The organism is Campylobacter sp. US53 (genome assembly GCF_004378995.1).
Classification (GTDB): domain Bacteria; phylum Campylobacterota; class Campylobacteria; order Campylobacterales; family Campylobacteraceae; genus Campylobacter_D; species Campylobacter_D jejuni.
In genome coordinates, this window is sequence record NZ_RYYH01000001.1 from 336,742 (window position 1) to 419,775 (window position 83,034).

The following is an 83,034-nucleotide window of genomic DNA, read 5'->3' on the forward strand; positions in this document are numbered from 1 at the left end:
AGTGATTTTAATCCCTCTACCATCAGCTGAAGTAAGAACAAGCTTACCATTTTCATCTTTAGAAGCTTGAACTCCGGTTGTGTCTTTAACCGCATTGATAGCTGAGATCAAAGAGCCATTTTCATCCCCATCTTTATAGTCAACCTTACCTATAGTTACCCCATTGATAGCAAAATCTTGAGAAGTAGTTCCTGCTTTTATAGCAAAAGATCCTACAGTTTTTACATCGTAAGTTGCTCTAACTCCTGTTTTATCCGCACTTCTATTAATCTCTTCAGCTAAAGCTCCAAGTCCTGTTCCAACAGAGGTTGAAATTACAACACTATCAAATTTAAAATCATCTATGCCATTGTAATTTTTTATAGTAAGTCCCACCACACCTGAAGCAAAGCTTTGCGAACCTGTTTCAAATCTTGTAACACCGATTTTTGAAGACTGGGTTGCACCTATAGTTGCTTTAACGGTTTGATTTGAACTTGCACCGATTTGAAATTCTTGATTAGTAAAACCACCACTTAAAAGTTGTTTGCCATTAAACGAAGTTGTATTAGCGATATTATCAAGTTCTTCCATTAAACGGTTTATATCTGCTTGAAGCATGGTTCTTGTTTTTAAACTTTGACCATCTTGAGCTGCTTGAGTAGCCTTAGTTTTAATAGTATCTAAGATCTTAAGTTGCTCATCCATAGCCTTATCGGCAGTTTGCAAGATACCCAAAGCATCATTGCCATTTGAGATAGCTTGACCTAGAGTATTTGCTTGTGAACGCAAAGAATCCGCTATCGCCATCCCTGAAGCATCATCTGCTGCGGAGTTAATCCTAAGACCAGAGCTAAGTCTTGCTAATGAACTATCTAAACTCTTAGCATTTAGATCTGAATTTGCTTTTGCATTTAATGCTGCGACATTTGTGTTAATACGAAATCCCATTTTAAATCCTTTTAAATAAATTCAAGCTCATCCATGAACTTGTTAAATACTATATCGTTTATTTAAAAAAAATCTTTATATTTTAAATGCATAATTTTTCTAAACTTTGTTTTCTAATATTTAATTTTTCTATAAATAAAAGCAGCCAATCTTTATAGGATTTAATTGCTAAAAAATAATATTTCTCTTCCTCTTTTATTTTTTGTAAAATAATTTCACTAAGCTTAAATCCTCTATAAAATAAAACTCCTTTTAATATTCCATCATATAAAGTAGAATTAGAATCTATAAAAGAATTAAATTTTTCTATACTTTTATAAACATTTAATAAAAACTCCAAAGGCAAATTTTCACTTGATATAACTTTTTCTAAGACATGATGCAAAGCTTTAGCATCTTCTAAAACTTGATTAATTGTTTTTAAATCTTGACTTAAAATTTCTAGAATTTTTTTAAATAATTTATCACTTCTATTTAAAGTAAGACTTTTTGGGATAGATAAGATTTTTTTCTTGCAACTTGCAAATTTTAAGCAACACTCTTTAAAACTTAATTCTTTTGTACAAGCTATTCTAGCTCCTCCTTCTGTGGCATTATAAAAATTCGTTTGAATATTATTTAAAAAAAGTAATTCTAGTTTTTTTCTATAATCATTCCATCCAATATGAGTTACAACTTCGCCTTTTCCACCATAAGCTACAACTTTCATGCTTGGAAGTTTCAAACCAACATCAACAGTACTTCCTAAGGCAAAATTCTTAAAATGCGAATCACCATCTTTATTATAAGCTAAATCTTGGCCTATAATAATGATATTTTTAAATCCTAATGCTAAAGCTAAAGTATAACACATATGTCCAACATGTGTTCCAACTTCTAAATAACCAAAATTAAAAAAATTCATTTTTTGATAAACCAAATTCTTATTTAAAACTATACAAGAATGCAAATTTTTATTATTAATCATTCTAGCGACATACGGATGAGTATTTTGAGCTAAAATAAATAAAGTTGACTTTAATTTATCTTGCTCAATATCTTTAAAAAATTCCAATGGATACTCTTCTAAATCCAAATTTAATACATAATCGGGAATAATATCATTTTCATAAAGCAGAGGAAAAGCTCCATCTGCACAAAAAATCACAAAATTTTCTTGATATTTTTTTAAAAGAGGAATTTGCTTTGCAAGACTAGGTCCTGCTCCTACAACAATGCAATTTTGAAATTGATTTTTTCTCTCTTGTATGATTTTTTGAAATGGAATATTTTTTAGCATTATAGGGATATTTTGTATAAAATTATCATAACAAGATAAAGCTACCATAGAGCTTGGATTCAAATTTCTAATGACAAGATTAATATTATCATAAATTATATCATTAATTTTAGCTATTTTGTCTATAAAGTATTTTTTATAATAGGAATTCATAAATATTTCATAAAGACTAAGATATTCAAACATATCTTTTTGATCAAATAATATACTAAGCTGTATATTAACTTTCTCTTCCTCAACATCCAACAGATAAATTTTTCCACTATAAAGCTCTTCACTCAAATCCAGCGTACCTAAAGCTAGAATGAAAAGTTCTATCTCACTTTCAAATACAAAAAGATGTTTATAGTGTTTAGCTAAGTTTTTAATAAGCAAAGCATTGCCTATACCATAAATACATACAAAAGGATATCTAGGAGTTTTTTCTAAAATACTTTGATAGAAAAAATTTAATTCTTCTTCTAAGTTTTCATACATGAAAACATTATGAGTTTTATCATAGATATTTAAATTTTCATCTATATTAAAACGAGAATAAGTTTTATTTTGTATGAAATTTAAAAGTTTATTTCCCAAAGGTTCATTTGCCCCACTTAATAAAGCTTGTATGTTTTTTCTAGTATGGTTCATTAGCTTTCCTTAAATTTTATCTATTTTGAGTGATATTTTGTCATCTTTTTCGCTAAATTGATACAACAAATCCTCACAAGGATAAGAGATGTATTTTTCTTTATAATCTTTTTTTGGATTTTGTTTTATTTTTTCTAGCATTAAAGGAAGTTCTTTAGAAATCAAAGTTTTTATAGACATTCCCATGCCATGTTCTAGATTTTTAATAAATTTACCATCAATTTGATTTGGATTTTTTATCATATAAAATTCTGCATCAAACCCAAATTGTCTTAAATATTTATAGAGTTCTAGTTTTTCATCAGGTGGAGCTATTTCTTTATCATAAAAAGAGTGATAGCTAATATAACATGGCTTTGCGTAATTAGCTTGAATTTCAAGATGTATTGGTTCTAAGATATATCTTATCATTCTTCTTGCTAGAGAAAAGAAATTTTTAGACTCTTGATTTATAGTCCAGAAAGTTTTATCAGATAATCCTAAATTAATATTTTCAGCAAACCTAAACGCACAACCATAATATTTTTCAAAATCAACTTCTTTACCAAACCCAACAAGCCTCCAAAGAAATTTAGCATAACTTGAGTTATCTATCACTCCATCTATCAACCAAGGAGCAATTTTAGCGGCTAAATGTGCTAAATATCCCCCATGAGAACTACCTATCATGATAACTGGTATACCCCCCCCCCATAGTATCAAAAGGAGCATTTTTCTTAAGATAAAGTGCAACATTTAAAAGATCTTGAGCCTGCATAACGCCAAAATTTTGATACTCATTTTTTGTAGGTTGCAAACTCACATGCAAATTTAAAAAATAATTTGGTGCAAAATCACCTTTTTGCTTGCCTTTGGTTATTTGATTATTTATAAAATGAAAAATTTCACTCATTTGTTTATAGTCTTGAATTTTATCAACATCATAAGGAAGTTTAATATCCACAGCTTCACAACTTGCTTTTAAAATAAGCTTGTCTATATCATCTAAATAAAAAGTAGAGCCTGTTTGAGGACGATTACCAATACAATGATAATTCACACTTGCTACAGCCACATTAAATTCGCCTGCTACAAATTCAGCTAAGTGTTCACGGTAATTTTCATCCGCATCTCCACCAAGCCCAGGGATAATAAACACTAAAGCTTTTACTTCTTTTTCATCATCAAAACAAAGCTTAAATTCAAGCTTTGATTCTCTTTTTATACCAAGTTCTACATCATCGCAAGAGTCAATCTCATAAGTTTTACCCACTATCATTACATTCCTCCTATTAAAAGATAAGTTTTGCTCGCTAGATTTTTAAAATTTTCATTCTTACTTAAGATCACACAAGCTTTATTGCTAGAAGAGCTTGTAAAGTCTATATTTTCTAAATCTTCATGAGTCTGATTGGCTGCGTTGATGATAGCATTTTTACTTGCCTCATTGCTTGAAATTCCCATGAGTATAAAATCAGCCTTATTTATAAAAACAAGTTTTAAGCATTCTTTATCATCGCCTACACGAAAATTTACTTCTTTTATGCCGTTAAAATTACTAAGATCGACATTTTCAATCCCACTTACATTGCTCATCGTTTTTATAGAGCTTAAATGGTCATTTTTTAAAGTATAAATGCTTATATCATTGATCAAAGTTTTAAGGTTATTTAAAGACTTACTAACTTCAGCTTCATCCTTGCTTGAACTCATTTTTGGTAAAGCAATAGCAGCTAAAATTCCTAAAATAACGATCACAAAAACAAGTTCTAATATAGTAAAAGCTTTTCTCATCTATATCCTTGAAAAATTTTTATTTTTAGGGCTTAAAATATCTTCTTCTATGCTTGCAAATTTCCTTTTTTCATAAGCATCAACTGCAGCCCTTGCTATCATCAAAGCATTATCAGAGCAGAATTTTAAAGGAGCTAGTTTTAAATTTGCATTATATTTTTGACATAAATTTTGCAAACGCGAACGCAAATTAAGATTTGCACTAGCTCCGCCTACAACGCCAAAATTTTTAAATTTATAAAGATTAAAAATTTTTTCTAATTTATCCATGATATGATCACAAGCTGTATTTTCAAAGGCATAAGCTATTTCTGCTTTTATATCGTCACTTAAATTTTCATGTTTTAAAATTTCTAAACGTACTGCATTTTTAAGCCCTGAAAAGCTATAAGCGAGTTCTTTAGAATGCTTTAAAGGTATGTTAAAAGAGATATTTTTAAGTTTGGCATTTTTTGCTAAATTTTCTATGATGACCCCACCAGGATAGCCTAAATTCATCATTTTAGCCACTTTATCAAAACTTTCTCCAAAGCTATCATCATTTGTGCTTGCTAAAAGCTCTAAGTTTGCATCATCTTTAAGATAAAGCACCATAGTATGCCCACCACTAACAAGCAAAATTCCCATATCTAAAAAAATTTTTTCTTCCAAAAAAAGACTATAAATATGACCTTTAAGATGATTTATAGGGATTAAGGGTAAATTTAGAGCACTTGCTAAGGTTTTTGCCATAGAAATTCCACTAAGCAAAGAAACACTAAGCCCAGGTTCGTTTGTCACAGCTATGGCGCAAAGATTTTTAAAATGCTCTTTGCATTGCTTAAGTATCTTTGGTAAAGCTTCGCTATGAAGTCTTGCAGCAAGTTCAGGCACCACTCCTCCATAGATACTATGTTCTAATTCTTGGGAAATTTTTTTATGAAATTTACACTCTAAAGTATTTTTATCAATGATAGCTATAGAACTATCATCACAAGAACTTTCTATAGCTAGGATAAGATTTTTCATTCAAATTCCACTAAAATAGAACCTAAGAATTTATCTTTTGATCTTGCCATTTTAAGAGTGTTTAAATCCAAATTTTTAGCATTTTTGATCAACTTACTATTGGTATTTACCTCTAAAAGTTGTTGCAAATTCGCCCCTCTTAACTCATAAAATTCCACTCTATAAATTTTACCTGCCATATCTAAAGAGTATTGTGTTTGCATATTTTTTTTATGGACTAAAATACCACTTTCATCTTTTCCATGATCAAAGCCTATGATATTTACACGCGCATTAGCTATCTTTGGGATAAGAAAATTCTCTTTTACTTTTACCTTAGTTCCAAAAGAAACTGAGGTTTCATTACCATCAACTTGAAAAGTTACTTCATTAAAAGCATCGCTAAATTCTAAATACTCAGGATATAATCTTGTTTGAAAACGATTGCCATACTGGATATAAAAAGAATTTCCTTCTGCGATAACAGCGGTAAGTTCATTGCTTGTGTTATAATTTAACTCTTTATTTACCGGAAAAGGCACATAGTTGATAACCTTTCTTGGATTTTTTAAAGAAAGCAAAATTCTATCATCAAAAAGTTTTACTTCAAGCTCTTTATTTATAGCTTTATCAACTCCTTGTGGAGTGAGTTCAAAATCTCTACTAAATTCAATTCCTGCAGTTTTTAAATAATTTTCAATAGCTAAAAGATGATAATAAGCTCTTAAATTTACAGGTAGATTTTTACTCGCTTCATTTGCAAAAGCAGCTTTGTGATTTGAAATCACAAAATAAGTTAAAGCTTTAAGCATTTCCGTATCGCCAAGCTCTTGGGTTTTGGTGTTTTTAAGATAATAAGCATGCTTTGGATCGGCAAGTGAAGAATTGACACTATTTACAGTTTGAGTGGCGATATTTTCAAGATCAGGGTATTTGCTTGCATTAATTTCACTTGTATCAATCACGCTTGAATTTCCCCAACGCTTAGGATTTTGCATCGCATCAATATAAGTGGGTTTATAAAAACCCCAACCATCGTGAAGATTGATCACCATGCTAACTTCAGGAAGTAAAATAAGCTCTTTAATGCGTTGAACTCTCTTATAATCAGGATCCTTTGGGCTAATACTTGCAAATTTACGGTTTAAATCCCCATTATTCCCACGCGAACGCTTGATAATGCTATCAAAAGCTAAATTTGGAGCCACTATAATCTTACCCTTAGTGATATTATAATCACTCAAAAGCAAACTTGCCGCATGAAATCCACCAGGCTCATCACCTTGAATTCCACCAAAAATTAAAACCGTATTATTATCATCTAGACTTTTTCCATTTTCTCCTACACTAAAGTCTAGCTCTAAAGCAAAAATACTTGTTATAAAAAATAAAATTGTTAAAAAAAATTTCATTTTAACTCCTTAAATACTCTCTTGTTTTAAAATCATACTCAAAAACTTCTTCTATACTTGAAATTTTAGGTATTCCAAAATGATCAAGGGCTTTAAAAATACATTTAGCAATATCTAAAAATCTACTTTTATTTTCTAAGAAATTTTGTACACCTATTTCATTAGCTGCATTGATGATAACACCTAAATTTGGCTCTTTTAAAAATGCATTTTTAAGCTTAAAAATAGGATATTTTTTTGTGCTGATTGGATAAAATTTTAAAGCAGGCATTTTGCTAAAATCAACAGCCTCTAAAATAGGCGTATCTTGTTTTTCAAATATAGCATCTGAAATAGCTAGTTTCATATCTGCTTTTGAAAAATATGCTGTGCTAGATCCATTTTTAAACTCACATATTGCATGTACTAAAGATCTTGGTTCTATTAAAGCATCAATTTCTTTAAAATCATATAAATGATAAGCCTCTATAATCTCAAAAAGCTTATTTGCCATAGTCGCACTATCTATAGTGATCTTTGCCCCCATGTTCCAATTAGGATGTTTTAAAGCATCTTTGACACTGACTTGATTTAAATCTTTGATTTTATACCTATAAAAAGCTCCGCCGCTTGCTGTAATATAAAGTTTTGCTATATTTTTTTTACCTTCGAGTAAAAATTTTAAAGCCGCATGCTCACTATCAACGGGTAAAAATTTAGCTCCTTTTAAAAAACTCCCCGCCACTACAAGGCTTTCCTTGTTAGCTAAGGCTATGTTTTTGCCAAGTTCTTTAGCCTTTAAAGTGCTTTTAAGTCCTGCAAAACCTACAATGGCATTGAGCAAAAGTTTGTCTTGGCATTCTGTTAAAATTTGCTCTAAACCTTCTTGCCCTATAAAAACTCTATCATGTTTAACTAAATGCTTGTTTTTTGGATCTTTTATGGCAACAAATTTGGGCTTAAATCTTGCGATTTGCTCATTTAAAAGAGCGATGTTATCCCCACAAGCTAAAGCAGAAATGGGAATGTTTTTTAAAGCAGCAAGTTTAAGAGCATTTACTCCTATACTACCCGTACTTCCAAAAAGTATCATAAAAGAGCAACCATCACAAAAGCAGTAATGATCACTGCATCGATTCTATCGAGCACGCCCCCATGACCAGGGATAAGATCTCCACTATCTTTTACACCTGCTTCTCTTTTAAAATAACTCTCAAGCAAATCTCCAATTACTGCAAAAACCGCTACAAAAAACGAACAAAGTAAAGAAAGCCAAAAACTATAAACAAAAACTCCCAAAATAGTTCCAATAATACTCGCACAAATCAAGCCGCCTATAACACCTTCTAAGGTTTTGTTTGGACTTGTTGGAGAAAAAGGAGTTTTACCCATAAGTTTTCCGATAAAATACGCCCCACTATCACAAGCTGCAACAATAATGATAAGCCAAAAAAGTGCAAACATACCCTGATCTAAATACACTTGCCAAAGTGCTAAAATAGGCAAACTAGGATAAATATAAATAAGAGCTGGTTTTAAGGAAGCCTTTTTATAAACCAAATATCCAACGACTAATAACAAAGCTAAAATCCCAAAAAGCAAAGCTTTATGCGATAAACTTCCCAAAATAAAAGCTATAGCCAAAGGGATAATAGAAATATTTTCTAAAGCAAAAAGTTTTTTTGCTTCACTAAAAGATAGATACAATAAAACCGCAAAAACGATAAAATTGATAAAAAATTGATCAATCAACGCGATAATAATAATAGCCCCTATCATCACAAGAGCTGAAATAATTCTAGTTGTATTAAACATATTTTTCCTTATATACTAATATCTAAGCGATGAATGCTTTGTGCGTCTTTAAAATTTGGATCTTTAGACTCATCTTCTTCATTTTTCCCATCATCGCTGGTTTTAGCTTCTTGATTGTGTTTTTTCTTTTTTTCTTCTTGTTCGGCTTTTTCTTTGATCTCTTCTTTGATTTCATGAGTCTCATTGACTTTTTCAAGTTTGTTCAAAGTTTTTTCTTTTTCATTAAATTCAGCCATATTTAGCGTAGCTGCAAAACCTTCTTTTGAAAGCTCATTGCTTGCTTGTGTAGCTGGATAAGCCATATTTTGATTTATATAATTGACATTTCCTAATGGGCTAACTGGCATTTTAATCCTTTGTGATATTAATACTTTTAAAATTTGTATAATTTACAAACGCCTTTTGCTGAACCTTAACAAAATTTTTTAAGGTATAATCGACCCAATACGAACCTTTCTTTAACTTAGAAAAGCTTACACAAAGCCTTGCAGCAAATTCTATCACATCAAGGCTGATTTTTTGCTTGTTTGATATAATCAAAGTATGTGCACTAGGAATATCCCTTACATGAAGCCACAAATCATCTTTTTTAGCATTTTTAAGTAAAAATTCATTGCCTTTTTCATTTTTACCCACGCAAATTTTAAACTCATTATAATAAAAATTTGCCACAAGATCTTCTTGTTTATGATCTTGATTTTTTTTGCTATTTTTTTTAGGTAGTAAAATTTCAAGCTCTATCTCATTCTTAGCTTGAAGCAATAATTCTTTCAAACTCAAGGTAAAATCTAACTTTTCTTTTAAATTTTGTCTTTGTATGTTTAAATTTTTAGCTTTTTGTTCTAATTTTTTAGCATTTTTATAATATAAATTAGCACTTTGCTTAGGACTAAATTCAAGCTTAAATTCAAGCTCTTTGCCTTCAAAATCATCAAGCTTAAATTCTCTTTCATAATCTTTTAAAACACTCAAATTTGCAAACAATACATCAGCCCTTTTTCTGTATTCTAAAGCTTTTAAGAGTAAAGAATTTTCTTCATCTAAACTAGAAAAAAGTTCTTGTAAATTTTGTATTTTTTTATCTACTTGTGTAAGTTTTAAATTTTTTATTTGTTTGATTTTACTCTCATAAATGCTTGTAAATTTGCGAGAAAAATAATCTGCAAAGTCTTTAATTTCTTCAAAATTTTCATCCATTTTATAAGGCTTTAAAGGCTCTAAAATCACATTAGGTTTTACGACACGATAACTTTTATCAATGTGCCTTAAAGCCTCTATGATCAAATCTTTTTCATCTGTAAGAATAACATTGGTATTTTTACCCGTAAATTCAAAATAAATTTTGCTCTCATAGCTTTTATAAGCCTTATTAGCTTTTACACTAAAACATAAAATACGATTGCCTTCAAGGACTTTAACTTCCTTTATAAAAGCATTGCTAAAATACTTTTTAAGCATAAAATCAAAAGGTGCATTATAATTTTTTGCATTAATTTTAGCTGTATAAATCGCACTCATTGCACGAGTAAGATCGAAAATAAATCTTTCTCTATCAAAGCTTAATTCCAAAATATTATCATTGATACGCTTGATAAAATCGATTTTTTTAAACTGAGAAAAAAAAGTTTGCAATTGTAAAAGTTCTGTGTATTTCATAAAAGAAATTATAAAATATTTTGGCGAATTTGTGGTAGAATTACATTAAAAAAGGAAATTTGTGCAGCTTAATGAGCTAAATTGTGTGATTTTATGTGGTGGCAAATCTAGTCGTATGGGACAAGATAAAAGCAAATTGATTCTTAAAAATCAAAATTTAACTCAATTTCAAGTAGAGAAATTTTCTAAAATTTTTAAAAATGTCTATGTGAGTGCGAAAGAAGATAAATTTGAAAACCATTTTAGCTTGATAAAAGATTCTTTAGAATTTGAAGTTTACTCTCCTATGCTTGCGCTTTACTCTATACTTTCAAATTTTAAAAATGAATTTGTTTTTGTTTTAAGTGTGGATAGTCCTAAAATAGGTGAAAATGAGCTTTTAAAAATGCTTCCTTTTTTAGAGCAAAACTATAAAATAATCATAGCTAAAACCCCTTTACATAAACATCCCTTATGTGGCTTTTATCACAGCTCTTTAGCTCAAACTTGTAAAAAATTCTTAGAAAAAAATGAACAAAAAATAGGACTTTTATTTTCTGAGATTAAAACTAAATTTGTAGAATTTGAAGATGAAGATGCTTTTTTAAATCTTAATTTTTATGAAGAATATGAAAAATTTAAAAGTGAGTTAAAATGAGAAAAATTGCTTTATTTTTAAGCTTATGTGTTTTTATATGGGCTAGTGATTTACAACAAGCTTTAGAGTATGAAAAACAAGGCGATTATAAAAAAGCTATGGAAATTTACAAAAAACTCGCTTTAAAAAATTCACCTGTTTTGATTTCTCAAGAACAAAATAAAACTAAACAAACTACTCAAAATGAAAAATCTATTATTGCAGCCAAAGAAGAAAGACAAGATTTTGCTCGTCTTGCTTTGGCAAATTATCTTGAAGAAGATGAATACTTTAACCCTCTTGGCATTAGTGCTTATAAAATGAATTATTTTCTACCTTTGGCTTATAGTTTTAACTCTCTAGAAGAAAATCACAATAAAAGTGAAGCTAAATTTCAACTTAGCATTAAAAAAAGGCTTTTTGAAAATTTGCTAGGATTGGATGAAAAATATTATATAGCCTATACTCAAACTTCTTGGTGGCAAATTTATAAGCATTCTTCTCCTTTTAGAGAAACCAACTATCAGCCAGAATTTTTTATAGATTTTCCTTTGTATCTTAAAGATTATGAATTTTTTAACAATCTACGTGTAGGTATATTACATGAAAGCAATGGCAAGGGAGATGAGAATTTGCAATCTCGCTCATGGAATAGAATTTATGTATCTACAACTATTTTATATAATAAATTTTTATTTGTTCCACGCCTTTGGTATAGAATTCCTGAAAGCAAAAAAGATGATGATAATCCTACCATCTTGCATTATATGGGAAATTTTGATGTGAATTTAGCGTATTTGGGTGATGATTATTTTATCAATCTTATGTTAAGAAACAATCTTAAATTCCACAATAACAAAGGCGCTATACAAGTTGATCTAGGATATGATATTTTTAATAACGGAATTTATTGGTATTTACAATACTTTAATGGCTATGGAGAAAGCCTTATAGACTATAACAAACACTTGCAAAGACTTTCCACTGGATTTTTGATTTCTTACTAAAATATCCTTTGTAGTTTTATCATTTCTTAAAACAATTTTCATTACAATTTCATTTTTGATAATTATTATTACTATAAGGAAAGATTTGTTTTTTAAGCATATATTGAGTTTAAAAGTGCTTATAGCTTTACTTTTATTCTTTGGAATGATAAGTTTATTTATAGGAGTTATCAGTATCAATGTAAAAGATATTCTTAATCTTAACTCCACTCAATTAGAAATCATAGCTCTCACAAGAATTCCTAGAGTTATAGCGATTTTACTTACAGGAATGAGTCTTAGTATATGTGGGCTTATCATGCAACAACTCACGCAAAATAAATTCGTTTCTCCAACTACAGCAGGGACTATGGATTGTGCTAAATTTGGCATACTTATTTCTTTAATATTTTTTTCTGGAGCATCTTTTTTCACTCAAGCTACCATTGCTTCTGTATTTGCACTTTTGGGTTCTTTTATATTTATCCAAATTTTAAGAAAAATCAAACTCAAAGATGTGATTTTTGTACCTTTGATAGGCTTGATGTTTGGAGGCATTATTAGTGCTATAACCACTTTTTTTGCCTATGCTTTAAATTATATACAAAATATCCAAGGCTGGCTACAAGGCAGTATGGCAAATGTTATGCAGGGAAATTATGAATTGCTCTACATTTCTTTACCACTTTTTATACTTGCTTATTTTTTAGCTCATAAAATTACCATAGTTGGCATGGGTGAAGATATAGCTTTAAATCTTGGAATTTCTTATAATGGGATATTATTTTTAGGCTTGATGATTGTAAGCATTATCACTAGTTTAGTGATTGTAAGCGTTGGGATTATCCCTTTTTTAGGGCTAATTATCCCGAATTTAGTAGCTCTTTATCTAGGTGATAATCTTAGAAAAAATCTTATCTATATAGCACTTTGTGGAGCTTTGTTTTTACTTGTTTGCGATATCATTTCAAGACTTGTCATCTTTCCTTTTGAAATGCCTTTAAGCATCACTACAGGTGTTTTAGGATCTTTAATCTTTATCTTTCTTTTGCTAAAAAGGAAAGTTTATGCGTAAAAAAATGCTAATTTTAAGCTTTTTAACACTTGGCATGATAGGGATTTTTATACTTGTGGGTTTAAATGGCTTTGATGAGTATGCTTTAAAAAGTCGTTTTTTACAAATTGCGGCTATTATCATAGTAGCTATTTGTATCGCTGTTTCAACAGTGATTTTTCAAACTTTATGCAATAACAAAATTCTAACCCCTGCTATCATAGGATTAGATTCTTTATATATGTTGCTTCAAAGTGCTCTTATCTTTTCTTTTGGTGCGGCTAATTTAAGTGTTTATAAAAACGATATCAATTTTTTAATCACTCTAGTTTGTATGGTGGTTTTTTCACTAGGACTTTATAAAATTTTATTTAGTAGCGATAGAAGTATTTATCTTATCATGCTTTTAGGTTTAGTTTTTGGAACACTTTTTAGCACTTTAAGCTCTTTTTTTGAAGTGCTAATCGACCCTGATGAATTCATGGTAATACAAGGAAGAATGTTTGCTAGTTTTGATAATATTGCTTTTGATGTTTTAATTCTTGCTTATATTATTAGCTTTTTAAGTTTTATATGGATTTTTCGCTATATGAAATTTTTAGATCCTTTAAATTTAGGCAAAGATTTAGCGATAAATTTAGGGATAAATTATCAAAAAATTTCAAAACAATTGATGATTATCATAGCTATTTTAACTTCTATTAGCACCGCACTTGTAGGTCCTATAACCTTTTTAGGGCTTTTGGTGGTAAATATCACTTATGAGCTATTTAAAACTGCAAAGCATAGTATTTTACTAAGTGCTTGCATACTCATTAGCATTTTAGCTTTGCTTGGAGGGGTGTTTTTTGTCTCTAGAGTTTTTGATTATAATGCCACTATAAGCGTGGTTATTAATTTCTTAGGTGGGATATATTTTATCTATCTTGTATTAAAGGGTAATAAATTATGATTAAACTAAAAAATATCACCAAATTTTATGATAATAAAGCCATTATTTCAAATCTTAGCCTTGATTTTCATAAAGGCAAAATCACTTCTATAATAGGAGCCAATGGCGCTGGAAAATCCACTCTTTTAGCTCTAGCAAGTCGTTTAATAAAACCTAGTAGTGGAGAAATTTATATCGATGGAATGAATTTAAAAGACTATAAAGAGCAAATCTTAGCACAAAAAATTTCCATTCTCAAACAACAAAACAATATCAATTTAAGATTAAAAGTTGAAGAATTAGTCGCTTTTGGGCGTTTTCCGCATTCTCAAGGAAGACTTAATGCAAACGATAAAATCAAAATCAATGAAGCTTTAGAATACATGGGACTTAGCAACTTAAAAAATGAATTTTTAGATACATTAAGCGGAGGACAAAAACAAAGAGCTTTTATAGCTATGATCATCGCTCAAGATACTGAATTTATAATGTTTGATGAACCTTTAAACAATCTTGATATGAAGCATAGTGTACAAATCATGCAACTAATGAAAAATTTAGTCAAAGACTTTAACAAAAGTATAGCTGTTGTATTACATGATATTAATTTTGCTTCGATTTATTCTGATGAAATCATAGCCTTAAAAGATGGGAAGCTTTTAAAACAAGGCTCAAAAGATGAAATCATCAATCAAGAAAATTTAAAACAAATTTATGATATGGATATACCTGTAAGTCAAATTGATGGTAAGAAAATTTGTATTTATTTTTAAAAAGGAGAAAATATGAAAAAATCTTTAGTTTTTGCTTTTTTTGCATTTTTTTTAAGTCTAATCTTAACAGCTTGTAATTCAAACTCAAATGAAAACAACGCAAGTTCTACAACAAAAACCAACACTGCTACAGTGAAAGTTTTGCCTATTAGCATGAGTGATGAGGGTGATAGTTTTTTAGTGAAGGATAGTCTAGGAGAAAATAAAATCCCTAAAAATCCTTCTAAGGTAGTGATCTTAGATCTTGGAATTTTAGATACTTTTGATGCTTTAAAATTAAACGATAAAGTCGCAGGCGTTCCTGCTAAAAATTTACCAAAATACCTACAACAATTTAAAAACAAGCCTAGTGTAGGTGGAGTACAACAAGTTGATTTTGAAGCCATTAATGCTTTAAAACCTGATCTTATCATCATTTCTGGACGCCAAAGTAAATTTTATGACAAATTAAAAGAAATAGCTCCAACTTTATTTGTAGGTCTTGATAATACAAATTTTTTAAGCTCTTTTGAAAACAATGTCTTAAGCGTTGCAAAACTTTATGGTTTAGAAAAAGAAGCTTTGGAAAAAATTTCAGCTATTAAAAATGAAATTGAAAAAGCCAAAAGCATAGTTGATGAAGATAAAAAAGCTCTTATTATTCTTACAAATTCTAACAAAATTTCAGCCTTTGGTCCTCAATCTCGCTTTGGGATCATTCACGACGTTTTAGGGATTAACGCAGTAGATGAGAATATAAAAGTAGGCACACACGGCAAAAGTATCAACTCTGAATTTATACTAGAAAAAAATCCTGATTATATTTTTGTTATTGATAGAAATATCATTGTAGGCAACAAAGAACGCGCTCAAGGCATACTCGATAATGCGCTTGTCGCTAAAACCAAAGCAGCACAAAACAAAAAAATCATCTATCTTGATCCAGAATACTGGTATTTAGCAAGTGGAAATGGACTAGAGTCTTTAAAAACTATGATTTTAGAAATCAAAAATGCTGTAAAATAATACAACTTCGCAAGGGCTAGTCTCTTGCTTTAATACTTAATAAAATATTTGGGATTTTCAAGAAAGTTTTAGTGGCGGACAGAGAGGGATTTGAACCCTTTTTTTAAATAAAAAATGTTTTTATGTTATAATAAATCTTTAAAAAGGAGTAACAAATGAACTTAGAATTTTCAAAAGAAACACAACATTTTTTAACCAATTATTGTAAAGATAACAATTTAAGTGAAAAAGAAGTTTTAGAACTTGCTTTAAGTTATTTAGAACATAAGATAAGAATTGATGGTTATAAAAAGGATATAGAACTTTACAAGCAAGGTAAATTAAAGACTTTAGATTTTGATGAAACTTTTAATGATATTAGAAAAGATTTAGAATAAATGGAAATTGTTCCAACTCCTAAATTTAAAAATGAGCTTAGGCATATTGTTAATTTTATAAAATTAGATAGTTCTTTTTATGCTAAAGAATTTCTTAATGATATTAATTCAATTTGTAAAAATCTTTCTTTTATGCCTTATAAAAATAGAAAATCTTTGTCTTTTGATAATGAAAATATAAGAGATTTGATTTTTAAAGGTTATATTATCCCTTATCTTATCGATAAAAGTAAAAATGAAATTGTGATTTTAGGCATATATAAAAGTAATCTTTGGGATTGATTTTATATTTTATTTTTTTAGAATTCTTACTTCCATATTAGCATTCTTTTTCATCTAATTTCTTAAATAATTCCAAAATATCTTATTTTCTAATGGATTATTTTCCAATTTTAGAATAATATTTATTTATTATAGTTATAGATTATTCTTTTTTTTCAAATATATAATGTTGATATATAAATACTTGGAATTTTCAAGAAAGTTTTAGTGGCGGACAGAGAGGGATTTGAACCCTCGAGACCCGTTAAGATCTGCACCCTTAGCAGGGGTGTGGTTTCAGCCGCTCACCCATCTGTCCAATAAAAGTAAAGTGTGATTATACAAAAAAATAAATAATACCTAGCTTAAAAAGCTAGGAAAAATCAAAGGCTAAGATAAGCCAAAAGCAAAGTTACAACAACCCCTACTCCAAGAACTGCAAATTGTTTACTTCTATCTTTTTTATTTGCAAACAAAGTAATCATAAGCCCTGAAATATAAAGCATAAATAAAGTAATACCAAAACCTACACTAAGCACAGAAAAATACCAAGCACCCTTATCTTTATGAAGCATAATCATATCTCCAAGCAAAGATCTTGTTTTTAAGGTAATATTGTATTCATTAGTAGAATTTTGAGTTATATTAGCACTATAATGAGTTCCACCTATTGTTATACCTTTATCTTTGCTTTTAATGATATCTGTATTAGATGGCACTTTTAAACCATTTGTTTTTAAAAACTCTATTAAAGCTTCTCTTTCTTTACCACTTTCTATAACTTTTGACAATTGATACTGTTCAACTTTTAAGCCCACATCTTGATTAATACCAAAAATATATGCTATACCCGTTAAAGCAAAAAGCAAAGTGCAAGGCAAGAAGAACAAACTAAGATAGATATGAACCTGTCTAAACAATTTATTTTTATTGATCATTTTAACTCCTTTTTGATTATCAAAATTTGTGATATTTTGACAAAACAAAGTGAAGCAAAAGTGAATTTTAAATAAAAAGTTTATAGTTTTTAAAACAAAGAAAAGAAAAAGCCCTATGATTATAGGGCTTAAGAATTATTTTTTATCAATCACTTGATAATTATAAGGAGCAAGCTCTTTATCATGCTCTAAAAGTTCTTTTGGAGGATTGCCATTAACATCTTTTTCATCTGCATAGTAACGCTCTCCAGCTTTATGATTATTAACATCTACTTTATAATAAAGCTCTCCTGGATTAAATTTTTGAATATCTTCAAAACCTAAATTTGAAGTTTTAAAATCTTTAATTCCATTTGCCGCTGCAATTTCTACAAGTTTAGTTTGTCCCATTCTTGCCATATCAACAGCTTGCAATAACATTCTTGAAGCTTCGCGAGGATTATGAAAACCAGTTGAGTTTTCAGCATTAACAAAATCTGCTCTCATTTGAGCTTTACGATGAAGTTCTAAAACTTCTTTTAGTTCTTCGCTAATTTTTTTCGCATCAGCTTTTCCATCGCTTTGGAATTTTTCCATATTGCCTAGTTCATCGCGTAGTTTTTTAGTATCCATAATCAAACTAACAATTGCATACTCTGCAGTTCTTTGATCATGCGTAACGCTGTTTTGTATGTCAAGCACTTGAGCTTTTAAATAATCTTCGCTTTGTTTATGACAAGACTTACAAGCAGAGTTAATATCTCTTAAAGGAGAAGTGATATTGTGTTGAGTAACCTTTTTAGCTCCTTCTCTAACATAAGGCATATGACAATCCACGCAACTTACTCCATTTGCAGCATGCACACCGCCACTATAAAGTTCACTTTCTGGATGTTGAATTTTAATAATTTGCGCTCCTGTTAATTTATGAGTAAAATCAGCTCCAAATACTCCACGAACTTTATCATAATAATCATCTAGCATTTCAATTCTAAATGGTTGTCCTTTTTTCCACTCACCCCAAGGAAAAGTTAAAACTATACCATCGGTTTCAATCTCTTTAGCTTTATTGCCATCTCTCCAAAATTCATACTCATCATAATTTTTCTGAGTTCCATTCCACCATTTTTTAGAACTATCATCTACAATAGTTTCACCCATTACTTTTACCTTTTCCCCTGTTGGTTTAAAATAGTATTCAACATGGCATTGAGAGCAAACTAAAGTTCTCATTTCTTCTCTTGTAGCTTTTACGCCTTGTACTGGATCTTTTTCATATCCTCTAGAAACTAAAGCATTAATAGCTGCTGGACGAGTAAGTCTTAAACTCATATCATTTGGATTGTGACAATCTGCACAAGTTACACCCATTCTTTTACCACCATGTGGGCCTGCATGTTCAGGTGAATTTTCTACTATACCATCAACGGCTGGGATATTTTTAATCATAGTCCAATAATTTGTAGAGTTAAAAGCAGTAAAATCCCCTTTAGCAACATTTTTTATAAGCCATGGAGTCCATCCACTATGACAATTCATACAAGCTGCAGGTTGACCTTTAAAAGCAGCAAGTCCATGAGCATTAAGAAAATCTTTGTTGTTTCTTGCTGTTTTCATTTGATCTACTTGAACCCAAAAATGCCCTCTTTCTTCATTGAAATCAAGGCTAAAAGGATATCCTGCCCAAAGTATGGTTAATTGAGGAAAGCGAATCAATTTTGAATAAGCTAAATTACCACCAAATTCAGTAGCCTTAGGCTCTTCTTTTTCAACCGTTAAATACATTTTTAGTTGCTCTGGAAAAACCTTACCCCATTTTTCAAAATTTGGATCATCATCACTAAGCAAAGAAAAATCAGCATTTACTGCAATGGCATTTTTATTTGCTTCATCTTCTTTTTTTTGATTGATATCATTATTTAGCCATAAAACCCCCGCTATAAGTAAAACCAAAACGACAATACCTAAGCGTAAAATATTTTTTTTCATTCATCTTCTCCTTATTAAATTCCGTGTTTATGTCCAACATCTTTATGACAAGAAGCACAATTTAATGACTTGTCTGCATGTGGATTTGTTGTAGCATTGATAGCTGTTTGAGCAAAATCTGCATGACAGCGTATGCAGTTTTCTTGCACCATTTTTCTGCTTTTTTCAGTCGCACTCAAATTTGTAGGCAACTCATCAAGTTTAAAAGTAAAAGCATAAGCATGCCCTAAACCACTTTGAGCCTTAGCTATCCACTTAGCTACAAAATTATGTGGCAAATGGCAATCCACGCAAGTTGCTCTTGGTTCGCCTTTGACTTTTTGAGAGTGTGGCCCTGCCATGTATTCGTTATAAACTTCATTCATAATATGGCAGTTATTACAAGATTCACTTGCATTGCTTAAATAAGATGTACCCTTAGCGTTATAAAAGGTATAAAACCCGACCGCAAAGAAAACAAAAAGCAAAACAAGAAAAATAGTAAAAAGATTCGAAGTTTTCTTCAAAATTTTCCTCCTTAAAATTATCATTTCTTAAAATCTTCAATGAAACAACAATGTCACAGAATTTCCCAGAAATAAATTTTGTGATTCTAACATAGATGAATTTAATATAATTTTAAAGATATATTTACTCTTAATTAACCTAAAAAATTTAAAACTTTTATTCAATAATTTCAAAATAAATGATAAAATACAACTAAAAAAGGAAAAATTAATGCAAACAAGTCCTGATATGTTTATCAATCGCGAACTTTCTTGGCTTCGCTTTAATTCTCGTGTTTTAGACCAATGTTCTAAAAATTTACCCTTGTTAGAAAAATTAAAATTTATAGCTATATATTGCACTAATTTAGATGAATTTTATATGATACGCGTCGCAGGCTTAAAACAACTTTTTTCAGCTGGAGTTAATGCAAGCAGTAGCGATGAAATGACCCCGTTACAACAATTAAAAGCCATACGCAAATATTTACACCAAGAAAAAGAACTTTTGGAGCGTTATTTTAATGAAATCACAAGTGAATTAGAAAAAGAAAATCTTTTCATAAAACATTATGAGAATTTAGATGAAAATTTAAAACAAAAATGTGATGAGTATTTTTTCTCCAATATTTTTCCTGTTATTGTTCCAATAGCTGTTGATGCTACTCACCCTTTTCCGCATTTAAACAACTTATCTTTTTCACTAGCGGTTAAAATTTGCGATAAAGCGCATCCTGAACTTGTAAAATTTGGAATGATTAGAATTCCAAGAGTTTTACCTCGTTTTTATGAAGTAAGTGCAAATATTTATGTTCCTATAGAAAGTATAGTCCATCAACACGCAGAAGAAATTTTTCCAGGCTATAAACTCTTAGCTTCAGCAGCATTTAGAGTGACTAGAAATGCAGATATGGTAATAGAAGAGGAAGAAGCTGATGATTTTATGATGATTTTAGAACAAGGCTTAAAACTTCGTAGAAAAGGAGCTTTTGTAAGATTGCAAATTCAAAAAGATGCAGATGAGCAAATCGTAGAATTTCTTAATACTCACATGAAAATTTTTCATAAAGATGTTTATGAATATTCTATTTTACTCAATCTCCCTAGCCTTTGGCAAATCGCAGGAAATAAAACCTTTACGCATCTTTTAAGCCCACTTTACACGCCTAAAACTTTACCACCTTTTGATGAGAATTTATCTATTTTTGATGCTGTAGAAAAAGAAGATATACTCATCATACAACCTTTTGAAAGTTTTGATCCAGTTTATAAATTTATCAAAGAAGCAAGCAAAGATCCTGAAGTAATTTCCATAAGAATGACACTTTATAGAGTTGAAAAAAATTCCAATATAGTTCAAGCTTTAATTGATGCTGCAAGTGATGGAAAACAAGTAACTGTGATGGTAGAATTAAAAGCACGCTTTGATGAAGAAAATAATCTTCATTGGGCGAAAGCTTTAGAAAATGCCGGAGCTCATGTTATTTATGGCATTACAGGTTTTAAAGTCCACGCTAAGGTTTCTCAAGTCATACGCAAACAAGGAGATAAACTTAAATTTTATATGCATTTAAGCACAGGAAATTATAATGCAAGCAGTGCTAAAATCTATACTGATGTGAGTTATTTTACAAGCAAAGCAGAATTTGCAAGAGATACGACAAGCTTTTTTCACATCTTATCGGGATTTAGTAAAAATCGTCGCCTTCAAACTCTTTCAATGAGCCCAAATCAAATCAAAGAAAAAGTTTTAGAAATGATACGCATTGAAACAAGCAAGAAAAATGAAGGTGTGATTGTAGCTAAAATGAATTCTCTTGTGGATAGTGATATCATACAAGCGCTTTATGAAGCAAGTATGGAAGGAGTGCAAATCGATCTTATCATACGCGGAATTTGTTGCTTAAAACCTGATGAAGAATATAGCAAAAACATACGCGTTAGAAGCATCATAGGAAAATACTTAGAACATGCTAGAGTATTTTATTTTAAACATAGTGAGCCAAATTATTTTATATCGAGTGCAGATTGGATGCCAAGAAATTTAGAACGCCGTTTAGAGCTTATGACTCCTATATATGATGAAAGAAGCAAAGCTAAATTAGCTCAATTTTTACGCTTGCAACTTAGCGATAATGTTTTAGCTTATGAGCTTAAAAACAATGGAGAGTATGAAAAAATTCCTTCTTCTGAAAAAATCATAGATTCTCAACAAACCTTAGAAGAATATGTAAGTAAAATTTATAAAACACTTAAAAAAGATACAGATCAAAGTCGCGCAACGCACTTAGCTTCCAAACTTTTCAAAGAAAACTAAAAGTTTTTAGGGTTTTTACTCTAAAGACTTATTTACTTGTTTGTTATAAAAAAGGGCTTTAAGATAAAGCCCTAGGAGATTTCCCATAGAAATAAACAATCATTTCTAAACTATAAAAAGATTTAGAAATGATTTTTAAGATTAAAATTTATACTTAAGTCCTGCTTGACCACTTAAGTAAGTTTCATTTTTATTATCTACTTTACCTGCTAGTATTTGTTTAGCACCAAAGCCAAGATTCATACTGAGTTGATTTGTAAAATCTACATTACCCCCTACGATAATTTGTCCGTATGTTTTTTTCTTGTTGTTAGCTTCTACACTAGTAAAGAAAGCATTATTTACAGCTAGGTTAGCTGTGTAATCATCACCACTATTGATAACAAATTGTTCTATTTTTGGAGTTACAAAAATATAAGAGTTTTCATTCATATATTTTCTAAATTCGGCACCCACTTCAACACTTACAGAATTGTTTTTCATAGAATCAATATCTTTAGCAATAGCACCATTTTCTGTATGAGATGGAGTATAACTAAAATAATAATTTACTCCCGCAAAAGGTTTAATAAATAAAGTATTATCACTAAGATCAAACACACGACCTGCATTAGCGCTAAGTCCTAAGAATTTGCTTGTATAATCTGAGTTATATGCACCATCTGTTTGAATATTGTCTTGTTTAGTTGGAGAAACTTGAGCATAAGCTTTAAGATTAAGTTCCCATTGTGGAGCTATATTGACAGTAGAATACATACCTAATTGGAAGTTATCACTTTTTTGTTCTAAATTATTGTCTTTGATTTTAGCGTTTGCATAAGTAAAATAAGCACCCCATAAAACATCATCATTAGCTTGTTTATCTACTCCCACGGTAGCACCATACATTGCACCACTATCTCCATCGATAATGTTAACACCACCAAAAGCATTAGCCCAAACACTATTGGTATATTCATTTACATAGCTTGGTCTCATATCACTATCTAAAGCAGCAAATTTAAGGCCATTCATTTTAGAAGCATAAGTTCCAAAAGGATTGTTTAACATTGCTACACGAGAACCTATAGAAACATCATTAGAAATATTCATAGTGGTATTTACTGCACTAGAAGCTGAATTGAGATTAGATACAGATTTACCTGTATTGTCTGTGTCTTTTTTGATTTGTAGGGCTAGTTTTACACCTTCTCTACTTGCTAAATCTGCTCCTATACTTCCTAATTGTTCTGTGATAGAACGAAGAGCTAGGATAGAAGCTTTATCATTAGCACTAAGATTTAAATTTAAGTTTTTATTTACTAAATCAAGGTATTTTTCATCATCGATTTTACCGCCGTTGTTTATAGCTTCTTGTTGAAGTTTTTCAAGTTCAGTTTTTTGTTCTTGTAGGGCTTTTTTAACTTTTGCCCATTCTTCAGCTTCATCGGAATCAAAATCATTTTTAAGTAATTTATCGATAGCATTTATATCTACTTTAAGTTGCGTGAGTTTATCTTTAGCTGCTGCAGTAGCACCTCCATTAACTACCAAGCATTTATTGCCACCGCAGTTTTGAACGCTAAGTTTATAATCTACTAAGCCTTTTTCCATCGCCGTATTCATCTTCATCGCTAATATCTATAACAGCTCCTGTTTCTGTAACATCTTTGCCATGAAGATCAGTTGAAACATAATCATTTAAAAATTTTACAAGTAATGCACCTGCGTTATTATTTGCTTTTAAAATATCTTTATTGAAATCTTTAGCTTGAACCATTACTACATTATTTGCTTCTAAGTCTGTATAAGAGCGTTTGATAAGTCCAAAATTTGAATTTTTAAGATTTGCAGTTCCATTTACCTTAACAAAATTTCCATAAGTAGCAAAAAGGGTTTTATCGGCAGTAAAATTTCCATTTATAGTTAAGTTACCATTAGCACTTTGTGTTTCACCTGCTCCATTATAAAGAATTATACCCGAACCTTTTTCTTCATCTTGAGTAATGGCTTCACCTCCTGAGCTAGTCATAGTTAAATCTCCATTAATCACCGAAGGTGCAAAAGCTTGTAAAATTATATCTGTTGTTTCAACTTTTTTAGCAGTAGCGTTTAGATTTGTTACATATGCAGGTTCTCCTTTGTTATTATATGTAAAGCTTAAAGTATGGTCTTTACCGATATCAATGTTCAATCGATGATCAGCAGTGTCATAACCATCGCTTGGTAAATCCCCAATGCCCATTTTGATACTTAAATCTTTTCCTTTGTAATTATCAGGATTTTTGAGATTAATATCCTTACCATTTTCTTCAAAATAATTTCCTATATCTGAAGACCCTGTAAGATCGATTTCTTGCGCAAAAGCACCCGAATAAAGCAAAGTTGCTACACCTAAGCTTAGCAATATCTTGCTCGAAGCATTTTTCTTCATAAGTTTCTCCTTCAATAAATTTAAACTGAAGGAAAAATTATACCCCCCCCCCTAAAAATAAGCTTAAAAATAAAACTATAAATTTTTAATGAAAAATTATAAAACCTAATATATCAAAGTTTTAAGGGTAATAAATCGATCTTAACTTCATATAAAAAATTCTAAAAATTTAAAATAAACTTATGATTTACTTAAAATTAGCGTGATGGTGGAAGCGAGGGGAATCGAACCCCTGTCCAAAAATAACCCCACAAAGACCTCTACATGCTTAGCAAAGATGACTACTTCACCCTACTTCGCTCACCTTTCAAAACTTAAAAGCAAGGCTAAGACTTTATTTCACCTCAACGCTTGTCAAACGCAAGGCTACACTATCAAAGATGACCGAAAATTAAGCTAGATAGTATGACTTAAATTTCAGGCTCAACTGAACTTACGCAGCTTTAGCGTAAGCAGGAGCAAATTTAACGTTGTTTGCGTTTAATTTTATTTGGGCTTTTTACGCTTTGCCCAAAGCGACATGCCATCTAAGCAGACTTACTCCTGTCGAAGCCAAGTCGCTCCCTTATTTAGAAATAATATTTGGAACATTAACAATTAAAGGATTAAAAACCGCTAAAACAGAATCATCATTTTCATATGAACGACAATATTTTTCAAACTGATCACTCATCAAAAGCATCCAATCTGTAAATTCATCGCTAGCAGGGCCATTAAAGCGATTTGCTTGTGCCATCATCTCTTCACAAAATACACAAAAATCAGTCACTTCTTCAAGATTTAAGCGTCTTGCTGCCCAAGCAGTATTATGTGCTAAAGTTTCAAGCTCTTTTATGGCCTCTTTATAACGCACGCTATCGCTTCCAAGCTTGATGATTAAAGGTTCAAACCTATCACACATGGTTCTAAAAAATTGTAAAAATTTTTCTATATCATCAATCTCATAATCTAATTCTAATTTTGTTAAAATTCCCATTTTCAAACCATAATCATTAAAGTTTAATGTAAATTCTAGCAAATTTTAGCTAAAATCTTATTTTAATTTTTCCAAAATATAAGTAAAGATATGGATAGAATAGTAGAAATAGAAAAATACTCCTTTGACGAAACTTACGAAACTTCGTTGCGTCCTTCAAATTTTGATGGTTATATAGGTCAAGAAAGCATTAAAAAAAATTTAAATGTCTTTATAACTGCAGCCAAAAAACGCAACGAATGTTTAGATCATATACTTTTTAGTGGTCCTGCAGGACTTGGAAAAACAACACTAGCTAATATCATCTCCTATGAAATGGGTGCAAATATCAAAACAACCGCCGCTCCTATGATAGAAAAAAGCGGAGATTTAGCAGCCATTTTAACCAATCTTAGCGAAGGGGATATACTTTTTATCGATGAAATTCACCGCTTAAGCCCTGCTATCGAAGAAGTACTTTACCCTGCGATGGAGGATTACCGCCTTGATATTATCATAGGTAGTGGTCCAGCTGCTCAAACTATAAAAATCGATTTACCAAAATTTACCCTTATAGGAGCTACAACACGCGCAGGTATGCTTAGCAATCCTTTGCGTGATCGTTTTGGTATGCAATTTAGATTAGAATTTTACAAAGATAGCGAACTTGCTCTCATCTTGCAAAAAGCAGCTTTAAAGCTTAATAAAACTTGCGAAGAAAAAGCCGCACTTGAGATCGCTAAAAGAAGTCGTTCAACCCCAAGGATAGCCTTAAGGCTTTTAAAAAGAGTTAGAGATTTTGCCGATGTTAATGATGAAGAGATTATCACAGAAAAAAGGGCTAATGAGGCCTTAAATTCTTTAGGGGTTAATGAGCTTGGTTTTGATGCGATGGATTTAAGATATCTTGAACTTTTAACCGCTGCTAAGCAAAAACCTATAGGACTTGCAAGCATTGCTGCGGCTTTAAGCGAAGATGAAAATACCATAGAAGATGTAATCGAGCCTTATTTACTAGCTAATGGCTATATAGAACGCACTGCAAAAGGGCGTATAGCAAGCACAAAAAGCTATAGTGCTTTAAAACTAAACTATGAAAAAACTTTATTTGAGGAGTAAATTTTGCAAAATGGAAAATTCTTTCTTATAAGCTTTATTTTAGTCATTTTATTTCTTTTGCTTTATCTTTTTAAAGGTTTTTTACTTGTAATTATCATTGCTAGTTTAATGGCGGTAGCTACCTCAAATATTAATGCAAAATTTTTAAATCTCACTAAAGGACATAAATTTTTAGCTTCCATTCTTACAACAGCTTGTATGGTTTTGCTTTTCTTTGCACCTTTTGTTTATGCTATGATAGAACTTGCCAAAGCTTTAAAAAATTTTGATATTAATTTAGTCACACAAACTCTTGATTATGTCAAAAACTATCAATTTACCTTGCCTGAAAGCTTTAATTTTTTAGAACCTAAAATCAAAGAATTTTTAGCTTCTATAGATTTAAATAGCATTTCCAAACAAATTCTAAGCTATGCTTCAAGTTTTACAAAATCAGGGGCTAAATTTCTTATAGATATGGTTTTAATTTGCGTGTTTTATTTCTTTGCAAATCTGTATGGAACCGAGCTTGTTATCTATCTTAAATCCATCATTCCTATTGACAAAAAAGAACTCGATGATGTTTTAAGTGAAGTGGGTAATGTTATGGCTGTTGTGCTTTACTCTATGGTAATTGTAGCAATATTTCAAGGTGCACTCTTTGGTTTAATCACAATGTTTTATGGTTATGATGGAATTTTAATGGGAGTAATTTTTGCTGTAAGTTCTCTCATACCTGCTATAGGAGGAGCTTTAATTTATGCGCCTGTAAGTCTTTATGAATTTGCTTCAAACAATCTTAACTCAGCTCTTGTTATTTTTATTTATTCTGTAATTGTAATTTCTTTTATAGCAGATACTTTAATCAAGCCTTTAATCATCAAATGGATCAACAAAAAACTTGTAAAAACCCCTACCAAAATCAACGAACTTTTAATTTTCTTGGCTATGATAGCAGGAATTTCTACCTTTGGTTTTTGGGGTATTATACTAGGTCCTGCGATTTTAACCTTTTTTGTATCAACTTTAAGAATGTATGTGATTTTAAAAGATAAGAATTTAATTTAACTTGCCTTAAAAAAGGCAAGTTTTATGTTCTAGGCTTTTGGGCCTATCATTTTAGTAGGATCAACAAATTTATTGAAATCTTCTTCACTAACCAAACCAAGCTCCATAGCACTTTCTTTTAAAGAAATACCTTTTTTATGAGCATTTTTGGCTACTTTAGCAGCATTTTCATAACCTATATGTGGATTTAGAGCGGTAACTAGCATTAAAGAATTATGAAGATTATGATCGATTTTTGCACGATTTGGTTCTATACCTACAGCACAATGGATATTGAATGAATGCATAGAATCAGCTAACAAATCAAGACTTTGCAAGAAATTATAAATAATCACAGGCTTAAACACATTAAGCTCAAAATTTCCTTGACTTGCTGCAAAACCAATAGCTGCATCATTTCCCATCACTTGTACAGCAACCATAGTAACAGCTTCACACTGGGTAGGATTTACCTTACCTGGCATAATCGAACTTCCTGGCTCATTTTCAGGGATGATAAGCTCACCAAGACCGCATCTTGGACCTGAAGCTAACCATCTTATATCATTTGCAATTTTCATTAAATTTGCAGCCAAACCCTTCATCGCACCATGAGTGAAATTGATCGCATCATGACTTGTTAAAGCATGAAATTTATTTGGACTTGAAACAAATTTTGTACCTATAAGTTGAGTTAGCTCTTCACTTACTTTTTGGCTTAATTCTGGATGTGCATTAAGCCCTGTTCCTACTGCAGTTCCTCCTATGGCAAGTTCTCTTAAAGTTGGTAAAGAGGCGATGATTTGCTCTTTTGAATGTAAAAGCATAGAAAGATATCCGCTAAATTCTTGTGCTAGAGTAAGTGGTGTAGCATCTTGTAAATGCGTGCGTCCTATCTTGATAATACCATCAAATTCTTTTACTTTTTTTTCAAAAGTTGCAATAAGCTCATCAAGTGCAGGGATAAGCTTTTTCTCTACTTGCTCAACTGCAACGATACTCATAGCTGTTGGAAAAGTATCATTTGAACTTTGACTCATATTGACATGATCATTTGGATGCACAAGCTTTTCTTTGCGAAAATCTCCGCCCATGATTTCAGTGGCACGATTTGCAATAACTTCATTCATATTCATATTGCTTTGTGTGCCTGAACCTGTTTGCCAAATCGCAAGTGGAAAATTATCATCAAATTTACCTGCGATAATCTCATCGCAAGCTTGAACTATAGCATTTTTCTTAGCATCATCAAGTTTTCCGAGTTTGTTATTGACTAAAGCTAAAGATTTTTTAAGATTTGCAAAAGCATAGATTAAAACCTTTGGCATTTTCTCACAACCGATTTTGAAATTTTCAAAACTTCTTTCAGTTTGAGCTCCCCAATATTTGTCATTTGGGACCTTAACTTCACCCATAGTATCGTGTTCAACTCTGTATTCCATAGTGTTTCCTTTCTAGAAATATTGTTAGAATTATTTAAACAAAAATAAGCATAAAGTTAGCTTATAATTTAAAATTTATTTATATTTTTTGTAGCATTTTGAAGTTATGTGCAGTTTGTTTAAACTGCACGGATTATTCCACTGTTACGCTTTTAGCCAAATTTCTTGGCATATCCACATCATTGCCAAGTCTTATGGAAATTTCCATCGCCAAAAGTTGAGTAATGACCATCATTTCAAAAAATTCACACATATAATGATCTTGCTCATTGGTTTTGATAAAATCATCACTTAAATCAAATTCTAAAGGTGAAATGCTAAGCACTGTAGAATCCCTAGCAATAAGCTCTTCAACATTTGATTTTGTTTTTTCATAAAGCATGTGCTTTGGCATTAAAGCTATAGTATAAAGCTTAGAATCAGCCAAAGCAATAGGGCCATGTTTCATCTCTCCTGCGGGATAACCTTCAGCATGAAGATAAGATAATTCTTTAAGTTTCAAAGCTCCTTCTAAGGCCAAAGGATAAAACACATCTCTACCTATAAAGAAAAAGCCGTGTCCATCTAAATAACGCTTAGATAAACGATGAATTTTTTCATGTAAAGCTTGTTTTACACTCACGCAATTTGGAGTATGTAAAAGTGCTTTAATTTCAGCAGAAACATTTAATTTTCTTTTTTGTGCCATAAAAATAGCAAGCATCCAAAGTGTTAAAACTTGAGTGGCAAAAGCTTTGGTTGAAGCAACTCCTTTTTCTATACCTGCACGAGTTAAAAGACTTAGGTGTGCTAAACGCACTATATTAGAATTATCCACATTACAAATTGCAAAAGTCTTAGCACCCTGCTCTTTTGCAATCTTTAAAGCCTCTAAAGTATCTGCTGTTTCTCCACTTTGAGAAATAACGATAAATAAAGAATCTTTTTTTACAATTGCTTCACGGTAGCGAAATTCACTTGCAATTTCTACTTTAGCTTTAACTTTAGCAATTCTTTCAAACAAATAAGCACTTGCCATTGCAGCATGATAGCTTGTTCCACAAGCACAAAGCGTGATTTCATCTACTTGACTTAAATCTTCATTGTTTAACTCATCAAAAACGACTTCATCGCCTTGAATACGCCCCATTAAAACTTCACTCATCACGCGACTTTGTTCATAAATTTCTTTTTCCATAAAAAAGCGAAATCCGTCTTTTTTTGCATAAGCCTTATCGCCTGAAAGCTTAGAAAAACAAAGTGATTTTAAAACATCATTTTCATAAACGACAAGCTCATCTTTACTCGCGTATCCCAAGCTTAAATCTTCAAGATACATTACCTCATCACAACTTCCTATCAAAGGTGCATCACCTGAAGAAAAATACCATTCTTTATTTGCATTTTTACCGATAATCAAAGGAGCAGCATTTTTTGCAAAATACACATGATCGGGATCTTTTTTTGTTACTAACAAAGTAGCAAAAGCACCGCGAAGTTCTTTGATGGTTTTTTGCCAAGCTTCAAAAACTCCCAAATTTCTTGCATAAAATTCAAAAAGCTGGACAATAACTTCAGTATCTGTTTGACTTAAAAAACTCACGCCTTCTTTTTCAAGTTTATCTTTGATTTCTTTATAATTTTCTATAATACCATTGTGAATCACACAAGAATACTGTCCTAAATGAGGATGTGCGTTGATTTCAGTAGGCTTACCATGAGTTGCCCATCTTGTATGACCTATAGCAAAACCATAACCTTGACTTTCAAAATCTGTGCATTTATTCGCCAAATTTTCAAGTTTTCCTACAGCTTTAAAAAAACTAAGTTCTCCTTCTTGCATCACTGCCATACCCGCACTATCATAGCCACGATATTCTAATTCTTTAAGTCCATTTAGTATAATTTGTTTTTTTTCATTATTTCCTATATAGCCTACGATTCCACACATTTTTTTACTCACTTATTAATAAATTAACTAACTTTTGCTCGCTATGTTCTAATTTTTCATTCTTTTGAAAAATAAAAATATTACGCGTCCTTTGTCTTATGGTTTGAATTTTTGCTGCACATAAAACAAGTTCAAGTTCATTAAAAACATTCATCAAATACGCCATTAAACCCTGCTGATCTTTAGTATTAAGACCTAATTTGGCATACATTTTAGAATAATTTAAGTCTAATTTTAACTCATCTTTTTTAATGATTGGCTTTTTAATTTTTTTCAAATTAAAACCAGAAAGATTTGAATTTAAAAGCTCCCAAAGTTTTAGTTTTTGCTCATCACTGATAATATTATCATATTCAAATCTTAAATAAATTTTATCATCAAAAAGTTCAAAAAAATTCATGAAAATAAGATTTAAATTTGTTAAAGAACTTAAAATAATGGCAATATTAAAATGAAGTGGTGCAACAATTTGCAAACTAAGATTTGTTTCATTACTAAACCAAAATTTAAAATCATTTTCTTTGGCTAATTTAGAAATCATAACAATATCTTCAAAAGTATTTTTTATAATAAAAAGATTTGATTTGATATGTATGATTTTATCTTGCAAAATTTCATCTTGCTCTAAAAAAATCTTACTTCTTTTAAGTGTTAATTCTTTTTTTACTCTTCTTGTGCTTTCTTCAAGTAGATTTTCATCTTCAAAACCTTGTTTTGCATTTTCTAAAAGTTTATCAAGAACTCTAAAATAAAAAGCATTATAATTTAAAGCCTTAGCCTTTAGCCAAGTTAAAGTGTATAAAAGCTCTAAATTTTCTAAATTTTCTAGCTTAGAAACCAAGCTACTTACAACAATAGGATTGTATATATCTTCTTTTTCTGCAAGATCTTTTAAGGCATTATTGTTTTTAAATATCTTAAGACCCCATTCTAAAATTTCATTCTTTAAATCAAATTTAGAGCAATACGCTCTATATATGCCTGCTAAAGAAATTTCATTTTCACTTTCTATAGCGCTTAAAAGTATCACAAGCTTTAAAATCATTTTTTCATCGGTTTTAAGTTTTTGGAGTATCTCAAGCTCATCTTCGTATTTTTCAAATTCACTTAACATAAGAAAAACTTGCTCATCAAAACTATAATTTCCTTCTTCATCGCTTAAAAAACGAACTGTCCAAAAAGGCTTGCATAAATCTTTTAAAATTCCACTATCAAGCAAAAGCTTTAAAACACAAAAACTATGCCTTTTATAAAAAATTTTCTCAAAAAGTATTAAAGCTTTTTCTATATCTTTTTTACCGTATTTCAATCTTCTTAGGGCAAAAACCAAGTTAAGATCGAAAATAACCTGTTTATCTTCAAGTTTTAATAAGTATTCTAAAACTTCCACAAGAGTTTTAAATTTATATTCTTGTTTAAGAGTATGATTTAATCCATCTTGAATTTGCTTTGCTAGAAAGTGCGTATAAAAACCTATAGTATGCATACTTTGCAAAGCCTTTTGAACCAACAACTCATTTGCTCCAAAATGTTTTTTAGCTTTTTTATACATTAATTCACTCAAATCATGAACATTAATAAGTAAAAACTCATCCTCATCTTTAGCACTTAATAAATTCATCGCTGATTTTAAAGAAAGTAAAAAATCTCCAGCTAAACGCAACTCGCTTAAATTTTTTTCATCTATAAAATTTAAAGCATAATTTTTTGGAGAAGTCTTAAAAAGAACAAGCAAACTCTCTAAGGATCTTAAATGATTTAGTCCGCCAAAATCTTTTAAGATATTAAATTCCTGCTTTATAAATGGAATATCAAATTCTTTAAAATTTTCTAGCAAAAGCTTGGCAAAATCATTTTTATTTTCTTTTAAAATACTCTCAAATTTTGTCTTAATCCCTTTAAATAAAATCCTAGAACCACATATGAAACGAGTTTGTATTATAGAAGTCTTAAGCTCATTGCTAGCATTATAAAGTCCGTTAAATTCTAAGATAACAGAGTCAATTTGCAAATGCGCATCATTTAAAATTTCGATAAAAGCCTTAATCATAGGTTTTAAATGAAAAGCCTTAATATCTTTATAAACAAAAATCAAAGAAATACTTTCATTAAAACAAAGACTATTATTTGCATATGCTTTGCTTGCTAAAACACAAAAAGGGATATTATCACTTGGAGGTGAAAAATCATCAAAATAATCTTTAAGAACTATATCATAAGCTTTTTTTATGAAATTATCCATATTTTTAGAATGATATAAGCTAAATGCCCCTTGCTTAAGAAAAAATTTTCTACAACTTTGGGTATAGGAACTAAGATTTTTTTTAAAAATTTCTAATTCTTTATTTAACAAAATTTCTACTCTCTTTAAATTTTAATATTTTAATAATAATCTTAACAAAAATATCTTTTATTTTGGCTTTTTCTATAAACTCTTTTTCAGTAAGCAAAAATTATAATGCTTTATTTAAAAACAGCAAAAGAGTAAAATTAAAATGAAAAATTTAATTACCAAACTAGAAAATGAAGAAAGATTAAACCAAGAAGAAGCCAATGCACTTTGGGATCTAGATCTTTTTACCTTAGGTAAATACGCTCACAAAAAACGCACCAAACTTCACGGAAAAAAAGTCTATTTTAATATCAATCGTCATATCAACCCAACTAATATCTGTGCAGATACCTGTAAATTTTGCGCCTTTTCAGCGCACCGAAAAAATCCTAATCCTTATTTGATGACTCATGAAGAGATTATGAAAATTGTCGATGAAACTGTAAAACGAGAAACTAAAGAAGTACATATCGTTTCAGCTCACAACAAAGATACAACTTGGCAGTGGTATTTAGAAATTTTTAAAATGATAAAAGAAAAATATCCTAATCTTCATGTAAAAGCTATGACTGCTGCTGAGATTGATTTTTTGCATCGTCGTTTTAAAATGAGCTATGAAGAAGTGATAGAAAAAATGCTTGAATACGGCGTTGATTCTATGCCTGGGGGTGGGGCTGAAATTTTTGATGAAGAAGTGCGTAAGAAAATTTGTCATGGAAAAGTTAGCAGTGAAAATTGGCTTAAAATTCATAAACTTTGGCATGAAAAAGGCAAACAAAGTAATGCTACCATGCTTTTTGGACATATAGAAGAAAGACATCACAGGATCGATCATATGTTAAGATTGCGTGATCTTCAAGATCAAACTGGTGGATTTAATGCTTTTATCCCTCTAGTTTGGCAAAGGGATAATAGCTTTATACAAACTGATAAAATCATGGATAGTGAAGAAATTTTAAAAACCATTGCCATTGCTCGTTTAGTGCTTGATAGTATTAAAAATATCAAAGCTTACTGGGCAACAATGACTTTAAATTTAGCCATGGTAGCACAAGAATTTGGAGCTAATGATTTAGACGGTACCATAGAAAAAGAAAGCATACAAAGTGCAGGTGGTGCAAAATCTGCTAAAGGCACAAGTTTAAAAACTTTTATCGATATGATAAAAACTTCAAATCTTATTCCTGTAGAACGCGATAGTTTATATAACGAGCTAAAAACCTACTAAGGAGAAAAAATGGACTTTTTTAAACTCAAAGAAAACAATACGAGTTTTAAAACCGAAGTTATAGCAGGGCTTACTACTTTTTTGGCTATGGTTTACATTATCCCCGTAAATTCTAGCATAGTAGGAAATACAGGAATGCCCATAGAAGCTTTAATCACCGCAACAGCTTTAATCACCATAGTTGCAAGTGCTTTTAATGCTTTTTTTGCCAATACTCCTGTAGCTATGAGTGTAGGAATGGGTTTAAATGCTTATTTTACCTTTGCGGTTTGTTTAGGTCAAAACATAGCTTGGCAAAGTGCCTTAGGAGCTGTTTTTATTTCAAGTATTATTTTTCTCATACTTTCTTTTACGCATTTTCGCCTTTGGGTAATCCGCAATATCCCAAAAGATTTACGCCTTGCAATTTGTGCGGGTATAGGTTGTTTTATAGCTTTTTTAGGCTTAAGTCAAATGGGTGTGATCATGCATAATAAAGATACTTTAGTAAGCATAGGAAATTTCAAAAGCCCTCATGTGCTTTTTGGAATTTTCACTCTAGCTTTAATCATCTTTTTTTGGGCTATAAAACTTCGCGGAGCTTTTATTTTGGGGGTATTAGTAAGCTCTATTATCGCTTGGATTTTCCATTTAGACAATGCAAGTTTTCCTGTGCAAATCTTTTCTTTGCCAAATTTTAGCATGGAAAATGGCCTAGGAGCCATCTTTTTACAACTTGATATCAAAAGTGCCTTAAATATTACTATGATACCTATAATTCTTACTTTTTTTATCACTCAACTTTTTGATAGTATAGGAACTATCACAGGTGTGGGTGAAAGAGGAAAGATTTTTGATGATCCAAAAAATGGAGAAAAAAAACTAAGCAAAACCTTAATGGCAGATGCAACAGGATCGGCTTTAGGAGCTATGACAGGCACTTCTACAGTTACAGCTTTTGTAGAAAGCACTACAGGGGTTGAAAGCGGTGGAAGAACAGGACTTACAGCTTTAGTTGTAGCTATTTGTTTTGCTTTTACACTTTTTTTACTGCCACTTTTTAAAGCCATTCCTGCAAACGCAATATACCCCGTACTTGTAATGGTTGGAATTTTAATGTTTATGGAAGTTAAAAATATAGATTTTAAAGATAGTGCTATAGCTGTAGCAAGCTTTTTTACTATTATCATGATGCCTTTTACTTACTCCATCACCACAGGTTTTGCTTTTGGTTTTCTTTCTTATTTACTTGTAAGAATTTTTAAACGCGAATGGAATAAAATCAATCTTGGCATTATAGTTTTAAGTTTATTATCTTTGGGTAATTTTTTACTTATGACACTACAATAAATAAGGATATATAATGATATTTTACTCTTATGAAGAATTTAAAGAAGATGTAAAAATTCTTGCTAAAAAAATTAAAGAAGATTTTAACCCCGATGCACTTTTAGCTATAGCAAGAGGAGGGATGAGTTTAGGACACTCTTTAGCAGTGGCTTTAAAAACGCGTCAGCTTTTTGCTTTAAACTCAATTCATTACGATGATACGAAAAAACTTGATACTATTGAAATTTTTAACATTCCTGATTTAAGCAAGCACAAAAAAATTTTACTCATTGATGATATAGTAGATAGTGGAGAAAGTTTAACAGAAATAAAAAAAGTTTTGCTTGAAAAATTTCCTCATATCGAACTTAAAATTGCGACCATTTTTTACAAAAAAACCGCTCTTCTAGAGCCTGATTTCAAAGTAAAAGAAGCTACTGAATGGGTAGATTTTTACTGGGATATAAATCTTGATTAAAAATTTGCTATAATCTTACTTTTAAAATTTTTAGGAGTTTTTGCTTGAGAATAAAATTTATATCTTTTATTTTAATTTTTTTTACTATTTTTGCTTTTGCTAAAGAACAAAATTTAGATGATTTTGAACAAGAATACCAAAATCATCAAGTAAATGATCCACTTTCAGGATATAACAAAGCTATGACAAGCTTTAATGTGGCTTTGTATGATTATGGTCTTCGTCCCGTTCTTAAGGGCTATAACGCCATCACTCCTGAATTTATAAGATTAGGAGTAAGAAATTTCTTTGATAATTTACTTGCTCCTTTGCGTTTTGTAGGCAATGTTTTGCAGTTTAAATTTGAAGAAGCTGGAGAAGAATTTAAAAGATTTACCGCCAATACCATCATGGGTTTTGGTGGACTTATGGATGTGGCATCAAAAATGGGTCTTAAAAAACATCCCGCGGACTTAGGAACCGTTTTGGCTCACTGGGGTGTAGGAAGCGGTTTTCATATTGTCTTACCTATACTCGGCCCTAGTAATCTTAGAGACACTCTTACTTTACCTGCAACTTGGTATGCAAGTTTTACCGCTTACATTGATCCTACTTGGGCAAGTATAGCTATAAGTGCTTATGGATTTGGTAATGAACTTAGTTTTAGGCTTGATGAAATTGATGAAATTTATCACAACACGCCTAATTTATATCCATTCTTGCGTGATGCTTACGAGCAAAGACGCAATGAACTTAGCAAATAAAGGAAATTAATGAAAAAAATATTTTTAATCTTGACTTTATTTTTTAATGCTTTTGCCTTACAACTAGATGAAATTTCTAGCACTATGCAAAAAAACATTGATGCAAGCTTAAAACTTTTACAAGATAGTAAAGAAGATAAAAAACAAGCTGCTAATGGAATTTTTAAACTTTTTGATAGCATAATTGATTATAAACTCATGGCAAAACTGAGTCTTTCGAAAAATTATTCTAAATTAACCCCAAAAGAACAAGAAAAATTTACCACAGCCTTTGAAACAAGTCTTAAAAAAAGTTTTACCGATAAACTCAGTCTTTATAAAGATCAGGTTTTAAAGGTCAAAAATGGTGAGTTAAAAAATGAAAAACGCTATTTTTTAACCACTTCTATGGTAGTAGATGGGGAAGAAAAAAATATCATTTTCAAATTTTACAATGATAATAACAACTGGCTTATTTATGATGTAGATGTTTTAGGTGTGAGTATAGTACAAACTTATAGATCACAATTTGGAGATATTTTAGCCAACCAAGGCTTTGATGCCCTACTTCAAAAACTTGAAAGTATTGTCATAGAATAATGTTTGCAAAGCTTTTAAAGTTTTTTATTTCTCGTCCAAAAAGTACTTTTTTTGGAACGTTGTTTATATGCCTGTTTTTAAGCTTTTTTGCTTTTAAGCTTAGCGTAGATGCAAGTGCTGAAAGTTTACTTTTAGAAGATGATGCAGATTTAAAAACTTTTAGAGAAATTTCAAAACATTATAAAAGTGATAATTTTTTACTTTTAGCCTTCAAACCCTATGATGAAAAACCTTTTTCAAATGAAAATTTAGCCAAATTAAAAAAACTTCATGAAGAATTAGAAAAAGCCCCTTTAGTAGAACGCGTTTTTAGTATCATCAATGCCCCTTTGCTTCAAAGTTCGCAAAATACGGATTTAAAAGAACTTTTAAAAAATATCCCAAATATAGAAAGCCAAGATATAAACCGCACAAAAGCCCAAAATGAAATTTTAAATAGTCCCTTTTATAAAAATAATATCATCTCAAAAGATGGAAAAGTAACAGGGCTTATTATTTACTTAAAGCCTGATACAGTTTATAATAATCTTATAGAAAAACGCGATCTTGCTACCGATGAAAAAGAAAAAGATCAAATTCGTCTTGCCATAAAAGAACATCAAGACAAGCAAAAAGTTATCACGAAACAAAGTCTAGATACTATTAAAAGCATAGTTCGAAATTATGAAAAAAATAAAGATACGCTCTACCTTGGTGGCGTAAGCATGATCGCTGATGATATGATAGCTTATATAAAATCTGATCTTGTGCTTTATGGTGTTTCTCTTGTATTTTTACTAGGACTTGCACTTTATTATTTTTTCCGCTCATGGCGCTTTGTTTTTTTACCTCTTTTTATTTGTTTTATAAGCTTAAGTGCGGCTAGTGGAGTTTTTGCGCTTTTAAATTTTCAAATCACGGTTATTTCATCAAATTACGTTGCTTTGGTTTTAATTATCACCTTAAGTGTAGTTGTTCATTTGATCACGCATTTTATCGAAAGCACCCAAAATCATCCCAAAGCTAAAGTTGAGCGCATAGTGCTTGAAACCTTACTAGCCAAAGCAAATCCTAGCCTTTATGCCATTGTTACAACGATGATAGGATTTTTTTCTTTAATCCTATCAAATATCGAACCTATCATAAAACTTGGCATTATGATGAGTATAGGCATAGGTTTAGCTCTTATCTTTAGTTATTTGTTTTTAGCAAGTATCTTGATTCTTTTAAAACCAAAAAATTATCATAAAAAAGAGTTTAAATTTAATCTTTTAGCCTTTTGTGCCAAAACCGCTCTTGATCCTAAAAAGCGTCGCATGATTTATGGAATTTCAGTTCTTGCTATAATCTTAGCTTTAATAGGCATTTCAAAACTCAGAGTTGAAAATTCTTTTGTCAATTATTTCAAAGATGGTAGTGAAATCAAAAAAGGACTTTTGGTTATTGATAAAAATCTAGGTGGAACCTTGCCTTTAGAAGTGATCATTCGTTTTCCAAATAATAAAAACGATCAAAATACAAGTGATACCCTTGATAGTTTTGAAAGTGAATTTGAAAATTTAGCCACACAAGAAACTTATTGGTTTGACTCTAAAAAAACACGTATTGCAAAAAAAGTTCATGAATTTTTAGAAAACAAAGAATTTGTAGGCTCGGTTTTAAGTCTTAATAGTCTTTTAACCCTAGGGAAAAATATCAACGATGGAAAAGAGTTAGATGATTTTGCCCTTGCGTTTTTAAATGAGAATTTACCTGCTAAATTTAAACAAGACTTGCTTTCACCTTTTGTAAGCATAGAAAATAACGAGTTAAGATTTAGTATGCGTATTATTGATTCTGATCCGAATTTAAGACGTAATGAGTTTTTAATAGATCTTAAAAAACAGCTCAACGAGCTTGTAAAAAACGATGGAGTAGAAGTTCAAATCACAGGCATAATGGTGCTTTATAATAATATGCTCCAAAGTCTTTTTTCATCGCAATTTGATACTCTTATATTTGTAATTTTAGCTATTTTCATACTTTTTATCATTGTTTTTAGAGATTTAAAATTTTCAGTTGCGGCTATATTGGTAAATGTTATTCCTTTAAGTGTGGTTTTTGCTCTTATGGGACTTTTAGGTATTCCTTTGGATATGATGAGTATTACTATAGCTGCTATTGCTATAGGCATAGGCGTTGATGATGCTATACATTATATTTATCGTTTTAGGGAAGAAATTAAAAACAAAAGCCTAGAAGAAGCCATTATGATTTCTCACCTTAGTATAGGTTCGGCACTTTATTATACCACAATTAGCATAGTTTTAGGCTTTAGCGTGATGATGAGTAGCAATTTTATTCCAACAATTTATTTTGGAATTTTAACCGTTTTTGTAATGATTTTGCTTTTAAGTGGAAGTTTGTTCTTGTTACCAAGCTTTTTAATCACTATTTATTCTAAGAAAACCAAGTTTCCAAACCAACATAAAGAGCATATATTAAAACAATAATAGCTATATATTTTAAAAAATTTTTCATTTTTATCCTTTATTTAAAATCTTTAAAATGATTTTTGCAAGCTCTAAAGCTTTAAAACGATGAGAGATATTATTCTTCTCATCCACGCTAAGTTGGGCTAAGGTTTTATCAAAACCCTTTGGAATAAAAAGGCTATCATAACCAAAACCATTTTCACCTTTTTCTGTATCTATTACTTTTCCATGCATGGTTCCATGCGTACTAAATTCCCCCATCAAACCTACCATAGCAATAGCAGCAACATAATATGCCTTACTTTGTTTAAAACCTTTTTTTACCATTTCATTGACAAGTTTATCACGGTTACTTTTATCATCACCTTGACCACTAAATCGAGCAGAATAAATTCCTGGATTTCCTTCTAAAACATCTACACAAATGCCACTATCATCACTTAAAGCGATAAAATCTTTTTTTTGCTTTTCATCCAAAGCATTAAAAACCGCTCTTGCTTTAATCAAGGCGTTTTCTTTAAAAGTTTTTCCATTTTCTTCAATCTCAAAAGGCATTAAAACTTCATCAAAGGCATGAATTTCAAAATCTTTCAAAATTTCTTTAAGTTCTAAAACCTTATGCTTATTGCTCGTAGCTAGGATAATCTTCATAACAAAAGCTCCAAAATAATATCAAAACAAAAATATGATTTTATAAAATTTATCCTTGTGCATAGCTTTTAAATATCAAATGATAAAACGATGTTAATCAATGCTTAATCCATTTCATAGTAAAATTATCCTAATTTAAATTTCAAATTTAATAGGAAATTGATAATGCTAAATAATGTCTTACCCTTATCTTTCATAGTTGGAACAAGATTTTTTGGGCTTTTTATAGTTTTGCCAGTTTTAAGTCTTTATGCTTTAAAACTTGAAGGTGCTAATGAATTTTTAGTCGGACTTTTAGTAGGTGTTTATGCCTTAACTCAAATGATTTTACAGATGCCTTTTGGAATTTTAAGTGATAAAATTGGTCGTAAAAAAACCATGCTCATTGGACTGATTATTTTTATAATAGGCTCTTTAATCTGCTCTTTTGCAGAAAATATTTACACCATGCTTTTAGGAAGAATGCTTCAAGGCGCAGGAGCTATTGGAGCAGTAGCTACGGCTATGATAAGCGATTTTATTACAGAAGAAAATCGCGGTAAAGCCATGGCGGTTATGGGCTCTTTTATAGGACTTAGTTTTGCAGCTTCTATGGTGATCTCTCCTTTAATGAGTGCAAAATGGGGTTTATCTAGCCTTTTTGATCTTAGTGCGGCTTTGTCTCTTTTATGTATAATTTTACTTTATACCGTTGTACCTAAAGAAAACAAAATCACTCATGAAAATGAAAAAACTCCTTTTTTTCATCTTATTAAACAAAAAAATTTAGCCCTTATGAATCTTACTAGTTTCATGCAAAAAATGCTTATGAGTATAGCATTTTTAAGCATTCCTATCATTCTAGTAAAACATTTAGGTTTTGCTTCTGATAAACTTTGGATTGTTTATAGCGCTTCTATGGTAGCAGGTTTTATCGCTATGGGCTTTGCTGGAAGTTTAGGCGAAAAAAGAGGTTTAGCTAAACAAATTTTACTCTTAGGAATTGTTTTTTTCATACTTTCTTATCTTTTTTTTGCTTTTAGTAATTCTATAGATTTTTTTATCATAGCAGTTGTGATTTTTTTTATAGGTTTTAATTTACACGAACCTATTATGCAAAGTTGTGCATCAAAATTTTGTAAAGTTCATGAAAAAGGTGCAACATTAGGGTTGTTTAATGCTTTTGGATATGGTGGAAGTTTTATAGGTGGTATTATCGGAGGGATATTTTTACATCTAGATGCCTTAAATCTTTTGGCTATTATTTTAGTAATTTTAGCTCTAATTTGGCTTGTGGCATTATTTTTCTTAAAAAATCCAGCTGATTTTAAAAACCTTTATCTACCTTTAGAAACGCCTTTAAATTTCAGTACTTTTAGTGAAAATTTAGGGGTTGTAGATATTTATAAAAACTCTAAAAATCTTGTTGTTAAATTTGATAGCAAACTTACAAATAAAGAAGAATTAGAAGGCAAAATTAAGATCTAAATCTAATTTTGCCCCGCAAAACCCATTGCTTTTATCATCACTTTTGCCTTGCAATCTGCACAGCAATAAAGTGTTTTGATTTTATTCTCATCATTACCAAATTTAGGCTTCATTAAATTGGCTATTTTTTCTACAGCTTTTTTGGTGGCAAATTCTTTACCACATTCTATACAGGCAAAAAGCTCATCTTTTGCCATGGTTTGATATTCAAAATAAGAAGCTCTAAACTCCATTCCACTACGAACTAATTTTAAAGTATCTTTTTCGGCACAACTTAACTCACAATACCCACAAGTCGTACAAAGAGAAGCATTAAATTTCAAAGCATTTTCTTGTTTATCAGCAATTAAAGCTCCTACATTACAGGCACCCACGCAAGAAAGACAAAGCGTGCAGGTGTTAGGATTGATTTTTACCTTACCATAACGCAACCATTCGCCACTTTCTATACTGCCAAAATCTTCATTTTTTATCATTTCTTGCATTCTTTTGGCAAAATTTTCTCTTGTAGTTAAGGTGTTATTATGAAAATCATATTTTAAATCTTGTATGAATTCTTGTTCTTTTAAAACATTTTGCAATTCTTTTTCATCTTTAGCAACAAAAATAGCTTTTTTTTGAAATTTCCTCTCAAAAAAAGTATTTAAAAGTACAATAGCCTCGTTACTACCACGAGATACAAAATCTGTATAAAAAACTAAATTTGCTCCACTATTTTGCAAAAGCGTTAAAAAATGCATAGAAGAAAGCCATTTTTCACCCTCTATCATAAAGGGTAAAACATCTTTTGGTAAAGCAAGATTTAAATTTTCTAAAGACATTTTTTTAGGAATGATTAAAATTTTTTTATCTTTATAAAACTCACAAAGGGTAAAAAAACTTTCTCTTGGCATAGGAGCATAATCAAGCGATCCACTAGGACACACACTAATACATCCTCCACAACCCAAACAATCCACTTGAGAAAATTCCAAATGTTTGTTTTCATCATCTTTTAAAATCGCCACAGTAGGACAAATTTCAGCACATTTTGCACAATGCTCACTGCGTCTTTCGTGGTATTGGCACACACTAGCATTATAGCTAATATAAGTTTTATAATGATATTTTGGACTTTTGCTTTGTAAAAACTCAAGCAATACTTCAAGATTTTCAAAATTTAAAAGATTATAACATCCACTTTGTCTTGTAAAATCTTTACGCACAACGCTTAAATCCTCAGCTTTAAAAAGTAAAAAATCAAAATCTATTTCCACTTCTTCGCCTTGATTTTTAACCACAGCACAAAGCTCCCCTACACTTCCAAAAACAGCTAAAATTTCTGCACTACTTAAAGCAATAACCTTAAATCCATGTTCTTTTAAAAACTCTACGGTTTGAGTATCGCTATCTACTAAAATCAAACGATTTTGCACTTCTTTGCTTTGTTCTAAATCAAGCCCCAAATCATAAACGCTAGCTCTTGCTTCATAAAGCGTTAAAACATTTTTACTTTGCTCTAAAATTTCATCTTGAGAATTTTTAAGATAAAAATTAATCTCAGGGGCATAAATTTGTGCTTTTTGATTTTTATCATTGCAAACTAATGCTTCTTTATCATTTGCCTGATCTAAAATTTCAATAGCATCGGGCAAAGGGATTAAAACATCATTTTTTATATAAACAAAATCTTGCATTGTCTTCCTTAATCTCTTTAAAACATCATTTTATAAATTCTATGTTAAAATAACCAAATATTTTCTTAAGGCTTAAGATGAACAAATTTAGAACTTTTCCACAAATTAACACTCTTATTGAAGATGAGAGTTTAATATCCTATCCTTTTTATATCAAAGCATTTTTTTGTAAAAAAGTTGTCGCAAAACTAAAAGAAAATTTTTCCCAAGATGAAATTTCTAAAGATAAACTACTTTTAGAAATCAAAAAAGAAATCAAAACTTTTTATCGCAAAGATTTACAAAGTGTGATTAATGCAAGCGGAGTAGTTATACACACAAACCTTGGCAGAAGTGTAATCCATGAAGAACTTTATGAAGCGTGTAAAGATATAATTTGTAATTATTCTAATGTAGAGTTTGATTTAGAAAATGGAAAAAGAGGCTCTCGCTATGCTTTGGTACTAGAAAAACTTAAAATGCTTTTTGAATGTGAAGATGCTTTAGTGGTCAATAACAACGCTGCAGCAGTTTTTTTAGTACTTAATTCTCTTTGTTATGATAAAGAAGTCATAAGCTCAAGAGGAGAACTTGTAGAAATTGGCGGAAGTTTTCGTGTGCCTGAAGTGATAAAAGCTGCAGGTGTAAAGCTTTGCGAAGTTGGAACTAGTAACAAAACACACTTAAAAGACTATGAACAAGCCATCAGTGAAAATACCGCTCTAATTTTAAAAACCCATAAGTCTAATTTCGCTCTTATGGGTTTTCACAGTGAAGTAAATATAAAAGATCTACATGAACTAGCAAAAGAAAAAGGGCTTTTGAGTTATTATGATCTAGGTTCTGGTTGGTGTGAAAATTTAAATGAAAAGCTGATTAAAAATGAACCTAAAATCAGAAAACTCGTGCAAGAATGTGATATTTTAAGTTTTAGTGGAGATAAACTTTTTGGCAGCGTACAAGCGGGCATTATACTTGGAAAAAAAGAACTCATAGAAAAACTTAAACAAAATCAACTTTTAAGAATGCTAAGAGTGGATAAATTAACCCTATCTTTTTTAAACGAAAGCTTAAAAGCTTATTTACAAAAAGATTATGAAAAAATTATTACCTTAAAACTTTTAAATGATGACTTATCCTTTATAGAGAAAAAAGCTTTAAGAGTGCAAAAAGAATTAAAATTTCAAACCCAACTTAAAAAAAGCAAAAGTTTAGTAGGAGGAGGTTCTATGCCTGATAAAAGTTTAGATACTTATATACTAACTTTTCAAGGAGATGCTTTAAAACTACAAACTCGATTTAGAAAAGAAAATATCATAGGACGCATTGAAAATGATGAATTTGTTCTTGATTTTAGAACTATACGAGAAAATGAACTTCAAAAACTTATTCTTACAATCAATCAAATGGAAAACTTATGAAATCTGTTATTATAGGAACCGCAGGACATATTGATCATGGAAAAACTTCACTCATTAAAGCTTTAAATGGTTTTGAAGGCGATAGTTTAAAAGAAGAACAAGAAAGACAAATCACCATTAATTTAAGTTTTTCAAATCTTAAATTAAAAGATAAAAACATTTCTTTTATCGATGTTCCAGGGCATAAAGATTTGGTTAAAACTATGGTAAGTGGAGCTTTTGGCTTTAGTGTTTGTTTATTTGTCGTAGATATTAACAAGGGTTTAAAAGAACAAAGTTTAGAACATTTAGAAATTTTAAAAATTCTTGATATTAAAAATATCATTTTAGTACTTAGCAAATGCGATCTTTGTGAAAATATAGAGCAAAAAAGTGTAGAAATTTTAGAAGAGTTAAAAAATTTAGATTATCCCATTTTAAAAGTATTTCACACCAGTATAAAAAATAATCAAGGCATAGAAGAATTAAAAAATTATCTTTATACCATAGAAAACAAAGAAAACGATGAAGAACTGATTTTTCATTATTATATCGATAGAGTTTTTTCTCTAAAAGGCATAGGAACTGTCGTTACAGGCAGTCTTAATGAAGGAAGCATCACTTTAAATGAAAAAATCATCTGTTTAGACACTCAAAAAGAACTCATTGTTAAAAATATACAAAACCACGATACTAATCTAGAGCAAATCAAAGCTTGTAACCGTGTGGCTTTGAGTTTAAATTGTGATTATAAAGAGTTGAAAAAAGGTTATTTACTAAGTAAAAAAGGTTATTTTAAAGCCTTTAAAGAATGCGATGCTTTAGTTAGAGCAAAAAATTTACAAAATAGCAAAATGATTTTTTGTGTGGGTTCAAGACAAATAGAATGCAAAATAAATATATTAAAAAAACTAGAAAATGATGAATTTTTTGTGCATTTTAGTTTTGATAAAAATGTATTTTTAAGTTTTGATGAGGCTTTTATTTTATTGCAAAACAATCGTGTTATAGGCGGTGGTAAGATTTTAAATCCTTTAAGTGAACCTTTAAAAAAAGAACAAAAAAATAAATTTTTAATGTTTTTGAAAAATAAAGATTTTAAAGCGGCTTTTTCTTTCTTAAAAGACGCACATAAATATGGTTTTGGTTTGCTTTCAAGCTATCAAAGATTTAAACTCTCTCATCAAAAAGCATTGAAATTAGCAAAAAAATTAAATCAAGTATTTGTTGATGAAAAAAATCTTAATGTATATCATTTACAAAGTCTAGAAGAAATTAAAAATTTCATCAAATTCATACTTGAAAAAAATCCTTATGCCATGCTTTCAGCACATTCTTTAGCTTTAAGGATTACTTGGGCAAGTGAAAATTTTTGCGAACTCGGGCTTAAAGAGATGTCAAATTTATTGGATTTTCAAAATGGAATTTATTTTAAAAAAGGCATAGATTTTGAAAAACTTCAAGAAAAAAATAATAATCAATTATATGAAATTTTAAAAAAACAAGGTATTAAACCCGAAGCTCCTTATAATCTTTATGATTTTTTAGAACTTGACAGAAAAAGCGGAGATAATATACTCAAAAAACTTACCCAAAAAGGTTTGGTTGTAAGACTTTCACACAATCTTTTTATAGAAAAACAAGCTCTTGAAAAACTTATGCAAGAATGTTTAAATTTATTAAAAAATCAAAGTCTTGATGTGCAAAGTATGAAAGAATATTTTAATCTTTCAAGAAAATATGCTATTGCTTATTTAGAATACTTAGACAAATTTCCTCAAGTAAGCAAAGAAGCTGAAAAAAGATTTTTAACAAGCATTTAGAAAATCATTATAGAATTAAACATAATTTATTTAAAGGATTTATAAACTATGAAAAAATTAAGTTTAATTCTTGCCTGTTCAGCATCTTTGTTTGCTGCAAGTAATTCAGAAATTAGTGATTTTTATTCAAAAAGCATTAAAGCACAATTTCCAAATGCTACCGTTAGTGTATCAAATCGTCAAAAGGTTGGTAATACGGGTTTTGAAAGTGTTATTGTAAGCGTTGAATTAAATGGACAAAAACAAGAAAACATTCTTTTTACAAAAGATAGTCTTATTACCCCTGATCTTATCGACTTGAAAACGGGAATTTCTTATGCTCAAGAATATGAAATGAAAAAATTTCAAGAAGCAAGAGAAAATTTTACAAAAAATGCTAAAGCTGTAGCACAAAAAGAAACCATGGTAATAGCTTTGGGAGATAAAAATAAACCTGCAATTTATGTTTTTTCAGATCCTGAATGCCCTTATTGTAGAGAACTTTTAGCTCAAATTGATGATGAACTTAAAAACTATCAAGTTAATTATATTTTAACTCCAGTACATGGAAAATCTGCTTTTGAAAAATCCGCTCTAATCTACAAAGAAGCAAAAAAAGCAAAAAATGATAAAGAAAAAATCGCAATTTTAAACAAATACTATGATGCAAATATCAAAAATTATCCAAAAGTAAGTGATGCAGAATTAAAAGAAGTTTTTTCCTTATATGAAAAATATCGCTCATTAGGTCTTAGCGCTACTCCAACTATTATTAAATAAACCTAATGTCTAAATTTGCTTTAATTTTAAGCTTTTTTATAGCACTCTTTATGAGTGCTTGCACCGATGCAACTTTCATACAAAGCTTTATTCAAACAAGCAATGAAGGCATTTTTATCAGATCACAAAAACAACAAAGTTTTAAAATTTCCTTTCAAAATCCTAGTCAACTTCAAACTACTTTGGATAGAGATTTGGCTTTAAAACTTAAAAATTTAGGCTTAAAAGAAGTAAAAGAGAATGCAGATTATGAAATTTTAATCAATCTTGTAGATATGAAAAAGCATTCTTATGCTCAAAAAATCACAACTTCAGCAAGATTTTTTTATGATTTTGATCCTTTGGAAAGTGATGGAGAATGGATGGTAGAAAACTACTATACTATGCAAGTTAATTTACAAATCAACTCTAAAAATCACAATTCTCAAAAAACAAGTCTTCTTGCAAGAACAGCTTATCTTGGAAATAAAGAACGCTGTCAATTATCTTTAGAAAATAAAATTATAAATCAAATAGTGAGTTTTTTTATTTTTAAGAAAAGACAATCAAGAGTATAAAAACTCTTGATTTTAAGAATTATTAAGCAAAATAAGGTTTGATTTGTTCTACCCAAGCATCAATTCTTGATTCTGTTTGATCTTCTTGATTATCATTGTCAAGAGCAAGTCCAACAAATTTACCATCTACAACCGCATCGCTTGCTTCAAATGTATAACCATCAGTTGAAACTTCTCCTACCAAATTTGCACCTGCATCTTTTAAATTTTGAGCTAATTTACCCATGCCACCACAAAAAGTGTCAGAATAACTTTCACTATCACCCATACCAAATACAGCTACAGTTTTTCCACCAAGACTAAGCCCTGAAAAATCAAAACCATCCCAATCATCTTGCAAATCACCACTTCCCCAAGTTGAAGTTCCACAAATTAATTTATCGTAAGAATTCATTTTAGCTGCATCAATATCTGAGATATTAAAAACATCGCTAATTCCAAGTTTTGAAGCAATTGTATTAGCCGCTCCTTCTGTATTTCCCATAGCACTACCATAGATTACTGCTACTGACATTATTTTCTCCTTATAATTTGATTTGATATTTTATACGGAACTAATTTTAACATAGTTTTGTTTAAATCATACAAAAAATGTTTTATTTCAATAAAATGTGTGAAATGTTTGTTACGCGGACAAACAATATAAAATTTTTCAAAATTGTTTTCTTTTATTAAATTCAATAATCCATGAATTTCATTTTCAATTTTTAAATTATGTGTATTAATCTCTTTGCAAAGTGGCAAAATTGCAAATTTCTTATCTATTATAATAAGATCACCATCTTGATCGATATTTTTTCCATTATTTTGAAAAGAAACCTTATCATAAACATAAGAGCTAAATAAAATTTGTGCATCAAAACAAATGCCATAAAGATAAATTCTTAAAAGTCTTAAAAGATCGATATTCTTAGATATTTTAGTATTAAAAATTAAGCTTTTTCTTTTTTGAAAGTAAAAAGCGTATGCATTAAGCTTGATATTTATATTTTGAATCTTACCAAATGAAACATGCATTATATCATGTAAAAAATTTCCAAATATCATTTTTAAACTCTTGGTATTTTTTGCATATAAAAGAGGAATTTTTAGAGCGCTATCAACGCTCGCATTATATTGAGTTAAAAAAGTCAACATAAGCTCTTGATTGTTTAAATAGCGATAAATTTGCGGTATAAATTCTTGCTTATCATCAAATCCAAATAACATCTTTAACCTTTATAGCAAGAAAATTCTTTATTAAGATTAAAAATTTTACAATATTCACAATACACACAACTTACACTTCTTTTTGCACAAACTAATGGAATTTTACGCTTTTTAGCTTCATTTTTGATTTTTTTCATAGTATTATGATTTAAAAAGCTTGTTAACATTACTATACATTCTGTATCACAAGGAATCGGCTTGCGATTAACTCTATTTTCATTACGCGCATCCCAGTGTTCTATTTTTTTAGCACCTAAATCATGTAAAACAGCTCTAATAGGAGTGATTTCATCTGCACCAATAACCAAAACTGACATAAATTCTCCTTTGTGATTTTTAAAATATATTTTGATAATTATTATTATAATATAAAAAAACTAAATTTATTTTGAAATTTATTATCAATAAAATGCAATTATTCAGTTAATTTTAATTTTTAATAGATATAATTTGCTAATTAATAAAATTTATTATTTAGGAGAAAACAATGAAAAAATTGACTAACGATTTTGGAAACATTATAGCCGATAACCAAAATTCATTAAGCGCAGGCGCAAAAGGACCTTTACTTATGCAAGATTATCTTTTGCTTGAAAAACTTGCTCATCAAAATAGAGAAAGAATTCCAGAAAGAACCGTTCATGCTAAGGGAAGTGGAGCTTATGGCGAAATAAAAATTACAGCAGACTTAAGTGCTTATACCAAAGCTAAAATTTTTCAAAAAGGCGAAGTTACTCCATTATTTTTACGCTTTTCAACAGTAGCAGGTGAAGCAGGTGCAGCAGATGCTGAACGCGATGTGAGAGGTTTTGCTATTAAATTTTACACCAAAGAAGGAAACTGGGATTTAGTAGGAAATAATACTCCAACTTTTTTTATCCGTGATGCTTATAAATTCCCTGATTTTATCCATACTCAAAAAAGAGATCCAAGAACACATTTAAGAAGCAATAATGCTGCTTGGGATTTTTGGAGTTTATGTCCTGAAAGCTTACATCAAGTAACCATTCTTATGAGTGATAGAGGAATTCCTGCAAGTTATCGTCATATGCATGGATTTGGAAGCCATACTTATAGTTTTATTAATGATAAAAATGAAAGATTTTGGGTGAAATTCCATTTTAAAACCCAACAAGGGATTAAAAATCTTACCAACCAAGAAGCTGCCGAGCTTATAGCAAAAGATAGAGAAAGTCATCAAAGAGATCTCTATAATGCTATAGAAAATAAAGATTTTCCAAAATGGAAAGTTCAAGTTCAAATTCTTGCTGAAAAAGATATAGAAAAACTTGGATTTAATCCTTTTGATTTAACAAAAATTTGGCCTCATAGTCTTGTGCCTTTGATGGATATAGGCGAAATGATTCTAAACAAAAATCCTCAAAATTATTTTAATGAAGTTGAACAAGCTGCCTTTAGTCCAAGCAATATCGTTCCTGGAATTGGCTTTAGCCCTGATAAAATGTTGCAAGCTAGAATTTTTTCATATCCTGATGCACAAAGATATAGAATAGGAACTAATTATCATCTTTTGCCCGTAAATCGTGCAAAAAGCGAAGTGAATACTTACAATGTCGCTGGTGCTATGAATTTTGATAGTTATAAAAATGATGCAGCTTATTATGAACCAAACAGCTATGATAATAGCCCAAAAGAAGACAAAAGCTATCTTGAACCTGATTTAGTCTTAGAAGGCGTAGTACAAAGATATGCTCCACTAGATAATGACTTTTATACTCAACCAAGAGCTTTATTTAATCTTATGAATGATGATCAAAAAACTCAACTTTTTCATAATATTGCCGCTTCTATGGAGGGAGTTGATGAAAAAATTATCACTAGAGCTTTAGAACATTTTGAAAAAATTTCACCTGATTATGCAAAAGGAATTAAAAAAGCTTTAGAAAAATAATTTTTACTTGCCACTTTTGGTGGCAAACTAAAGATTATAATAATTAAGGAAAAACAATGACAACTCTTAGTTTAGAAGAAGAAAAAAGATTTGAAGAACTTTGTAAAATGGCTTTTAATTTTGCAAGAAATAATGAATATGAAAATCTTAAAATCATGATAGAAGCAGGTTTAAATGTAAATTTAAAAACTCATAAAGGCGATAGCTTGCTTATGCTTGCAGCTTATAATAATTCTTATGAAAGCGCTAAAATGCTTTTAGAAAAAGGTGCAAAAGTAGATGAAAAAAACGATCGTGGACAAACCCCATTAGCGGGAGTTTGTTTTAAAGGATACTTACCTATGTGTGAACTTTTAGTTAAATATGGAGCAAATATTGACGAAAACAATGGTTTAGGAATGACACCTTATACTTTTGCTATTATGTTTGGACGCAAAGATGTGGCAGAATTTTTACTCAAAAAATCTAAAAATAATTTTTTAAAGAAAATGAGCCTAAAAATACTAAAATTTATCAAAAAATTTTAGTTATTTTTTAAATTTCTTCAGATACCTATAAACACTAGGTTCTGAAATTTTTAAAAATTTTGCTACGATAGGAACCGCTCCTTTTATATTAAAAATACCTTTTTCATATAGCTTTTCAGCAATTTCTTCTTTTTGAGTAATACTTAATTGATAATCAGAATTTAAATAACTAGAATCTACACTTTGAACTAAAATATCCTCTATCGAGTGACTTAATGTTTCTATGCTTGAATCATTTTGAGAAAAACTAATATTTCCTAAAATATCACCCATATCTCCAATTTTTTCTAAATCAATCATCTTGCATATTAAATCTCTTATAATGCTAGTATCATGATTGATACACAAAATACCTACTAATTTATCATGATTTTTAATAAAAAAAGTAGATCCTCTAATTAATTTTGATTTTCCAACAAGAGCCTTATAATCACATAAAAAATCTTTTTCTAAATATTTTTTATTTTGTATAAGCTCACTTGCAAAAGCAGTCAAGGGAGAATCTAAACTTCTCCCACTAATGTGACTGTTAGCAATTGCTGCAATATAGGCCCCATCTTCAGTAATTACATGAAAAACTATCTCATATTGCTCACCTAAAACTTCTCCTAAAAAATATGTCAACTTTATAAATTGTTGTTTTTGTCCCTCATCCATAAAACTGCCTTCAATAAAAAATTAATACGATATTAAATTCTACTCTTTATACTTTAAAACATTTCTTAAAAATAAAATTTTATTATTATGATAATAAACTATTGACAAATTATTATTGTAGTGATAAAATGCATTCTGTTTAATCTATATTTAACAAAGGAGAATTCATGTCAAACTATCCAAAGGCCATTGGTCCATACTCAGCTTACAGAGAAGTAAATGGACTTTTATTTATATCAGGACAACTTCCTATCAACCCTGCTTCAGGAGAAATAGAAAGCTCTGATATCAAAGAACAAACCAAACAATCTTTAAAAAATATCGGTGCTATCTTGGAAGAAAATGGTATCAGTTATGATAAAGTGATTAAAACCACTTGCTTTTTAGCTGATATTAATGATTTTGTAGCATTTAATGAAATTTATGCTGAATTTTTTAAAGCTCCTTATCCAGCAAGAAGTGCTTTTGCAGTAAAAGATCTGCCAAAAAAAGCTAAAGTAGAGATAGAGATCATCGCTCAAAAAGGATAAAACATGCTAGGTATTGTTTTTTCTTTATTTAGTGTTTTTTTACTTGTTTTTATGCTTTATAAAAAAATCAATGCTCACATGGCATTGCTTTTAAGTGGTTTACTTTTACTTTCCTTAGCTGCTATTTTTGGACTTTCTCCACACATTGTCGCTAAAGGTTCTTTAAATTTAGGTTTTTTTGATATTTTTCAAGTTTTCAATCAAACCATGTCAAGTACATTAGCAGGGCTTGGACTTACACTTATGACTATAGCAGGTTTTTCTGCTTATATGGATCATGTAGGGGCTTCTTATGCACTTTTTAAAGTTTTTGAAAAACCTTTAAAAGCCGTAAAATCTCCTTATGTTTTACTCATAGTTGCTTATTTTATCGTGCAATTTTTAGTTCTTTTCATCCCTTCTCACGCAGGCTTGGCACTTTTACTTATGGTTACTATGTATCCTATACTTGTACGCTCTGGTGTTTCAAAACTTTCTGCCTTAAGTGTGATTGCGATTTGTCAATATATCGATCATGGACCTGGAAGTGGAAATGTGATCATGGCGTCAAAAGTAGCTGAAGTTGATCCTGCAATTTATTTTGTTCATTATCAACTCCCTACAACCTTGCCTATCATTATAGCTGTAGGTATTGCGATATATCTTTGCAATAAATTTTTTGATAAAAAAGATAATTTTGTCTTCAATGCACAAGAAATTGAAAAAGAACTAAATGAAAATGAAGGTAAAGAAAAAGAACTTAAAAAGCCTCCTAGAATTTATGCGATTTTACCTATAATTCCTTTGGTTTTAATCCTGGGATTTAGTTCCGTGCTTGATAGCATCTTAGTTTTAATGGGAATAAGTAGTGCTGAAGAAGTTAAAGCAGCTGCTAGCACTGCCATTAAAATGAATGTTCCAGTAGCAATGGTGATTTCAACTTTTGTGGCTATTATTTTTGAAATGATACGCTATAAAAGTATAGTAGAAACTCTTAATTCTATTATGATTTTCTTTAAAGGAATGGGACATTTATTTGTTATCACAGTTTCACTCATCGTTTGTGGTCAAGTATTTGCAAGCGGTCTTTTATCTGTAGGTTTTGTAGATACTTTAATAGAATTTTGCAAAAATGCAGGATTTGGAGTTTTGGCTATTATTATCGCCGTTTCAATCTTGCTTGCAGTTTGTGCTTTCTTAATGGGTTCAGGAAATGCGGCATTTTTTAGCTTTGCTCCACTTATCCCAAATATAGCAAAACACTTTGGAGTTGAAACTATCACCATGATAGCACCAATTCAAATTATGACAGGCTTTGGAAGATGTGTTAGTCCTATTGCACCAGCGATTTTAGCTATCTCAGCTATTGCAAAAGTAAGTCCTTTTGCCGTGGTTAAAAGAACAGCTATTCCTATGCTTGTAGCGGCTATTGTAAATGTTATTATGACTTATATCTATCTTTAAAAAGGAGAAAAAATGAACTCAAAAACTAAACTTATTCATTGTGGCAGAGGCGATCAAAGTGCTGAAGTAAGATCAGTTAATCCTACACTTATGCGTGCATCAACCATACTTTTTAAAGATCACGCAACTTGGCAAAAATACAGAGAATTAAGAAAAACAGATCGTGTTTTAAGCTATGGGGCTAGAGGAACAACAATCAATTTTGAACTTGAAAAACTTATTTGCACTCTAGAGGGTGGCTATAGAGCACAACTTTTCCCAACAGGACTTGCAGCATTAGCTATGGTACTTTTAAATTATGCAAGCAAAGATGCACATTTTTTAATCACCGATGCAATTTATGGGCCTGTAAGAACGATTTGCGAATTATTTTTAGACAAAATGGGAGTTGAAATTGATTTTTTAAAAGCTGATGCAAGTGATGTAGAAGAAAAAATCAAACCTAATACCAAGCTTATCCTATGTGAAAGTCCAGGTTCTATACTTTATGAAATCATAGATTTACCAAAACTTTGCAAAATTGCCCATGCGCATAATATCCCTGTAGCTATTGACAATACTTATTCTAGTGGATATTTTCTAAATCCTTTAGAACTTGGAGTGGATATTTCAGTTATCGCCGCTACAAAATATCTTAGCGGACACTCTGATGTAACCATGGGTATAGTAGTAATCAACGAAAAAGAATGGAAAAATTTTGACAAACTTCCAGAAGCTTTAGGCTTTACAACAAGTCCTGATGATGCTTACTTAGTACTTCGTGGTATGAGAACACTAGATGTAAGAATGAAAGCCCATGAAAAAAGTGCTGATGAAATTGTAGAGTTTTTACAAAGCAGAAAAGAAATTAAAACAATTTTCTATCCAAAACTCAAATCCCACCCAAATCATGAAATTTTCATGCGTGATCATAAAGGTGCAAATGGTATGATTACCATAGAATTTGCAAAAGGTTATAGCAAAGATGATGCTATTAAATTTGTAGATAAACTAGAATACTTTTCAATTGGTGCTAGCTGGGGTGGATATGAAAGCTTAGCCACCGTAACTACTCCACCTAGAACTGCAACAGACCTAAGCGCAAGAGGACCATTTGTAAGATTTCATATAGGTCTTGAAGATACTAAAGATTTAATTGCTGATTTAACACAAGCTTTTGATAGTATTAAAAAATAAGGAGATAAGATGACAGGAATTAGCGTATTTGATCATAGATTACTAGCAGACTCATGGAGCACGCAGGAAATGCGTGCTATTTTTTGCGAACAAAACCGCATACAAAAATGGCTCGATGTTGAAGCAGCTTTAGCAAAAGCACAAGCAAAACTTAAAATTATCCCTAAAAAAGCAGCTGATGAGATCGCAAAAAAAGCTCATTATAAATTTATGGATATGGACTTTATCTTTGCTGAATTTAAAAAGACCAAACACCCTTTAGTTCCTACTGTAAGAGGATTAGAAAAAGCTTGCGATAATAATTTAGGCGAATATGTACATTTTGGAGTAACCACTCAAGATATCATCGATACAGGACTGGTTTTACAATTTAAAGAAGCAATGACTCTTATAAAAAGCGAATTAAAAGCTATCGCAAAAGCCTTAGCGAAACTAGCTAAAACCCATAAAAACACCGCTATGATGGGAAGAACTTTAGCACTTCAGGCTTTGCCTATTACTTTTGGACATAAAGTGGCTATTTGGTTAAGCGAACTTGAGCGTCATTTTGAAAGAATACTTGAGCTTGAAAAAAGACTTTATGTAGGTAGTATAGTAGGTGCTGTAGGAACCAAAGCGAGTTTAAGTGATGAGTGCAATGAGGTAGAAAAACTCACTTTAGAAAATTTAGGACTTGATGTGCCTAATATTTCTTGGCAACCTGCACGTGATCGCTTTATAGAGCTTGGTTTTGTGCTAGGTAATATCAACGCAACCTTTAACAAAATCGCTCATGAAATTTTAATCCTTTCGCATAATGAAATTGATGAAGTTGCTGAACCTTTTGGCAAAGGACAAGTAGGATCAAGCACTATGCCACACAAAAGAAATCCTGCAGTAAGCGAAAATGCAGTTACAGTAAGCAATGCCTTTAAAGCAAATTTAGCCATTTTAAGCGATATTGAAAGACATGAACATGAAAGAGATGGTCAAGTTTGGAAAATGGAATGGAAGCTTTTACCTGAAATGTTTTTAATGCTTTCTGTGGTTTTAGCAAATATGAAATTCGCTCTTAGCGATTTAGAAGTAAAAAAAGATAAAATGCTTAAAAATTTAAATACTCTTAATGGTTTTGTTTTAGCCGAGCGTGTTATGTTTGCATTAAGCGATCATTATGGAAAACAACATGCCCATGAAATTGTTTATGAAAATGCTATGCTAGGTATAGAAAAACAAAAAACTTTTAAAGAAGTTTTACTTGCAGATAAAAGAGTATCTAAGGTATTGAAAGAAAAAGAAATTGATGCTTTACTTGATGCAACAACCTATGTAGGATATGCACCAAAACTTGTAGATGAATTTTTAGCAAAAATCAAAAATAGCGCTATCTTAAAATAGGAAAAATCATGTTCTATAGTGAAATTTTAGCGGATTTTATTTTCAATCTTAAATATGAAAATATCCCTAATACAGTTGTTCAAAGGGCTAAAGAGCTTATGCTTGATAGCCTTGGAACAGCTATAGCAGCAAGCAAAGAAGAATGTGTTTTAAATGCTTTTAAAGCTTTTGAAAATTTAAGCACAGAAAAAAATACTCCTATTTGGGTAAATGATCAAAAATTAGATCCTATATATGCAGCTATGCTAGATGGCATTGCTTCTCATGCATTAGATTTTGATGATACGCATACAGAAGCGATTTTGCATGCAAGTGCGATTTTAACTCCACTTTGTTTAAGTTATGGTTTTCATGTTAGCAAAGATGCGAAAAAAATCATCAAAGCTTTTATAATAGGCTGGGAAATTGCAGCTAGAGTAGGCATTGCAAGCAAAGGCACTTTTCATAAGCGTGGTTTTCATACTACTGCTATTGCAGGAATTTTTGGAAGCGTGAGTGCAAGTGCAATCTTACTAGATCTTAACAAAGAACAAATCATCAATGCTTTAGGACTTGCAGGAAGTTTTGCAAGTGGGATTAATGAGTTTTTATCCAATGGATCTAATTCAAAAGTTTTACATATTGCCAATACTGTTAAAAACGGCATTATGGTAGCTCATTTTGCCAAAAACAATATGAGTGGGCCTTTGAGTATTTTTGAAGGTAGGGATAATATCTTTAAATGTTTTGGCATAGAAGAAGAATGCGATAAAACAGAACTTAGCAAAGCCTTGGGAGAAATTTGGCAAACTATGCAAGTTTCAATCAAGCCTTATCCAAGTTGTCATTTTGCTCATGGGCTTATTGATTGTGCTATTGCTTTAAAAAATGATGGTTTAAAAGCTGATGAAATTAAAAGTATTCATTGTTTTATAGATGAAGTTCCTATTTCTTTTATCTGCGATCCTTTGGAAGCAAAATACACTCCAAATAGTGCTTATGAAGCTAAATTTTCCATGCCTTTTTTAATGGCTCTTGGATTCTTTGATGGTAAAATCACTCTTGAATCTTATAAAAATTTAAAGCGTGAAGAAGTACTAGAATTTGCTAAAAAAATCAGTTACGAAAAAAGGAAATCTCAAGGCTTTCCAAAATATTTTCCAGGGCATTTAGAAGCCAGTTTGCAAGATGGACGCATAATCCAAAAAGATGTTTTTATCAATAAAGGTAATTTTGATAATCCACTAAGTTTTGAAGAATTAAAAGCTAAATTTTTAGCCAATGCACAAATTTACCTTGATAATGCTAAAGCTAACAAAATTCTAGATCAAATCATCAATCTAGAAAATTTAAACCACTTTTCTTTTTAAATATTTATCCTTCTTTTTACAAGAAGGATAATTTCATTACACTTTTTTATTATAATATTTATTATTAATTTAGGAATTACAATGACTTTAAACGAGTTAAAAGATGGACAAAAGGCTATTATTGTCAATTTAAACGCTCACAAAGAACTCAAAAATAGACTTTTAAGCTTTGGATTTATTAAAAATAAAAACTTGAAAAAAATTCACTCCTCTTTAAAAAATGCCACCATAATGGTAGAACTTGATACAAGTTGTGTTATCCTAAGATCTGATGAAGCTAAAACCATAGAAGTGAATCTTATATGAAAAAAATCAAAATAGCCCTTGTAGGTCAGCCTAATGTAGGCAAAAGTCTTCTTATTAATGCGCTTTGCAAAGCCAATATGAAAGTAGGAAATTTTAGCGGAGTTACTATAGAAAAAGCAAGTGCAAAAACTTTTTACAAAAACTATGAATTTGAAGTCATTGATTTACCAGGAACTTATTCTTTAGATGGATATAGCGAAGAAGAAAAAATCACACGTCATTTTTTAAATCAAAATGACTATGATGTTATTGTTAATGTTTTAGATGCTACTAATTTAGAACGCAATCTTATCCTTAGTGCAGAACTTTTAAGCCTTAATAAAAAAATGCTTTTAGCTTTAAATATGTGCGATGAAGCCAAAAAAGAAGGTATAGAGCTTGACACTTCTATTTTAAGCCAAGAATTTCAAAGTCAAGTTGTTGAAATTTCAGCAAAAACAAAAGAAAATTTAGAACTTTTGCTGCAAAAAATTATTATTTTATTTGAAAGTAAATTTATTCCAAGATCTCAATTTTACACTCCGCTTTGCGAAAAAACTCCAGAAAAAGAAGATTTATTATATTTTATTAATGAACTTTCAAAAAAAATTATCACACATAAAAAAGAAGAGAGAAATTTAACCAAAAAAATCGATGCCTTACTTATCCATAAATTCTTTGGCTTACCTATATTTTTATTTTTAATGTGGCTTTTATTTCAACTCACCTTTAGCTTAGGACAAATTCCTATGGATTATATAGAATCAGGCTTTAATGCCTTAGGTGAATTTGTTAAAAACAATATTTCTAATACCTTCATCGCTTCAGCTTTGGCTGATGGGATTATCGCAGGTGTTGGTGCTGTGATACTTTTTTTGCCTAATATAATGATTTTATTTTTAGGCATAGCTCTTTTAGAAACCACAGGCTATATGTCAAGAGTAGCTTTTTTACTTGATGGGATTTTACATAAATTTGGTTTACATGGCAAAAGTTTTATTCCACTAATCACTGGTTTTGGTTGTTCAGTACCTGCTTTTATGGCTACACGCACTCTTAAGAACAAAAGAGATAGACTTTTAACTCTTTTTGTGATCAATTTTATGAGTTGCGGGGCAAGACTTCCTGTATATGTGCTTTTTATCGGCGCTTTTTTTCCAAGTGAAAAAGCAGGAAATTATCTTTTTGGAATTTATATTTTAGGTGCGATTTTAGGACTTTGTGCTGCAAAATTTTTAAGAATGACAGCATTTCGTGGACTTGATGAACCTTTTGTTATGGAAATGCCAAAATATCGTATGCCAAATTGGCATTTAGTTTGGTTTATGGTTTATAATAAAGCCAAAATGTATCTTAAAAAAGCAGGAACTTTCATACTTTTGGCCTCTTTGCTCATATGGTTTGTTAGTAATTTTCCAAAAAGTGAAGAAAATTTAAATGATTTTAATGCTCAAGAAAGAGCTATAGAACAAAGTTATTTAGGACAATTTGGCAAAGGCATAGAACCTATTTTTAAACCCCTTGAGTTAGATTGGAAATTAAGTGTATCTTTAATCAGTGGTTTGGCCGCTAAAGAAGTAATGATTTCAACTATGGGAGTACTTTATTCACTAGGAAAAGATGTAGATGAAACAAATAATGATTTAAAAGGAATTATCGCTAAAAACATACCTATACCAAGTGCAGTGGCTTTTATTTTATTTGTAATGATTTATAATCCCTGCTTTGCAGCAACTATAGTTTTTTCAAAAGAAAGTGGAAAGCTAAAATATACTCTCTTTCTCTTTCTTTTTACCTGCACAAGTGCTTATATAGTAGCTTTTATAGGACTTCATATTGCTAAAATTTTATTAAACTAACTTGCTTTTAATGATGAAATTTTAATAATATTATCTTCAAAAGCTTTTAAAATACTATAAGCAATACCTTCAAAATCAAGCCCACCGCAAAGATAGATTAAAGTCATACGAAAAGATTTACTCACATCAAGCTTTGGTTTTTCAGCGTTCATATTCAACTTAAAATCATAAGGACTTGCATGTTTAAAAGCGTAATTTTTTGCCGCAATTAAAAAATCATTCTTATCTTTTAAAAACTCGCCTTTAACCAAAATAAAGCTTATCTCAAGATATTTCCAAAAATCTTTTGAAGGCATAGGATTTTCATCAAAATTTTGTTCTATAAAAGCATAGTTTTTTTCAAAAGATTTTTTATAATTTTCTACAAGCAAAGCACCTAATTTATTTTTAGCTATATTTTGTAAAATAAGTTTTATATTGCTTTCAAATTCAAAATCTATTTGTTCTAAAATTTTAATTTGCTCTTCTAGAAAAAATTCTTGTTTTAACTCTTCATTACAAAGTTTAGCGTAAGAAAAAATATTTGCCATAGGCTTTTCATAATTCCCAAACTCATCCCAAAAATTTTTCTCACTACAGGCTATACAACCATGTCCTGCGGCCACTGGCCAAGAAGTTTTAGCATTGAATTTCACTTTAGGACAGTTGTTGTAAGTATAAGGTCCTTTACAACCTACCTTAAATAAACAAGCTCCATTCTTTGCAGCCTCATCGTCAAAATGTTCAGCAAAAATCCCACTTTCAAATTTTGCCTTTCTTTCACACATATCATGCAAACATTTACCATAAGCCCACACAGGACGATTTTGCTCATCAAGTTCAGGTAAAACTCCAAATAAAGCAAAAAAACTTAAAGTCGCAATGATATTTACATCACTTGGAGGACAACCTGGGATATTTACTACTTTTTGACTTAAGACTTCACTAATACCACAGGTTTTACTAGGATTTGGATAAGCAGCTTGAATACCACCATAACTTGAACAAGTACCCACTGCAAAGATAGCCTTGGCTTTAGCGGCTAGTTTTTCTAAAATTTCATAGCCACTCTCTCCTTGTGCTCCTATAGTAAGAAAAAAGGTATCAATGGCTGCAACACCACCTTCAACCGCTAAAATAAAATCTTCTTCTAAAACATGCTCTAAAAGCTCTTCAGCTTTAGTGCCATTTGCTGCCATTAAAGTTTCATGATATTCTAAAGAAAAAAAATCAAAAATAAGCTCATCAAAACTTGGCAACTCAGAACGCAACAAACTCTCACTACACCCTGTACATTCACAAAGATGAAGCCATACTAACTTTGTTTTAGGTGCGATTTGAAAAAATCTTTGAGCAAGAGCTGGAATTTCATTGCCTAAAGATAAATGCTTAGCAAGAATTTTTACACTTTCTTCATTGACAACCTTATCCTCTTTTAAAATGGAATTTTCAAGTTTTTTAATGCGACCTTCAAGTATATTTTTTAATTCTTCATTGCTAAGCTTTGTCATTTTTTATCCTTTTTGATTATCCCAACAAAGAACAGTTTGCCCTTCTTCATTTTTTTCAACATCACCCATACCCATGATGTTATATCCTGCATCGACATAATGTATTTCACCTGTAACACCATTTGCTAAATCGCTAAGTAAATACATAGCCGAATTTCCTACATCTTCTATACTAACATTGCGTTTTAAAGGAGAATTGATTTCATTGTATTTTAAAATCATTCTAAAATCCCCTATTCCACTTGCTGCTAAAGTTTTAATAGGACCTGCTGAAATAGCATTAACACGGATTCCTTTTACCCCTAAATCTCTTGCCAAATAACGCACAGAACTTTCAAGTGCAGCTTTTGCTACACCCATAACATTATAATGAGGCACATATTTAACCCCTCCAAGATAACTTAAAGTCAAAATCGAACCCTTATCTTTTAAAATAGGTAAAACCGCACGTGTTAAAGAAAGTAAAGAATACACAGAAGTTTGCATAGCTATATCAAAAGCTTCTTTTGAAGTTTCTAAAAAAGAATTTTCTAAAGCTTCTTTTGGAGCAAAAGCAACCGCATGCACTACAAAATCAATCTCGCCTAAATCTTTTTTGATTTTTTCAGCGATAGAATCTAAATGCTCATTATTGTTTACATCAAGCTCATAAACAAAATTAGAATTAAACTCTTGTGCTATAGGTTCTACGCGTTTTTTTAAAGCATCATTTAAAAAAGTAAAAGCAAGCTCGGCTCCTTGATCAAAACATGCTTTTGCTATGCCATAAGCGATAGATTTATTATTTGCAACCCCTACAATAAGGCCTTTTTTACCCTTCATAATCATCTTTTATCCTTTGATTAATTTTATAAAATTTTCTACTTTTAAAGCTGCAGAGCCTATCAAAACTCCTCCACAATGTTTTACACTTAAAATTTCTTTGATATTATTTTCATTCACACTTCCACCATAAAGCAAAGGTACCCTAGTTAAACTCGCTAAAAATTCAAGCACTTTAGCAATATCTGTAGCTTGTGCGCTCACTCCCGTTCCTATAGAATAAATAGGCTCATAAGCAATGATGAGTTTTTCATAATTTAAATCAATAATTTCAAGTTGTTTTTTTAAAAACTCTAAAGTCTTGCCTAAATTTTTTGTATCTAAATTTTCACCTATACAAAAAACAATTTTATAGCCATGCTCTTTAGCAAAATCAAATTTAGCCTTAATAAGTGCTTCATCTCCTAAAGCTCTTCTTTCAGAATGCCCGATTAAAACACATTTGATCCCAAATTCGTCCAAATGTTCTTTTCCAAGCTCGCCTGTAAAAGCACCATTAACACAAGGATAAAAATTTTGCGCTCCTTGTATGAAGTTATTTTCATTTTCTAAAAATGCTACACTAGGTGGGAAAACGATAATATCATCGCATTTTGCCCCCATAGTTTTATTTAAAATTTCAGCATAAATTTTAAAGCTTGCCCTTGTGTGATTGCATTTTAAATTTGCAGCAAAGATCATTCATTTTCCTTAGATCTTAAAGCTTTTACACCTGGAAGTTCTTTACCCTCTATAAGTTCAAGAGAAGCACCACCTCCAGTGGAAATAAAAGTCATCTCATCTGCATCACCTGCACGCGCAACCACATCAGCCGTATCGCCACCGCCAACAACAGAAGTTGCATGTCCTTCGCTGATATAATGACTCATTTTAATACTACCTTTTGAAAATTTATCAATTTCAAAAACACCCATAGGTCCATTCCACCAAATCGTTTGCGCATCAGAAATCACCTCTTTAAAAAGTCTCACACTTGCAGGTCCTATATCTAAACCCATCCAACCATTTGGAATTTCTTGCGCTGGAACAAATTTCATCGGTGCATCTTGTGAACACGCAGGAGCGGCTACAACATCTACTGGAAGATAAATTTTTACTCCTAAATTTTTACCCTTGGTAAGAATTTTATTAGCTTCTTCTAAAAGCTCTTCTTCTAAAAGTGAATTTCCTATATCATAACCTAAGGCTTTTAAAAAAGTAAATGCCATACCTCCGCCTATGATTAATTTATCTACCTTTGGTAATAAATTTGTCAATGCTTGAAGTTTTCCGCTTACCTTTGAACCTCCAACAACAGCGACAAAAGGACGTGCTGGATGTTTGATAAGATTGCTTGCAAAATCAATTTCTTTTTGGAGTAAAAATCCTGCGCCTTTGTGTTTTTCATCAAAAAATTTAGTAATCGCCTCTACACTAGAATGTGCTCTATGGCATACTCCAAAAGCATCATTGATATAAACTTGAACCATAGAAGCAAGTTCTTTGGCTAAATTTTCATCATTTTTAGTTTCGCCTTTTTCAAAACGCAAATTTTCAAGAAGTAAAATTTCACCCGCTTTTAAATTCATAGCTTTGGTTTTTGCATCTTCGCCGATAACATCTTTTGCCATAATAATTTCTTTATCTAAAAGTCTAGCAAGACGCTTAGCCACAGGTTCTAAAGAATATTTAGAGCTAATTTCTTTTGGACGCCCTAAATGAGAGGCTAAAATCACACTACAACCATTATCCAAACAATATCTTATCGTAGGAATAGCTGATCTTATGCGTCTATCATCAGTGATATTTAAAAAATCATCTTGAGGAACATTAAAATCACATCTTATAAAAACTTTTTTCTTAGCTAAATCAATGTCTTTTATAGAAATAATATCACTCATGATTAAGCCTTATTTGCAATATATACTGCCATATCTACTAGACGACTTGAATAGCCCCATTCATTATCATACCAAGCAATTACCTTGATAAAATCATCCGCAATCACTTGAGTTAAATCACTTGCTACAATAGCTCCATAAGAACAAGTGATAAAATCGCTTGAAACTCTTTCATCATCATCTACCATTAAAATGCCTTTTAAATTTGTAGTTGCAGCTTTTCTAAAAGCTTCATTGATTTCATCTTTGCTGACTTTACGGCTTAGTTGTGCAGTTAAATCCACGCTTGATACATCAATCACTGGCACACGCATACTTTGTCCATGAAGCTTGCCATTAAGTTCAGGCATAACAAGTTTCATAGCTTTTGCTGCGCCTGTAGAAGTTGGAATGATATTTTGCGCTGCAGCACGAGAACGGCGTTTATCTTTAGCTTTAGCATCAATAATACTTTGTCCATTTGTATAAGCATGTATTGTTGTCATAAGTCCTTTTTCTATGCCAAAATTATCTTGTAAAACACGACAAACAGGACCTAAACAATTTGTTGTACAACTTGCATTAGAAATAATGCTTTCACCCTTGTAAAGTTCTGAATTTACCCCTAAAACATAAGTAGGAGTATCATCTTTTGCAGGAGCACTCATGATCACTTTTTGTACTCCCATATCTATAAATTCTTGACATTTTGCCATAGTTAAATGCGCTCCTGTACACTCTAAAACAATTTGTGCGCCGTGTTTTGCAAAGTCAAGATCTTTTACATTGCGACTTTTAAATACTTTGATTTTTTTACCATTTACCACTAAATCATCGCCTTCACTATCAACACTGCCTTTAAATTCACCATGTACTGTATCGTATTTAAAAAGGTATTTTGTAAGTTCAATATCCGTAGTATCATTTATCGCCACAAGCTCAATATCATTTCTTTCTAAGATGATTCTTGCAACACATCTGCCTATGCGTCCAAAACCATTTATAGCAACTTTTACAGCCATTTAATTTCCTTTTGCAAAATATAATGTTAATATTCTACAAAAAAAAGGTTAAAAATTTAATGAAGATAGCACTTTTTGGTGGCAGTTTTGATCCACCACATAATGGACACAATAGCGTTGTTTTAGAGGCTTTGGAAAAATTAGATATTGATAAGCTTATTATTATGCCTACTTATATCAACCCTTTTAAACAAAGTTTTAGTGCTGATGAAAAGCAAAGATTTTTATGGGTTAAAAAACTTTGGGGACATTTGCCAAAAGTTGAAATTTGTGATTTTGAAACCAAGCAAAAACGCCCTGTTCCTAGTATAGAAAGCGTTAAGTATCTTTATAAGCTTTATAATCCTAGTAAATTTTATCTTTTAATCGGCGCAGATCATTTAGAAAAACTTCATCTTTGGCATGATTTTGAAAAACTTAATTCTTTAGTAGAATTTGTTATTGCCAATCGCAATGATATAGAAATTCCTAAGAATTTTAAAGATTTAAAAACCGATAAAAAAATCGCTTCTTCTTTCATACGCAATACTTTAAATACAAATGAAGTTTGCGAAGAAATTAAAGATGAAGTAAAAAAATATTATGAAAAATTACAAAAAAATTGATACAATTTCAAAAATTAAAGGAAAATAATGCAAGAAAGAATAGATTTAATCGTTAAAATTTTAGATGAAAAAAAAGCTGAAGATATCAAAACCATTGACATGAGCGAGCAAGAATACTTTGTAAAATATGTCATTATCGCAGCTACTTTAGGAGAAAGACACGCTCTATCTTTGATCGATGAGCTTAAAACACAACTTAAAGCCAAAGGTGAGGAATTTTTAAACATAGATAGTAGTGAAGAATGGAGCGTGATTGATCTTGGTGATATTTTAATCCATCTTTTAACACCAGAACACAGAGGAATTTATAATATAGAAGAATTATTAGAAAATCTTAAAAAAGGTAGGGTTTAAAAAGGCTAAAATTTAATTAGCCTTTTAATTTTTAGAGATTATCGATATATTCTTTAATTTCTTTTTTGATCTTCTCTTTTTGTTCTTTTAAAGCTTCTTTTTTAGCTTTATACTCAGCCTTACTCATATAATCTTTTTGTTCTTTTAAAGCATCAAGTTCTTTTTCGATTTTTTCCACTTCTTGTTCTTTAAGTTTTTTAGCTTCTAACTTTTTATCATAAAACATAGGATCTTTAGCACAATCATTTTGTACTTGTTTTAAAGCAAGCTCTAAGCTTAAAGTTCTAGCTGTATCATTATGTGCTTTAGAAAAACTGATTTCTTTATTGATACGATCGATTTTTCTATCACATTCACTTGTACCAAAAGCAAAGGCGCACAACGAAAGTAGAACAAGTATTTTTTTCATTTTTAATTCCTTTTTAAAATAAATTTAAATCGCGAAATATTATCTCATCAATTCTTAGGCCTAGCTTTTATATCATCAAATAAAGCAAATACCATACTTTCAAGCTCTTTTGCTCTTTCTAAAGAAGTTGCTTCAAAGCGTGTGATAAGATAAGGGCTGGTGTTAGATGCACGAAGCAAAGCCCATCCATCGCCAAAATCTATCCTAGCTCCATCGATTTCACAAAGACTTTTAACACCTTTTAAAGCTCCTTTTTCAATCTCTTTTTGAAATTCTTCCACAAGTTTAAATTTTTCTTCTTCATTTACAGGAATTTTAATTTCAGGCGTAGTATAAAGTTTTGGTAAAGCTTTAATCATACTTTCTAAATCAAAACCTTTATAAACAAGTTCTAAGGCTCTTAAAAATGCGTAAATTCCATCATCATAACCAAAATATCTATGTTTAAAGAAAATATGCCCACTCACTTCAGCAGCTAAATCAATATCTTTTTCTTTCATCATTTTTTTGATATTAGAATGTCCTGTTTTTCCCATAAAAATAGTTCCAAATTTAGCCACTTCATCAAAAAGATTTTTAGAACATTTTACCTCGCCTAAAATGCGTGGACTAGGAATATTTTTAGCAAACAAATAACAAAGCTCATCCCCACAAAATACATGAGTTTTACTCAAAGCAACCATTCTATCAGCATCCCCATCAAAAGCAAAAGCTAAAGAATAATCTTGATTTTGATTTAAAAACTCTCTAATCGCACTTAAATTTTCTTCTTCTGTAGGATCTGGAGCATGGTTTGGAAACTGTCCATCAGGCTCTGCAAACATTACATGAGCTTTTAAATTTAAAGCTTTAATTAAAGGCTCTATCACCACTCCAGCCGCACCATTTGTGCAATCAACGCCAAATTTATAATTAAAATCCTTTAAAAAGCTAAATTGCTCGCACATAAATTTCACATAAAGGCTTAAAATATCGTATTTTTCTACTTCTAAATTTTCTTCAATATCATCATCTAAATGCTTATAAACTTCTTTTGAAAACTCTTTTAATTCCACGCCAAAAAAACTTTCTTTATTGATAGTGATTTTAAAACCATTATAATCTTTTGGGTTATGAGAGCCTGTTATCATAACATTTGCATCAAATTTCAAGCCCTCATAAAGACTAAAATATCCCAATGGAGTTGGTACAAGCCCTATATCATAGATTTTTATTCCCGCTTTGTTAAGTCCACTCACTAGATAATTAAAAAGTTCATTTGCACTATATCTTGCATCATAACCCACACTTACATTTTTACAGCCTTTATTTAGCATGGTTTGTCCTAAGCAAAAACCTATAGCCTTAACACTTTTTTCATTTAGTTCTTTGCCATAAAGTCCTCTTATATCATATTCTCTAAAAATCACATCTAACATTTTTTTCCTTCAAATTCATCTCTTCTTTGACCTAAATTTATCGTTTTTCTAAAGCAAATTTGGATAGAAAAGAAATTTTTGCTACAATTTTACATTAATTTCACTAAATGAAGGAAAATTTATGGATGAAGAATTAGAAAACGAAGAAACGAAAAAGAAAAAAGGCGGTTCACTTGTAATTATTATTGTTATTTTACTTTTTGTTTTACTTCTTAGTATTATGGGAGTGATTGCTTGGCTTATTTCAAGCAGTTCAAGTGATGAAAGCGAAGTCAAAGAAGCTCCAAAAGAAGAAGCAAAAGCCGATAAACCTAAAGTTTCAGCTCCTACCCAGCGAGGTAGTGATTTTGCCAATATAGGTCCTATGTATCCACTTGATCCTTTTACCCTAAATTTACTTAGCGATAGCGGCTCAAGATATGTAAAATGCACTATAGAACTAGAACAAAATAGTGAACTTTTAAAACCTGAACTTGACAAAAAAGTTCCAGTGATCCGTGATATTATTATTCGTACATTAACAGCTAAAACTTTTGAAGAAGTAAGTACACAAAAAGGCAAAGAACGTTTAAAAGATGAGCTAGTTGGAAAAATCAATGAAATTTTAACCGATGGCTTTATTAAAAATGTTTATTTTACGGATTTTGTAGTTTCTTGATGCGTGTAGGCTGTGATATCATCGCCATTTCTAGGATAGAAAAAATTCATTCTAGACATGGCAAAAATTTTTTGGATAAATTTCTAAGCCCAAAAGAACAAATACTCATTAAAAATCCAGCAACTCTAGCAGGTCTTTGGGCTGCTAAAGAAGCCGCTAGCAAGGCTTTGGGTGTTGGAATTTGTGAATTATGCAGTTTTTTTGATATTGAAATATCAAAAGATGAAAAAAACGCGCCTAAATTAAAATATTCTCAAAAAATTACAAAAGATTTTAATATCACTCAAACTTCTCTAAGCATTTCTCATGATAATGGTTTTGCTATAGCCATAGTGGCTATAGTTTGATTATTTTCCTATAGTTTGCTTGTCTAAATTTCTTGAAAGTATGAAATCCACCACAGGTTGTTCTCTTTTATTTGCTCTTTTACAATGATCTTTTTGAAAAAAATCTGTGATTTTTATAACAATCCTTGCCCATTTTTTGCGATTTCTTTCACGCCACGCATGAGAAGAAACGCTCTCCCAAGCATAGCCATTAAACAAGCTTGCATTTACAAAATGATCTAAGGCTCTAACACCCTGTCTTGCTCGTGCAGTATTAAAAAAAGTTCCTATAATCACAATAAAAAGATATCCTAAAACTGCTAAAGGTACTATAGCGCAAAGCAGAATAGTCCCTGCTAATTTTTCTTTTAAGCTTCCTTTTAAGGTGCGTTTTACACGACGACGAAAATTGGCGCGAATTTTAGTTCTAACTCTTTTCATAGCTTTCTTTTGCTAAATTTTATCCTCATACCATTAGCCGAACGCACTGTTAAACGCCCTACTACATCAGGTACAAAACCTTCTTCAAGTTCTAATTTGTAAGTTTTTAAAATATTAGCCAAAATCAAAATCGCTTCTTGCATAGCAAAACCTTGTCCTATACAAATTCTTTCCCCTACCCCAAAAGGCAAATAAGCATCTTTTTTGTATTCTCCCTCAAAACGAGAAGGATTAAATCCATGTGGATTTGTCCAAAATTCTTCATGTCTGTGTATCAGCCAAGGAGCAATCACCACCCCAGAACCTTTTTTAATAAGCTTATCTCTAACTTGAGTATCTTTTTTTGCCTCTCTTGCAAAAAATCCAACAGGAGGATAAAGTCTTAAAGATTCTTTAAAAATATTTGTTAAGTATTTAAACTGTCTTAGATGCGAAATTTCAATGGCTCCACCCTGTAAAACCTGAGTAATCTCCTCATAAGCTTTTTCTTGCTCCTTAGGATAAAGACTAAGCAAATAAAGCGTCCATGTCAAAGAACTTGCCGTGGTTTCATGTCCTGCTAAAAAAAGCATAGCCACTTGATCTAAAATTTCCTCAAAAGAAAAACGCTTATTTGTATCCGCATCCACTACCAAAAGCAAAGATCCTAAAATATCTTCAAATTCTGCATTATCTGCCATATCATATCTTGGTTTTATGATGTCACTTAAAACCTGTCTGATCACATCTCCGGCCTTAGCACGCTTACGATCTCCTAAAACATAAGAAAGCCATTTTGGAAAACGAAACATACGACGCATGGCTGTATGCACACTTTGCTCTTGAAAAGTCACAAAGGCATTTAAGATTTTTTTACCTTTTTCCTCATCGAGTTTTGAAGACATAATGGTGCGAAAAATCACATCAGCGGTAATAAAAGTCATAGCTTCATCTACTTCAATAACAGCATGATTTGGATACTTGCTAAAACGATCCATCATATCTGCCACAGCTTCACTCATAAGATTAAACACTTTATTGATACGAGTCATTTCAAAACTTGGACGCAAAAGCTCTCTTTGCTTTTTCCAAACTTCACCATTTGTAGTAAAAATACTCTCTCCTAAAAGCGGACTTAAAAGCTCATGCAAAAATGCACTTTTAGGAAATTCTCTAACCTCATCAACCATCATTCTTTTAACTTCTTTAGTGTCATTTATGACATAAAGATCAAAATTTGGCATCTTCACATAGCCTGTTTGCATTTTATAACTACGCTCATAAAGCCCATCAAGCCAAGATCTACGTTTTAACAAAAAAGTTAAAAGTGTAGAAGCCTTATTTTTATAAGGTTTTGGAAAAAAGGGACATTCACTCATATTTTTACCTTTTCTTCTAAAAATTTAGGCATTATAATAAAAGAAAAAAAATCATAATCACCTTTAACACTAATACTATAAAGATATAAAAAGTGCGCTTTGTTTTTATCTCTTTTTATTTTTTTATACTCATGTTTTTCATATAAAGTGTGAAATTTAGCACTTAAAAATGGGGGTGTAAATTTAGCATTTACACCACTCGTGCGGAAAAAATCCACTTGAGGAAAACATGCTCCATCAATAATCGATGTGTAATCATACCATTTTAAATCAAACCTTGAAACAAATTCAAGCTTCTTTCTAAATTCATCTGCTTTTTTTTGATAACTCACTAAAGGTATGCATTCTCCTAAAGTAAGAATTTTTAATTTACGAAGTAAAGATAAATCTAAATTTTGTCTTAAAATACACTCCAAAACTTCTATACAAACTATAGTTCCAACACTATGCGCTACTAAAATAAGCTCATAATCTTGTTTGCTTTCGTTTTGTTTTAGCTTATCTACTATAGTATTTGCAAAAAGCTTGATTCTTTCTTGCATAGTGCCTATTTTTTTATCTTGCCAAGTAGCACAAAAAGCACAAATTCTTGCTATCCAAAATACAGCTAATTTCTTACCTAATTTAAATAAAAAATGATTTAGCAAAAATCCTAAAAAACATCCTATGATGATAGCTAAAGAAAAATGCATATAATTTTGCAAAAAAACAAAACTTCCAAAAGCTAAAACCAAAGAAAATAGTAAAGAAAATAACACATAAAAAAAAGGATAATAACCTGTGATAAGTTGATAAATCGACTCTTTGCCAAATTTGATAAAAAGTCCTGTGATAGTATAAATTCTAAAAAAACTATAACAATCTGCTAAGGCATCTTTATAATTTTCTGACCAATTTTTCTTAACAATATCATTCCATGTTAAAAAATGATATTTAGTTTGCACTCCCTCGCAAGAAATTTTAAAAAAAGGAAATTGCTCATTTTTTTCAATTTTACTTAAATCAGTCTTAATGTTAAAAGCATGAGAATAATCTTTTAGGTTTTTTTTAAATAAATCATAATAAAATCTATAACTTTTAGGATCATATCCTGCTATATAAAATACTTCCCTATCCATACAATATTTCTTTTTACTTTTAATTATAACAACTTTGCTTTAAAAGCTCTCTTAATCAAAGCTTTTTAGTCTTATTTGTCTAAAAAGAAATTTTTATAAAAATTGCCGTTGAATTGATTAGTTTGTAAAAGATATTTCTTAAAATTACACACCAAAACAGGATTGGGTTTATAAGCATGAGCTTCACGCCAAAAAAATTGAAGTTTTTTTGGATAAGATAAGCCTTCAAAATCATAAAAAGCATTGCCACAAACCTTAGTCGGACAGCCTTCTAAAATAGCACTAAGACCTACTGTTGAATTTATAGTAATACAACCTAAAGCCTTTCTTAAAAGAACTGGCAAGTGGGTATCATGAACATATAAAACCCTTCCTTCTACATGATATTTTTGACTTAAATCATTTATGAGTTTAGAATAATTCTTATAACCCCTATCCATAGGATGGTGTTTAAAAACTAGATAAGATTTAGCTCTTGCATGGTTTGCAAAAGAAAGTATGGTTTCTTCTATAAAGTGCTCTATGCTTTTTTTGTAATGATATTTAATTTGCGTATCGCTATAAACTTGTAAAATCGCCAAAAAGTACTTTTTTTCTAAATTATAAATCTTTTCATTTAGTTTTTTTTCTGTAATCTTATAAAGATATTTTCTATATAAAGATCTAAACCAAAATAAAAATTCAAAAGGATATAAAGTGCGATGATGAAGTTTGTTGTTAAAAAATGGAGCCAAAATAAAAGCAAACAACCAATACAAAAAAGCATCAAAAGCCATAAATTTAAATCCACCTGGAATTTCTTTTATGCTTTCTTGGGTAAAAATATTTTGAGAAAGATAAAAATTTTTATCACGCGGTAAAGAAGAATTTGCATTCACCCCATCTTTTTCCAAAGTAATACAATAAGGTCTTAAATATCCTTCTTCAAAAATCCATATTTCAATTCCTAATTCTTTAGCCACTTTAATAGCCTTAGCATGTATAATACGACAATCATTATACATTAAAATAGCATCGATTTTTTTGCTTTGAAAAAAATCTCTATAGAAATTTTCAAGATCTTTTTCATCACATTTACACCTTGTTCCACTAGGATAGAAAAAAAAATCTCCACCGTTAAAATTGAGTTTAAAAACTTTGGTTTGGTTTTTTTTCATTTTCATTGCAAGATGATGAAAAAAATTTCCCACAGGCCCTTGCAAGAGTAAAACATTTTTACCGCTAAATTCTTTTTTAATTTTAGTGCTAAATCTCATTTCTTTGCTAAAAATTCATAAAATCTTCTTATTTTTCTAAGCATAAAAGTTTTAAAATCTATTGCCAATTTTATATGTTTTTTTGAAAAATAAGCTTTTTGTAAATTTAGCATTATATCTAAACAAACTTCAATTTCACATAAAGTTTTTGTTTTAGGATTTATATATCTTGGATATGCTATCAAAGCACCTGCTACAAGCTCTTCTAGGCTTAGTTTTCTTGTTCTTCTTTCGCATTTATATTTATCTTTTGTTAAACCCCAGCCCGCATAAAAAGGCATGCCGTAAGTAAAAACTTTTTTAGCTCTTAAAAGAGCATCAAAACCACTTGTAGAAGTAATAGTGTGAATTTCATCAGCAATTTTTATAGCACTATCAATACTGCAATCTTTTACAATCTCATCACAAAATTCCAAGATGCGTGTTTCATCTTTTAAACCCACACGGTTGCCGCTTAACACATCAGGATGGGGTTTAAAGATGATATAAGCATCTTGATTTTTAGAACGCACCTCCTTAAGTAAATCAAGAGTAGATAAGCCAAAACCCCCTAAAATCATCGAAGCATCATCTTCAACTTGAGCAGGGATTAAAATAATTTTTTGTCCTGTTTTGGCATTGATTTTTAAATTTTCATGCTTTAAGCCATTATATTTTGAAAAGCGGTTCTCAAGTAAGATTTTTATAATATTTTTTGCTCTATTTAGCATATTTTCATCAAAAATTTCGTTTTGCAAAAGCTCTTCTAGTTTACTTGGTTTATTTGGATCTATGTAAAGTCCTTTATCATCAACGATTAAAGAAAAAGGGCGCGTAAGATCAGAACCTAAAGAGATTGAGCGAATAAATCCATCTTCAACTAAAGAAATTTTAGGAGTAAAATGAAGCAAATTCTCATCTTGCGCTTTTTTTATAAGAGTAGTTTTAAGAGCGTTATAATCTATCCTTTTACCCCAAATGAAAAATTTATCATTTTCTTTAAGTTTATATCTAGCTAAAGATTTTAAAGAATTTAAAAAAATAATTTTATTATCTTTGGCCTTAAAAAAAGGCTTGATAAAATGCCTTTTCCATAAGGTAAAGCCTAGCATAAAAAGTCTATTAGAATTTGCCTTTTCTATATCTTTATATTTTGCTAAAGTTTGAATAGTATCAAAAATATTACTTTTTTGATTTAAATAAGGATTAAAATACTCGCTATAAAGTATATAAGCAGCATAGAAAACTTCTTCTAAACTTCTTTTTTGCATCCTTCTTTTACACTCTAATTTATCTTTTGTTAAACCCCAACCTGCATAAAAAGGCATGCCATAACAAATACACTCACATTCTTGCATCAAAGCTTCAAAACCCATACCAGAAGTTTTGGTATAAACTTTATCAAAAAACTCAAGCAAGGCTATAGGATTAAAATTTTCAGTGATTAAAATACATTCTTTAGGTAAGGAATTTATATCTAAATCACTTTGTTTTTTACCGCTTAAAACATCAGGATGGATTTTTATATAAATTTTAGAATCATGATTTTCTTTTATAGCATCTTTTATCATATCAACAGTTTTAAAATCTTTAGCAAGCCCGAATTCAAGCGAAGCATCATTGGCCGTTTGAGTGATGATTAAAACCCTTTTTTCATCTTTTTGAAAATAATCATCTGGGATATCAAGATTGTTATTATACTTGCTAATTTTATATTTTTTGATAAGCTCTATAGCTTTTTTAGCTTGCTTGATTTCTTCGTCTTTAAATTCATAAGTATTTAAAAGATTTTCAAGCTTTGAAGGCGTTGTTGCATCATAATAAATGCCTATATCATCTTTAACCATAGAAAAACTTGGACTATTTTCAACCCCTAAGTTTAATGAGCGAATAAATCCATCTTCTAAAAGTGTGAATTTAGCCTTATGTTTTTTTGCTAAATTCATAGCTTTTAAACCTGATTTTTTGCGTCCCCAGCCAAGGAAAAGTTCATCTTTGTTGACTTTTAAATTTCTCTTATATAAAAAAATACTGTAAAAATTCCTAGCATTAGCGATAAGTTTTTTTGATGTTGAGTAATACTTCACAATGCCAATTTCTTTATTATAAGTTCAACTTTTTCTTCTAAATTATTTCGACAAGAATTATTGATCACTAAATCAGCCTCTGGTTTATCAAATTCTATATCAACACCGACTACATTATCAATTTCTTTATTTAAAGCCTTAGTATAAAGCCCTTTTTGATCTCTTTGTATTAATTCATGCATATCGCATTCTATATAAATTTCATAATAATTTTTTAATTGCTTTCTATTATAATCATAAATCTCATTAAACATTGAAATCGTAGTGACAATAACTATCATACCTTGATCGTTTAAAAATTTTGCAAATTTAGCTCTTTTTAAAGCCATATCTATGCGACCTTGTTTATCGTATGCATAATGTCCTAATATTTCTCTTAACTCATCTCCATCAAGATAAATAAGATTTTTATATTTTAGCTTTAATTTTTCATACAAAGCTTGACCTATAGTTGTTTTTCCGCTTCCAGCTAAACCAGTAAGCCAAATGATATAAGGGCTATTTATCAATTTGCACCTCTAAATCACTCATAAAATCAATTTCACACCAATTGCCATCAATTTCCACTGCTTTTGCGTTGTTGTATTTTTCAATTAAAGCTTGCAAAAAACTTGTCATGTACATATTTTCAAAATTTTTATTATCATACAAAATATCTCGGTCAAGCATTTCATAAAAAGTAATAACTTTGGAAAGAAATTGATAAGAAAATTTAAAAAGTCCTATATATTGAGCTTCTATCTCATCATAGGCATTAGCTTTTTTTCCAAGTTCTATAATATAACCATTTGTCATCTTTAATGTTTCAGCATCTTCTAAAGGATTTACAAAGCGTTTGCTCCAAAGCTTACACCAAGACTTATCAACTACTATAGCAAGTTCTTCTTTGGCATTTATAAGCTTTTGCACACAATCTTGAAAATAAACAATATCCGCATAAGAAATAATCAAATCTTGTTTTTCTTCGATGCATTTTAACATAAAATCTTTAGCGCAAAAAAAAGTATGAACCATATTGGTTTTATCATATTTTGAATTAATAAAAAAATGCTCAATATCATATTTATTAAGATAATTTTTTAGCACATCGTTTAAATATCCACCCACAACAGCTATTTCATTTATACCTGCTGATTTTAAAGCTTCGATTTCATAATCTATTATTTTTTTATTCTTATACTCAACCATACACTTTGGTTGATCTTTTGTTAAAGGCATCAGCCTTGATCCAAAACCTGCTGCTAAGATAATTGCATTCATATTATTCCTTGATTAAACTAAACCACTCTTTTAAAATTTGAATATTATTAAGCCCATTTTCTCTTTCAATATGCCACATTATACCAAAAATATTTTCATACTTATGTTTAAAAGCTTCTATGGTATTATCTTTTGCTAAGCAAAGTTCTACAAGATCTTCGCCTAATTTTTCAATAGCAAAATTATGAAAAGAATTACTTATAAATTTTTCTTTTGAGAAAAATACTTCATGTTTACCTATATGATTTTCACAAGGACTTATATGGCTGTTAAAATAATGAGCTATCATCTGAGCTCCTCTGCAAATTCCTAAAAGTGGTATTTTTTCTTTTAAACAAATTTCTATAACTTGCTTTTCGTATAAATCTCTCTTTTTAGATAAAACATTAGGACTATAAAAACTTAAATCATTGCCACCGCTTAATATCACAGCTTTTATTAGATGTTTATAATAAGAAAAATCTATTTCATAGCTAAGAGGAAGAGGAGTAAAATTTTTAAATAAATCTTTATTAAATAATTTTCCCCAATCCAAAGCCAAACATTCTCTTTCTTCATGATAACTTTCGTTGCAAATAAGCCTTTGAGTAATACCTATAAACAAAATATTTGCTCACTTTCACATTCTATATTTATTTTTTTAGCTTTTAAATATTTTTCAAAATTTTCTTCTCCAACTCCTATAACAGCAGGCATTCCAAGTTCTGAGGCACGAATGGCCATATGTGAATTAGCACCCCCATAACATGTAATAAGTCCTGCTATATTTTTTGTAAATAAATAATCATATCCAGGATCTGCTGCATAAATTAAAACAATCTTTCCTTCTAAATCTTTATCATTTTCTTTCGCCGTAAATGCAGTGATGCTCTTTTGTGTAATGAAATTTGGAATAATACTATGATTATAAAAAGAAAAAATTTCATCGGCATTGCAAAGCAAAGAAGGAAGTTTTATAGCTTGTGTAAGTTCATATTCTTTTTTATTGCGATTAATTTCTTCTACAAACTGCTCTTTTGGATTTATAGAATAAAGACTAGAATAAAGATTTAAAATGCTTTTTATATCAAGATGAGCTAAATCTTCTTTTTCAATACCATAATATTTGCCTAATTCTTCTATATAAACTATAGCCTTAGAAAGCAATCTAGTGAATTCAAATTTAACGAGCTCTCTACCCTCGATAGCCTGCTTTAAAAAATCAAAAAATTCACAAGCATTAATCTCTAATCCATGTTCTCTAAGTAAAGCATTTAAAGCTTTTGTCTTTTCTTCTGAAAAAACAAAAGCTTTATCTTGTAAATAAACTTTACTATCTTTTTGATCCACATCAAAATAAAGTTCAAAATCTTCATCATATCTTGGAGATAAAATATTATAAGTTCCTGCTCTTAAGTGTCCAAAATCTTTCAAAAATTGATCCTTGTTGTGAAAATTAAGATGGTTTGTTTGTTTGCTTAAATTTTTACTCACTGTATTGAGTGAATTTAAAAAATCATCTTTTTCCTCTTTAGTTATAAAATCAATCTCAACTAAAGAATTTAAAAGTTGCATTGCTACAAATGCAGCCCTAGCCACTCCCGCAAAAGGCAATGTTCCATAACGCTTGCATTCTTCAATAAGCCAATAAATTTTATCAATTAAAGAAAAATTAGAATTAATAATGCCATCATATCTTTCTTTTAGCTTATAAGCTTTTTGTATGTCTTTTAAATAAAGCCCTGATCTAGGATTAATAATCTTATTTGTAAGTTCTAATAATGAAAATTCTAATCTTTTGATTTCATTTTCATTAAAACCATGATTTAAAAGTTCTTCTAATTTTTTAGAACTATTAAAGTCATAACAAGAATAAACAATATTAAATTCAATCTTATCGTGCAATTCATGATTTTTATTAAGCTTATCTAAGTAAAAATTGACAAGTTTTTGTGCGATTTTTTCATCTAATTTTTTTGGTATAAAAGAATTAAAAGATAATCTTACATCCACATAAGGAATGCCTAAAAAAGAATGGATTAAAGGATGGGATCTTAAATCTCTATAACCATAATTATCTCTTTGATACGCCCAGATATTATCCGTAATGATTTCTTTATATAAACTAAAAGCTAAACGCTTAGGTCTTAACCCTATGATTTCAGCTGGATTCCAATCAGGCATTACCCCAAAAATGGCTTTATCTCCCAAAACTCTAGATCTTGATTCTTTTAAAGACTCAAAACGTTTATAAAATCTATATAAAGCTTCTTTTGGTAAAGAGTGAAATAAATTATTTTTTTCATGCATAACCAAAGGACGCACTTGCAAGCAAAAAAGTTCTTCCTCATCATCTTGAATAGCAAATGCAAATTCAACATCTAAAAAATGATAATCATATAAAACTTCTAATTCTTTTATAAGTTCTATAATTTTTTGAAGTCTAATATCTTTAAATTCTAAATAATCTCTGTAATGATAGTAAGTTTTTGCACTCTTGCTACTTCCATCTGTAATAGAGCTATTTGAACCATTTTCATCATATTGAAGACAAAAATAAGGGGAAAAATTATCCTTATCAACACTAAAACCAACACCGCAAAGAGTAATGTTTTCAAGCATGGGTTGAACTAAAATTTCATCGCTTTTTGATGGCATAGAATTGGCAACTTCATATAAAGCTTTTAATAATTCATCTTTAGAATCAGCTTTAATATTTGCCAAAGAAAGAAAAGCACCTGCATTAGAGTTTTTCATACTATCTTCACTTAAAGAAGAACTTCTTATAATGAGTCTATTAGCCTTTAAAGTTTGAATGTCCTGTAAAACTTTGTCTTCATTTGATATTAATTCTTCAAGCGAAGTTAAAACCAAAGGTAGAACTTTTGCTTTTTTTAATTTTGTTTGTAAATTTTTTAAATTTTGTGCTTTGGTTTTAAATTTTAACTCCGCCATGTTTTTCCTTAGTTTTATATTTTTTTAGCACTCCAACAACGAGTGGTATATTTTATGCTAAATTCCTTAGGAAGTCTTTGTGAAATTTTATCACTAATTTTATTAAAAAGTTCATTTCCTTCATCAGTCTCCAAATCCCAGTAAGGATTTTTAACGCTTTTCCATGCATTAATATAATTTTCAATGCTTTGACGAAAATAAAAATCCTCTTCAATATAAACAATATGATTAAAAAGATCCTTTCGACTCTCTATAATTGGTCTTTGATCTTCTCTTCTTGTTCCCCTTGTATAATTTGGCACAAATTCTACAATAGTATCTTCAGCTATTTTTTGCACAGGATCATTTAAATCCCTGTGATTCCACATACAAGAAAAATATCCCTCTGATTTTAATAAGCGATGTGCCTCTTCTAAGGCTTCATTTCTATCCATTACATTAAAACTGCTACCAAAAGTCACCCAATCAAATTCACTATTTTGAAGTGTTGAGTTTAAGCCTGTTGCTCTAACCCAGTCAATCTTCTCACCTTTGGTTCTTTCTATCCCAATCTCACGCATCGCATCATTTGGTTCTACAGATACTACCTTACATCCTCTTTCTAAAAGCATAATGCTTAAATTTCCAGTTCCTGCACCGATATCAGCCACCTTGATATCTTTTTTTCCAATAAGACTAATTAGCATATCTATAGTTTTTGGAGCATAATTTGGTCTATAGCTATAAAATTTAGTATGCTTGGTATAATCCCACACTTGTTCTACTAGTTTTTGCATTTTATTTCCTTTTTTTCATCTTTAACAAGCTTGATGAAAAAAAGGAGGTATTTTATGCTTTTCTAGCTGTCCATGCTCTTATTTTATAAGGAATCTCTATGCTTTGCATATGAGAAATTTTAGCTTCTATCATCTCTAAAATTTCCTGCCATCTTTTTTCACCTGCTTGTGCTTGTATATCATTTACAGAATGCCAAGCTCCAAGATAACGCTCTTTATCCCAAAACTCTTTATAGTCACACTCCATAAAAAAGCAGTCTGTGAAATCTCCTGTTGAAACAAGAATTTCTTCCCATTTTTTAACATTTTGAGTGCCACTGCTTACACGAGCAAGCTCTGGAACAATATGTTTAATCTCCTTTTCGATTTCATCAAAAACTGAACCCTCTACAATATGACGAGGATTCCAAATCGCAGTGAAATACCCTCCACTTTTCAATATACGACTAAATTCTGGGAGAGATTTTTTAGGATCTGTCCAGTGAAAAGAACTAGCCATGATGACCCAATCAGCTTGATTATTGCTCATGCAGGTTTCTTCACCACTTCCTTTATGCCAAGAAATATTTGATAAATTTTGTGTAAATTTTTGTCCTTCTTCACGCATATTATCGTTTGGTTCCACAGCACTAATTTGGCATCCAAACATTTCTCCCAACATCTTAGTAAGTTTTCCGGTTCCAGCTCCTACTTCAACAATATTTAAATCTTTTAAATTTTTATTTTTATCATTGATACAAGCTACAAGTTTTTCAAGTAAAAATGGACTATAAGCAGGTCTATTATGATAATGCTTTGCAACCTCTGTAAAATCCCCTTGTTTCATATTGATCCCTTTCTCTAATTTTAAACACAATTATATCTTTTTTTTATTAATTTGCAAATCTTTCTCCTAAATATTACCGTCCAACTCTTGACATATTTTTTCAAATTCTTGATAATACTTCCAAGAAGCTACTATATCTGGACGATGTTGTTTGATGTGGATTAATTCTTCATCTAAAATTTGTTTTAATATTTTTTTTAATTCACTATTTTTATGAAGATAAACTAAAACTTGTTCGGCTGTTATTTTATTTTTTTGAATATATTTTATTCTTTTTTCCAAAATATTTAAAAAATTTATTTGATATTGCGTAATTATGTGTTTATAATATTTATCTATTTTATGAATATCTTCTTGATTTATTAAAAAAGAAATATCTCTTAACAATATATGGTCAACTTTTATTAATTTTTTATTAATATTTAATAAACTTTTATTATCATTGCTTTTTAAACATACACATATTTTAAAGAAAATATGATTATTTTTATAAAAACATAATGAAATAGGTATATGAAATCTATAATCACCATTTTTTATTCCTTGAAAAAAATCTTTATCTTTTAACTTTGGAGGATTAAAATTTAAAATTTTAGACAATTCCAACATTGTGTCAAACGCTTTATCTGGCATAATATCTTTCATATCTAAGTATAAAATTTCATTCGTATTTAAAATAGGGTTTATTATTTTTTTATAATTATATGTAGGCCAAGTTATACAACCTTTTACAAAATCATAAAAATTACAATTTTTATCATCAAAAAAATAAAATGATCTATTTATTTCATCTTCTATAGATTTTCTAGTATCTATGTTTTCATCAAATCTTTGGTAGTCATATTTATAGTCACCATGATTAATAGCGTGTTTTAATCTTTCTATAGGGTCTCTAATAAGTATTAGAATTTTTTTATCATTATTTATAAAATATAATAATTTAGATCTTTCAATAGTTTTACATGCTATATCATCAAAAATACTAATACAATAATCATTTTTAATACATTTGAATTTATAATACATGTCTTTATATGTTAAATTTTTAATAAAATTTAATTTTACACTCGACACACAAGTATCAACTTTACATTTATCAAAAAAAGAAAGCATTGCTGCACCACCAGATAAACTAAATCTTATAAACACAAACTTATACCCATCAGGTAAAGGTAAATTCATCTCCCAAGCAAGTTCAGCTGGTATATTATGATAATTGATT

At 30.3% G+C, this 83,034-nt stretch carries 75 protein-coding genes, 1 tRNA gene, 1 other RNA gene and 3 pseudogenes; 35 read left to right on the top strand and 45 right to left on the bottom strand.

Annotated elements, in window-relative coordinates:
• From ELQ05_RS01710 to ELQ05_RS01755, 10 genes and pseudogenes are all read right to left on the bottom strand, one after another.
• Nucleotides 1–930 (bottom strand): flagellin hook IN motif-containing protein (locus ELQ05_RS01710; RefSeq protein ID WP_279586065.1); only part of this gene is annotated, 930 nt, incomplete at its 3' end.
• A gap of 82 nt (nucleotides 931–1,012) precedes the next feature.
• The gene (locus ELQ05_RS01715) at nucleotides 1,013–2,839 is read right to left on the bottom strand and encodes a motility associated factor glycosyltransferase family protein (protein ID WP_134239889.1); all 1,827 of its coding nucleotides are present in this window, start codon (nucleotides 2,837–2,839) and stop codon (nucleotides 1,013–1,015) included.
• A 9-nt stretch (nucleotides 2,840–2,848) separates the two neighbouring features.
• Nucleotides 2,849–4,097: pseudogene (locus ELQ05_RS01720) on the bottom strand (DUF2920 family protein).
• Entirely contained in the window at nucleotides 4,097–4,612 is a 516-nt protein-coding gene (locus ELQ05_RS01725; protein ID WP_070248126.1) for a type II secretion system protein, read from the bottom strand. Before ELQ05_RS01725 ends, ELQ05_RS01720 begins: the two are co-directional and overlap by 1 nt.
• Nucleotides 4,613–5,620 (bottom strand): tRNA (adenosine(37)-N6)-threonylcarbamoyltransferase complex transferase subunit TsaD, encoded by a 1,008-nt coding sequence (gene tsaD, locus ELQ05_RS01730; protein WP_134239890.1) that lies wholly within the window; start codon nucleotides 5,618–5,620, stop codon nucleotides 4,613–4,615. It lies immediately after the preceding gene.
• Entirely contained in the window at nucleotides 5,617–7,011 is a 1,395-nt protein-coding gene (locus tag ELQ05_RS01735) for a M99 family carboxypeptidase catalytic domain-containing protein (protein ID WP_134239891.1), read from the bottom strand. The genes tsaD and ELQ05_RS01735 overlap by 4 nt, the downstream gene beginning before the upstream one ends.
• A gap of 1 nt (nucleotide 7,012) precedes the next feature.
• Nucleotides 7,013–8,083, bottom strand: a complete 1,071-nt coding sequence (dxr, locus tag ELQ05_RS01740; protein WP_134239892.1) for a 1-deoxy-D-xylulose-5-phosphate reductoisomerase — start codon at nucleotides 8,081–8,083, stop codon at nucleotides 7,013–7,015.
• Complete coding sequence (locus tag ELQ05_RS01745; RefSeq protein ID WP_134239893.1) at nucleotides 8,080–8,805, bottom strand: phosphatidate cytidylyltransferase; 726 nt, start codon at nucleotides 8,803–8,805, stop codon at nucleotides 8,080–8,082. Before ELQ05_RS01745 ends, dxr begins: the two co-directional genes overlap by 4 nt.
• 8 nt (nucleotides 8,806–8,813) lie before the next feature.
• Nucleotides 8,814–9,152, bottom strand: a complete 339-nt coding sequence (locus tag ELQ05_RS01750; RefSeq protein WP_134239894.1) for a hypothetical protein — start codon at nucleotides 9,150–9,152, stop codon at nucleotides 8,814–8,816.
• Between the two features lies 1 nt (nucleotide 9,153).
• Complete coding sequence (locus ELQ05_RS01755; protein WP_070316862.1) at nucleotides 9,154–10,461, bottom strand: NFACT family protein; 1,308 nt, start codon at nucleotides 10,459–10,461, stop codon at nucleotides 9,154–9,156.
• 61 nt (nucleotides 10,462–10,522) lie between these two features.
• Between ELQ05_RS01755 and ELQ05_RS01760 the strand changes: the two genes are divergently transcribed.
• From ELQ05_RS01760 to ELQ05_RS01795, 8 genes are all read left to right on the top strand, one after another.
• Nucleotides 10,523–11,098: a molybdenum cofactor guanylyltransferase gene (locus tag ELQ05_RS01760; protein WP_070316861.1), complete on the top strand. Its 576-nt coding sequence runs from the start codon at nucleotides 10,523–10,525 to the stop codon at nucleotides 11,096–11,098.
• Complete coding sequence (locus tag ELQ05_RS01765; protein ID WP_134239895.1) at nucleotides 11,095–12,084, top strand: phospholipase A; 990 nt, start codon at nucleotides 11,095–11,097, stop codon at nucleotides 12,082–12,084. Before ELQ05_RS01760 ends, ELQ05_RS01765 begins: the two co-directional genes overlap by 4 nt.
• 85 nt (nucleotides 12,085–12,169) lie before the next feature.
• On the top strand, nucleotides 12,170–13,138 hold the full coding sequence (locus ELQ05_RS01770) for an ABC transporter permease (RefSeq protein WP_070316859.1): 969 nt from the start codon (nucleotides 12,170–12,172) through the stop codon (nucleotides 13,136–13,138).
• A complete protein-coding gene (locus tag ELQ05_RS01775; protein ID WP_002867309.1) occupies nucleotides 13,131–14,069 on the top strand; it encodes an iron chelate uptake ABC transporter family permease subunit in 939 nt (312 codons plus the stop codon). Before ELQ05_RS01770 ends, ELQ05_RS01775 begins: the two co-directional genes overlap by 8 nt.
• Nucleotides 14,066–14,821: an ABC transporter ATP-binding protein gene (locus ELQ05_RS01780; protein ID WP_070316857.1), complete on the top strand. Its 756-nt coding sequence runs from the start codon at nucleotides 14,066–14,068 to the stop codon at nucleotides 14,819–14,821. Before ELQ05_RS01775 ends, ELQ05_RS01780 begins: the two co-directional genes overlap by 4 nt.
• A gap of 12 nt (nucleotides 14,822–14,833) precedes the next feature.
• Entirely contained in the window at nucleotides 14,834–15,826 is a 993-nt protein-coding gene (gene ceuB, locus ELQ05_RS01785) for an enterochelin ABC transporter substrate-binding protein CeuB (RefSeq protein ID WP_052825506.1), read from the top strand.
• Between the two features lie 155 nt (nucleotides 15,827–15,981).
• Nucleotides 15,982–16,203, top strand: a complete 222-nt coding sequence (locus ELQ05_RS01790) for a hypothetical protein (protein WP_002856036.1) — start codon at nucleotides 15,982–15,984, stop codon at nucleotides 16,201–16,203.
• A complete protein-coding gene (locus tag ELQ05_RS01795) occupies nucleotides 16,204–16,485 on the top strand; it encodes a type II toxin-antitoxin system RelE/ParE family toxin (protein ID WP_070248108.1) in 282 nt (93 codons plus the stop codon). It begins immediately after the preceding gene.
• A 208-nt stretch (nucleotides 16,486–16,693) separates the two neighbouring features.
• On the opposite strand, the gene ELQ05_RS01800 is transcribed toward ELQ05_RS01795, so the two are convergent.
• From ELQ05_RS01800 to nrfH, 4 genes are all read right to left on the bottom strand, one after another.
• Nucleotides 16,694–16,783, bottom strand: a tRNA-Ser gene (locus ELQ05_RS01800).
• A 64-nt stretch (nucleotides 16,784–16,847) separates the two neighbouring features.
• A complete protein-coding gene (locus ELQ05_RS01805; protein ID WP_070316856.1) occupies nucleotides 16,848–17,402 on the bottom strand; it encodes a hypothetical protein in 555 nt (184 codons plus the stop codon).
• Between the two features lie 135 nt (nucleotides 17,403–17,537).
• Nucleotides 17,538–19,370 carry an ammonia-forming cytochrome c nitrite reductase subunit c552 gene (locus ELQ05_RS01810; RefSeq protein WP_134239896.1) on the bottom strand — a complete coding sequence of 611 codons (1,833 nt, stop codon included), beginning with the start codon at nucleotides 19,368–19,370 and terminating at the stop codon, nucleotides 17,538–17,540.
• Between the two features lie 14 nt (nucleotides 19,371–19,384).
• Nucleotides 19,385–19,900 carry a cytochrome c nitrite reductase small subunit gene (nrfH, locus tag ELQ05_RS01815; protein WP_010891930.1) on the bottom strand — a complete coding sequence of 172 codons (516 nt, stop codon included), beginning with the start codon at nucleotides 19,898–19,900 and terminating at the stop codon, nucleotides 19,385–19,387.
• 187 nt (nucleotides 19,901–20,087) lie between these two features.
• Here nrfH and ELQ05_RS01820 point away from each other — a divergent pair, with 187 nt between their 5' ends.
• Nucleotides 20,088–22,172, top strand: coding sequence for an RNA degradosome polyphosphate kinase (locus tag ELQ05_RS01820; RefSeq protein WP_002860421.1), 2,085 nt, complete (start codon nucleotides 20,088–20,090; stop codon nucleotides 22,170–22,172).
• Between the two features lie 141 nt (nucleotides 22,173–22,313).
• On the opposite strand, the pseudogene ELQ05_RS01825 reads toward ELQ05_RS01820, so the two are convergent.
• The 3 genes and pseudogenes from ELQ05_RS01825 to ELQ05_RS01835 all read right to left on the bottom strand — a co-directional run bounded on the left by ELQ05_RS01825 (nucleotide 22,314) and on the right by ELQ05_RS01835 (nucleotide 25,561).
• A pseudogene (locus tag ELQ05_RS01825) lies at nucleotides 22,314–24,585 on the bottom strand (autotransporter outer membrane beta-barrel domain-containing protein).
• Between the two features lie 206 nt (nucleotides 24,586–24,791).
• Nucleotides 24,792–25,150, bottom strand: a transfer-messenger RNA (tmRNA) gene (ssrA, locus tag ELQ05_RS01830).
• A complete protein-coding gene (locus ELQ05_RS01835) occupies nucleotides 25,151–25,561 on the bottom strand; it encodes a hypothetical protein (protein WP_002783915.1) in 411 nt (136 codons plus the stop codon).
• A 90-nt stretch (nucleotides 25,562–25,651) separates the two neighbouring features.
• Here ELQ05_RS01835 and ruvB point away from each other — a divergent pair, with 90 nt between their 5' ends.
• Nucleotides 25,652–26,659 carry a Holliday junction branch migration DNA helicase RuvB gene (gene ruvB / locus ELQ05_RS01840; protein ID WP_002932887.1) on the top strand — a complete coding sequence of 336 codons (1,008 nt, stop codon included), beginning with the start codon at nucleotides 25,652–25,654 and terminating at the stop codon, nucleotides 26,657–26,659.
• A gap of 3 nt (nucleotides 26,660–26,662) precedes the next feature.
• Nucleotides 26,663–27,706 carry an AI-2E family transporter gene (locus ELQ05_RS01845; RefSeq protein WP_002921079.1) on the top strand — a complete coding sequence of 348 codons (1,044 nt, stop codon included), beginning with the start codon at nucleotides 26,663–26,665 and terminating at the stop codon, nucleotides 27,704–27,706.
• Nucleotides 27,707–27,735: 29 nt separating this feature from the next.
• On the opposite strand, the gene fumC is transcribed toward ELQ05_RS01845, so the two are convergent.
• The 3 genes from fumC to ELQ05_RS01860 all read right to left on the bottom strand — a co-directional run bounded on the left by fumC (nucleotide 27,736) and on the right by ELQ05_RS01860 (nucleotide 33,410).
• Nucleotides 27,736–29,127: a class II fumarate hydratase gene (gene fumC / locus ELQ05_RS01850; protein ID WP_002854099.1), complete on the bottom strand. Its 1,392-nt coding sequence runs from the start codon at nucleotides 29,125–29,127 to the stop codon at nucleotides 27,736–27,738.
• A 133-nt stretch (nucleotides 29,128–29,260) separates the two neighbouring features.
• The gene (glmS, locus tag ELQ05_RS01855) at nucleotides 29,261–31,057 is read right to left on the bottom strand and encodes a glutamine--fructose-6-phosphate transaminase (isomerizing) (protein WP_134239897.1); all 1,797 of its coding nucleotides are present in this window, start codon (nucleotides 31,055–31,057) and stop codon (nucleotides 29,261–29,263) included.
• Nucleotides 31,058–31,061: 4 nt separating this feature from the next.
• Complete coding sequence (locus ELQ05_RS01860; protein ID WP_070316851.1) at nucleotides 31,062–33,410, bottom strand: nucleotidyltransferase; 2,349 nt, start codon at nucleotides 33,408–33,410, stop codon at nucleotides 31,062–31,064.
• Nucleotides 33,411–33,552: 142 nt separating this feature from the next.
• On the opposite strand from ELQ05_RS01860, the gene mqnE reads away from it, so the two are divergent.
• From mqnE to ELQ05_RS01890, 6 genes are read left to right on the top strand one after another with little or no spacing between them, the layout of a single operon-like run.
• Nucleotides 33,553–34,617: an aminofutalosine synthase MqnE gene (gene mqnE, locus ELQ05_RS01865; RefSeq protein WP_134239898.1), complete on the top strand. Its 1,065-nt coding sequence runs from the start codon at nucleotides 33,553–33,555 to the stop codon at nucleotides 34,615–34,617.
• 9 nt (nucleotides 34,618–34,626) lie between these two features.
• Nucleotides 34,627–35,946 (top strand): NCS2 family permease, encoded by a 1,320-nt coding sequence (locus ELQ05_RS01870; protein ID WP_096702855.1) that lies wholly within the window; start codon nucleotides 34,627–34,629, stop codon nucleotides 35,944–35,946.
• A gap of 13 nt (nucleotides 35,947–35,959) precedes the next feature.
• The gene (locus tag ELQ05_RS01875) at nucleotides 35,960–36,403 is read left to right on the top strand and encodes a phosphoribosyltransferase (RefSeq protein ID WP_070316849.1); all 444 of its coding nucleotides are present in this window, start codon (nucleotides 35,960–35,962) and stop codon (nucleotides 36,401–36,403) included.
• Between the two features lie 44 nt (nucleotides 36,404–36,447).
• A complete protein-coding gene (locus ELQ05_RS01880; RefSeq protein WP_070316848.1) occupies nucleotides 36,448–37,146 on the top strand; it encodes a VacJ family lipoprotein in 699 nt (232 codons plus the stop codon).
• A 9-nt stretch (nucleotides 37,147–37,155) separates the two neighbouring features.
• Nucleotides 37,156–37,725: an ABC transporter substrate-binding protein gene (locus tag ELQ05_RS01885; RefSeq protein ID WP_002932914.1), complete on the top strand. Its 570-nt coding sequence runs from the start codon at nucleotides 37,156–37,158 to the stop codon at nucleotides 37,723–37,725.
• Nucleotides 37,725–40,196 (top strand): RND family transporter, encoded by a 2,472-nt coding sequence (locus tag ELQ05_RS01890; RefSeq protein ID WP_070316847.1) that lies wholly within the window; start codon nucleotides 37,725–37,727, stop codon nucleotides 40,194–40,196. Before ELQ05_RS01885 ends, ELQ05_RS01890 begins: the two co-directional genes overlap by 1 nt.
• Nucleotides 40,197–40,226: 30 nt before the next feature.
• Here ELQ05_RS01890 and rdgB read toward each other — a convergent pair whose 3' ends face one another.
• Nucleotides 40,227–40,829 (bottom strand): RdgB/HAM1 family non-canonical purine NTP pyrophosphatase, encoded by a 603-nt coding sequence (gene rdgB, locus ELQ05_RS01895; RefSeq protein ID WP_002893956.1) that lies wholly within the window; start codon nucleotides 40,827–40,829, stop codon nucleotides 40,227–40,229.
• A gap of 165 nt (nucleotides 40,830–40,994) precedes the next feature.
• On the opposite strand from rdgB, the gene ELQ05_RS01900 reads away from it, so the two are divergent.
• Nucleotides 40,995–42,296, top strand: a complete 1,302-nt coding sequence (locus tag ELQ05_RS01900) for an MFS transporter (protein ID WP_134239899.1) — start codon at nucleotides 40,995–40,997, stop codon at nucleotides 42,294–42,296.
• Nucleotides 42,297–42,298: 2 nt separating this feature from the next.
• On the opposite strand, the gene ELQ05_RS01905 is transcribed toward ELQ05_RS01900, so the two are convergent.
• Nucleotides 42,299–43,972 carry a 4Fe-4S dicluster domain-containing protein gene (locus ELQ05_RS01905; RefSeq protein ID WP_134239900.1) on the bottom strand — a complete coding sequence of 558 codons (1,674 nt, stop codon included), beginning with the start codon at nucleotides 43,970–43,972 and terminating at the stop codon, nucleotides 42,299–42,301.
• A gap of 77 nt (nucleotides 43,973–44,049) precedes the next feature.
• Between ELQ05_RS01905 and selA the strand changes: the two genes are divergently transcribed.
• The 4 genes from selA to ELQ05_RS01925 are packed head-to-tail and all read left to right on the top strand — an operon-like array spanning nucleotide 44,050 to nucleotide 48,490.
• The gene (selA, locus tag ELQ05_RS01910) at nucleotides 44,050–45,372 is read left to right on the top strand and encodes an L-seryl-tRNA(Sec) selenium transferase (protein ID WP_070316844.1); all 1,323 of its coding nucleotides are present in this window, start codon (nucleotides 44,050–44,052) and stop codon (nucleotides 45,370–45,372) included.
• Complete coding sequence (selB, locus tag ELQ05_RS01915) at nucleotides 45,369–47,174, top strand: selenocysteine-specific translation elongation factor (protein ID WP_134239901.1); 1,806 nt, start codon at nucleotides 45,369–45,371, stop codon at nucleotides 47,172–47,174. Before selA ends, selB begins: the two co-directional genes overlap by 4 nt.
• Before the next feature lie 48 nt (nucleotides 47,175–47,222).
• Nucleotides 47,223–47,933, top strand: coding sequence for a thioredoxin fold domain-containing protein (locus tag ELQ05_RS01920; protein WP_070316842.1), 711 nt, complete (start codon nucleotides 47,223–47,225; stop codon nucleotides 47,931–47,933).
• 5 nt (nucleotides 47,934–47,938) lie between these two features.
• Nucleotides 47,939–48,490, top strand: coding sequence for a hypothetical protein (locus ELQ05_RS01925; protein WP_134239902.1), 552 nt, complete (start codon nucleotides 47,939–47,941; stop codon nucleotides 48,488–48,490).
• A 22-nt stretch (nucleotides 48,491–48,512) separates the two neighbouring features.
• Here the strand turns inward: ELQ05_RS01925 and fldA are convergent, their stop codons facing one another.
• From fldA to ELQ05_RS01940, 3 genes are read right to left on the bottom strand one after another with little or no spacing between them, the layout of a single operon-like run.
• Complete coding sequence (gene fldA / locus ELQ05_RS01930; protein ID WP_002855629.1) at nucleotides 48,513–49,004, bottom strand: flavodoxin FldA; 492 nt, start codon at nucleotides 49,002–49,004, stop codon at nucleotides 48,513–48,515.
• Nucleotides 49,004–49,699, bottom strand: coding sequence for a hypothetical protein (locus ELQ05_RS01935; RefSeq protein WP_088303635.1), 696 nt, complete (start codon nucleotides 49,697–49,699; stop codon nucleotides 49,004–49,006). The genes fldA and ELQ05_RS01935 overlap by 1 nt, the downstream gene beginning before the upstream one ends.
• A 2-nt stretch (nucleotides 49,700–49,701) precedes the next feature.
• The gene (locus ELQ05_RS01940) at nucleotides 49,702–50,016 is read right to left on the bottom strand and encodes a DUF2325 domain-containing protein (protein ID WP_002855637.1); all 315 of its coding nucleotides are present in this window, start codon (nucleotides 50,014–50,016) and stop codon (nucleotides 49,702–49,704) included.
• 170 nt (nucleotides 50,017–50,186) lie between these two features.
• Between ELQ05_RS01940 and ELQ05_RS01945 the strand changes: the two genes are divergently transcribed.
• Nucleotides 50,187–51,611 (top strand): catalase, encoded by a 1,425-nt coding sequence (locus ELQ05_RS01945; protein ID WP_134239903.1) that lies wholly within the window; start codon nucleotides 50,187–50,189, stop codon nucleotides 51,609–51,611.
• A 56-nt stretch (nucleotides 51,612–51,667) separates the two neighbouring features.
• On the top strand, nucleotides 51,668–52,138 hold the full coding sequence (locus tag ELQ05_RS01950) for a Cj1386 family hemin-binding protein (RefSeq protein WP_002855628.1): 471 nt from the start codon (nucleotides 51,668–51,670) through the stop codon (nucleotides 52,136–52,138).
• Here ELQ05_RS01950 and ELQ05_RS01955 read toward each other — a convergent pair whose 3' ends face one another.
• Nucleotides 52,139–52,795, bottom strand: coding sequence for a transcriptional regulator (locus ELQ05_RS01955; RefSeq protein ID WP_088303637.1), 657 nt, complete (start codon nucleotides 52,793–52,795; stop codon nucleotides 52,139–52,141).
• Nucleotides 52,796–52,962: 167 nt separating this feature from the next.
• Here ELQ05_RS01955 and ELQ05_RS01960 point away from each other — a divergent pair, with 167 nt between their 5' ends.
• From ELQ05_RS01960 to feoB, 7 genes are all read left to right on the top strand, one after another.
• The gene (locus ELQ05_RS01960; RefSeq protein ID WP_002852401.1) at nucleotides 52,963–53,325 is read left to right on the top strand and encodes a RidA family protein; all 363 of its coding nucleotides are present in this window, start codon (nucleotides 52,963–52,965) and stop codon (nucleotides 53,323–53,325) included.
• A 3-nt stretch (nucleotides 53,326–53,328) separates the two neighbouring features.
• Nucleotides 53,329–54,768: a C4-dicarboxylate transporter DcuC gene (gene dcuC / locus ELQ05_RS01965; RefSeq protein ID WP_002855464.1), complete on the top strand. Its 1,440-nt coding sequence runs from the start codon at nucleotides 53,329–53,331 to the stop codon at nucleotides 54,766–54,768.
• A gap of 12 nt (nucleotides 54,769–54,780) precedes the next feature.
• The gene (locus tag ELQ05_RS01970) at nucleotides 54,781–55,944 is read left to right on the top strand and encodes a PLP-dependent aspartate aminotransferase family protein (protein ID WP_096702851.1); all 1,164 of its coding nucleotides are present in this window, start codon (nucleotides 54,781–54,783) and stop codon (nucleotides 55,942–55,944) included.
• 9 nt (nucleotides 55,945–55,953) lie between these two features.
• Nucleotides 55,954–57,321: an adenylosuccinate lyase gene (gene purB, locus ELQ05_RS01975; protein WP_052804818.1), complete on the top strand. Its 1,368-nt coding sequence runs from the start codon at nucleotides 55,954–55,956 to the stop codon at nucleotides 57,319–57,321.
• 8 nt (nucleotides 57,322–57,329) lie between these two features.
• On the top strand, nucleotides 57,330–58,670 hold the full coding sequence (locus tag ELQ05_RS01980) for an MmgE/PrpD family protein (RefSeq protein ID WP_134239904.1): 1,341 nt from the start codon (nucleotides 57,330–57,332) through the stop codon (nucleotides 58,668–58,670).
• An 81-nt stretch (nucleotides 58,671–58,751) separates the two neighbouring features.
• Nucleotides 58,752–58,976 carry a ferrous iron transport protein A gene (locus ELQ05_RS01985; RefSeq protein WP_002779147.1) on the top strand — a complete coding sequence of 75 codons (225 nt, stop codon included), beginning with the start codon at nucleotides 58,752–58,754 and terminating at the stop codon, nucleotides 58,974–58,976.
• Entirely contained in the window at nucleotides 58,973–60,814 is a 1,842-nt protein-coding gene (feoB, locus tag ELQ05_RS01990; protein ID WP_134239905.1) for a ferrous iron transport protein B, read from the top strand. The genes ELQ05_RS01985 and feoB overlap by 4 nt, the downstream gene beginning before the upstream one ends.
• Here the strand turns inward: feoB and ELQ05_RS01995 are convergent.
• Genes ELQ05_RS01995 through gap form a run of 5 tightly spaced genes read right to left on the bottom strand, consistent with a single transcriptional unit; the run spans nucleotide 60,811 to nucleotide 66,007 of the window.
• On the bottom strand, nucleotides 60,811–62,304 hold the full coding sequence (locus ELQ05_RS01995) for a hydrogenase small subunit (protein WP_038817382.1): 1,494 nt from the start codon (nucleotides 62,302–62,304) through the stop codon (nucleotides 60,811–60,813). The genes feoB and ELQ05_RS01995 overlap by 4 nt on opposite strands.
• A 3-nt stretch (nucleotides 62,305–62,307) precedes the next feature.
• On the bottom strand, nucleotides 62,308–63,132 hold the full coding sequence (gene fabI, locus ELQ05_RS02000) for an enoyl-ACP reductase FabI (protein ID WP_002780456.1): 825 nt from the start codon (nucleotides 63,130–63,132) through the stop codon (nucleotides 62,308–62,310).
• A gap of 3 nt (nucleotides 63,133–63,135) precedes the next feature.
• Entirely contained in the window at nucleotides 63,136–63,807 is a 672-nt protein-coding gene (locus ELQ05_RS02005) for a triose-phosphate isomerase (protein ID WP_038817381.1), read from the bottom strand.
• Entirely contained in the window at nucleotides 63,804–65,006 is a 1,203-nt protein-coding gene (locus tag ELQ05_RS02010; RefSeq protein WP_002783833.1) for a phosphoglycerate kinase, read from the bottom strand. The genes ELQ05_RS02005 and ELQ05_RS02010 overlap by 4 nt, the downstream gene beginning before the upstream one ends.
• Before the next feature lie 2 nt (nucleotides 65,007–65,008).
• On the bottom strand, nucleotides 65,009–66,007 hold the full coding sequence (gene gap, locus ELQ05_RS02015; protein ID WP_002868484.1) for a type I glyceraldehyde-3-phosphate dehydrogenase: 999 nt from the start codon (nucleotides 66,005–66,007) through the stop codon (nucleotides 65,009–65,011).
• Between the two features lie 59 nt (nucleotides 66,008–66,066).
• On the opposite strand from gap, the gene nadD reads away from it, so the two are divergent.
• Nucleotides 66,067–66,612, top strand: coding sequence for a nicotinate (nicotinamide) nucleotide adenylyltransferase (nadD, locus tag ELQ05_RS02020; protein ID WP_002862071.1), 546 nt, complete (start codon nucleotides 66,067–66,069; stop codon nucleotides 66,610–66,612).
• Between the two features lie 27 nt (nucleotides 66,613–66,639).
• Nucleotides 66,640–66,966: a ribosome silencing factor gene (rsfS, locus tag ELQ05_RS02025; protein ID WP_002855339.1), complete on the top strand. Its 327-nt coding sequence runs from the start codon at nucleotides 66,640–66,642 to the stop codon at nucleotides 66,964–66,966.
• A 31-nt stretch (nucleotides 66,967–66,997) separates the two neighbouring features.
• Here the strand turns inward: rsfS and ELQ05_RS02030 are convergent, their stop codons facing one another.
• On the bottom strand, nucleotides 66,998–67,375 hold the full coding sequence (locus ELQ05_RS02030; protein WP_096702847.1) for a DUF1090 family protein: 378 nt from the start codon (nucleotides 67,373–67,375) through the stop codon (nucleotides 66,998–67,000).
• A gap of 47 nt (nucleotides 67,376–67,422) precedes the next feature.
• Nucleotides 67,423–68,812, bottom strand: a pseudogene (pgmL, locus tag ELQ05_RS02035) (phosphoglucosamine mutase PgmL).
• Between the two features lie 102 nt (nucleotides 68,813–68,914).
• On the opposite strand from pgmL, the gene fliL reads away from it, so the two are divergent.
• Nucleotides 68,915–69,451 (top strand): flagellar basal body-associated protein FliL, encoded by a 537-nt coding sequence (gene fliL, locus ELQ05_RS02040; protein ID WP_002855429.1) that lies wholly within the window; start codon nucleotides 68,915–68,917, stop codon nucleotides 69,449–69,451.
• On the top strand, nucleotides 69,451–69,798 hold the full coding sequence (gene acpS / locus ELQ05_RS02045; RefSeq protein WP_002825806.1) for a holo-ACP synthase: 348 nt from the start codon (nucleotides 69,451–69,453) through the stop codon (nucleotides 69,796–69,798). Before fliL ends, acpS begins: the two co-directional genes overlap by 1 nt.
• On the opposite strand, the gene ELQ05_RS02050 is transcribed toward acpS, so the two are convergent.
• The 12 genes from ELQ05_RS02050 to ELQ05_RS02105 all read right to left on the bottom strand — a co-directional run.
• Nucleotides 69,799–70,218: a hypothetical protein gene (locus tag ELQ05_RS02050; RefSeq protein ID WP_002862076.1), complete on the bottom strand. Its 420-nt coding sequence runs from the start codon at nucleotides 70,216–70,218 to the stop codon at nucleotides 69,799–69,801.
• Complete coding sequence (locus ELQ05_RS02055) at nucleotides 70,215–71,576, bottom strand: cytochrome P450 (protein WP_002890764.1); 1,362 nt, start codon at nucleotides 71,574–71,576, stop codon at nucleotides 70,215–70,217. The genes ELQ05_RS02050 and ELQ05_RS02055 overlap by 4 nt, the downstream gene beginning before the upstream one ends.
• Nucleotides 71,573–72,694: a DUF829 domain-containing protein gene (locus tag ELQ05_RS02060; protein ID WP_134239906.1), complete on the bottom strand. Its 1,122-nt coding sequence runs from the start codon at nucleotides 72,692–72,694 to the stop codon at nucleotides 71,573–71,575. Before ELQ05_RS02060 ends, ELQ05_RS02055 begins: the two co-directional genes overlap by 4 nt.
• Nucleotides 72,695–72,765: 71 nt before the next feature.
• Nucleotides 72,766–73,950: a capsule polysaccharide modification protein KpsS gene (gene kpsS / locus ELQ05_RS02065; protein ID WP_052777906.1), complete on the bottom strand. Its 1,185-nt coding sequence runs from the start codon at nucleotides 73,948–73,950 to the stop codon at nucleotides 72,766–72,768.
• On the bottom strand, nucleotides 73,947–76,016 hold the full coding sequence (locus tag ELQ05_RS02070; RefSeq protein ID WP_134239907.1) for a capsular polysaccharide biosynthesis protein: 2,070 nt from the start codon (nucleotides 76,014–76,016) through the stop codon (nucleotides 73,947–73,949). Before ELQ05_RS02070 ends, kpsS begins: the two co-directional genes overlap by 4 nt.
• Nucleotides 76,013–76,525 (bottom strand): cytidine diphosphoramidate kinase, encoded by a 513-nt coding sequence (locus tag ELQ05_RS02075; RefSeq protein WP_134239908.1) that lies wholly within the window; start codon nucleotides 76,523–76,525, stop codon nucleotides 76,013–76,015. The genes ELQ05_RS02070 and ELQ05_RS02075 overlap by 4 nt, the downstream gene beginning before the upstream one ends.
• Nucleotides 76,515–77,276 carry a CTP:phosphoglutamine cytidylyltransferase gene (locus tag ELQ05_RS02080; protein ID WP_134239909.1) on the bottom strand — a complete coding sequence of 254 codons (762 nt, stop codon included), beginning with the start codon at nucleotides 77,274–77,276 and terminating at the stop codon, nucleotides 76,515–76,517. Before ELQ05_RS02080 ends, ELQ05_RS02075 begins: the two co-directional genes overlap by 11 nt.
• Before the next feature lies 1 nt (nucleotide 77,277).
• Complete coding sequence (locus tag ELQ05_RS02085; protein ID WP_134239910.1) at nucleotides 77,278–77,880, bottom strand: gamma-glutamyl-CDP-amidate hydrolase; 603 nt, start codon at nucleotides 77,878–77,880, stop codon at nucleotides 77,278–77,280.
• The gene (locus ELQ05_RS02090; protein ID WP_134239911.1) at nucleotides 77,871–80,210 is read right to left on the bottom strand and encodes a PEP-utilizing enzyme; all 2,340 of its coding nucleotides are present in this window, start codon (nucleotides 80,208–80,210) and stop codon (nucleotides 77,871–77,873) included. The genes ELQ05_RS02085 and ELQ05_RS02090 overlap by 10 nt, the downstream gene beginning before the upstream one ends.
• Nucleotides 80,211–80,224: 14 nt before the next feature.
• Nucleotides 80,225–80,986 carry a class I SAM-dependent methyltransferase gene (locus tag ELQ05_RS02095; protein WP_134239912.1) on the bottom strand — a complete coding sequence of 254 codons (762 nt, stop codon included), beginning with the start codon at nucleotides 80,984–80,986 and terminating at the stop codon, nucleotides 80,225–80,227.
• Nucleotides 80,987–81,038: 52 nt separating this feature from the next.
• Complete coding sequence (locus ELQ05_RS02100; protein WP_134239913.1) at nucleotides 81,039–81,812, bottom strand: class I SAM-dependent methyltransferase; 774 nt, start codon at nucleotides 81,810–81,812, stop codon at nucleotides 81,039–81,041.
• Between the two features lie 66 nt (nucleotides 81,813–81,878).
• A partial coding sequence (locus ELQ05_RS02105; RefSeq protein WP_134239914.1) for a DUF2972 domain-containing protein occupies nucleotides 81,879–83,034 on the bottom strand: 1,156 nt, incomplete at its 5' end.

Excerpts from the sequence above, each read along its gene's own strand:
- rdgB (WP_002893956.1), bottom strand. The coding sequence starts at position 40,829 with ATGAAGATTATCCTAGCTACGAGCAATAAGCATAAGGTTTTAGAACTT.
- ELQ05_RS01755 (WP_070316862.1), bottom strand. The coding sequence starts at position 10,461 with ATGAAATACACAGAACTTTTACAATTGCAAACTTTTTTTTCTCAGTTT.
- ELQ05_RS02100 (WP_134239913.1), bottom strand. The coding sequence starts at position 81,812 with ATGAAACAAGGGGATTTTACAGAGGTTGCAAAGCATTATCATAATAGA.
- ELQ05_RS01985 (WP_002779147.1), top strand. The coding sequence starts at position 58,752 with ATGACTTTAAACGAGTTAAAAGATGGACAAAAGGCTATTATTGTCAAT.
- ELQ05_RS01745 (WP_134239893.1), bottom strand. The coding sequence starts at position 8,805 with ATGTTTAATACAACTAGAATTATTTCAGCTCTTGTGATGATAGGGGCT.
- ELQ05_RS01870 (WP_096702855.1), top strand. The coding sequence starts at position 34,627 with ATGGACTTTTTTAAACTCAAAGAAAACAATACGAGTTTTAAAACCGAA.
- dcuC (WP_002855464.1), top strand. The coding sequence starts at position 53,329 with ATGCTAGGTATTGTTTTTTCTTTATTTAGTGTTTTTTTACTTGTTTTT.
- ELQ05_RS01735 (WP_134239891.1), bottom strand. The coding sequence starts at position 7,011 with ATGAAATTTTTTTTAACAATTTTATTTTTTATAACAAGTATTTTTGCT.
- ELQ05_RS01940 (WP_002855637.1), bottom strand. The coding sequence starts at position 50,016 with ATGTCAGTTTTGGTTATTGGTGCAGATGAAATCACTCCTATTAGAGCT.
- acpS (WP_002825806.1), top strand. The coding sequence starts at position 69,451 with ATGCGTGTAGGCTGTGATATCATCGCCATTTCTAGGATAGAAAAAATT.
- ELQ05_RS01970 (WP_096702851.1), top strand. The coding sequence starts at position 54,781 with ATGAACTCAAAAACTAAACTTATTCATTGTGGCAGAGGCGATCAAAGT.
- fldA (WP_002855629.1), bottom strand. The coding sequence starts at position 49,004 with ATGTCAGTAGCAGTAATCTATGGTAGTGCTATGGGAAATACAGAAGGA.
- ELQ05_RS01810 (WP_134239896.1), bottom strand. The coding sequence starts at position 19,370 with ATGAAAAAAAATATTTTACGCTTAGGTATTGTCGTTTTGGTTTTACTT.
- ELQ05_RS02005 (WP_038817381.1), bottom strand. The coding sequence starts at position 63,807 with ATGATCTTTGCTGCAAATTTAAAATGCAATCACACAAGGGCAAGCTTT.
- ELQ05_RS01805 (WP_070316856.1), bottom strand. The coding sequence starts at position 17,402 with ATGATCAATAAAAATAAATTGTTTAGACAGGTTCATATCTATCTTAGT.
- ELQ05_RS01875 (WP_070316849.1), top strand. The coding sequence starts at position 35,960 with ATGATATTTTACTCTTATGAAGAATTTAAAGAAGATGTAAAAATTCTT.
- glmS (WP_134239897.1), bottom strand. The coding sequence starts at position 31,057 with ATGTGTGGAATCGTAGGCTATATAGGAAATAATGAAAAAAAACAAATT.
- ELQ05_RS02030 (WP_096702847.1), bottom strand. The coding sequence starts at position 67,375 with ATGAAAAAAATACTTGTTCTACTTTCGTTGTGCGCCTTTGCTTTTGGT.
- ELQ05_RS01885 (WP_002932914.1), top strand. The coding sequence starts at position 37,156 with ATGAAAAAAATATTTTTAATCTTGACTTTATTTTTTAATGCTTTTGCC.
- ELQ05_RS01715 (WP_134239889.1), bottom strand. The coding sequence starts at position 2,839 with ATGAACCATACTAGAAAAAACATACAAGCTTTATTAAGTGGGGCAAAT.
- ELQ05_RS02095 (WP_134239912.1), bottom strand. The coding sequence starts at position 80,986 with ATGCAAAAACTAGTAGAACAAGTGTGGGATTATACCAAGCATACTAAA.
- ELQ05_RS01775 (WP_002867309.1), top strand. The coding sequence starts at position 13,131 with ATGCGTAAAAAAATGCTAATTTTAAGCTTTTTAACACTTGGCATGATA.
- purB (WP_052804818.1), top strand. The coding sequence starts at position 55,954 with ATGACAGGAATTAGCGTATTTGATCATAGATTACTAGCAGACTCATGG.
- rsfS (WP_002855339.1), top strand. The coding sequence starts at position 66,640 with ATGCAAGAAAGAATAGATTTAATCGTTAAAATTTTAGATGAAAAAAAA.
- feoB (WP_134239905.1), top strand. The coding sequence starts at position 58,973 with ATGAAAAAAATCAAAATAGCCCTTGTAGGTCAGCCTAATGTAGGCAAA.
- ruvB (WP_002932887.1), top strand. The coding sequence starts at position 25,652 with ATGGATAGAATAGTAGAAATAGAAAAATACTCCTTTGACGAAACTTAC.
- ELQ05_RS01725 (WP_070248126.1), bottom strand. The coding sequence starts at position 4,612 with ATGAGAAAAGCTTTTACTATATTAGAACTTGTTTTTGTGATCGTTATT.
- nadD (WP_002862071.1), top strand. The coding sequence starts at position 66,067 with ATGAAGATAGCACTTTTTGGTGGCAGTTTTGATCCACCACATAATGGA.
- ELQ05_RS01950 (WP_002855628.1), top strand. The coding sequence starts at position 51,668 with ATGACAACTCTTAGTTTAGAAGAAGAAAAAAGATTTGAAGAACTTTGT.
- gap (WP_002868484.1), bottom strand. The coding sequence starts at position 66,007 with ATGGCTGTAAAAGTTGCTATAAATGGTTTTGGACGCATAGGCAGATGT.
- ELQ05_RS01935 (WP_088303635.1), bottom strand. The coding sequence starts at position 49,699 with ATGTTATTTGGATTTGATGATAAGCAAGAATTTATACCGCAAATTTAT.
- ELQ05_RS01790 (WP_002856036.1), top strand. The coding sequence starts at position 15,982 with ATGAACTTAGAATTTTCAAAAGAAACACAACATTTTTTAACCAATTAT.
- ELQ05_RS02080 (WP_134239909.1), bottom strand. The coding sequence starts at position 77,276 with ATGAATGCAATTATCTTAGCAGCAGGTTTTGGATCAAGGCTGATGCCT.
- ceuB (WP_052825506.1), top strand. The coding sequence starts at position 14,834 with ATGAAAAAATCTTTAGTTTTTGCTTTTTTTGCATTTTTTTTAAGTCTA.
- ELQ05_RS01925 (WP_134239902.1), top strand. The coding sequence starts at position 47,939 with ATGTCTAAATTTGCTTTAATTTTAAGCTTTTTTATAGCACTCTTTATG.
- ELQ05_RS01960 (WP_002852401.1), top strand. The coding sequence starts at position 52,963 with ATGTCAAACTATCCAAAGGCCATTGGTCCATACTCAGCTTACAGAGAA.
- nrfH (WP_010891930.1), bottom strand. The coding sequence starts at position 19,900 with ATGATAATTTTAAGGAGGAAAATTTTGAAGAAAACTTCGAATCTTTTT.
- ELQ05_RS02010 (WP_002783833.1), bottom strand. The coding sequence starts at position 65,006 with ATGAGTGATATTATTTCTATAAAAGACATTGATTTAGCTAAGAAAAAA.
- ELQ05_RS01995 (WP_038817382.1), bottom strand. The coding sequence starts at position 62,304 with ATGACAAAGCTTAGCAATGAAGAATTAAAAAATATACTTGAAGGTCGC.
- ELQ05_RS01890 (WP_070316847.1), top strand. The coding sequence starts at position 37,725 with ATGTTTGCAAAGCTTTTAAAGTTTTTTATTTCTCGTCCAAAAAGTACT.
- mqnE (WP_134239898.1), top strand. The coding sequence starts at position 33,553 with ATGAAAAATTTAATTACCAAACTAGAAAATGAAGAAAGATTAAACCAA.
- ELQ05_RS02050 (WP_002862076.1), bottom strand. The coding sequence starts at position 70,218 with ATGAAAAGAGTTAGAACTAAAATTCGCGCCAATTTTCGTCGTCGTGTA.
- tsaD (WP_134239890.1), bottom strand. The coding sequence starts at position 5,620 with ATGAAAAATCTTATCCTAGCTATAGAAAGTTCTTGTGATGATAGTTCT.
- ELQ05_RS02090 (WP_134239911.1), bottom strand. The coding sequence starts at position 80,210 with ATGGCGGAGTTAAAATTTAAAACCAAAGCACAAAATTTAAAAAATTTA.
- ELQ05_RS01955 (WP_088303637.1), bottom strand. The coding sequence starts at position 52,795 with ATGGATGAGGGACAAAAACAACAATTTATAAAGTTGACATATTTTTTA.
- ELQ05_RS02060 (WP_134239906.1), bottom strand. The coding sequence starts at position 72,694 with ATGGATAGGGAAGTATTTTATATAGCAGGATATGATCCTAAAAGTTAT.
- ELQ05_RS01835 (WP_002783915.1), bottom strand. The coding sequence starts at position 25,561 with ATGGGAATTTTAACAAAATTAGAATTAGATTATGAGATTGATGATATA.
- dxr (WP_134239892.1), bottom strand. The coding sequence starts at position 8,083 with ATGATACTTTTTGGAAGTACGGGTAGTATAGGAGTAAATGCTCTTAAA.
- ELQ05_RS01920 (WP_070316842.1), top strand. The coding sequence starts at position 47,223 with ATGAAAAAATTAAGTTTAATTCTTGCCTGTTCAGCATCTTTGTTTGCT.
- kpsS (WP_052777906.1), bottom strand. The coding sequence starts at position 73,950 with ATGAGATTTAGCACTAAAATTAAAAAAGAATTTAGCGGTAAAAATGTT.
- selB (WP_134239901.1), top strand. The coding sequence starts at position 45,369 with ATGAAATCTGTTATTATAGGAACCGCAGGACATATTGATCATGGAAAA.
- selA (WP_070316844.1), top strand. The coding sequence starts at position 44,050 with ATGAACAAATTTAGAACTTTTCCACAAATTAACACTCTTATTGAAGAT.
- fabI (WP_002780456.1), bottom strand. The coding sequence starts at position 63,132 with ATGATTATGAAGGGTAAAAAAGGCCTTATTGTAGGGGTTGCAAATAAT.
- ELQ05_RS01795 (WP_070248108.1), top strand. The coding sequence starts at position 16,204 with ATGGAAATTGTTCCAACTCCTAAATTTAAAAATGAGCTTAGGCATATT.
- ELQ05_RS01905 (WP_134239900.1), bottom strand. The coding sequence starts at position 43,972 with ATGCAAGATTTTGTTTATATAAAAAATGATGTTTTAATCCCTTTGCCC.
- fliL (WP_002855429.1), top strand. The coding sequence starts at position 68,915 with ATGGATGAAGAATTAGAAAACGAAGAAACGAAAAAGAAAAAAGGCGGT.
- ELQ05_RS01900 (WP_134239899.1), top strand. The coding sequence starts at position 40,995 with ATGCTAAATAATGTCTTACCCTTATCTTTCATAGTTGGAACAAGATTT.
- ELQ05_RS01980 (WP_134239904.1), top strand. The coding sequence starts at position 57,330 with ATGTTCTATAGTGAAATTTTAGCGGATTTTATTTTCAATCTTAAATAT.
- ELQ05_RS01945 (WP_134239903.1), top strand. The coding sequence starts at position 50,187 with ATGAAAAAATTGACTAACGATTTTGGAAACATTATAGCCGATAACCAA.
- ELQ05_RS01765 (WP_134239895.1), top strand. The coding sequence starts at position 11,095 with ATGAGAAAAATTGCTTTATTTTTAAGCTTATGTGTTTTTATATGGGCT.
- ELQ05_RS01780 (WP_070316857.1), top strand. The coding sequence starts at position 14,066 with ATGATTAAACTAAAAAATATCACCAAATTTTATGATAATAAAGCCATT.
- ELQ05_RS01750 (WP_134239894.1), bottom strand. The coding sequence starts at position 9,152 with ATGCCAGTTAGCCCATTAGGAAATGTCAATTATATAAATCAAAATATG.
- ELQ05_RS02055 (WP_002890764.1), bottom strand. The coding sequence starts at position 71,576 with ATGAGTGAATGTCCCTTTTTTCCAAAACCTTATAAAAATAAGGCTTCT.
- ELQ05_RS01820 (WP_002860421.1), top strand. The coding sequence starts at position 20,088 with ATGCAAACAAGTCCTGATATGTTTATCAATCGCGAACTTTCTTGGCTT.
- fumC (WP_002854099.1), bottom strand. The coding sequence starts at position 29,127 with ATGGAATACAGAGTTGAACACGATACTATGGGTGAAGTTAAGGTCCCA.